Source organism: Burkholderia multivorans ATCC BAA-247 (assembly GCF_000959525.1).
GTDB lineage: Bacteria > Pseudomonadota > Gammaproteobacteria > Burkholderiales > Burkholderiaceae > Burkholderia > Burkholderia multivorans.
Window position 1 is genome coordinate 401,076 of the sequence record NZ_CP009830.1, and the last position, 115,343, is coordinate 516,418.

The 115,343-nt window shown below is 67.7% G+C and carries 92 protein-coding genes and 3 pseudogenes (2 of these 95 cut by a window edge); 59 read left to right on the forward strand and 36 right to left on the reverse strand.

Going from position 1 to position 115,343, the window contains the following annotated elements; all coding sequences use genetic code 11:
- The 12 genes from NP80_RS01800 to NP80_RS01855 form a co-directional block, all read left to right on the forward strand.
- Positions 1-108: the final stretch of an enolase C-terminal domain-like protein gene (locus tag NP80_RS01800; RefSeq protein WP_006405139.1), read on the forward strand. It extends 993 nt beyond the left edge of the window; 108 of the gene's 1,101 nt are visible here — the last part of the coding sequence; the start codon falls outside the window, past its left edge; its stop codon occupies positions 106-108.
- 34 nt (positions 109-142) lie between these two features.
- Positions 143-997 (forward strand): hypothetical protein, encoded by an 855-nt coding sequence (locus tag NP80_RS01805; RefSeq protein WP_006405140.1) that lies wholly within the window; start codon positions 143-145, stop codon positions 995-997.
- The gene (locus tag NP80_RS01810) at positions 994-1,644 is read left to right on the forward strand and encodes a gluconate 2-dehydrogenase subunit 3 family protein (protein WP_006405141.1); all 651 of its coding nucleotides are present in this window, start codon (positions 994-996) and stop codon (positions 1,642-1,644) included. Before NP80_RS01805 ends, NP80_RS01810 begins: the two co-directional genes overlap by 4 nt.
- Positions 1,634-3,304 carry a GMC family oxidoreductase gene (locus tag NP80_RS01815; protein WP_006405142.1) on the forward strand — a complete coding sequence of 557 codons (1,671 nt, stop codon included), beginning with the start codon at positions 1,634-1,636 and terminating at the stop codon, positions 3,302-3,304. The genes NP80_RS01810 and NP80_RS01815 overlap by 11 nt, the downstream gene beginning before the upstream one ends.
- 109 nt (positions 3,305-3,413) lie before the next feature.
- Positions 3,414-3,806, forward strand: a complete 393-nt coding sequence (copM, locus tag NP80_RS01820) for a CopM family metallochaperone (RefSeq protein WP_006405143.1) — start codon at positions 3,414-3,416, stop codon at positions 3,804-3,806.
- A gap of 42 nt (positions 3,807-3,848) precedes the next feature.
- On the forward strand, positions 3,849-5,276 hold the full coding sequence (locus NP80_RS01825) for a cytochrome ubiquinol oxidase subunit I (protein ID WP_006405144.1): 1,428 nt from the start codon (positions 3,849-3,851) through the stop codon (positions 5,274-5,276).
- Positions 5,263-6,276 (forward strand): cytochrome d ubiquinol oxidase subunit II, encoded by a 1,014-nt coding sequence (locus NP80_RS01830; RefSeq protein ID WP_006405145.1) that lies wholly within the window; start codon positions 5,263-5,265, stop codon positions 6,274-6,276. The genes NP80_RS01825 and NP80_RS01830 overlap by 14 nt, the downstream gene beginning before the upstream one ends.
- A 32-nt stretch (positions 6,277-6,308) precedes the next feature.
- Entirely contained in the window at positions 6,309-7,052 is a 744-nt protein-coding gene (locus tag NP80_RS01835) for an FRG domain-containing protein (protein WP_006405146.1), read from the forward strand.
- 428 nt (positions 7,053-7,480) lie between these two features.
- The gene (locus NP80_RS01840) at positions 7,481-7,993 is read left to right on the forward strand and encodes a low affinity iron permease family protein (protein WP_006405147.1); all 513 of its coding nucleotides are present in this window, start codon (positions 7,481-7,483) and stop codon (positions 7,991-7,993) included.
- Between the two features lie 100 nt (positions 7,994-8,093).
- Positions 8,094-8,645, forward strand: a complete 552-nt coding sequence (locus NP80_RS01845; protein ID WP_006410068.1) for a hypothetical protein — start codon at positions 8,094-8,096, stop codon at positions 8,643-8,645.
- Positions 8,646-8,804: 159 nt separating this feature from the next.
- Positions 8,805-9,284, forward strand: coding sequence for a BON domain-containing protein (locus NP80_RS01850; protein WP_045592856.1), 480 nt, complete (start codon positions 8,805-8,807; stop codon positions 9,282-9,284).
- A 244-nt stretch (positions 9,285-9,528) separates the two neighbouring features.
- Complete coding sequence (locus NP80_RS01855; protein ID WP_006405151.1) at positions 9,529-10,011, forward strand: DUF1641 domain-containing protein; 483 nt, start codon at positions 9,529-9,531, stop codon at positions 10,009-10,011.
- On the opposite strand, the gene NP80_RS01860 is transcribed toward NP80_RS01855, so the two are convergent.
- The 4 genes from NP80_RS01860 to NP80_RS01875 form a co-directional block, all read right to left on the reverse strand.
- Positions 9,977-10,459, reverse strand: coding sequence for an NUDIX hydrolase (locus tag NP80_RS01860; RefSeq protein ID WP_006405152.1), 483 nt, complete (start codon positions 10,457-10,459; stop codon positions 9,977-9,979). The two genes, NP80_RS01855 and NP80_RS01860, sit on opposite strands and share 35 nt — an antisense overlap.
- A gap of 134 nt (positions 10,460-10,593) precedes the next feature.
- Entirely contained in the window at positions 10,594-11,115 is a 522-nt protein-coding gene (locus tag NP80_RS01865; RefSeq protein WP_006405153.1) for a ferritin-like domain-containing protein, read from the reverse strand.
- A 62-nt stretch (positions 11,116-11,177) separates the two neighbouring features.
- Positions 11,178-12,095, reverse strand: coding sequence for a manganese catalase family protein (locus tag NP80_RS01870; RefSeq protein WP_006405154.1), 918 nt, complete (start codon positions 12,093-12,095; stop codon positions 11,178-11,180).
- Positions 12,096-12,257: 162 nt separating this feature from the next.
- Positions 12,258-12,464: a hypothetical protein gene (locus NP80_RS01875; protein WP_045592904.1), complete on the reverse strand. Its 207-nt coding sequence runs from the start codon at positions 12,462-12,464 to the stop codon at positions 12,258-12,260.
- Positions 12,465-12,694: 230 nt separating this feature from the next.
- Here NP80_RS01875 and NP80_RS01880 point away from each other — a divergent pair, with 230 nt between their 5' ends.
- The 5 genes and pseudogenes from NP80_RS01880 (at position 12,695) to NP80_RS01900 (ending at position 19,455) form a co-directional block, all read left to right on the forward strand.
- The gene (locus NP80_RS01880) at positions 12,695-14,098 is read left to right on the forward strand and encodes an HlyD family secretion protein (protein WP_045592907.1); all 1,404 of its coding nucleotides are present in this window, start codon (positions 12,695-12,697) and stop codon (positions 14,096-14,098) included.
- 87 nt (positions 14,099-14,185) lie between these two features.
- On the forward strand, positions 14,186-15,778 hold the full coding sequence (locus NP80_RS01885) for a DHA2 family efflux MFS transporter permease subunit (RefSeq protein ID WP_006410205.1): 1,593 nt from the start codon (positions 14,186-14,188) through the stop codon (positions 15,776-15,778).
- Between the two features lies 1 nt (position 15,779).
- Positions 15,780-17,591, forward strand: a complete 1,812-nt coding sequence (locus tag NP80_RS01890; protein ID WP_045592859.1) for an efflux transporter outer membrane subunit — start codon at positions 15,780-15,782, stop codon at positions 17,589-17,591.
- 323 nt (positions 17,592-17,914) lie between these two features.
- Positions 17,915-18,193, forward strand: a pseudogene (locus NP80_RS01895) (hypothetical protein); the annotation flags it as partial.
- A 20-nt stretch (positions 18,194-18,213) separates the two neighbouring features.
- On the forward strand, positions 18,214-19,455 hold the full coding sequence (locus tag NP80_RS01900; protein ID WP_006409529.1) for a saccharopine dehydrogenase family protein: 1,242 nt from the start codon (positions 18,214-18,216) through the stop codon (positions 19,453-19,455).
- A gap of 140 nt (positions 19,456-19,595) precedes the next feature.
- Here NP80_RS01900 and NP80_RS01905 read toward each other — a convergent pair whose 3' ends face one another.
- The 5 genes from NP80_RS01905 to NP80_RS01925 form a co-directional block, all read right to left on the reverse strand.
- The gene (locus NP80_RS01905; RefSeq protein ID WP_006409525.1) at positions 19,596-20,279 is read right to left on the reverse strand and encodes a type 1 glutamine amidotransferase domain-containing protein; all 684 of its coding nucleotides are present in this window, start codon (positions 20,277-20,279) and stop codon (positions 19,596-19,598) included.
- Positions 20,280-20,747: 468 nt separating this feature from the next.
- Entirely contained in the window at positions 20,748-21,959 is a 1,212-nt protein-coding gene (hmpA, locus tag NP80_RS01910) for an NO-inducible flavohemoprotein (protein ID WP_006409524.1), read from the reverse strand.
- Positions 21,960-22,007: 48 nt separating this feature from the next.
- On the reverse strand, positions 22,008-23,087 hold the full coding sequence (locus NP80_RS01915; RefSeq protein ID WP_006405164.1) for a glycosyltransferase family 9 protein: 1,080 nt from the start codon (positions 23,085-23,087) through the stop codon (positions 22,008-22,010).
- On the reverse strand, positions 23,074-24,834 hold the full coding sequence (locus NP80_RS01920) for a DUF4254 domain-containing protein (RefSeq protein WP_006409530.1): 1,761 nt from the start codon (positions 24,832-24,834) through the stop codon (positions 23,074-23,076). Before NP80_RS01920 ends, NP80_RS01915 begins: the two co-directional genes overlap by 14 nt.
- A 33-nt stretch (positions 24,835-24,867) precedes the next feature.
- The gene (locus tag NP80_RS01925) at positions 24,868-25,977 is read right to left on the reverse strand and encodes a glycosyltransferase family 9 protein (RefSeq protein WP_006409531.1); all 1,110 of its coding nucleotides are present in this window, start codon (positions 25,975-25,977) and stop codon (positions 24,868-24,870) included.
- Positions 25,978-26,426: 449 nt separating this feature from the next.
- Here NP80_RS01925 and NP80_RS01935 point away from each other — a divergent pair, with 449 nt between their 5' ends.
- The 4 genes from NP80_RS01935 (at position 26,427) to NP80_RS01950 (ending at position 28,221) form a co-directional block, all read left to right on the forward strand.
- Positions 26,427-27,137 (forward strand): MgtC/SapB family protein, encoded by a 711-nt coding sequence (locus NP80_RS01935; protein ID WP_006399010.1) that lies wholly within the window; start codon positions 26,427-26,429, stop codon positions 27,135-27,137.
- A 91-nt stretch (positions 27,138-27,228) separates the two neighbouring features.
- Complete coding sequence (locus NP80_RS01940; protein WP_006399011.1) at positions 27,229-27,654, forward strand: CBS domain-containing protein; 426 nt, start codon at positions 27,229-27,231, stop codon at positions 27,652-27,654.
- Entirely contained in the window at positions 27,654-27,989 is a 336-nt protein-coding gene (locus tag NP80_RS01945) for a DUF2934 domain-containing protein (RefSeq protein WP_006405168.1), read from the forward strand. The genes NP80_RS01940 and NP80_RS01945 overlap by 1 nt, the downstream gene beginning before the upstream one ends.
- A 67-nt stretch (positions 27,990-28,056) precedes the next feature.
- Positions 28,057-28,221 carry a zinc ribbon-containing protein gene (locus NP80_RS01950; protein WP_006399013.1) on the forward strand — a complete coding sequence of 55 codons (165 nt, stop codon included), beginning with the start codon at positions 28,057-28,059 and terminating at the stop codon, positions 28,219-28,221.
- A gap of 79 nt (positions 28,222-28,300) precedes the next feature.
- On the opposite strand, the gene NP80_RS31840 is transcribed toward NP80_RS01950, so the two are convergent.
- A complete protein-coding gene (locus NP80_RS31840) occupies positions 28,301-28,429 on the reverse strand; it encodes a hypothetical protein (RefSeq protein ID WP_006405170.1) in 129 nt (42 codons plus the stop codon).
- A gap of 112 nt (positions 28,430-28,541) precedes the next feature.
- Positions 28,542-30,821 carry a hybrid sensor histidine kinase/response regulator gene (locus NP80_RS01955; protein ID WP_006409527.1) on the reverse strand — a complete coding sequence of 760 codons (2,280 nt, stop codon included), beginning with the start codon at positions 30,819-30,821 and terminating at the stop codon, positions 28,542-28,544.
- Positions 30,822-31,346: 525 nt separating this feature from the next.
- Between NP80_RS01955 and NP80_RS01960 the strand changes: the two genes are divergently transcribed.
- The 14 genes and pseudogenes from NP80_RS01960 to NP80_RS02015 all read left to right on the forward strand — a co-directional run bounded on the left by NP80_RS01960 (position 31,347) and on the right by NP80_RS02015 (position 56,088).
- Entirely contained in the window at positions 31,347-31,637 is a 291-nt protein-coding gene (locus NP80_RS01960; RefSeq protein ID WP_006409544.1) for a hypothetical protein, read from the forward strand.
- A gap of 120 nt (positions 31,638-31,757) precedes the next feature.
- Complete coding sequence (locus tag NP80_RS01965; RefSeq protein WP_006409545.1) at positions 31,758-32,759, forward strand: SDR family oxidoreductase; 1,002 nt, start codon at positions 31,758-31,760, stop codon at positions 32,757-32,759.
- A gap of 169 nt (positions 32,760-32,928) precedes the next feature.
- Positions 32,929-38,853 (forward strand): excinuclease ABC subunit UvrA, encoded by a 5,925-nt coding sequence (gene uvrA, locus NP80_RS01970; protein ID WP_045592911.1) that lies wholly within the window; start codon positions 32,929-32,931, stop codon positions 38,851-38,853.
- 798 nt (positions 38,854-39,651) lie between these two features.
- Positions 39,652-40,314, forward strand: a complete 663-nt coding sequence (locus tag NP80_RS01975) for a response regulator (RefSeq protein WP_006399022.1) — start codon at positions 39,652-39,654, stop codon at positions 40,312-40,314.
- Between the two features lie 11 nt (positions 40,315-40,325).
- Positions 40,326-43,349 carry a hybrid sensor histidine kinase/response regulator gene (locus NP80_RS01980; protein WP_006410438.1) on the forward strand — a complete coding sequence of 1,008 codons (3,024 nt, stop codon included), beginning with the start codon at positions 40,326-40,328 and terminating at the stop codon, positions 43,347-43,349.
- Between the two features lie 353 nt (positions 43,350-43,702).
- Positions 43,703-44,293 (forward strand): tetratricopeptide repeat protein, encoded by a 591-nt coding sequence (locus NP80_RS01985; RefSeq protein ID WP_006399024.1) that lies wholly within the window; start codon positions 43,703-43,705, stop codon positions 44,291-44,293.
- 120 nt (positions 44,294-44,413) lie between these two features.
- Positions 44,414-45,241, forward strand: coding sequence for a hypothetical protein (locus tag NP80_RS01990; protein WP_035947127.1), 828 nt, complete (start codon positions 44,414-44,416; stop codon positions 45,239-45,241).
- Between the two features lie 102 nt (positions 45,242-45,343).
- A complete protein-coding gene (locus tag NP80_RS01995) occupies positions 45,344-46,360 on the forward strand; it encodes a hypothetical protein (protein WP_006410445.1) in 1,017 nt (338 codons plus the stop codon).
- A 603-nt stretch (positions 46,361-46,963) separates the two neighbouring features.
- A pseudogene (locus NP80_RS02000) lies at positions 46,964-49,471 on the forward strand (type VI secretion system Vgr family protein).
- Positions 49,472-49,533: 62 nt separating this feature from the next.
- Positions 49,534-52,371, forward strand: a complete 2,838-nt coding sequence (locus NP80_RS02005) for a glycoside hydrolase family protein (protein ID WP_006410441.1) — start codon at positions 49,534-49,536, stop codon at positions 52,369-52,371.
- Positions 52,334-53,248, forward strand: a complete 915-nt coding sequence (locus NP80_RS30595; protein ID WP_140401787.1) for a lysozyme inhibitor LprI family protein — start codon at positions 52,334-52,336, stop codon at positions 53,246-53,248. Before NP80_RS02005 ends, NP80_RS30595 begins: the two co-directional genes overlap by 38 nt.
- A 39-nt stretch (positions 53,249-53,287) precedes the next feature.
- Entirely contained in the window at positions 53,288-53,539 is a 252-nt protein-coding gene (locus tag NP80_RS28580) for a PAAR domain-containing protein (RefSeq protein WP_006410450.1), read from the forward strand.
- A gap of 885 nt (positions 53,540-54,424) precedes the next feature.
- Positions 54,425-55,768: an MFS transporter gene (locus tag NP80_RS02010; RefSeq protein WP_172488711.1), complete on the forward strand. Its 1,344-nt coding sequence runs from the start codon at positions 54,425-54,427 to the stop codon at positions 55,766-55,768.
- Between the two features lie 59 nt (positions 55,769-55,827).
- Positions 55,828-56,088, forward strand: coding sequence for a hypothetical protein (locus tag NP80_RS02015; protein ID WP_006410452.1), 261 nt, complete (start codon positions 55,828-55,830; stop codon positions 56,086-56,088).
- Between the two features lie 57 nt (positions 56,089-56,145).
- Here the strand turns inward: NP80_RS02015 and NP80_RS02020 are convergent, their stop codons facing one another.
- Positions 56,146-57,825, reverse strand: coding sequence for a sigma-54 interaction domain-containing protein (locus NP80_RS02020; RefSeq protein ID WP_035947133.1), 1,680 nt, complete (start codon positions 57,823-57,825; stop codon positions 56,146-56,148).
- Positions 57,826-58,095: 270 nt separating this feature from the next.
- Between NP80_RS02020 and NP80_RS02025 the strand changes: the two genes are divergently transcribed.
- The 13 genes and pseudogenes from NP80_RS02025 to NP80_RS02080 all read left to right on the forward strand — a co-directional run bounded on the left by NP80_RS02025 (position 58,096) and on the right by NP80_RS02080 (position 72,262).
- Positions 58,096-59,325: a CaiB/BaiF CoA transferase family protein gene (locus NP80_RS02025; protein WP_006410455.1), complete on the forward strand. Its 1,230-nt coding sequence runs from the start codon at positions 58,096-58,098 to the stop codon at positions 59,323-59,325.
- A gap of 12 nt (positions 59,326-59,337) precedes the next feature.
- Positions 59,338-60,117 (forward strand): enoyl-CoA hydratase-related protein, encoded by a 780-nt coding sequence (locus NP80_RS02030; RefSeq protein ID WP_006399045.1) that lies wholly within the window; start codon positions 59,338-59,340, stop codon positions 60,115-60,117.
- Between the two features lie 15 nt (positions 60,118-60,132).
- The gene (locus NP80_RS02035; RefSeq protein ID WP_006399046.1) at positions 60,133-61,815 is read left to right on the forward strand and encodes a class I adenylate-forming enzyme family protein; all 1,683 of its coding nucleotides are present in this window, start codon (positions 60,133-60,135) and stop codon (positions 61,813-61,815) included.
- A 2-nt stretch (positions 61,816-61,817) separates the two neighbouring features.
- Positions 61,818-62,588 (forward strand): enoyl-CoA hydratase/isomerase family protein, encoded by a 771-nt coding sequence (locus NP80_RS02040; RefSeq protein ID WP_006410454.1) that lies wholly within the window; start codon positions 61,818-61,820, stop codon positions 62,586-62,588.
- Positions 62,581-63,336 (forward strand): SDR family NAD(P)-dependent oxidoreductase, encoded by a 756-nt coding sequence (locus NP80_RS02045; RefSeq protein ID WP_006410449.1) that lies wholly within the window; start codon positions 62,581-62,583, stop codon positions 63,334-63,336. The genes NP80_RS02040 and NP80_RS02045 overlap by 8 nt, the downstream gene beginning before the upstream one ends.
- 14 nt (positions 63,337-63,350) lie before the next feature.
- Positions 63,351-64,517: an acyl-CoA dehydrogenase family protein gene (locus NP80_RS02050; RefSeq protein WP_006410444.1), complete on the forward strand. Its 1,167-nt coding sequence runs from the start codon at positions 63,351-63,353 to the stop codon at positions 64,515-64,517.
- A gap of 51 nt (positions 64,518-64,568) precedes the next feature.
- Positions 64,569-65,402, forward strand: a complete 834-nt coding sequence (locus NP80_RS02055) for a 3-hydroxyacyl-CoA dehydrogenase family protein (RefSeq protein WP_230847224.1) — start codon at positions 64,569-64,571, stop codon at positions 65,400-65,402.
- A 1-nt stretch (position 65,403) separates the two neighbouring features.
- The gene (locus NP80_RS02060; protein WP_006410439.1) at positions 65,404-66,060 is read left to right on the forward strand and encodes a 3-hydroxyacyl-CoA dehydrogenase family protein; all 657 of its coding nucleotides are present in this window, start codon (positions 65,404-65,406) and stop codon (positions 66,058-66,060) included.
- Positions 66,057-67,169 (forward strand): CaiB/BaiF CoA transferase family protein, encoded by a 1,113-nt coding sequence (locus NP80_RS02065; RefSeq protein ID WP_006410443.1) that lies wholly within the window; start codon positions 66,057-66,059, stop codon positions 67,167-67,169. Before NP80_RS02060 ends, NP80_RS02065 begins: the two co-directional genes overlap by 4 nt.
- Before the next feature lie 10 nt (positions 67,170-67,179).
- On the forward strand, positions 67,180-68,169 hold the full coding sequence (locus tag NP80_RS02070) for an NADPH:quinone oxidoreductase family protein (RefSeq protein ID WP_035947136.1): 990 nt from the start codon (positions 67,180-67,182) through the stop codon (positions 68,167-68,169).
- 165 nt (positions 68,170-68,334) lie between these two features.
- Positions 68,335-68,466 (forward strand): annotated as a pseudogene (locus NP80_RS31295) (succinylglutamate desuccinylase); the annotation flags it as partial.
- Between the two features lie 151 nt (positions 68,467-68,617).
- Positions 68,618-70,150, forward strand: coding sequence for a GGDEF domain-containing protein (locus NP80_RS02075; RefSeq protein WP_035947142.1), 1,533 nt, complete (start codon positions 68,618-68,620; stop codon positions 70,148-70,150).
- 153 nt (positions 70,151-70,303) lie between these two features.
- On the forward strand, positions 70,304-72,262 hold the full coding sequence (locus tag NP80_RS02080) for a phosphatase PAP2 family protein (RefSeq protein WP_006410453.1): 1,959 nt from the start codon (positions 70,304-70,306) through the stop codon (positions 72,260-72,262).
- A 63-nt stretch (positions 72,263-72,325) separates the two neighbouring features.
- Here NP80_RS02080 and NP80_RS02085 read toward each other — a convergent pair whose 3' ends face one another.
- Both NP80_RS02085 and NP80_RS02090 read right to left on the reverse strand, forming a co-directional pair.
- Positions 72,326-72,640 (reverse strand): DUF4148 domain-containing protein, encoded by a 315-nt coding sequence (locus NP80_RS02085; protein WP_006399057.1) that lies wholly within the window; start codon positions 72,638-72,640, stop codon positions 72,326-72,328.
- A 186-nt stretch (positions 72,641-72,826) separates the two neighbouring features.
- Entirely contained in the window at positions 72,827-73,294 is a 468-nt protein-coding gene (locus NP80_RS02090) for an MEKHLA domain-containing protein (RefSeq protein ID WP_006410442.1), read from the reverse strand.
- A gap of 326 nt (positions 73,295-73,620) precedes the next feature.
- On the opposite strand from NP80_RS02090, the gene NP80_RS02095 reads away from it, so the two are divergent.
- The 3 genes from NP80_RS02095 to NP80_RS02105 are packed head-to-tail and all read left to right on the forward strand — an operon-like array spanning position 73,621 to position 79,794.
- The gene (locus tag NP80_RS02095; protein WP_045592872.1) at positions 73,621-76,851 is read left to right on the forward strand and encodes an efflux RND transporter permease subunit; all 3,231 of its coding nucleotides are present in this window, start codon (positions 73,621-73,623) and stop codon (positions 76,849-76,851) included.
- 50 nt (positions 76,852-76,901) lie between these two features.
- Positions 76,902-78,272, forward strand: a complete 1,371-nt coding sequence (locus NP80_RS02100; RefSeq protein WP_006399061.1) for an efflux RND transporter periplasmic adaptor subunit — start codon at positions 76,902-76,904, stop codon at positions 78,270-78,272.
- A gap of 31 nt (positions 78,273-78,303) precedes the next feature.
- Positions 78,304-79,794, forward strand: coding sequence for an efflux transporter outer membrane subunit (locus NP80_RS02105; RefSeq protein WP_006411954.1), 1,491 nt, complete (start codon positions 78,304-78,306; stop codon positions 79,792-79,794).
- Here NP80_RS02105 and NP80_RS02110 read toward each other — a convergent pair.
- Entirely contained in the window at positions 79,775-81,253 is a 1,479-nt protein-coding gene (locus NP80_RS02110) for a heavy metal sensor histidine kinase (RefSeq protein WP_006411960.1), read from the reverse strand. The two genes, NP80_RS02105 and NP80_RS02110, sit on opposite strands and share 20 nt — an antisense overlap.
- Positions 81,250-81,927, reverse strand: a complete 678-nt coding sequence (locus tag NP80_RS02115; protein ID WP_006411957.1) for a heavy metal response regulator transcription factor — start codon at positions 81,925-81,927, stop codon at positions 81,250-81,252. The genes NP80_RS02110 and NP80_RS02115 overlap by 4 nt, the downstream gene beginning before the upstream one ends.
- A 693-nt stretch (positions 81,928-82,620) precedes the next feature.
- Here NP80_RS02115 and NP80_RS31640 point away from each other — a divergent pair.
- Positions 82,621-82,731 (forward strand): DinB family protein, encoded by a 111-nt coding sequence (locus tag NP80_RS31640; protein WP_080596276.1) that lies wholly within the window; start codon positions 82,621-82,623, stop codon positions 82,729-82,731.
- A 207-nt stretch (positions 82,732-82,938) separates the two neighbouring features.
- Here the strand turns inward: NP80_RS31640 and NP80_RS02125 are convergent, their stop codons facing one another.
- From NP80_RS02125 to NP80_RS30610, 6 genes are all read right to left on the reverse strand, one after another.
- The gene (locus tag NP80_RS02125) at positions 82,939-84,021 is read right to left on the reverse strand and encodes a fimbrial protein (protein WP_006411950.1); all 1,083 of its coding nucleotides are present in this window, start codon (positions 84,019-84,021) and stop codon (positions 82,939-82,941) included.
- A 99-nt stretch (positions 84,022-84,120) separates the two neighbouring features.
- A complete protein-coding gene (locus tag NP80_RS02130; protein ID WP_006411958.1) occupies positions 84,121-86,739 on the reverse strand; it encodes a fimbria/pilus outer membrane usher protein in 2,619 nt (872 codons plus the stop codon).
- Between the two features lie 103 nt (positions 86,740-86,842).
- Complete coding sequence (locus tag NP80_RS02135; RefSeq protein ID WP_006399070.1) at positions 86,843-87,583, reverse strand: fimbrial biogenesis chaperone; 741 nt, start codon at positions 87,581-87,583, stop codon at positions 86,843-86,845.
- Positions 87,584-87,695: 112 nt separating this feature from the next.
- On the reverse strand, positions 87,696-88,280 hold the full coding sequence (locus NP80_RS02140) for a fimbrial protein (RefSeq protein ID WP_006399071.1): 585 nt from the start codon (positions 88,278-88,280) through the stop codon (positions 87,696-87,698).
- 181 nt (positions 88,281-88,461) lie between these two features.
- Positions 88,462-89,118 (reverse strand): LuxR C-terminal-related transcriptional regulator, encoded by a 657-nt coding sequence (locus NP80_RS02145; RefSeq protein WP_006409274.1) that lies wholly within the window; start codon positions 89,116-89,118, stop codon positions 88,462-88,464.
- Between the two features lie 28 nt (positions 89,119-89,146).
- A complete protein-coding gene (locus NP80_RS30610) occupies positions 89,147-89,407 on the reverse strand; it encodes a hypothetical protein (RefSeq protein WP_125902333.1) in 261 nt (86 codons plus the stop codon).
- Positions 89,408-89,648: 241 nt separating this feature from the next.
- On the opposite strand from NP80_RS30610, the gene NP80_RS02150 reads away from it, so the two are divergent.
- The 3 genes from NP80_RS02150 to NP80_RS02160 all read left to right on the forward strand — a co-directional run bounded on the left by NP80_RS02150 (position 89,649) and on the right by NP80_RS02160 (position 93,313).
- Positions 89,649-90,566, forward strand: a complete 918-nt coding sequence (locus tag NP80_RS02150; RefSeq protein WP_006399073.1) for a fimbrial protein — start codon at positions 89,649-89,651, stop codon at positions 90,564-90,566.
- Positions 90,567-90,826: 260 nt separating this feature from the next.
- Positions 90,827-91,981, forward strand: coding sequence for an extracellular catalytic domain type 1 short-chain-length polyhydroxyalkanoate depolymerase (locus NP80_RS02155; RefSeq protein WP_006409284.1), 1,155 nt, complete (start codon positions 90,827-90,829; stop codon positions 91,979-91,981).
- Between the two features lie 60 nt (positions 91,982-92,041).
- Positions 92,042-93,313: a sugar transporter gene (locus NP80_RS02160; RefSeq protein ID WP_006409275.1), complete on the forward strand. Its 1,272-nt coding sequence runs from the start codon at positions 92,042-92,044 to the stop codon at positions 93,311-93,313.
- 196 nt (positions 93,314-93,509) lie between these two features.
- Here the strand turns inward: NP80_RS02160 and NP80_RS02165 are convergent, their stop codons facing one another.
- From NP80_RS02165 to NP80_RS02175, 3 genes are all read right to left on the reverse strand, one after another.
- Positions 93,510-93,791: a DUF4148 domain-containing protein gene (locus tag NP80_RS02165; RefSeq protein WP_006409282.1), complete on the reverse strand. Its 282-nt coding sequence runs from the start codon at positions 93,789-93,791 to the stop codon at positions 93,510-93,512.
- A gap of 290 nt (positions 93,792-94,081) precedes the next feature.
- A complete protein-coding gene (locus NP80_RS02170) occupies positions 94,082-95,416 on the reverse strand; it encodes an MFS transporter (RefSeq protein ID WP_006409278.1) in 1,335 nt (444 codons plus the stop codon).
- 59 nt (positions 95,417-95,475) lie between these two features.
- Positions 95,476-97,824, reverse strand: coding sequence for a cytochrome P450/oxidoreductase (locus tag NP80_RS02175; RefSeq protein WP_006409285.1), 2,349 nt, complete (start codon positions 97,822-97,824; stop codon positions 95,476-95,478).
- 113 nt (positions 97,825-97,937) lie between these two features.
- Between NP80_RS02175 and NP80_RS02180 the strand changes: the two genes are divergently transcribed.
- Entirely contained in the window at positions 97,938-98,753 is an 816-nt protein-coding gene (locus NP80_RS02180) for an IclR family transcriptional regulator (protein ID WP_006409286.1), read from the forward strand.
- Positions 98,754-99,149: 396 nt separating this feature from the next.
- Here the strand turns inward: NP80_RS02180 and yjfF are convergent, their stop codons facing one another.
- From yjfF to NP80_RS02200, 4 genes are all read right to left on the reverse strand, one after another.
- The gene (gene yjfF, locus NP80_RS02185; protein ID WP_006409273.1) at positions 99,150-100,232 is read right to left on the reverse strand and encodes a galactofuranose ABC transporter, permease protein YjfF; all 1,083 of its coding nucleotides are present in this window, start codon (positions 100,230-100,232) and stop codon (positions 99,150-99,152) included.
- Positions 100,229-101,269, reverse strand: a complete 1,041-nt coding sequence (locus tag NP80_RS02190; RefSeq protein WP_006409283.1) for an ABC transporter permease — start codon at positions 101,267-101,269, stop codon at positions 100,229-100,231. The genes yjfF and NP80_RS02190 overlap by 4 nt, the downstream gene beginning before the upstream one ends.
- Positions 101,266-102,777 (reverse strand): sugar ABC transporter ATP-binding protein, encoded by a 1,512-nt coding sequence (locus tag NP80_RS02195; protein ID WP_006409277.1) that lies wholly within the window; start codon positions 102,775-102,777, stop codon positions 101,266-101,268. The genes NP80_RS02190 and NP80_RS02195 overlap by 4 nt, the downstream gene beginning before the upstream one ends.
- A gap of 70 nt (positions 102,778-102,847) precedes the next feature.
- Positions 102,848-103,810, reverse strand: coding sequence for an ABC transporter substrate-binding protein (locus NP80_RS02200; protein WP_006399085.1), 963 nt, complete (start codon positions 103,808-103,810; stop codon positions 102,848-102,850).
- A gap of 355 nt (positions 103,811-104,165) precedes the next feature.
- Between NP80_RS02200 and NP80_RS02205 the strand changes: the two genes are divergently transcribed.
- The gene (locus NP80_RS02205) at positions 104,166-105,245 is read left to right on the forward strand and encodes a DNA topoisomerase IB (protein ID WP_045592876.1); all 1,080 of its coding nucleotides are present in this window, start codon (positions 104,166-104,168) and stop codon (positions 105,243-105,245) included.
- Here NP80_RS02205 and pqqE read toward each other — a convergent pair.
- From pqqE to NP80_RS02230, 6 genes are all read right to left on the reverse strand, one after another.
- On the reverse strand, positions 105,242-106,381 hold the full coding sequence (gene pqqE / locus NP80_RS02210) for a pyrroloquinoline quinone biosynthesis protein PqqE (protein WP_006410018.1): 1,140 nt from the start codon (positions 106,379-106,381) through the stop codon (positions 105,242-105,244). The two genes, NP80_RS02205 and pqqE, sit on opposite strands and share 4 nt — an antisense overlap.
- A gap of 1 nt (position 106,382) precedes the next feature.
- Positions 106,383-106,661 (reverse strand): pyrroloquinoline quinone biosynthesis peptide chaperone PqqD, encoded by a 279-nt coding sequence (gene pqqD / locus NP80_RS02215; RefSeq protein ID WP_006413117.1) that lies wholly within the window; start codon positions 106,659-106,661, stop codon positions 106,383-106,385.
- Complete coding sequence (gene pqqC / locus NP80_RS02220) at positions 106,658-107,377, reverse strand: pyrroloquinoline-quinone synthase PqqC (RefSeq protein ID WP_035946730.1); 720 nt, start codon at positions 107,375-107,377, stop codon at positions 106,658-106,660. The genes pqqD and pqqC overlap by 4 nt, the downstream gene beginning before the upstream one ends.
- Positions 107,378-107,379: 2 nt before the next feature.
- Positions 107,380-108,303, reverse strand: coding sequence for a pyrroloquinoline quinone biosynthesis protein PqqB (gene pqqB / locus NP80_RS02225; protein WP_006410017.1), 924 nt, complete (start codon positions 108,301-108,303; stop codon positions 107,380-107,382).
- A gap of 61 nt (positions 108,304-108,364) precedes the next feature.
- Positions 108,365-108,439, reverse strand: a complete 75-nt coding sequence (pqqA, locus tag NP80_RS28600) for a pyrroloquinoline quinone precursor peptide PqqA (RefSeq protein WP_006410019.1) — start codon at positions 108,437-108,439, stop codon at positions 108,365-108,367.
- 283 nt (positions 108,440-108,722) lie between these two features.
- Positions 108,723-110,723, reverse strand: coding sequence for a sigma-54-dependent Fis family transcriptional regulator (locus NP80_RS02230; protein WP_045592879.1), 2,001 nt, complete (start codon positions 110,721-110,723; stop codon positions 108,723-108,725).
- 321 nt (positions 110,724-111,044) lie between these two features.
- Between NP80_RS02230 and NP80_RS02235 the strand changes: the two genes are divergently transcribed.
- Positions 111,045-111,995, forward strand: coding sequence for an alpha/beta fold hydrolase (locus tag NP80_RS02235; RefSeq protein ID WP_045592881.1), 951 nt, complete (start codon positions 111,045-111,047; stop codon positions 111,993-111,995).
- Positions 111,996-112,013: 18 nt separating this feature from the next.
- Here the strand turns inward: NP80_RS02235 and NP80_RS02240 are convergent, their stop codons facing one another.
- The gene (locus NP80_RS02240; protein ID WP_035946201.1) at positions 112,014-114,314 is read right to left on the reverse strand and encodes a TonB-dependent receptor; all 2,301 of its coding nucleotides are present in this window, start codon (positions 114,312-114,314) and stop codon (positions 112,014-112,016) included.
- Positions 114,315-114,917: 603 nt separating this feature from the next.
- Here NP80_RS02240 and NP80_RS02245 point away from each other — a divergent pair.
- Positions 114,918-115,343 carry the beginning of a methanol/ethanol family PQQ-dependent dehydrogenase gene (locus tag NP80_RS02245; protein ID WP_006399100.1) on the forward strand. The gene runs 1,302 nt beyond the window's last position, so the window shows 426 of its 1,728 coding nt (coding positions 1-426); the start codon lies at positions 114,918-114,920; the stop codon falls past the right edge of the window.

Here is a 115,343-nt window from a genome sequence, read left to right on the forward strand (position 1 = left end):
TTCGACGGCGCGCCGCCGCTGATCGACGGTGCGCTCGAGATCGACGCGGGACGGCCGGGCGTCGGTCTCGAACTGAGGACGGCCGATGCGCAACGTTATGCGATCTGAACGACCTGAACGACCGGAAGGACCAGGAGGCACGATGCGCGTTTTCCGCCCGCCCGCGACCGCGCGCGACGAGCAGCTGCTGCGCGATGCCGCGCGGCTGCTGAACCGCAGCGCGCTGCTGCTGGCCGGCTCGGTATTGGCCGACAGCGGCGTCGAGCACTATCGCGGCACGTTTCACAACCGCGCGATGGTCGCGCCGCTCGTGATGTCGACGCTGTCGGTGATCGCGAGCGTGCACGGTCACGCGGACGACACACCCGCGCGACACCGGCTGCGCGATGCCGTGCATGTCGCGTCCGCGGCGACCGGCCTCGCCGGTTCCGCATTCCATCTGTACAACGTGACGAAGCGCGTGGGCCGCTTCAGCTGGCACAACCTGTTCTACGGCGCGCCGCTCGGCGCACCGGTCGCGCTGCTGCTGTCCGGCGCGCTCGGCGCGGCCGGCGAACGGATGCGCGACTCGCCGGCCGCCGCGCCGTGCATCGGCGGCCGCCCTGCGGGCCGTGTGCTCGCAGGGCTCGTCGCCGCGGGGCTCGTCGGCACGCTCGGCGAGGTCGGCCTGCTGCATTTTCGCGGCGCGTTCCAGCATCGCGCGATGTTCGCGCCGCTGATCGCGCCGCCGGTCGCCGCGCTCGCGGCCGCGCACGTCGCGCTGTCGCGCCCGCGCGCCGCTCGACCGTTCTGCCGGTTCTGGATGCGCGCGACCGCGCTGCTCGGGCTCGTCGGCGTCGCGTTCCATACGCGCGGCGTCGCGCGGCAAATGGGCGGCTGGCGCAACTGGTCGCAGAACGTGCTGTCGGGTCCGCCGCTGCCTGCGCCGCCGGCGTTTACGGCACTCGCGATCGCGGGCCTGGCGGCGACGGCGCTGGCCGAACGGGAGGGACGATGAAGCGCGAGAACGAGCGCGCGGCCGTGCTGCCGCGCTATCCCGATTACGACGTGCTCGCGAAACGCGACACGCCGTCGTGGAACGACGCGACGCGTCGCGCGATCGACGCGCGGCTCAAAGTCGCGGCCACCGCGCCGCGCGCGCTCGACGCCGAGCGGTTTGCGACGCTGCGCGCACTCTGCGCGCGGATTGTGCCGCAGCCGGCCGGCAGCGATGCGATACCGACCGCCGCGCTCGTCCATGCGCGGCTCGCGAACGACGAAGGCGACGGCTTTCGCGACGCGCGGCTGCCGCCGCTGCGCGACGCGTGGCAGATCGGCCTCGCGGCGCTCGACGCGATGGCACATCGCGCGCATCGCGCGTCGTTCGCATCGCTCGACGGCGACACGGCCGACGCGCTGTTGCGCGCGGTGCAGCGCGGCGAGATCGATGCCGCGGATCGCGGCGCCTGGGCCGGCATGGACGCGCGCACGTTCTTCACGAAACGCGTGCTGATGGACGTCTGCGGTGCGTACTACAGCCATCCGTACGCATGGAACGAGATCGGCTTCGGCGGCCCCGCGAGCCCGCGCGGCTACGTGCGGATGGACTTCAATCGGCGCGACCCGTGGGAAGCGCGCGTCGGAGGCGACGACGATGGCCGCTGACGCGCCGCTGTCCGCGACGACGCCGCGCGGCTGCGACGGCCGTGCACCGGACCCGCTGCGCATTGGCGGCTGGATGCCGATGCGCATGTTTCGCGACGACGATCCGGTCGACTTCGTGATCGTCGGCACCGGCGCCGGCGGCGGCACGCTCGCGTGCAAGCTCGCCGAATACGGCTATTCGGTCGTCGCACTCGACGCGGGCGCGTGGTGGCGGCCGCTCGAGGAGTTCGCATCGGACGAGTCGCATCAGCGCAAGCTGTTCTGGACCGACGAACGCATCTGCGACGGCGCCGATCCGCTGACGCTCGGCACCAACAACAGCGGCCGCGCGATCGGCGGCAGCACCGTGCACTTCGCGATGGTGTCGCTGCGGTTTCGTCCCGAATGGTTCCGCTCGCGTAGCGCACTCGGCTACGGCGTCGACTGGCCGCTCGACTGGCGCGAGATGTGGCATTACTACCGCGAGGTCGAGCAGGCGCTGAAGATCAGCGGCCCGGTCCGCTATCCGTGGGGGCCGCCGCGCCCGCGCTATCCGTATCGCGCGCACGAACTGAACGCCGCCGCGCTGGTGCTCGCGCGCGGCGCCGAGGCGCTCGGCATGGACTGGGCGCCGACGCCGCTCGCCACGCTGTCCGCGCCGCGCGGCCGCGCGCATCCGTGCGTGTATCGCGGCTTCTGCATCGCCGGCTGCGCGACGAACGCGAAGCAGAGCGCGCTCGTCACGTGGATTCCGCGTGCGGTGTCCGCGGGCGCCGAAGTGCGCGACCTCGCGATGGCGTTGCGCATCGAGGCCGAAGGCGATCGCGTGACGGGCGTGCACTATCGCCGCGACGGCCGCACGCGATTTCAGCGCGCGCGCAACGTCGTGGTGGCGGGCTATGCGATCGAGAGCCCGCGGCTGCTGCTGCTGTCCGCGAACGGCCGCCATCCGCAAGGGCTCGCGAACAGCTCGGGCCTCGTCGGCCGCTATCTGATGGCGCAGCTGAACCAGGCGTCGTGGGGGACGATGGACGACGAGGTGCGCTGGTACAAGGGGCCGCCGTCGTTGTCGCTGACCGAGCACTGGAACTACGTCGACGAAGGCAAGGACTTCTTCGGCGGCTACTGCTGGATGAGCCAGGGGCCGCTGCCGATCGAATGGGCGCGCAAGCTCGCGTCGCGCGGGCTGTGGGGCGATGCGCTCAAGCGCGAGATGGCGCGCTACAACTTCCAGGCGGGGCTGAAGATCGTCGGCGAGACGCTGCCGCGCGCGGACAACCGCGTGACGCTCGCCGACGAGCGCGACGCGTACGGGCTGCCGGTCGCACGCGTGACCTACGCGTACGACCACAACGACCGGCGCATGATCCGCCACGCGCTCGCGCAGATGTCGCGCGCGCTCGAGGCGGCCGGCGCGCGCGACATCTGGCACGAAGAGGACGACACCTGCCATCTCGCCGGTACCGTGCGCATGGGCGACGATCCGGCGACGAGCGTCGTCGATGCCGATTGCCGGAGCTGGGACATCCCGAACCTGTGGGTCTGCGACGGCTCCGTGTTTCCGACCGTCGGCGGCGTGAATCCGTCGCTGACGATTCAGGCGATCGCGTGCCGTACCGCCGATCGCATCCGCACGCTCGTCGCGCGCGGCGAAGGACACGCGCGTGCGCGGCGTCGCTGAACGGCCGCGCGATCGCGATCGGCGTGCCGCCAGCACGCGGGCACGGTGCCTGCGCGCCTCGCGCCGGGCCGCGCACCGCGCCGCCTTTCATTCGACAAGGAGGTTGGTCATGCCGATTCATTCCCACCGATTCGTCCGCCCGCTGCGCTGTGCGGCCGCCTGCGCGGCGCTCGCGGCGCTCGCGGCCGCGATGCCGGCCGCCGCGCAGCTGCGGCCGACCGACCCGACCGTCGTGCCCGACTCGTCGACGCAGGCCTTCCAGCGCGCGGACCACCGGATGATGGAAGCGATGGACGCCGCGCGCTATACGGGCGACGCCGATCGCGATTTCGTCTCGCATATGGCGCCGCATCACCAGGGTGCGATCGACATGGCGCAGGTCGAGCTGAAATACGGCAAGGATCCGACGCTGCGGCAGCTCGCGAGCCGCATCGTCGCCGCGCAGCGCGACGAGATCGCGCTGATGGAGCGCTGGCAGAAGGCGCACGGCGCGACGCCGTGAGCGCGCATGGCGACCGCGCCGTCGCGCCTGACCGGAGGTCCCATGGACATCGATGCATTGCTGCTGTCGCGATTCCAGTTCGCCTGGGTGATCGCGTTTCATATCCTGCTGCCCGCGTTCACCGTCGGGCTGTCGTGCTTCATCGCGACGCTCGAGGTGCTGCACTGGGCGACGCGGCGTACGGTGTATCTGCGGCTGTCGACGTTCTGGCTGCGAATTTTCGCGGTGTCGTTCGGCATGGGCGTCGTATCGGGCATCGTGATGCCGTTCCAGTTCGGCACGAACTGGAGCCGGTTCGTCGCGGCGACGTCGAACGTCGTGGGCGGCTTCATGGCGTACGAAGTTCTGACCGCGTTCTTTCTCGAGTCGGCGTTTCTCGGCGTGCTGCTGTTCGGCCGCCGGCGCGTGCCGCCGTGGGCGCATGCGATGTCGGCCGTGCTGGTCGCGCTCGGCACGCTGCTGTCGTCGTTCTGGATTCTCGCGGTGAACAGCTGGATGCAGACGCCGACCGGCTACCGGATCGTCGACGGACGCTTCTATCCGGACAGCATGCTGTCGGTACTGCTGAGCCCGTCGTTCCCGTTCCGGCTCGCGCATACGGTCACCGCGTTTCTCGTCACGACCGCGTTCGTCGTGCTCGCGGTCGGCGCGCACTATCTGCTGCAGCGGCGCGCGCCCGACGAAAGTCGCGTGATGGTCCGCATGGGGCTATGGTTCCTGACGATCGCCGTGCCCGTGCAGATCGCGCTCGGCGACGCGCACGGCCTCAACACGCTGGCACATCAGCCGGTGAAGCTCGCGGCGATGGAAGGGCTGTGGGACACCGGCCGCGGCGTGCGCGCGACGCTGTTCGCGTGGCCCGATCAGGCGCGCGAGACGAATCGCTTCGAGGTGTCGATTCCGCGCCTCGGCAGCCTGTATCTGACGCACGACTGGAACGGGCTCGTGCACGGGCTGAAGGACTGGCCGCGCGACCAGCGGCCGTCGGTGCCGGTCGTGTTCTTCGCGTTCCATCTGATGGTCGGGCTCGGCATCGTGATGCTCGCGATCGTCGTGCGCGGGCTCACGCTGTGGCGCAGACGCAGGCTGTACGCGGCACGCGGCTGGCTGCACGCGTGCCGTCTGGCGATGCCCATCGGTTTCCTCGCGGTGCTCGCGGGCTGGACGACGACTGAAGCCGGCCGGCAGCCGTGGACCGTGTACGGGCTGATGCGCACGGCCGACTCGGTCACGCCGTCGCTGACGACGGGCGACGTCGCGCTGTCGTTCGCGCTCTATGCGATCGGCTATCTGGCGATCTTCGGCGCGGGCTTCGTGCTGCTGCGCCGGCTCGTGCGGCTCGGGCCCGACACGGCGCCCGCGCATGCGGGAACGCCGGGCGCGGCCGTCTCGGAGCGGCCCGCGCGGCCGCTGTCGGCCGTGTCGGACAGCGGCGCGCAACCACCGGGAGCAAATGATGACAGGGCTTGATCTCGTACCGCTGTGGGCCGGTGTGCTCGCGCTGTCGGTGCTGATGTACGTGCTGCTCGACGGCTTCGATCTCGGCGTCGGGATGCTGTTCTTCTGGCGCCGCGACGAAGCGGAGCGCGACCGCATGATCGCGTCGGTATCGCCGGTGTGGGACTTCAACGAAACCTGGCTCGTGCTCGGCAGCACGCTGCTGCTTGCCGCGTTTCCGGGCGCGTTCTCGGTCGTCGTGCCGGGCGTCTACTTTCCGGTGCTGCTGATGCTGCTCGGGCTGCTGTTTCGCGGCGTCGCGTTCGAGTTTCGCGGCGTGGTCGGCGCGCGCAAGCGGCTCTGGAGCGGGGCGTTCGCGTGCGGCTCGCTTGTGGCGACCGCCGCGCAGGGCGCGGTGCTCGGCATGTTCGTGCAGGGCTTTCGCGTCGTCGACGGGCGTTTCGCCGGCACGAGCTGGGACTGGGTCGCGCCGTTTCCGCTGCTGACCGCGGCGGGGCTCGTCGTCGGCTATCTGCTGCTCGGCGCCACCTGGCTCGTGATGAAGACCGAAGGGCCGCTGCAGCTCGCCGCGCGGCGAGCCGCGCGCCACGCACTGATCGGCGTGATCGTGTTCATCGTCGCGGTCAGCATCTGGACGCCGCTCGCCGATCCGGCGATCGCCGCGCGCTGGTTTGCCTGGCCGAACCTGCTGTTCTTCTCGCCGGTGCCGGTGCTGACGGCGCTGCTCGCGTGGCTCGCCTGGCGCGCGCTGCACGGCCGCGGCGAGGTGCTGCCGTTCGTCGCGTCGATCGGGCTGTTCTTTCTCGGCTTCTCGGGACTCACGATCAGCCTGTGGCCGCACGTCGCGCCGCCGTCCGTGACGCTGTGGTCGGCCGCGTCGGCGCAGATGTCGCAGGAATTCCTGATGATCGGCACCGCGTTCATGCTGCCGGTGCTGCTGATGTATGTGGGCTGGTCGTACTGGGTGTTCCGCGGCAAGGTGCGCGGCGACGTCGGGTACGAGCATATGTGACGGCCGCGGCCGACGAAAAGGGGAGACGACGGATGGCAGGTGAACGCGCACGCGACGCGGGCGAAGCGATCGACAGCGTCGCCGACTACATGACGCGCATCGCCGCGCAGGACGACGGCCGCGCCGCGCGGCTCTTTCGCGGGCAGTGCAACGCGGGCTGGGCGCTCGCGCCGAGCATCGCGCGCGGGCGCTCGACGCCCGATATCGAAGCGCGGATGCTCGACGAATTCATGCGCAGTGCGCTGCCGCATCTCGAACCGGCGCCGAATCTCGACGCGTGCGACTGGCTCGCGATCGCGCAGCAGCACGGGATGCGCACGCGCTTGCTCGACTGGTCCGGCAGCGCGCTCGCCGCGCTGTGGTTCGCGGTCAGGAGCGCGTCGGAGGCGGGCGTCGACGGTGTCGTCTGGTGCCTGCGTCACGATGCGGACGACATCGCGACGATCGCCGAGCGGCGCGCGCCGCTCGGTGTCACGCGCACGAAAGTGTTCCGGCCGCGCCATGTGATGCCGCGCATCACCGCGCAGGACGGGTGGTTCACGATCCATAGCTACGACGCCGATGCGCAGTGCTTCGCGCCGCTCGACGAACAGCCGGACTTCGCGGGGCGCCTCACGCGCATCGTCGTGCCGGGCGAGCGGTTCGCCGCGATCCGGCATGAGCTTGCGCGCGTCGGAATTAGCGTCGCGACGATCTTTCCGGATCTCGACGGCATCGCGCAGTGGACCGACACGCGGTACTTCCCGGACGACGAGGATACGCACGCGCCGCGGTGAGGGTGCAGAGGATGCATGCGGCGCATACGGCGCGGCACGGCACGGCGCGCGCATCGCGCAAACCATGCAAACCGCCACATCGCATACGCTCCGAACGCCCGCACAGCACGCAGCACGCAGCACGCAGCACGCAGCACGAAGCACGAAGCACGAAGCACGAAGCACGAAGCACGAAGCACGAAGCACGAAGCACGAAGCGCGAAGTGCGAAGTGCGAAGTGCGAAGTGCGAAGCGCGTGGCGCATCGGCGCATCGGCGCATCGGCGCATCGGCGCATCGGCGCATCGGCGCATCGGCGCATCGGCCCGGGCATGCCGGTTGCTTCATACAGCGTCGACGCCCGCATCGGGACCGTACCCCGCGCCACTACGTTGCCGCGGCGCGCGGTCCGCGTGCGGGTGCGCTTACTTGTTCCATCCGGGAGGTGTCATGCGCGAAGCGAACGATTCATCCCGCGTCCGGCCGGACGCGGCCGACCGTCACGGGACCGACCGCGCGTCGGCCCCGCATCCCGTCACGCGCGCGTTCGAGCGCTTCGCGTCCGGCGTCACGGCGTGGGCCGGCTCGCCGATCGCGTTCGGCTCGGCCGTCGCCGTGACGCTGCTGTGGCTCGTCAGCGGGCCGCTGTTTCACTATTCCGACGCGTGGCAGCTCGTGATCAACACGGGTACGACGATCATCACGTTCCTGATGGTGTTCCTGCTGCAGCGGAACCAGAACCGCGACAGCGTCGCGCTGCATCTGAAGCTCGACGAACTCGTCGCGGCGACGCGTTCCGCGAGCGACCGGCTGATCGGGATCGAGGATGCGTCGGAGGAGGAGCTGAATCAGCTCGCGCAGGCGTACATGAAGCTCGCGAAGCGGGCGGGCACGCGCGAAGGCCTCGAAGAGGATTGCGCACGCGTGCGCGACATGGCCGACGCGCCGCGGGACGCGTCGTGACGAACGCGCTTTTCGGCACCGCCGCATCGCGCGTGCGCGCCCGACATCCGCATTTTTCAAGCGTTTGTCATTTCGTTCGGCGCGCTGCGAACGCGTACCGATGAGCGCGACCGAACTCGCGGACGGCTATCTGCGCTTCTTCGTGCTGCCGCTCTGGATCGCGGCCGGCTTCGTCGACTGGCTCTGCCATCGACGCTCGCAGATCGCCTCGACGTCGGGCGTGCGCGAGTCGCTGCTGCATGTCGCGCAGCTCGTCGAGGTCGGCATTCCGCTGCTCGTCGCGCTGCTGTTCGAAATCGATCTGACCGTGCTCGCGCTGATGGCGGCCGGTTTCGTGCTGCACGAGTTCACCGCGCTGGCCGACGTCCGCTTCGCCGTGTCGCGGCGCGACGTGTCGCCGTTCGAGCAGCACGTGCACAGCTTTCTCGAAATGATGCCGCTCGTCGCGCTCTCGCTGATCGCGTGGATCGTGCTGCCCGCACGGTTGCGCGACGGCGTGCACGCGGCCGACTTCGCCCTGCGCTGGCGGCCGACCGAGCCGCTTTACATCGTCGTACTGCTCGCGGCCGTGCTCGTGTTCGCGGTGATTCCGTATGCGGAGGAGTGCGTGCGCGGCTGGCGGTATGCGCGGCGGCACGCGGCATCGCGCTGAGTGCTGTCTGGCGTATACCGAGCGCGCGACGCGGATTGCGCCGCCGATGCAGCGCGTGCAGCCGCGGCAGCTTGTGCGGCTCGCGCACGATCGAGGAACGGCGCGTGCTGCGTAGGCGGCGAAGCCCGGCCGTCCCCGGGTATTGCGCACGGTGTTGCCATGGAATCCCAGACTCGTCTGAAACCGCTGATGAATCTTGCTGCGGCCGTCGCATGCGGCGCGGTCGCGATGTACTTTCTCGATCCGGCGTCGGGCCGCCGCCGACGTGCGTACGTCTGCGACAAGGCCGCGGCCGGCGGACACGGCGTCGTCGACTATGCGAGCAATTGCGCGAAACAGGCGACCGATCGCGCGCGCAGTGCGATCGCGGGTCTGCGCGAGCACTGGCAGCCCGAGCATGCGGACGACGCGCTGATCGCGGCGCGCGTGCGCGCCGAACTCGCGCGGCTCACCGGTCGTCCGCACGACATCGACGTGAGCGTCGAGGACGGCCATGTGCGGCTGAGCGGCGCGATCGACGAAGCCGAGCGGCAGGCGATCGTCGACGGCGTGTCGGCCGTCGACGGCGTGCGGACCGTCGACGACGGGCTCGGCACGCGCAGCGAGTACCGCGCAGACGCGGGCGACGGCGCGAGCTGATGCGCCCCGGCGCGGCGGCGTGCGCGACACTCGCGCGCCGCCGCCCGCCCGCGTGCGCCCGCGCCGGGCGAGCGCAACCTTGCGTTGTGCGACGATCTCTCGCAGCGTCGCACCGCGTCCCGCCCGCACGGCGCCGCGCCGGCGCGTCCGCGCGCCGGACGCGCCGTCATTCGCCCCGCGGCGCACCTGCCGCGGGTGTTCCTGTCGCGCCGCACGCGGCGGCGCCCGTTCCGGAGAACAGCCGATGGCCGAACGCCTGCCTGACGATACGACACCCCCTCCTTCCGAACCGAATGCGCACGACGCACTCGAACGCCTGCTCGGCAGCCTGCACCGTCACGGCTTCCTGCGTTTCGCGAACGACGTGGTCAGCGCGAACGCGAAGATCGCCGAGGTGCTGGTCGGCGCGCTCGACAAGCCCGGCACGCAGACCGGCGTGCAGAATCTCGCGATGCTCGTGATGGCGCTCTCGCGCGTGCCGCCCGAACAGTTCGGCAAGACGATGTTCGCGGCCGCCGACGCACTGCGCCACATCGGCGCGTGGCAGCCGGCCGAGCACGAACATGTCGCGCCGGGCGTGCGCGGCGTCTACCGGCTGCTCAACGACGACGCGCTGTGGGAAGCGATCACGCCGCTGCTCGAAGGGCTGAAGGTGTTCGCGCAGGGGCTTGCGCGCGAGCCCGAGCAATCGGTCACGGCGCTGACCGGGAAGGCGGACGGCGCGTAAGCGCGGGTGCGTCCGCGCTCGCGACGTCGCGCAGCTGCGCGAGCTGACGCACGATGCGCTGTGTCGGCGTGCTGGCCGGCCAGCGCGCCACCGCGTCGATCGGCACCCAGCGGCACAGCGCGATCTCGCGGCCGGGGCACGCATGCATGCCGGCCGGCAGATCGACGACGAACACGTGATGGCGTTTCACATTGCCGTCGACGTAGAAGAAATACGCGAGGTCGAGCCCCGTCAGTCCCGTTTCCTCGTGCAGCTCGCGATGCGCGGCGTCGAGCGCGGACTCGCCGCGGCGAATCACGCCGCCCGGCAGCGTCCAGCGCGACGACGGCCGGCGCGCGACCAGCAGAACGCGGCCGTTGCGATGACAGAGTACCGTCGCGCGTTCCTTCGCCAGCGGCGCGAGCGGGACCGCGCGAACGGGAAAGTCGGCGGGATCGGGCAGTTTCATGTCGGGTAGCGGACAGGCGGCGGGGGCATTCATGGCGGAGCATCGCGCAAGCCGCGTGCCTGCCGCGGCGGCCCGCCGAGCGGGGGCGAGCGGCCGGTCGCACGCGCCGCGGCGGCGCGGCCGGCCGCGACCGCTCAGCGTTTCGCCGTCGTGTTCGGACGCATCTCGCGCGCGAGATACGTGCGCACGACGCCCGCCATGTTGTGCTCGAGCCAGGCCGCCATCGCCTGCTCTTCGGGCAGGATCCGCTCGCAGATCGTCTGCGTCTCGACGTCGCCGGCCACGCGCGCGGCCTCGATCAGGTTGCGGTACGCGGCGATCTCGAAGTGCTCGAACATGTAGCTCGCCATGCCGCCCTTGACGATCTCGTCCGACACGAACATCCCCGACATGCCCTGCACCCAGGCCATCGTCTTTGCGCCGAGATCCTTCACGGTCGACACCGAGCCGCCGCGCCGCTCGATGCAGCTGCGGATCAGCCGCGCCTGTTCGCGCGTTTCCTCGATGTGCTGCTCGATGCGCCGCTTGAGGTCCGGATAATGTTCGATCCGGCCGGCCATCGACGACAGCATCGTCTCGGCCTGTTCCTCCATCGCATGCGCGTCGCGCAGCCATTCCATCAACCGCTCGTCTACTACGTTCGCTTCGCTTGCCATGCCTCGTTCTCCTGTCGTTTCGGTGAATGCGGGCCGAGGCGCGCGTACGCGCCCCTTGTGCGTTACACGCCCGGCGTGCCGGACACCGGCGGCACCGGCGATGTCGTGCTGTCGTGCGGTGCACCGGCGCCGAGCTCGGCACCGGTCGTCGGATCGCAGTTCGGGTCGGACGCGAGCCGGCGCGCCATCGCTTCGAGCGCCTGCGACTGCGTCGGATCGACTGCGCCCGTCGCGAGGCCGTCGCCGCCGTCGACGGCCGGCTCGCCACGCCGCACCGACAGCGCATCGCCGCGATTCCACGGGCCCGGCATCGGCTCCGCGCCTTCCTGCATCCGGAAGTACACGCGGTCGTACGGCTCCATCGGCGGCAGCTTGCCGGGCGGGAAGTTCGCGGTGATCGCGTAGAGCGCCTTCTCGAACGACTTCTGGTGCGACACTTCGCGCGTCATCAGGAAGCCGAGCGCTTCGCGCACGCTCGGATCGTCCGACACGTTGATCAGCCGTTCGTAGATGATCTTCGCGCGCGCCTCGGCCGCGATGTTCGAGCGCAGATCGGCGGTCGGCTCGCCGATCGTGTCGATGTACGCGGCGCTCCACGGCACCGCGCCCGAATTCGTCAGCGGCGAACCGGCGCCGTACAGCAGCTGCGTCACGTGGCTGTCGTTGCCCGCGCCGTTCAGCTTGCGGTACAGCTCGGCCTGTTCGTCGACTGCTTCCGCGAGCTCGCCCTTCGCGCCGCGGTTCAGCATCGCGACGAGCGAGCCGATCACTTCCAGGTGGCTCAGCTCCTCGGTCGCGATGTCGAACAGCATGTCCTTGCGGCCCGGATCTTCCTCGGTGATCGCCTGCGTGAAGTAGCGCATCGCGGCGGCGAGTTCGCCCTGCGGTCCGCCGAACTGTTCGAGCAGCAGGTTGGCGAGACCGGGGTTCGGCGCGTCGACGCGCACCGTGTACTGCAATCGGGTGTTGTGAATGAACATGAAGCCTCCGTGTGAAAGTGGACGACGGTTGCGCCGGATGCCGAGCACGTCGCGGGCCCGTAGTGCGGCGCGCGCCGCGCGGGCGGCCGTGGCCGCGTGCGTCCGCGGTTTTTCAACGCGTTGTCATTTCTGCTGACGTGTCGCCGGGCGCGCGGCCGTCCGTCAGGGCTTGCCAGCGGCGCGGTCGCCGTGATCGGCCGGTTGCACGCCGGGCAGCGCATCGGCCGGCTGCGGCTTGCCTTCGGCCGGATCGCGCGCGCTGCGCGGCGGCGGCGTCGCGGTGCCGCCGCGCTTGCCTTCGGGGCCCGGCGTGCTGTCGCCGCGATCTTCGCCGCGCGTATCGGTGTCGAGCGGGCTGGGACGGGTCATCGAATGCCTCCTGTCGGAACGGGACGGATTCGCGCGCATCGCGCGTGCCGGCTGCGCGACGCCGCGCGGCCGGTGCAACCGTCGTTGTAAAAAATGCGCGTCGGAGCGGCTGCCGCGTCGTCGGTGCGACATGGATAGGAGCCGGGCAGGCGCGGCACTTGCTTCGATCGCGCGCCATGAGGCCCGCGCGCACGTCGGTGCGCACGGGTTGCACACAGGAGCGCCGTTCGATGTCCGAGGTCACCGTGTCCCCGTTGCCCGATCGCCTGCGAGACCGCGTCGCGCCGACGCGCGCTTCGCCGCTCGCGCGACGGCAGGCGCGGACGCGCACCGCGCGCGGCGTCCGGCGTCGCGCAAGCGCGCGCACGGCCGATGCGCCGCTCGACCGCGAGCCGGGCGGCGCGCCCGTGCGCGTCGCGCGTGCCGGCGACGACGATGCCGGCCGCGGCAGCGGAACCGGCAGCGGACACGGCGAGCCGCGCGGCGAGCGCGACGCCGACGCACCGGGCGGCGGCGGTGGAGACAGGCATCCGCACGACGATCGCGGCGGCCGCACCGGCGGCGACGGCGATGGCGCGGGAGACGGCGGCGAACGCAAGCGGCCGGGCCGCAAGCCGCTGATCATCCTCGGCGCGATCGCGTTGTTGATCGTCGTCGGCGGGCTCGTGTGGTGGTTCGCGACGCGCAATCAGGAGAGCACCGACGATGCGTACACGGACGGCAATGCCGTCGCCGTCGCGCCGCACGTGTCGGGCTACGTGACGCGCCTCGCGGTCGACGACAACGTCTACGTGCATCGCGGCGACGTGCTCGTCGAGATCGATCCGCGCGACTACCGCGCACAGGTCGACGCGGCGCGCGCGCAGCTCGGTCTCGCCGAGGCGCAGCTCGACGCGGCCCGCGTGCAGCTCGACATCGCGCGCGTCCAGTATCCGGCGCAGTACCGGCAGGCGCGCGCGCAGATCGAATCGGCGGAGGCCGCGTACCGGCAGGCGCTGGCCGCGCAGGCGCGGCAGCGCGCGGTCGATGTGCGCGCGACCTCGCAGCAGGCGATCGACGCGGCCGACGCGCAGCGCGCGAGCGCCGACGCGAACGTCGCGATGGCGCAGGCGCAGGCGCGCACCGCGAGCCTCGTGCCGCAACAGATCCGGCAAGCCGAAACGGTCGTCGAGGAGCGCCGTCAGCAGGTCTTGCAGGCGCGCGCGCAGCTCGAGCAGGCGGAGTTGAATCTCGCGTACTGCACGATGCGCGCGCCGTCGGACGGCTGGGTCACGCGCCGCAACGTGCAGCTCGGTTCGTTCCTGCAGCCCGGTACGTCGATCTTCTCGATCGTGACGCCGCGCGTGTGGATCACCGCGAACTTCAAGGAGTCGCAACTGAAGCGGATGCGCGTCGGCGATCGCGTCGACGTGTCGGTCGACGCGTATCCCGATCTCGATCTGCACGGTCACGTCGACAGCATCCAGCTCGGCAGCGGCTCGCGGTTTTCCGCGTTCCCGGCCGAGAACGCGACCGGCAACTTCGTCAAGATCGTCCAGCGTGTGCCGGTGAAGATCGTGCTCGACGATCCGCTGCCGCGCAATCCGCCGCTCGGCCTCGGCCTGTCGGTCGAGCCGACCGTCCATCTGAAATGACCGGCCGCCGCTGCATGCGGCGCGCCGCGCACGGAGCGCAACGATGTCCGACCTTCGACTGCCGTTCATCCGAGCGGCCCTCGGCCGATGAACCGGCCCGCCGATCAGGCGGCGGCACCCGGCGGCGACTGGCGGCCGGCCGCGAATCCGTGGCTCGTCGCCGTCGTGGTCACGCTCGCCGCCTTCATGGAAGTGCTCGACACGACGATCGTCAACGTCGCGCTGCCGCACATCGCGGGGACGATGTCCGCGAGCTACGACGAGGCCACCTGGACGCTCACGTCGTATCTGGTCGCGAACGGGATCGTGCTGCCGATCTCCGGGTTTCTCGGCCGGCTGCTCGGACGCAAGCGCTACTTCGTGCTCTGCATCGCCGCGTTCACCGCGTGCTCGTTCCTGTGCGGCATCGCGACGAACCTCGGCGAGCTGATCGTGTTCCGCGTGCTGCAGGGCTTGTTCGGCGGCGGGCTGCAGCCGAACCAGCAGTCGATCATCCTCGACACGTTTCCGCCCGAGCAGCGCAACCGCGCGTTCTCGGTGTCGGCGATCGCGATCGTCGTCGCGCCGGTGCTCGGGCCCACGCTCGGCGGCTGGATCACCGATCACTTCTCGTGGCGCTGGGTGTTCCTGCTCAACGTGCCGATCGGCGTGCTGACCGTGCTCGCCGTGATGCAGCTCGTCGAGGATCCGCCGTGGCGACGCGGCGCGGTGCGCGGGCTGTCGGTCGACTACGTCGGGATCGGCCTGATCGCGATCGGGCTCGGCTGCTTGCAGGTCATGCTCGATCGCGGCGAGGACGAGGACTGGTTCGGCTCGACGTTCATCCGGACCTTCGCGGTGCTGTCCGCACTCGGGCTCGTCGGCGCGACGCTCTGGCTGCTGCGCACGAGGAAGCCCGTCGTCGATCTGTCGTGCCTGCGCGATCGCAACTTCGCGCTCGGCTGCGTGACGATCGCGACGTTCGCGGCCGTGCTGTACGGCAGCGCGGTGATCGTGCCGCAGCTCGCGCAGCAGCATCTCGGCTACACGGCGACGCTCGCCGGTCTCGTGCTGTCGCCGGGCGCGCTGCTGATCACGCTCGAGATTCCGCTCGTGAGCCGGCTGATGCCGCACGTGCAGACGCGCTATCTCGTCGGCTTCGGCTTCGTGCTGCTCGCGTTCGCACTGGCCTATTCGCGCATGCTCGTGCCCGACATCGACTATCGGCATCTGGTGATGATTCGCTGCGCGCAGTCGCTCGCGATCGGCTTCATGTTCGTGCCGATCACGACGCTCGCGTATCTGACCGTGCCGCAGCGGCTGAACGACGATGCGTCGGCGCTGTTTACGATGTTCCGCAACGTCGCCGGGTCGATCGGCATCTCGGTGTCGACTGCGCTGATTCGCGAACGCACGCAGGCACGCATGGCGCATCTGTCCGCGCATACGTCGCCGCTGTCGCAGAACTTCCAGGACGCGCTGCATGCGAACGCGCGAGCGATCGCGGAGCTGTCGGGCGGCACGCCGGCGGCCGCGCTGCAGACCGCGAACGGCCGGCTCTACGAGACCTTCGTGTCGCAGGCGACGATCCTCGCGTATATCGACGTATTTGCGCTGCTCGCGGTGTTTTGTGCCGCGTGCATTCCGCTGACATTCCTGTTTTCGCCGGTGAAGGCCGCACGCGCCGGAGGAGGGCATTGACATGACGACGTGCGACGCCGCCCGCCGCAGCCGCCGGCCGCGCGCGCTGCGCCGTGCGACCGCCGCGGCTGCCGCGGTCGCCGGCACGCTGCTGGGCGCATGTACGGTCGGCCCGGATTTCACACCGCCGCGCGCCGACGTGCCCGCGGGCTGGCATGCGCTGCAGCGCGCCGACGCGGCCGCGCCTGCGTCGGGCGCGCGCGCGCCGGCTTCCACGCCGACGACGGACGCCGATCCCGATCCGCGCTGGTGGCGCGCGTTCGGCGATCCGCTGCTGGACCGGCTCGTCGAACGCGCGGCGCGCGACAACCTCGACGTGCAGGCCGCGGTGCTGCGCATTGCGCAGGCGCGTGCGCAGGTGCGTGCCGCCGCCGCGCAGGGCTTGCCCGACGTGCGCGCAAGCGCGAGCTATCAGCGCGAGCAGCTCGGCCTGAAGGGGTTCGTCGAAGATCAAGGGTTGGACCGGCAGATCGACCGGCTCGGCGCGCCCGGTTCGCCGCTCGACCGGCTCGGGGCGGGCACCGGCGCGGCCGTGCAGCAGCGTGCGCGCGGCGCGCTCGATGCGCTGGAATCGCCGGTCAACCTGTGGCAGGCCGGCTTCGACGCGTCGTGGGAGCTCGATCTGTTCGGACGCGTGCGGCGTGCGGTGGAGGCGGCCGATGCGCAGGCGGGTGCGGCCGTCGCGAGCCACGACGACGCACTGCTGTCGCTCGAAGCGGAGGTCGCCCAGACCTATCTGCAGCTGCGCGGTGCGCAGACGCAGCGCGCGCTCGCCGACGAACTCGTGCGTGCGCAGCGCGAACTGCGCGATCTGACGCGCGAGCAGGCCGCACACGGCCTGGCGAGCGACCTCGACGTGCGCAGCGCCGACGCGCGGCTCGCCCAGTTGCGTGCGCAACTACCGAAGTTCGATCAGCAGATCGTGCTGCTGAAGAACGGGCTTGCCTATCTGGTCGGCGGTGCGCCGGGCGCGCTCGACGACTGGCTCGACACGCCGCGTGCGCTGCCGGGCGTGCCGCCCGCCGTGCCGGTCGGCCTGCCGTCGACGCTCGCGCGCCGCCGGCCCGACATCCGGCGCGCGGAAGCCGACCTGCACGCGGCGACGGCCGACGTCGGCGTCGCGGTCGCGCAGTTCTATCCGGACGTGTCGCTGACCGGGCAAGTCGGGCTGCGCGCGACACATGTGCGCGAACTCGCGCACTGGTCGCATCTGTTCTATGCGTTCGGGCCTGCGGTGTCGCTGCCGATTTTTTCGGGCGGCGCGCTGGTGTCGAACCTGCGGCTCACGCAGGCGCGTCAGGCGGAGGCGGCGCTCGCGTATCGGCAGACCGTGCTCGTCGCGCTGCGCGACGTCGACAATGCCCTCGCCGTGTACCGCACCGACCAGACGCGCGCAGCCGCGCTCGACGATGCCGTGCGCGCGGAGCAGGGCGCGCTGGAACTCGCGCGCGATCGTTACCGCAAGGGGCTGTCGCCGTTTCTCGACGTGCTGGACGCGGAGCGGCAATGGTCGGAAGGGCGTCAGCAGGCCGTGCAGGGCGCGCTGCAGACGACGACCGATCTCGTCGCGCTGTACAAGGCGCTCGGCGGGGGTTGGCGGGAGGGGGATGGCGGGCGTGATGGTGTGGCGCGTGCTGATGCTCGGCGTGTCGATGCTTCGCATGTCGATGCTGCGCGTGCCGATGCTCCGCATGCCGATGCTCCGCATGCCGATGCTGCGCGTGCCGATGCTCCGCATGCCGATGCTTCGCGAACCGATGCTTCGCGAACCGATGCGGCGGCGCGCGACGCGCAGGCGCCCGCGCAACCGTAGCCGTGCGCGGGGGCGCGCGCTGCGTCATGCTGCGCCGATACCGGCGCGTGCTGCATGCATCGGCGATGCTGCTGGACGACCAGCGCGCAGCGGCGACACGCGCGGCTCGGGCGCCTTGCCGCGGCTAAGCCGGCGCAACTGGAACTTCACCGCGGCCCACCGACGCCGATTGCGCCACGCGCGCGCCGCGCCGAGGCGTTCCTCTAATGCAGGTCCTTGACCTTGAAGTGAAGTTCAAGCCTAGAGTGCCGGCTGAGGGTCTTTGAGCCCGCGGGCTCGCGGTGTAGTGCCTGCCGCGACGAATCAGCGAGGAGAGGCAGGACATGGACATACGCACCGGCACCACGCCAGTCGGCTTCGGGCCGCACACGGTCGACGTGCCCGCCGGCGGCTACTACGACCGCTTCCGGATGAATCCGGATCTCGACGACTTCGCGCGCGACCCGGCCGCCGGCAATGTCGCCTTCTTCCGGCGCATTCCAAAGCGCATCGTGGAGTCGTCGCTCGGCGCCATCCGGGCGCCGAATTTCTACTACCGTTCCGGCAGCGTGCAACTGCTGTTCGTCGCGCCGCTCGTAGCGCTGAGCGCGCGTTATCCCATCGTGTCGCCAAGGAATCATCGATGACCCACCCCTCCTACGACCTCGTGGTGTTCGGCGCGACGAGCTTCGTCGGCCAGATCCTCACGCGCCATCTGGCCGAACATCTCTCGAGCGGCGCCGACACGCTGCGCTGGGCGATTGCCGGCCGCTCCGAAGCGAAGCTTGCGCAGTTGCGCGATTCGCTCGGCGACGCGGCGCGCACGCTGCCGATCCTCGTCGCCGACGCGTCCGACGACGCGCAGCTCCAGACGCTCTGCGCGCAGACGCGCGTCGTCGTGTCGACCGTCGGCCCCTATGCGCTGTACGGCGAGCCGCTCGTGCGCGCCTGCGCGCAAAGCGGCACCGACTATTGCGATTTGACCGGCGAGACGCAGTGGATCAAGCGCATGATCGACCGATACGAAGCAGCCGCCACGCAGTCGGGCGCGCGCATCGTGCACTGCTGCGGCTTCGATTCGATTCCGTCGGATCTTGGCGTGTACGTCCTTCAGCAACGCGCGCTGCACGAATGGGGCGCGCCGGCCGAGCACGTGACGATGCGCGTCAAGACCCTGAAGGGCAGCGCGTCGGGCGGAACGGTCGCGAGCATGATCAATGTCGTTCGCGAGGCCGCGGCCGATCCGGCACTGCGCCGCATGCTGCTCGATCCGTATGCGTTATGCCCGCGCGATCATCGCTTCACGGTGCGTCAGCATGCGGTCCGGTCGGCCGAGTTCGATCGCGATTGCGACGCGTGGATCGCGCCGTTCGTGATGGCGGCCGTCAACGAGCGCGTCGTACACCGTTCGAACGCGCTGGCCGGCGACGCATACGGCAACGGCTTCCGCTACGACGAAGCGATCGTGACGGGGCACGGTATCTGCGGGAGCGTCGTTGCGCGGGCGACCGTCGTCGCGCTGGGCGCATTCATGGCCGGCGTGCTCGTGAAGCCCGTGCGCAGCGCGATGGAGCGTTTCCTGCTGCCGAAGCCCGGCGAAGGGCCGAGCCTCGCTGCCCAGCGCGCGGGCTGCTTCGATCTGCGCTTCTTCGGTCACGCACCGGACGGGCGGATCGTGCGCCTGAAGGTGACCGGCGATCGCGATCCCGGTTATGGGTCGACGGGCAAGATGCTCGGGCAGGCGGCGATCTGTCTCGCGCTCGACTGCCGCGCAGGCAGCGACCGCACGCGCGGCGGCGGGTTCTGGACGCCCGCGACGATGTTCGGCGAGCGGCTCGTCGACCGGCTCGTGCGGCATGCGGGCTTGCGTTTCGACGCGATCTGAGCCGATTCCGCAACGACGTGTGCGGTGCCGATGCGGCACCACCGCGCACCGCTGCGACGCGTCGCGAAATCGCCGGCCGATGCGGCACCGATGGGCCGGCGCATGCGTTGCGTTTCGTTGCGTTGCGCGCGCGCGACCGGCTACAGCAGCGCCGCGACCTGCTCGGCCGTCGCCTTCGCCGACTGCGGATTCTGTCCCGTCACGAGGTGCCCGTCGACGACGACGTTCGACGTAAACGGCAGCAGCGCCTTCTCATAGCGCGCGCCGCGCCGTTTCATTTCCTCTTCGACGTTGTACGGCACCTTGTTCGCGACGCCGGCCAGCACCTCCTCGATCCACGCGTAGCCCGTGAGCCGGCGTCCGGTCACGAGCAGCGACCCGTCGGACAAGCGCGTGTTCAACAGCCCGCAATAGCCGTGGCAGACCGCCGCGACGATGCCGCCGCGTTCGTAGATCTCGCGCGTGAGCCGCTGCAGCCCTGCATCGTCGGGGAAGTCCCACATCACGCCGTGACCGCCGGTGAAGTAGATCGCATCGAACGCGGCCGCGTCGATGTCGTCCGGGCGTGCGGTGTTGGCGAGCAGCGTCTGATGGGCGGGGTCGGCGCGCCACGCTTTCGCGGCGGCGTCCGCGTGCGGCCATTTGAGCGAGCGCGGCTCGAGCGGCGACACGCCGCCTTTCGGGCTGACGAGCTGCTGCGTGTAGCCGCGCGCGGCGAAGATGTCGTACGCGTGCGTCAGTTCGGCGAGCCACAGGCCGGTCGGCTGCGACGGGTCGGCGTAATGCGCGATGTTGGTGACGACGTGGAGGATGCGTCGAGTCATGTTCGGTAGTCCTGTCGCGATCGGCCACGGGCCGCCGCGGATCGCGCGACGTGGTTTGCCGCAGGGCAGGGCGCGTACCGGTGGCCTCGGTACGCGCGCGGACGTTAACCATAACCTTCAAGCAAAGTTCAAGGTCAAGCGGTTTGCGCGGCTGCGGTCGAACCGGTCGTCGACGATGTAAGGCCGAGCGATCGCGTCGGGTCTCGGCCTGCCCGGTGAGGCGTTGCATGCTGTGCGTTTCACCGGTGCCGACGCGACGTGCGTTTTTGAAAGCCGAAGTTACGTATAGGGATGATGTCGTTATGATAAGAAAACTTATCCCGATGAACGCAAATACCGACGTGATTGGCTTGCCATGCTCGGGACGATTGCGCGTCGGCGCGGCGGCTCATCGACTGCAGTGCCGCACCGGCGCATACGCAGGGACGTCACGCGCCGGTCGCGATCGCAATTCCCGCGCGCCGCGCATCATTCCGCGAACAGATCCGGCCCGAACACCTCGTAATGGATCCGCGCTTCCGGAATGCCGAGCTGCTTCAACGCATCGTGCTGCAGCCGCATGAACGGCACGGGCCCGCAGATGTAGTAGTCGGCGTCCGGCAGCAGGATCGCATCCTTGATCGCATTCACGTCGACAAGGCCCGCATGGTCGTAGTCGCGGCCGGGGAGGTCTTGCGGAAGCGGATCGTCGTAGAACACGATCAGACTGAAATTCGTATGCGTGCGCGCGGTTTCGCGCAGCCGGTCGCGCATCGCGTGCACGCCGCTGTTGCGCGCGCCGTGGACGAACACGACCTGCCGCTTCGGATCCTGGATCGCGCGCTTGAGCATGCTGATCATCGGCGTGAGGCCCACGCCGCCGCTGATCAGCACGATCGGCGTGCTCGCATCGACGTCGATATGGAAGCAGCCGTAAGGCGCGGCGAGGCGGACCTCGTCGCCGACGTTCACGTGATCGTGCAGCAGGCACGACACATAGCCGGGCGGATAGGGGCCGCCGCCTTCGCGTTTCACCGAGATCCGGTACGTGCGGCCGTTCGGCATGTCGGACAGGCTGTACTGGCGGATCTGCTGCAGGCCGAGCGTCGGCACGTCGACCGCGACGCTCACGTATTGACCGGGCTCGAAATTGGCGACCGGCCGGCCGTCGGCCGGCTCCAGCACGAACGACGTGATCACGCTGCTTTCCGGCCGCTTGTCGCGGACGATGAAGGTCCGCCAGCCGGTCCAGCCGCCGACGCGCGTCGCCGCCTGCTCGTACAGCCCGCTTTCCATCCCGGCGAGCAGATCGGCGAGGTTGCCGTACGCCAGCGCCCACGCGGAGACGATCGCGTCGGTGGCCGCATCGCCGAGCGTTTCCTTGATCGCGCCGAGCAGATGCTCGCCGACGATCGGATAGTGTTCGGGCCGCACGCCGAGACTCGCGTGCTTGTTCGCGATGTTCTTCAGCACGGCCGCGAGGCTGCCGGGATCCTCGATGTTTTCCGCATACGCGTACACCGCGCGCGCAAGTGCCTGCTGCTGCTGGCCCTGTTGCTGGTGCGTCATGTTGAACACGTTCTTCAGTTCCGGATGCGCGTCGAACAGGCGCCGATAGAAGCACTGGATGATGTCGTAGCCGTGTTGGGCCAGCACGGGGGCCGTTGCCTTGACGATGTCCTTCGTTTGCTGCGTCAGCATGAGCGAACTCCTTTCAAGTGACCGGAAGCGGTTCGGGAAGCGGCGCGGCTAGGTACGCTCGGCGAGCACTTCGTCGGCGAGCGTCGCGACTTCGTCGACGGTCACGTCGTCGACGAAGCTGTCGTCGTGCGCGCAGCGCGACGTCAAGTTCGGCTCGCCGCAGACCGGGCAGACGATGCGCGCCGACACCGCCGCGCGACAGCGGCCCTGAGCGAGCGGCAAGGCCTGCAGCGCATTGGTGAACCAGAATATGCCCACGCAGGGCGTGCCGAGCGCGGCCGCGAGATGCAGCGGCCCCGTGTCGTTCGACAGCATCAGCGCCGCATGTTCGAGCAGCGCCGCGAGGCCGCCGATGTCGAGCGCGCCGGCCAGATCGAGCGCGGGCGCGTGCATCGCGTCGAGCACCGCGCGTACGAGCGGCCACTCCTGCGTGGTGCCGACCACCGCGATGCGCAGCCCGCGCGCCGCGAGCCGGTCGGCGACCGCCGCGAAATGCCGCGGCGACCAGCGCCGGCGGGGATCGCGTGCGGACGGCTGCACGACGACGAGCTCGTGCAGATGCTTCGCGATGTCGGGCGGCAGCGCCGCGCGCATCGCGTGGCGGTCGCGCTCGATCACGGTGAGGTCGGGGCCGGCCGGCCACAGCGTCGCGCCGGCCAGGCTCACGATTTCGAGCGCGAGCAGGCGCCGGTTCTGCCAGCGGCCGTAGGGCGTCCAGCGATCGAGCGGCGGCGCGCCCGGTGCGCACGCGCCGACGGCGATCCGCGCACCGAGCGCGCGCGTGAACGGATTGGCCTGCGCGCCGCCGCCGTACAGCTGCACCGCGACATCGAACGGCGGATCGTCGGCACGCACGCGAAACATTCGGTCAACGGGCGGGGCGTCGGGCGGCAGCGGGCGGCCGGGATCGACGGCGGCCGGCCGGACGCGCACCACGTCGATCGGGCCCGGCCGATCGCGGAAGAACGACGCATGCCAGTCGAGCCCGACGTAGACGATGCACGCGTCGCGGTAGGCGACGCGCAAGGCGCGCAGCGCCGGCAGCGTCATCATCGTGTCGCCGAGCGCGTCCGGGCCGACCACCGCGATCGACCGGACGTCGCCGATATGTCCGTCAACGGATCGCATGAGCGGCTTCGTCGATCAGGTGCGCGAGCACGAACGGCGCATCGACGTCGCGCTCGCGCACGGTCGTCGGCAGTTCCGCGTGATACGCGCCGGACGGAAACAGGCCGCAGCCGCCGAAGCGCGCCATCACGCGCAGTTGCGCCAGCACATCTTCGCCGCAATGCCGCGTCGGCAGCGCACGCCAGAATTCGAAGCCGCCGCTCGCGCGCAGCTTCGCGGTATCGAACAGCACGCAGCCGCCGACCCAGGCGACGCGGTACACGCGCGACGCGTCGCGCGGCACGCGCAGCCGGCATTGCGCGTGATACAGATTCGCTGCGCTGTGCAGGTGATGGCGCGCCCATTCGGGACCGCCGGGCGCGAGCACCTCGGGTCTCACGCGACCGTCCCAGAATTCGACCTGCTGATGGTGCGCGCGCACGTCGTCGATATGGCTGAGCCCGTGCAGCGCGGAGCCGACGAAGCCGCACCGCTGCGTGTCGAGCGCGTGCACGAGGCGCGCGACGAGATCGGCTTCGAGAATCACGTCGTCGTCGACGTACAGGCAGCGCGGCGCACGCGCATGCGCCAGCAGGAACGCGCGCTGTTCGGCGAGCCCCATCGCCGGCACGTGGCGCTCGATCTGCACGTCGACGCCCTGCGCGCCGGCGAAGCGCACGGCGGCACGCAGCAGCGCATCGTCGGCAGCCGCGACGGCCGATTGATCGGAGACGACGACGCGCAACGGCCGATGCGTCTGCAGCGCGACGGTCGTCAGCGTCAGCGCGAGCGCGTGCGGGCGGTCGCAGGTCGGAATCAGCACGTCGACTGCGTGCGATGCCGTCTGTGTCGGCGATGGGCGGTCGATCGTGTCGTGCGCGTCGTGCGCGTCGTGTGAGGTGTGCGCTGCGTGGCGCGACGCGGCTAGGTTCGCGTCGGCGGCCGCGCCGCGCGGCAGACCTGGCGGCGGGCCCGGCGGCGTCGGCGGCGCATCGGGCAGAACGTCCATCGGCGGCGTCGGCGGCATGTCGGGCGGAACATCGGTCGGCCGTGTCGGCGGCGGGTCGTCGGGTGCGGCCGGTTCGGCCGCATCGTCACGTGTCGCCTCGGCCGATGCTGCAGCCGATGCTGCAGTCGCCGCGACCGATCCCGCGTTCGCGGCCGCCGTGTCGTTCGCGACGCGGCCGCCCAGATACGGATTCAACGCCGGATCGTTGTACATCTTGTACTGCCGATACACCTTGAAGCGCGCCGTGCCGGCCGCCGCGTCGGCGAGCAGCGCATCGAGGCACGCGGCGAGATCGGTGCGCTGCTCGCGCAGGCGTTCGAGTTTCGCGCGGCACGATGCGCGATGCGCGGCGTCGACGTCGTCCCGCGCGAGCTGCAACCCCATGTGATGGATCTTCAACGCGAGGATCGAGAGCCGATCGATCATCGAACCGGCCGTTTCGCTGTTGAGCCGCGCATCCGCGTGCGCGGGCGGCAGCGCGGCGAGCAGCACCTCGTCGAGCGCCTCGACCGCGTCGTTGCGCTGCTGGTTCAGCCGATCGATCGCGCGCTTGTTCTCGACGATCGCGCGATCGGCCACGTCGCGGCGCCGCGCTTCGTCCTCGTGGCGCCACAGCGACGCATTGCAGTCGTGATTGCGATGGATCTGCCGCCACGCGGGACCGACGTCGTCGACGGTCGCACCGCAGTCGTCGTCCACGCGCGCGAGCAGCGCCGCATCGTGGAAGTACGTGATGTCGGCAGCATGGATCGGTTGCATCGGCCTCTCCTCGATCGGTTCGGACACGCGGCGCTAGCGCGCGGACACGTCGCCGCGCGGCGGCGACAGCGCGGCCGCCGCCTGCGCGCGCGTATCGCGCGACAGCAGCATGCAGCCCGCTTCGAGCACGTCGTTCACGCGCGTCGCGTCGGGGTCGCGCACGCACACGTGGCGGTCGCGGTCGAGCGGGGCCCAGCGTTCGGGGTCCGCGCGGCCGAATACGACGACGCTCGGCACGCGCAGCGCGGCCGCGAGATGCGACACGCCGGTGTCGTTGCAGAGCAGGAGCCGGGCACGCGAGATCAGCGCGGCCATCGCGCCGATCGACAGCCCGCAGGTCGCGTCGATCGTGTCGCCGCCGGTAAGCGCGGCGACATGACGCGCGAGCGGCTGCTCGGCCGCGGACCCGGTCAGCACGATCGTCAGCCTGTGACAGGCGGCGAGATGGCGCGCGACGTGCGCGAACGCGTCGGGAGGCCAGCGCTTGTGCGCGGCGCTCGCACCCGGATGCACGCAGAGCAGCGGCCGGTCGCCGAGCCGTGCGAGGAGCCCGCTGTCGCGCAGCTCCGCGTGGTCGGCCGGCGTCAGCGGAAATTCGAGGTGCGGCGCGTCGGTCGACGGCGTCGCTGCGCCGAGTGCGCGTACGAGCCGCAGCAGGCGCAGCGGCTCGGGGCCGCAGTCCGGATACGGCAACCACGCGCGCGTCGCGGGCACGGCATCGGTGCGCGTGAAGCCGGCGACGGCCCGCGCGCCGAACCGGCCGACGATCGCGTTCGTCACGCGGCCGTCGCCATGCATCTGGATCGCGAGATCGGGCTGCCAGCGCGCAAGCGTCGCATCGAAGTCCGCGCGTGCCGCTTCGTCGATCGTGCTCTCCGGCAGCCGCGCATCGCCGGGAAAAACCGCGATGTCGTCGACGTAGCGATCGTAGCGGCCCATCCACTGCGCGGCCGCCTGCAGCGTGACGAGGCGGATCGCGGCCGCCGGCTGCGCGTCGCGCAGCGCGCGCAGGGCGGGGACGGCACACAGCATGTCGCCGAGCCGCAGTGCGCGGAACACGACGATCGAGCGCAGCGGGCGCGCGAGCGGCGGCGTATCGGCGGCGCTCTTCTGCATCGACGCGGCAAACGGGATCACGGCCATGACGGAAGCGGTTCGGAAGCGCCGCAGGCGGGCGCGATGGCGTGCGATCGCGCATCGGCCGTACCCGCAGCACCTGGCCGCGCGCCGCACGGCGCCGCATGCAGAGGCGACGCGCATTGCAGCGGCCAAGCAGCGGGCGCGCAGACACGCCCCACGGACGTCGCACACCGCCGACACCTTTCTACAATCGCGCGGACAGGTTCTACACGTGCACGAACGGCCGCACGACGCGCGCGGAGAGGCAATCGCGATCGGCGACGCATTTGTCGGACGACGGCGCGCGCGCGTGGCGATGTAGCGGGGACGGAACTTGCTGATCGGTCGCATCCACCGCGATCCCCGCGGTGCGGGCAAGCGCCGACGTCGTCGGCCGGCATCCCGCGCGCGCTGTGCGCTGCCGCGTGCGCGCGACGGCGTGCCGATCGCGCGTCGGCGTGCGGAGCGCGCACATGGACACGATGCCGATCGTTCTTCAATGGGGCGACATCCTCGCCCGCGTCGCACTGTCGCTGGTCGCCGGCGCGCTGGTCGGCTTCGACCGCAGCGAGGCCGGCAAGACGGCCGGCCTGCGCACGGCGATGCTCGTCTGCGCCGCCGCGTGCCTGGCGATGCTGCAGGTGAACGCGCTGCTCGGGCAGAGCGGCAAGACGCCGCAAAGCTTCGCGCAGCTCGATCTGATGCGGCTCCCGCTCGGGATCCTGACCGGCATGGGCTTTATCGGCGGCGGCGCGATCCTGCATCGCGACGGGCTCGTCACCGGCGTGACGACGGCCGCGACGCTGTGGTTCGTCACGGTGATCGGGCTTTGCATCGGCGGCGGGCAATTGCAGCTGGGCGCGCTCGGGCTCGCGGTCGGGCTGGTCGTCATATGGCCGCTGCGGCACGTCGAGCAGCGGCTGCGGCGCACGCGCACCGCGCTCGTGACGGTCGAATACGAGATCGCGTCGACGAGCCGCGACCGCCTGCTCGCGCTGATGCGCGAGGCTGGCTTCAAATGCCGCGTGCGCGCGTTTCACGAAGCGGCGACGCAGTCGCTGCGCGAGGAAACCTTCGTCGTGCAATGGCGCGAAACGCCCGACAACGACGCGATGGTGCACCGGCTCACGGGCATGGCGGGCCCCGCCGGCCTGAAATCGATCCGCTGTTCGGCGGAGAACTGATGCGCGCCGGTGCGCGAATCTGCGCGCGGAACGCCCGATGCTCGTTCGCCGCACCGCGCTTTGCGGTTTTCCGGTTTGGAAGGAGTGAACCATGACGAAAGTAGCTGATGTAATGACGCGCGACGCCGCGACGATCGGGCCGACGCAGACGCTGCGCGATGCGGCGAAGCTGATGGACGACCTGAACGTCGGCGCGCTGCCGGTGTGCGACGGAACGCGGCTGATCGGGATGCTGACGGACCGCGACATCGTCGTGCGCGCGGTGTCGATGGGCGTGCCGCCCGACGAGTCGATCGAGGGCGTCGTCAGCGGACCCGCGAACTGGTGCTACGAGGACGACGACATCGCGGAGGTCCAGAAGAAGATGGAGGACGCGCAGATCCGTCGCGTGCCGGTGGTCGACCGCGAGAAGCGGCTGGTCGGCATCGTCGCGCTCGGCGATCTCGCGACCTCGGCCGACGGCGGCATGTCGTCGACGCTCGGTGCCGTCTCGTCGCCGTCGCGGCCGGAGCGCTGATGGCGGCCCCGCGCAAGGCCCGGCGCACGGGCAGCAAACGCATCGATCATCGGGAGAAGATGATGGACGATCGGCAGAACGTGAAGAACGGCGAGAGGGAAGCGCAGATCAGGGAACGCGCGTACCGTCTCTGGCAGGACGCCGGCTCGCCGGACGGCAACGCGGAAGCGTACTGGCTGATGGCGGAGCGGCAGCTCGACGCGGAGGGCGGCGCGACGGCCGCGACCGAGCCGCCGCTCGAGCAGTCGGCGCAACGCCGGATTCCCGGCGAGCCGCTGCAGGAGGACGACAGCGCGCTGTCCGACGAGCTCGCGCACGACCGGCGGCGCACCTGAACGACGACGGCCACAGCGCGTCGGCGTGCGGCCGGCGCGCGTGCGCGCGTCGTCATGGAGATTCGAGATGACGGCTCATGCAGGCGAGAAAGCGGAGAAGACGGGCGACTTCCGCTGCGAGAAGTGCCATCGCTCGACGCACGTGCGCGAGGGCGAGCGGATTCCGAAGTGTCCGCATTGCGGCAACGACACGTACGGCGAGCGCACGCGCGAGCCCGGCAACAAGGGGTGAGGGAGAGGCGCCGTGCAACAGGCGCCGCGCGAGCGCGCCGTGCAGACAGGCGCCGTGCCGCGAGCGCCGTGCGGCGACGCTAGCCGTCTTCGCCGACTTCCGTCGGATCCGGCAGTTCGGGCAGATCGTCGTTGCGCTCGGGCGCGGGCGGTTCGGCCGGGCGGCCGGTATCGTCGTGTTCCTGCGGCGGGGTCGGGGTGCCGGTCATGATCGTCCTCCGTGATGATCGCGGCCGCGGAATCGGCCGTCACGATGGACGAGCATCGCGCGTGCCGCAGGCGCCGCACACGGTACGCACCGGCAACGCGGCCGCTACGCGCTCACAGTTCCGGCTGCCCGTCGACCTGCGGCAGCGGCGGAACGGGCGACGCGGCCGGCACGGGCGCCACGGATGCGACGGATGCCACGGGCGCCAGCGGCGGCGCATGCACGGGGTCGCTGTCGTCCATCGCGCGATGCAGCGTGGCCGGATCGACCGGCTTCACGAGATGATGGCGGAACCCCGCTTCGAGGCAGCGTTCGCGATCGGCGATCCGGCCGTAGCCGGTCAGCGCGAGGAACGTGCAGGGCTTGTCGGTCTCGATCGCTTTCAGCCGCCGGATCAGTTCGTAGCCGTCCATGACCGGCAGCCCGATATCGAGGATCGCGACGTCGGGCTCGTGCGAGCGGAACGCGCCGAGCGCGGACAGCGGGTCGTGCACGACCGCGACGTCGTGCCCCGCGTCGCGCAGCCACTGCGCGAGCGTCGCCGCCGCGTCCTCGTTGTCGTCGACGAGCAGCACGCGGCGGCGCGTGCCGACCGGCACCGCGACGGGCGGATGTTCGAGTTCGCGCGCGTCGGCCTCGACTGCAGGCGGCCGATATTCGGGCAGCGTCACCGTGAACGTGCTGCCGAGACCGGGGCCCGCACTGTCGGCGCGGACGGTCCCGCCATGCAGCATCACGAAGCTCTTCACGAGCGCGAGGCCGATGCCGAGGCCGCCGTCCATGCGCCCCGGCTCGCCGCCGAGCCGGAAAAACGGTTCGAAGATGCTGTCGAGCCGGTCCGGCGGAATGCCCGCGCCGCTGTCGCGCACTTCGATGACGATCGTGTCGCCGTCGCCGCGCGCGACGTGCAGCCCGATGTCGCCGCCCGGCGCCGTGTACTTCGCCGCGTTGGTCAGCAGGTTCGCGACGACCTGCGACAGCCGCACCGGATCGCCGTGACAGCGGACGTCCGCGTCGATGTCGACGTGCAGCCGATGGCGGCGCTGTTCGAGCAGCGGGCTCGCGACTTCGACCGCGCGGTCGACGATGTCGCCGAGCCGCACGGCTTCCTTCTTCAGCTCGATCTTGCCGCGCGTGATGCGCGACACGTCGAGCAGATCGTCGATCAGCCGCACCATGTGATCGAGCTGCCGCTGGATGATCGCGATCTCGTTCGGCGTCGCGTGCCCTTCGCGGCTGCGCACGAGCTCGAGCGCGAGCGAGATCGGCGTCAGCGGATTGCGCAGTTCGTGGCCGAGCACGGCGAGGAACTGGTCCTTCGCGTGATTGGCGTCGCGCAGCTCGGCGAGCAGCCGGTCTCGCTCCGCGTTGGCCGCCTGCAGCTTCTCGCGCGCGGCGACGTGCTCGGTCACTTCGACCGCGCTGACGATCACGCCGATGCCGTCTGCCTGCGGCTGCGGGTTGAAGTGCAGCCGATAGACGCGCGCGCCCTCAGGCGTCGCGCGGTCGCGATGTTCGCCGATCGTCGTCGACACGCCGTGCGCGCGCGCATCGTCGAGCGCGCGCGTGACGGCCGGCGAGTCCGCGCCGGGCATCACGGCGGCGAGCGGCCGGCCGACGATGTCGGTGCGTCCGCACATCGCGGAAAACCGGTGGTTCGCGATCACGATGCGGTGTTCGGGGCCGGCGAGCAGCGCGATCGGCAGCGGCGCGTGCATCAGCACGCCGTTGCGCTGGCGCTCGGCGTCCTCGCGGCGGCGGATCTCGGCGCCGAGTGCGCGCGAGCGCTGCTGCGACAGCGCGAGCGTCAAATGCAGCTCGCGCTCGTCGTTGCGCAGCGACGCGGCCGGCAGCACGCGCCGATGCAGCGCGCAGACGTGGCGAAACAGCGTCGATTGCTCGGCGCCCGGAAACGCATCGTGCGGATAGCCGCAATAGAGCGAGAAGCGGTGCCGCTCGATCAGCTCGTTCCAGAGCGCCTCGAGCCGCAGCGCGGCGTCCGGCTGGCCGCGCGCGCAGAGCACGGCGACCATTTCGCCGAACGCATGCACCGGCCGGCCCGCGGCGATCGCGGCTTCGACGATCGCGCCGACCGAGCGCTGAAAACGGTCGCGATCGGGCATGTCGCCGTTCATGAAGCGCGCGAGCAGCGCTTCCGCGTCCGACACGAACACGCGCCGGCGTGCCGGCTCGCCGATCGCCGCGACCAGCGCGCCGAGCCGCTCGACGACGTCGGCGAGGCGGTCGGCGCGCACGATCACGATCGCGCTGCCGCCGCTGCGCAGCGCTTCGCCCGCGAATGCGACGACCTCCGGCAGCAATTGCTCGACGGAATCGTAGAACTGGACGAAATGGTCGGCGCCGCTCGGCGCCGGTTCCAGCGGAGAAACCATTGTTGTGTCTCGCTACGGGTTGCCGTGAAGCGTTGCGCACGGTGGTCGCCGTGGTACCGCGCGCGCTGCCGCATGGCCATGCTCGTCCTCGCGGTCGTTGCGCGCGCCGCCGGCAGGCGATGCGCGCACGACACCGGACGAGTCGTTTCCTGTCGTTGCCCCAAACCACGGCAGTCTGACGATGCCGCAATGCGGTAGCCGGGCGTAGCAATGTGCGTGCCGCGCCCCGGCGTCCGCCCGGACGACCGCCTGGCCGCGCGGGACGGGGCGGCCGCGCCGCGCGCGAGTCGGCCCTCGTGCGTGCGGCGCTTGTAAATTCTGCATCGTGTGTAGCGGACGGACAAGCCGCGGCGCGTGCGGCGGCGTGCACGGCGGGCCGGTCGCCGCGGATTCCCGCCAATTCGCCGCATGGTCGCACGCCACCGTCGCACGCGCGTCGGAATGGCGCTTGCTTGCGGCCACGCTGCAGGCCGCCGCCGCTCCGGCGGCGGCGTACCGTTGCAGCCGCATCTACCGGAAAGAACCATGACGCAATCGAAACAGCAACAGGAACGCGACACGCGCGGCACGCGCCCCGGCACGCAGGACGAACAGCCTTTGCAGCCGGCCGAGCCGCGGCACCGTCCGGAGGCGGGCCGCCCGCCCGGCCATGCGCCGGGCGGCGGCGAGCTCGACGAAATTCCGGACGCCGACGTCGGCAAGGTCGCGCCCGACGATCCGCGCGAGACCGAGGTGCGCGACCCGGCGAACGACAAGCCGTGGCCCGAGGAGCACGACGGGCCCGACGACGCCGGCGACCGGCCGCGGCCGCTGTAGGGCGCACGCGCCCGACCGGCGTCCCCCGGTCGATAACCGAATTCTCACCAGGCGTCGCGCGCGTGCCGCGGGCGCTGTCGACACGGCCGTTCCCGCCGGGCGGTCGATGGAGTCTCGATCATGTCATCCGATGAAATTTCCGCATCGCGGCGCAAATGGATGCAGGGCACGACCGCAGGGCTCGTGGCCGGCGTCGCGATGCCCGCCGTCGCGCAGACGGGCGCCCCGTCCGCCGGCGATACCGCGCCGCGCGACCCGCGCCCGCTGTATCCGCACGCGCCGTTTCCGGCCCAGCATCAGCCGTGGCCGGGGCTCGCAGGCCGCATGACGCCGCGCCCCGATCACGGCGAGCGCAGCTATCGCGGCAGCGGCCGGCTGGCGGGCCGCAAGGCGCTGATCACGGGCGGCGACTCGGGCATCGGCCGCGCCGTCGCGATCGCGTTCGCGCGCGAAGGCGCGGACGTCGCGATCGTCTACCTGCCGGACGAGGAGCCCGATGCACGCGAAGTCGTGCAGCTGATCCGCAGTGCGGGGCGCACGGCGGTGCCGCTGCCGGTCGACATCCGCAGCGAGGCCGCGTGCAACCGGCTCGTCGAGCAGGCCGCCACCGCGCTCGGCGGGCTCGACATCCTCGTGAACAATGCGGCGCGCCAGCAGAGCCACCCGTCGATCCTCGACATCAGCACCGAGCAGTTCGACTGGACGCTGCGCACGAACCTGTACGCGATGTTCTGGATCACGCGCGCGGCGATCCCGCGGATGCCGGCCGGCGCGGCGATCATCAATACGACGTCGGTGAACGCGTACGATCCGTCCGCGAACCTGCTCGACTACGCGATGACGAAGGCCGCGATCGCGAATTTCACGAAGGGGCTGGCCAAGCAGATGATCGAGCGCGGGATACGCGTGAACGGCGTCGCGCCCGGGCCGTTCTGGACGCCGCTGCAGGTGAGCGGCGGGCAGACCGAGCAGAACGTCGAGAAGTTCGGCGAGCAGGTGCCGATGGGCCGGCCGGGACAGCCGGCCGAGATCGCGTCGATCTACGTCGAGCTCGCGTCGGCGCAGGCGAGCTACGTGACCGGTCAGATCTACGGCGCGTCGGGCGGCGCGGGGCAGCCGTGACGGCGGCCGTGAAGGCCGCCATGAATGCGGGCGTCTTGGAAAACTGTATGAATATACAGTATAGTATCCGTCGACATTGAGCCGTGCGCCGCGTCACGCGCGCGGCCGCGAGCGTGCGCCGCCGTCCGGCGCCGCGCACGCCGGCCAACTCTTTCCGACGGGTAATCCATTGTCATCGAGCCACCTGATCCGCATTCGCGGCGCACGCCAGCACAACCTGAAGAATCTCGATCTCGACCTGCGCACGGGCGAGATGACGGTCGTCACGGGCCCGTCGGGCTCGGGCAAGTCGAGCCTCGTGTTCGACACGCTGTATGCCGAGGGGCAGCGGCGCTATGTCGAAACGTTCAGCGCGTATGCGCGGCAGTTTCTCGACCGGATGGACCGGCCGCAGGTCGACCGCGTCGACGGCGTGCCGCCCGCGATCGCGATCGACCAGACGAACCCGGTCCGCAGTTCGCGCTCGACCGTCGGCACGATGACCGAGCTCAACGATCACCTGAAGCTGCTGTATGCGCGCGCGGCCGAGCTGTTCGACCGCAAGACCGCGCGACCGGTGCGGCACGACACGCCCGAGACGATCCATGCGGATCTGCTCGCGCGCACGGCCGAGCACGATCCGCGGCTCGCGATCACGTTCCCGGTCGAACTGCCCGATAGCGTGACCGACGAGGAAGTCGAGCAGTGGCTGTCGGCCAGCGGCTATACGCGCGTGCAGGCGCAGCGCGAGGTCGCGTCGCCGACGGGCCCGCGCAAGGTGCTCGACGTGGTGGCCGACCGCTTCCGGCTGCATCAGGTCGAGAAGGCGCGCGCGGTCGAGGCGATCGAGGCGTCGCTGAAGCGCGGCGGCGGGCGCGTGAACGTCTACGTGCTCGCGCAGGCGCCGGAAGCCGACGGCGCGGTCGCGCCGGAACCGGAGGTCTGGCGCTTTTCGACCGGGCTGCACGATCCGGAAAGCGATCTGCGCTATGCGGAGCCGCAGGCCGCGCTGTTCTCGTTCAACTCCGCCTACGGCGCATGCGAGACGTGCCGCGGCTTCGGCCGCGTGATCGGCGTCGATCTCGGCCTCGTGATTCCCGATGCGCGCAAGACGCTGCGCGGCGGCGCCATCAAGCCGATGCAGACGCCCGCATGGAAGGAATGCCAGGACGACCTGATGCGCTACGCGGCGAAGGCCGGCATCCGGCGCGACGTGCCGTGGGCCGAGCTCACGCCGGCCGAGCAGGACTGGGTGATCGACGGCTCGCCCGACTGGACCGGCAGCTGGCAGAGCCAGTGGTACGGCGTGCGGCGCTTCTTCGGCTATCTGGAGTCGAAGGCGTACAAGATGCACATCCGCGTGCTGCTGTCGAAGTACCGCAGCTACACGCCGTGCGAAACCTGCGGCGGCGCGCGGCTGAAGACCGAATCGCTGCTGTGGCGGCTCGGCTCGAAGGAGAATGCCGACGCGGTGCTCGCGCCGGCCGATCGCTTCATGCCGCACGGCGTCGACTGGAGCCGCGCGCAGCTCGAGGCGCTGCCGGGGCTCACCGTGCACGACCTGATGCTGCTGCCGATCGATCGGATCCGCCGCTTCTTCGACACGCTCACGCTGCCGAGCGCGTTGCTCGACGACGCGCTGAAGCTGCTGCTGGCCGAGGTGCGTACGCGGCTCAAGTATCTGTGCGACGTCGGGCTCGGCTATCTGACGCTCGACCGGCAAAGCCGCACGCTGTCCGGCGGCGAGGTGCAGCGCATCAACCTGACGACCGCGCTCGGCACGTCGCTGACCAAGACGCTGTTCGTGCTCGACGAGCCGAGCATCGGGCTGCATCCGCGCGACCTGAACCGGATCGTCGAGGCGATGCAGCGGCTGCGCGATGCCGGCAACACGCTGGTCGTCGTCGAACACGATCCGTCCGTGATGCTCGCGGCCGACCGGCTGATCGACATGGGCCCCGGCCCGGGCGAGCGCGGCGGCACGATCGTCTACGACGGCACGCCGGCCGACGTGCGCGGCGCAGCCACGCTGACGGGCGAGTATCTCGGCGGCCGCCGGCAGGTCGCGCATGCGTCGCATTGGGCGCGCCGGCCGGTCGACGCGCAGACGCCGCGCATCGTGCTCGAAGGCGCGCGCGAGCACAACCTGCGCGACGTCACGGTCGAGATTCCGCTGCAGCGGCTGGTCTGCGTGACGGGCGTATCGGGGTCCGGCAAGTCGACGCTGATCCAGGACGTGCTGTATCCGGCGCTCGCGCGTCAGCTCGGGCGCCCGACCGAATCGCCGGGCGCATACCGTGCGCTGTCCGGCGCCGAGCAGATCGGCGACGTCGTGTTCGTCGATCAGTCGCCGATCGGCAAGACGACACGCTCGAACCCGGCGAGCTACGTCGGCGCGTTCGACGAGATCCGCAAGCTGTTCGCGAAAGCGCCGCTCGCGCTGCAGCGCGGCTACGGCGCCGGCACGTTCAGCTTCAACTCGGGCGACGGGCGCTGCCCGACCTGCGGCGGCTCGGGCTTCGAGCACGTCGAGATGCAGTTTCTGAGCGACGTCTATCTGCGCTGCCCGGACTGCGACGGCCGGCGCTATCGCGCCGAAGTGCTCGAAGTGCGGATCGCCCGCGACGGCCGCGCGCTGAACATCGCCGACGTGCTCGACCTGACGGTCAGCGAGGCGGCCGCGTTCTTCGCGGGCGACGCGGACGTGCTGCGCGTGCTGCAGCCGATCGTCGACGTCGGCCTCGAATACGTGAAGCTCGGCCAGCCGGTGCCGACGCTGTCGGGCGGCGAAGCGCAGCGGCTCAAGCTCGCGGGCTTTCTCGCCGAATCGGCCGCGGCCGGCAACGGGCGGCGCGTGGTCACGCAGGAGGCGCGCATCGCGCGATCGCGGCTCTTCATGTTCGACGAGCCGACCACCGGCCTGCACTTCGACGACATCGCGAAGCTGATGCAGGCGTTCGGCAAGCTGCTCGCGGCCGGCCATTCGCTGATCGTGATCGAGCACAACCTCGACGTGATCCGTGCGGCCGACTGGCTGATCGACCTCGGTCCGGAGGGCGGCGACGGCGGCGGCCTCGTGCTGTGCGCGGGCACGCCGGACGACGTGAAGGCGTGTGCCGGTTCGCATACCGGCGCGGCGCTGCGCGATTACGAGCGCGCGATGGATGCGTCGGCCGCCGAGCCGGCCGACGAAGGCGTGCCGCTGCAGGCCGCGCTCAACGCGGCACGTGCGCGGCGCGCGATCGAAGGCGAGGACGTCGTGCGCATCGTGAACGCGCGGGAGCACAACCTGAAGGCGCTCGACGTCGACATTCCGCACGGCAAGTTCAACGTGATCACCGGCGTGTCGGGGTCGGGCAAGTCGACGCTCGCGTTCGACATCCTATTCCACGAAGGGCAGCGCCGTTATCTCGAGTCGCTGAACGCGTATGCGCGCTCGATCGTGCAGCCGGCCGGCCGCCCCGAAGTCGACGCGGTGTACGGCATTCCGCCGACCGTCGCAATCGAGCAGCGGCTGTCGCGCGGCGGCCGCAAGAGCACGGTCGCGACCACGTCCGAGGTGTGGCACTTCCTGCGGCTGCTGTACGTGAAGCTCGGCCTGCAGCACTGCGTGCACGACGGTACGCCGGTCGCGTCGCAGTCGGTCGAATCGATCGCCGCGCAGTTGCTGCGTGAGCATCGCGGCCAGCACGTCGGGCTGCTTGCGCCGCTCGTCGTGAACCGCAAGGGGCTGTATACCGATCTCGCGAAATGGGCGAAGGCGCGCGGTCACACGCATCTGCGCGTCGACGGCGAGTTCGTGCCGGTCGATCCGTGGCCGAAGCTCGATCGCTTCCGCGAACACACGATCGAGCTGCCCGTCGCCGATCTCGTCGTGTCGCCGGACGACGAGGCCGAACTGCGGCAGCGTCTCGACGAGACGCTCGAGATCGGCAAGGGTGTGATGCATCTGCTCGCGCCGCTCGACGATCTGCATCACGCGATCGCCAACGGTCATTCCACCGCGCGGGTCGGCGACGTCAAGGTGCTGTCGGTCAAGCGCGCGTGCCCGGTGTGCGGCACGAGCTACCCGGAGCTCGACCCGCGGCTGTTCTCGTACAACAGCAAGCACGGCTGGTGCACGACCTGCGTCGGCACCGGGCTCGCGCTCACGCGCGAACAGCGCGCCGCGTACGACGACACGGTATTCGCGGAGGACCGCCGCGGCCGCGAGCAGACGCTGCCGTCGGACGAGCAGGAACCGGAAGGCGTCGGCGACGAGCCGTGTGCCGATTGCGGCGGCACGCGGCTGAATCCCACCGCGCGCGCGGTCACGTTCGACGGGCATCCGATCGTCGAGGTCGCGCAGTGGACGGTGTCCGATACGCGCCGCTGGATCGACGGGCTGCGGCTCGTCGGCCGCGACGCGCAGATCGCGCGCGACATCGTCAGCGAGATCGGCAGCCGGCTCGCGTTTCTCGAGGAGGTCGGGCTCGGCTATCTGAGCCTCGATCGCGCGGCGCCGAGCCTGTCGGGCGGCGAAGCGCAGCGCATCCGGCTCGCCGCGCAGCTCGGCAGCAATCTGCAGGGCGTGTGCTACGTGCTCGACGAGCCGACGATCGGCCTGCATCCGCGCGACAACCAGATCCTGCTGAATGCGCTGCGTCAGCTCGGCGACAAGGGCAATACGCTCGTCGTCGTCGAGCACGACGAGGACACGATCCGGCGCGCCGATCACATCATCGACATCGGGCCCGGCGCCGGCAAGCGCGGCGGCACGCTCGTCGCGCAGGGCAAGGTCGCCGATCTGGCCGCGCAGTCGTCGTCGCTGACGGGGCGCCTGCTCGCGCAGCCGATGGTCCATCCGCTGCAGCCGCGTCGCCGCGTCGTCGCGCCGGGCCGCAGGAACGCCGAGGCGGTGCCCGAGCATTGGCTGACCGTGCATCGCGCGAACCTGCACAACCTGCGCGACGTGACGGTCGGCATTCCGCTCGCGCGGCTCGTCGCGGTGACGGGTGTCAGCGGGTCGGGCAAGTCGACGCTCGCGCGCGACGTGCTGATGACGAACCTGCTCGACGCGGTGGGCCGCTCGGTGCTGTCGTCGCCGGCCGTGCGGCGCGCGCGCAAGAGCGCCGCGCAGGACGCGCCGGCCGCGAACCGCCGCTCGAGCGTGCTCGCGCGCAGTGCGCCGCGGCCCGCGCTGAACGTCGCGCACGTCTGGCAGGGTTGCGAGTCGATCGACGGCTGGCAGCATATCGACCGCGTGCTCGAAGTCGACCAGACGCCGATCGGCAAGACGCCGCGGTCCTGTCCCGCTACGTATATCGGCGTGTGGGACGCGATTCGCCGGCTGTTCGCCGACACGCTCGAAGCGCGTGCGCGCGGCTATACCGCGTCGCGGTTCTCGTTCAACACGGGCGACGGCCGCTGTCCGGCATGCGAAGGGCAGGGCGTGCGCACGATCGGGATGAGCTTTCTGCCGGACGTGAAAGTGCCGTGCGACGTGTGTCACGGGCAGCGCTTCAATCCCGAGACGCTCGCCGTCACGTGGCGCGGCCGGAACATCGGCGAGGTGCTGACGATGGAAATCGACGAGGCAGTCGAGTTCTTCGCGTCGATCACGACGATCGCGCATCCGCTGCAGCTGATGAAGGACGTCGGGCTCGGCTATTTGACGCTCGGTCAGCCGTCGCCGACGCTGTCCGGCGGCGAGGCGCAGCGGATCAAGCTCGTGACCGAGCTCAGCAAGGTGCGCGACGACGTCGCGCGGCGCGGCCAGAAGGCGCCGCATACGCTGTACGTCCTGGACGAGCCGACAGTCGGCCTGCACATGGCCGACGTCGCGAAGCTGATTCGCGTGCTGCATCGGCTCGTCGACGGCGGGCATAGCGTCGTCGTGATCGAGCACGATCTCGACGTGATCGCCGAGGCGGACTGGATCATCGATCTCGGCCCGGAAGGCGGCGTCGGCGGCGGCACGATCGTCGCGGCTGCGCCGCCGGAGGCGCTCGTCGAGGTGGCGGCGAGCCACACAGGGCGCGCGCTTGCGCCGGTGCTCGCGCGCGTGCGCGGGCAGGAGCACGGGCACGACGGATCGCGTGAGGTCGAGCGCGCGGGCGAGGCGGGCGGGGGCTGAGGGCATTGCGGCGCGGTGTGTCGATGCGGGTGTCGGTTTCGGCATCGGCATCGGCATCGGCATCGCGCGACATGCCGGCGCGCGGGTGCGGTTCCCCTGCGCTGCGCCGGCAACGATCGAAAGCTGGCTTTTCGATCGTTCGTTTGTTTGCGATTGGGGAGGCGTTAATCCGCGTCGGCCGCGCGATTCGGCCTGCGCCAAAAAGAAAAACCCGCGTGATGCGGGTCGAACGGAGTACACGGCGCAATGGCGTCCGCGCGGTATGCGCGCTGCACGGTCATCAATGAAGCCGCGCAGTCCCGCATCGGGCGGATTGTCTGTTCTGGATGCTTCGCACCATCGCGCCGCGCTCCATGTATTGAAGTGCATCTTCCTCGTGCCAAGAACGGATGCCTTCAAGCGCCGTCTCGCCTCGTGTTCGAACGGCGCAACTTTTTGCGGAACCGCGGGACGAGCCCGTGTTCCGCTGTCGAGCCCGTCGCGAACGCAGTGCGACGCAAACGTTTCACCGACGGGTCGGCGCGTATCATAGCGCAGCGGAGAAACGCCTGACAATACGCATTCCGTGATGCCGACCTGTGCTCGTCGGGCAGTGTCGAATGATGCCGTCGCCAGTCGGGGCGTCAATGACGGCAAAAGCAGGTCGATTAAAGGCAAACCTTCGCTAAATCGCCGACATGCCGGCCGCCCAACCGGCTTAAAATCCCCGTGTTATTTTGAGATACAATTCGCTCCTGTTTGGAAAATGAAAGACTGAGCGATGCATCGCGCGATGCCGCCTGCCGACGCGAGTATTCAATGAACGAATTTTCGGTGCGAGTCGTTATCGCGGACGACCATCCGGTGTCGGTGCACGGCATGAAAGCGGCGCTGAGCGCGATGCCGACGATCGAGATCGTGGCTGTCACGAGCGATACGACGTCGTTGGTCGACATGCTCGACGCACACGCGTGCGACGTGCTGGTGCTCGACTACGTGATGCCGAGCGGCAAATACGGCGACGGTCAGACGCTGCTGTCGTATCTGAGCCGCCGCTTCCCGACTCTGCGTTACGTGACCGTGACGATGCTCAATTCGCCGGCCGTGTTCCGCGCGCTGCAGGAACTCGGCGTGAACAGCATCGTCAGCAAGTCGGATCCGATGTCGCATCTGATCGCCGCGATTCACGCGGCCCATTCGGGCGGGCGCTATCTGTCGCCGACGATTGCATCGCTGCTCGAGCGGACCGAATCCGCCGCCGGCGCGACGTTGTCGAAGCGCGAGACCGAGATCGTCCGCCTGTTTCGCGAGGGCTACAAGGTGACCGAAATCGCGGAAAAACTCCATCGCAGCAAAAAGACGATCAGCGCGCAGAAACTCGCCGCGATGCGCAAGCTCGGTGTCACGAGCGACGCCGAGCTGATCCGCGCCGACGGCTTGCCGATGGCCGGCGAGCCGGACGATTCCGGGCCCGCGGTCTGAGCGCGTACGGCATGCGCGCAATCGCGCGATGGCTGATGCAGCGGCGGCGCGCGCGGCGCCGGCGCGAGTTCGATCCGGGATGGATGCGTGTCTATCAGCGCACGCTGCTGATCGCGGGCGGCGCGGTGCTCGGCGTCTTCATCGTCGCGAGCGCGGCGGCCGTCGCGTGGATCGAGGTCAGCGATTACCAGGCGGCCATGCGTGCGCGCTTCCTCATCGATAGAAGCCGACTGCTGCTCGAAATGTCGGAGAGCGCGACGCTCGTGAAGCGCTTCGCCAGCGTCGGCGACGGCGCGTGGGACGACGCGGCGCGGCCGTCGGCCGAACTGGCCGCGCTGTTTGCATCGCGCGAGCGCGCATCGTTTCGCGACGTGCGCGATCCGCGCCTGTCCTACGTCGGTCAGATCGCGCACGATGCAGGATCGCGCCACCTGGCGCTGCTCGCGCTGAGCGAGCGATTGCTCGGCGACGGCGTATGGCGCCACCAGACCACGGCCGGACCCGATCACGTCTACATCGTCGGCCGCGACGGCCGATTCGCCGCGCTGCTGATGAGGACACGCACGGATGCGCAGTCGTCGCCGCGCGATTCGCTCGATGTTGTCCAGGCGCTGTCGCAGACGTGGCCGGACGCAATGAACGAGGTACGCGACGGCGACGCGCATCCGGAGCGCGTGCGGGATGGCGCGATCTGGCTGCCGCCGCGTCCGGACCCTGTGACGTCCGAGCCGATGGTACGCGTCGCAAGCTGGGTGTTCGACAGCCGCAACGCGCCGGTTGCGCTCGTCGTCTACGCGACGCGTGTATCGAACCTGCAGCGCGCGCTCGGCGACGGTCGCGCCGGGCGCATGCTCGCGATCGTCGATGCGCAGCGCCACGTGCTGCTGCAGTCGGCGCATGCGAGCGGGATCGACGCGACGCGGGCGATCGAGTCGCTTGCCGCATTCGCAAAGCCCGCACGCGGCATCGACGCGCATCGGTTCGGACACGACTGGCTCATGCGCGATCGTATTCCCGGCACCGACTGGGCGCTCGTCGACATCGTAGCGGCGCGCGCCGTGCTCGCCGATCTCGGGCCGCGCCTCGCATCGATCGCGCTGGCGACCGCGCTCGGCCTCGCGCTCCTGGTGGGCGGATTGCTGCTGCTGAACCGGCGCATCCTCGTGCCGTCGCACGCGCGCGCGATGCGTCTGAAAGACAGCGAGCAACTGAGCCGGACCTTGATCCGCACCGCACCTGTCGGACTCGCGCTGATCGACGCGGCGAACGGCGCGGTGTTGTTGTGCAACGAGACGATGGACCGTTACGAGCGGGCGACGCCGCGCGAGCCGCTGTCCGTGCGGCTGTGGCGCGCGTTCCGCGATTCGCACGGCGCGTCGCTGTCGCGCGAAATCGCGCTCGAAGGCGCGGCCGGCCCCACCGGCGATACGCATCTGCTCGTCAACGTAACGCGCGTCAAATATCGGGGTGCCGACGCATTGCTCGGCACGGTCGTCGACATCACCGCGCGCAAGCTGACGGAGCAATCGCTCGACGCGGCGCGACGCGCGGCCGATCAGGCGAATCGCGCGAAGTCGGTGTTTCTCGCGACGATGAGTCACGAGATCCGTACGCCGCTGAATGCGGTTATCGGCAATCTCGAACTGATGAGCCGCGACACGTTGCCCGACGTGCAGCGCAAACGGCTCGCGACCGCGCATTCCGCATCGTCGTCGCTGCTGCACGTGTTGAACGACGTGCTCGATCTGTCGCGCGTCGAGGCCGGCCAGTTGCGCATCGATGCGGTGCCGTTCGACTGCGCCGCGCTGCTGCACGACGTGACCGAGTCGTTCCGGCCGCTTGCCGCCGCCAAGCAGCTGAGCCTGACGTGCGACGTCGCGACGACGCTGGCGCGCTACCGCATCGGCGATCCGGTCCGGATCCGGCAGATCGTGACGAACCTGTTGAGCAACGCAATCAAGTTCACCGACGCCGGCGGGGTGGCCGTGACGGCCGATGCGGTGCGCGAAGGCCGGCTCGACGAAGTGGCGGTGCGCGTGACGGACACCGGCATCGGCATCCCGCACGCCGCACAGGCGGCGATCTTCGAACTGTACCGGCAGGCCGACGATTCGATTCATCGGCGCTACGGCGGAACGGGCCTCGGCCTCGCGCTGTGCCGGCGGCTCGTTGCCGCGATGGACGGCGATCTCGCGGTGGACAGCGAACCGGGCATCGGCAGCACGTTCAGCGTCGTCGTTCCGCTGCCGATCGCGCAGGATGCACCGCGCGACGATGCCGATGCACGCGACGAAGGCCGCGTGATCGCCTGCGATCCTTCGTTGCGGATGCTGATCGTCGAAGACCATCCGGCGACACGCGTGCTGCTTGCCGATCAGTGTCGCGAACTGGGCGTCGACGCGCAGCTCGTCGAAAACGGTGCGGACGCGCTTGCCGCGCTCGCGCAACGTCGGTTCGACGTCGTGCTGACCGATCTCGGCCTGCCCGACATGGACGGCTGGGCGCTAGCCGACGCGATTCGCGCGCGCGACGCCGATATTGCATTGATCGCGATGAGCGCGCACGTCGGCGCCGACGATGAGCAGCGGTGTGCGGCCGCCGGCGTGCGCGCGTTGCTGCGCAAGCCGGTGTTGCTCGGCGCGTTGTCGCAGGCGCTCGGCAGAGCCGCGCCGCGGCGTGCCGGTGCGAAAGCGTACGATGACGCTCTCGTTTCCGACGACACGCAATGCGCAATGCCGGAAGCGTTGCAGACGGCGATGCGGCGCGTGACGCTCGCGTCGCTCGAGACGATCGATCGCGCATTGCCCGCGATGGACGTCGACACGGTCGCGCGTGAACTGCATTCGCTCGGCGGCGGATTCGCGGCATCGGGACCGCGTGTGCTCGGCGAGCTGTGTACGGCGCTCGAGCAGGTCGTGCGCGACGAAGGACTGCAGACGTTTTCGCCGCTGTGGGTCGCGTTGCGCGACGAGATCGCGCAGGCGGTGGCGGCCGTCGAAGGCGACGGCGGCTCGCAGGACGCGCTGCGCGAGTAGCGCGCGCCTGCCATCGAATCGGATAAGGTCATGGGCGTCATTAAAAAGTGACGCGATATGCAAACTATAAAAAGAAAATGACCTTGACATGCCATATTTCTTCGTTAATATTGCCCACCACGTCACTATTGTCCCGTCGCGTCATGTTTGGCGCGGCGCTGCCGCTGAGCCGTTCGCGACCGAACCGGCGCCGCGGCGGACATGACGCAACGATCGAAGATGGAGCCTGAGAGAGCCCTGAACGTGCGTGTCGGCGCCGGCGGATGACCGTCGTCGCACGCGGCCGGGTGTGCGCTCACGGGGTGGGATAGCGCAAAGCAGTGCGGCGCAAATAAAACTCGAAGGAAGAACTCATGTATCGCCGTTTACTTGCACCGGGGCTGCTGTTGCTGTTGGTCGCGTGCGTGCAGAATCCGGCCGCGACGAGCGGCACGGTACGGATTTGCGACGACACCGGCTGTTCCGATCGGCCTAAAGATCAGGTTTCCTATCAAAAGAAGGACGACCCCGACGAGCGCGAGGATCCGCGCATCGCCTCGCTGAAGCAGGCTGCGAAAACCCAACCGAAGGCCGCCTACGATCTCGGCCTGCGTTATTTCCGCGGCGACGGTGTGCGCCAGGACAGCTATCAGGCGCTCAAATGGATGCGCGACGCTGCCGAGCGCGGCGATCTCAATGCGCAGAAGGCGCTCGGCGGCTTCTATCTGTTCGGTCTCGAGGAAATGGGCTCCGATCCGCGCGAAGCGGAAAAGTGGCTGTCGATCGCGGTTGCCCGAGGCGACAAGGAATCGAAGAAGCTGCTCGACATGGCGCGCAGCGAGAAGAAGGCCGACGAGGAAGACTGGAAATGGCGCACGCAATGGCGTGACGTCTATTACGGCTACTGGTACTCGGGCTATCCGTACTACGGCGTCTGGCGACAGACGTACTGGTACGGCTATTGACGGGGACCGGAGCAACGGGAGCGGCGGCGGGGAGACCACCATCGCGCGCGATGCCGGGGGGCTTATCGAAGTTCGCACGGACACATAAGCCGAACAACGACTCTATCGATCGACAACGACATGAAGACCATCCTTTCCCAACGTCTCACTGAAGGTGCGCTCGTGGCAGCGCTTTGTGCGTCCGTCGCCGGCTGCGGCGGCATGGTGACGCCCGGCGGGCAGAACGCCGGCGTGACCGGTGCCGCGGCGGGCGGCACGAGTGCCGGCGCCGATACGCAACTGCAGCGCTGCACGACGCCGCTCGGCACGATCGCCGTCGACGACGGCCGCAATGCCGACTGGTGGGGTCCGTTCGGCAGCGCGACCAAGGTGACGAGCATCGATCCGCTGCTGCGACTCGCCGTCCAGCAGTCGAACTGCTTCGTCATCACGTCGCTCGGCAATCAGAAGACCGACGCGCGCCTGTCGCGGATCACGCAGCTGCAGCGCAACTCGGGCGAATACCGCGCCGGCTCGAAACAGCAGAAGGGGCAGCGCGTCGCCGCCGACTACTACATGGAGCCGCAGATCGTGATCAGCGATTCGCCGATCGGCGGCATCGGCAGCATGATCGGCGGGCTGATCGGCAACAGTGCGGTGGCGGCGGTGGCCGGCCATCTGCAGACGAAGGCGTCGGTCGTGACGCTGACGCTGTTCGACGTCCGCTCTGCGGTGCAGATCGCGGCAGCCGAAGGCAGCTCGACGGCGACCAATTACGGCGCGGCGCTCGGCGGCCTCGGCGGCGGTGTGGGCGGCGGCCTGGCCGGCTTCTCGTCGACGCCGGAAGGCAAGGCGACCGTCGTCGCATTCATCGACGCATGGAACAAGATGGTCGTCGCGCTGCGCAGCTACAAGGCGCAGGACGTCAAGGGCGGCCTCGGCCGCGGCGGTCAGCTGCAGGTCAACTGATGTCGCGCCGGCCGGCGGCGTGTTCGCCGGTCTACGTTGCGTTCGTCACACGCGTACGCGCGCGCAGGCGCCGTGCGCGCTTGCCCAGTCGGGGGAATTTCGATGAAAGCTTTCGCATTGATCGCGCTCACCTGTGTCGTGCTCGCCGCATGCGGCGGCGATGACGGTCCTTCAGCGGCCGCGCCGGCCGGCTCGGGTTCGGGCAGCGGGAACAGTGGTGGCACGGGCGGTGGTACGGGCAACGGCGGCGGTACGAGCGGGGGAACGGGCGGAGGAAGCGGCGGGACGGGCGGGTCTGGCGGCGGCGCGGTGACGCTGCGTTACGAGGCATTGCCGACGGCATCGGATGCCGCGAGTTTCCTGACACTCGTGAACGGCGAGGGCGCGAAAGGGTATCGCTATCTGAGCGATGCGTACTACGCGGCCGATGCCGCGACGCGTTCGATTTTCGTGAACGACGGCGCCGCGCAGACGTACACGTATCAGCTGCAATCACCGCCCGCCGATGTCGCCGCGTTCGTCGCACAGGCGAATGCGCAAGGCGCGAGCGGCTACCGCTATGAAGGGCCGCTCACGTACGGCGAACTTTATCGGAAGGACGGCGGCTCGTCGGCGACGTACACGTATGCGGCTGTCAATCCGCCGACCGGCACCGCCGCGTTTATCGCGCAGGCGAACGACCAGGGTCAGTCAGGCTACTGGTTTGTCGGGCCGATGATGATCGGCTCGCAGCAGGCGAACCTGTATATGAAGAACAACGCGTCCGCCGCGACCTATACCTACGATGCGCTGACACCGACGTCGACCGTCGCCGATTTCATTGCGCAGGCGAACCAAGAAGGGGCGAAAGGCTATCGTGCGAAGGGCGCGATGATGTTCGGCAGCGATAGCGCGTGGGTGTACGTGAAGGACCGAACGCAGTCGCCGGTGTTTGCATATCGGTCGACCGCGGTCCAGTCGACCGGCGCCGGGTTCATCGATCAGTCGAACACGATGGGCGCGCAGGGCAACGCGTATCTTGGCGATCTGGCGTTCGGCACGCCGGCGTCGTTCTATTTCAGCGCAAGCAACTGCACGGGATTTCTGTGTACGACGCTCAATCCGCTCACGCAGAACTGAGCGGGGAAGCTGCGGGGCGTCACGAAGCGGAGCGGCATGACATGCGAGTGTCCGAATTCGGTATCGATGATTGGACGAGGACTGTACCTACCGGCGAAGAATGCGGGCAACAGAAACAGAGCGTCGAGGTGTGGCAGATCGCATACGCGTCTCGTCAATGTTCGCCGTGTAGCGGCCGAGTAAGCAAAGTCAAAGAGATTGAGCCGACAGTTGTCGGCTCGTTTTGTCAGCTGCGTCGGCCGTAGGTCGCCTGCCGGGCAGGCTCAACCACTTCACGACCAAAACAGCGGCAGTGCCGGCCTCGCAGCCCGATCCCGCTGTAACCGGCACGCTGGTCGGTGTGCCGCAGGGCGCCCGGTACGGGGGCGAGGCGAACCGACGGCAAGACACCGGACGTTGACACCATCGGTGCCTGGCGACGTAGAATCGCGCTTTGATAAGATGAATAGCGGCGTCGCGCGGCTTGGCGGTTCGAACCGCGCCGACGCCCGAAGGCCCGAGAAGTGGCCGAAATCAAGGGCCTTCTCCCAAAAAGCAATGCTAATCCGCCGCCCGGCTCTGCCCGGCGGCCGTTTGTGTTTCTACATGGCACGGGGTCGCTCGATGGTTTCCGATCTGCTGAACGAGGCGCTGCGCTCTCAATTTGTGCAATATGGACGGATTGTTCGTCTTGATACGCCACTTGGTGAGGACTAGTTGGTCCCGCTGTATGTTCGCGGGCGAGCGTGCCTTGGGCGCGATTTCGAATTCACAATCGACGCGATTTCTCCCCGGCTTGAAACAATTCATGCCAAGGGGCTGATTCGGCAATCCGTGACTCTGTGGATTCGGCAGACCGACGGCAGCGAAATGCCGATTCACGGCTATGTGACGGCGTTCAGTCGCTTGGGTGCGGACGGTGGCAACGCCTACTATCAGCTCCGCTTCAACTCGTTTCTCGCGCTGCTCCGACTCGGAAGCGATCGACGCGACTGGATCGAGACGCCTGCACAGCAAACTGTGTCGGATGTGCTTGGGAAATACCCACAGGCAGCCGGTAACTTTACGTGGCAACTGAGCCGAGGCCTGCGTTCATATTCCTACCGGATGCAATGGGAATCCGATTGGAACTACGTCCATCGAACGTTCGAGGAACTCGGCGTGTTTCCGCGTTTCGAGGTGGCCGAGGATGGCAAATCGCACAAGGTCGTCGTGATGGACGATCTGTTCGCGGTTCCGGAATTGAGAAACAAGACCATTGCGTTCAGCCGCTCGGTACGGGACGAGGAATTCGACGGCATCTGCGAGTGGGTCGATTCCCAGGAACTCCAGTCTGCCGAACTCGATACGGGCACCTTCGATTACAAGCGTCCGGACCTGCCCAAGCACGTGACCATGCCCGCGCTCGATCTTGACGAGGTTCCGGGGTTGGGCGAGCAATACGAATACACCGGCGCATATACGTGGTCGGACCGGGACACGGGCGAACGCCAGGCGAACTTCATCACTGAAGAGTGGCGCTCGCGCGCGCAGCGCTTCTACGGTGTGGGCGCGTTGCGCAGCGCATGGCCGGGGCGCTACGGCGTGCTGACCGGACATCCGGTACACGATACGCAGTCGGTCGAGGATCGCGAAATGGCGATTCTTTCGGTGAACTGGCTTATTCAGAACAACGTGCCGGGTATCGAGAATCTTCAGCGATTCCGCAGGAGTCTGCGCGCGGAAGTCGAGTACGCGCGTGCGAGCGGTGCGGGTTCTTCCGTGCGCCATCAGGATGGAGGCGTCGGCTTTTTCCACGTGGAGATCGAAGCGCAACGACGGCGCGTCGCGTTTCGCAGTCCGTTTGAACACAAGAAACCTGTCATGCAGCTTCAGACCGGTATCGTCGGCGGACCGGAGAACGAGGAGATCTATACAGACGACATGCTGCGCGCAAAAGTCCGGCTAACGTCCGATCGGCTTAATGAGGGTGACCAGAACGTGTCGGCATGGATACGCGCTGCGATGCCGGATGCGGGCTATAAACGCGGCGGAATGTTTCCGCTGCGCAAGGACGACGAAGTCTTGGTCGGCTTCATCAATGGCGACTGCGATCGCCCGGTGATTTTGTCCCGAATGCACGGTGGGAAAAGCATGCCCGAATGGCATACGCACGGGTTGACTTCGGGGTTGCTGTCGCGCGAATACGGTGGCGAAGGCTACAACCAGCTCATGATGGACGACGCCACCGGGCAAAACCGCGTGCACTTGTACTCGACGAGCTACAGCTCGCACTTGCACCTCGGCTACCTCATTCAGCATTCGGGCAACACGCGGGGCGCGTTCATCGGCTACGGTTTCGACCTCAAGTCGCTGGGCTACGGCGCAGTGCGTGCCGAACAGGGGCTGTATGTGTCAACCCACCCGGCGTCCACGCAGCCGATGAGCGCAACGGCGGCATCGGAGCAACTTGCCCGCGCGGAAGCGACGCTGGAAACGACATCGAAAGCGAGCCAGACCAACCGCGCACAAAGTCAGCAAGACGGCCGCGAGGCACTGAAATCGTTCACCGATGCGACGCGCCACACCGTGGCGGGTACCACTGGCAACGGTGGACGTACGGCGGGCGGCGGCACGGGCAATGCGAGTGGCTTTGCGAAGCCGATCCTGCTGCTTTCGAGTCCGGAAGGCGTCGCCGCCTCGACGCAAGGTTCGGCACACATCACGGCAAACAAGCAGGCCAACGTGGTTGCTGGTGAAGACATCAACCTGTCGGCCGGTCGCGCGTTGCTCGCCAGCGTACTGGAGCAGATCAGCCTGTTTGCGGAAAAGCTCGGCGTCAAAATCTATGCGGCGACTGGCCCGGTGGATTTTCAGGCACAGAACGGCTCGATGAGTTTCGCCGCTTCGCAGGATATGAGAATTACGGCGGGGAAGAAAATGGTTCTGTCGGCCGACGAAATCTGGATCGGGGCGAACGGCTCGTATATCAAGTTGACCGGCAACATGATCGAGAACGCGACGTCGGGGCAAATTATCGAGAAGTGCGCGACTTGGGACAAGGCCGGTGCAGCGAGTAGCTCTCTACAGAATCCGCTTCATTCGTCGCCGGTATCGACCGACGGCGGCCGCTTTACGATGTTCTCTGGCTGAGCCGTACGGCGGATATAGCATCAACACAATAAATTCTGAAAACCGAATCCGAGTCGGGAATCATGAGCAAGACGGATCCTAAGAAGAAACATCACCCACCGGCCGCACCGAAACCGGCGCAGAAGCCTATCGAGCCCGCCGATACACCATTGAACTGGGCCTATCCTTTTACGCCCGTCGGGCAGGCCGACGCGACGGACCCCATGACGTATTTCAAGGCGCTGGCGAAGAGTGAGAACGGTTTTTATCCGCTCGGCGCCAGCGGCATGTGGCACGGCGGCGTGCACTTCTCCCACGGTAGCGCCGAGATGCTGAATCAGGACAGTGGCGTGCGCGCGATCGCAGACGGCAAGATTGTCGCGTACCGGCTGAACACGAAATACGAGGAAACGACGTACCCGGACAACACGCTGGCGCACTATTCGACCGGGTTTGTGCTGGTACGGCACGAACTGAAGCTGCCGCCGAAACCGGCACCGAATCAACCAGCGAAACCTGCTTCGGCTGCCCCGAGTACTACGCCTGCGCCAGCCGATAGCCCGCCCGCTGACAGCAAACCGGCGGACGGCAAGCCGCTCGTCTTTTTCAGCCTGTACATGCACACGATGGATTGGGAGACCTATCGGAAGGCCATCGAACAGGCGAAATCCAATTCGCGCCCGGACCCGTTGCTTCCGGTGCCGATGTCATATTGGGAGGGGGAGCGATACTATCGCGTGGGCGACAAGGCGAAGGACAAGCAATCGTTACCCAAGCCTAAGGCACCCGCGCGCCCGGCGGGCACGTCCAACGATCCATTCGGGAATCCGGCGTTGCCCGATTATCATTTGGACGACCTGCCATCCGTCGATCCTGCACCGGGCCTTCCCCCACCACCACCCGAGACAGGTTTGAACATTCGCGACTTGCCGAAGGGGAAGGTAATCGGAGTGTTGCCAAAAGGAGCCGAGGTGATTGCCGGCGAAGGCGACCCCGCCCATCCGGATTGGATCAAGATCAAGGCCGTGAAGTCGGGCACCATTCTGCCGGCTGTTGTCGGTCAGCCCGTATCGCCTCAAGCGCCGTGGGGCTACCTGTTCAAAGCGGAACTGGACGCGGTGGTCGATCCGAACCCGCTCGATTCAGTCGTGATCCTCAAGGAGCCGCACCCCGTCAAAGCAGGTGAAGTCATCGCCCACGTCGGACAGTATCAATGGGCCACGAAAGCAGGTCCGCTACCGCCGCAAGCGAACTATCCGATGCTGCACCTCGAAGTGTTCGCGGGGCCGGACCTGAAAGACTTCATTGACCAAAGCCGTAATCGGGCGAAGGAACTGAACGACAAAAACAAGCCGCTCCTGGAGATCATGCCTGGGGCCAAACTGGTGAGCGAAATACCCGCGCCGGATCAGCAGCTGACCCAAGCCGGTTTGAAGCTCGTGCCGACAGGCGACGCAAAGGCTTCGCGGTGGGTGAAAGTGCAGCCCAAGAGCGTGACGACGCAGCCCGCGAAGGGGCATAAGAAGGGCACTCAAACGCTCACGGACGTTGGCAAACCGCTGTGGGTGGAAAGCCGTCTGGCAAACACCGTCAGTACCGGGAACGTTTCGGGGTGGCAGAACTTCCCGTTGGACGGTGCGAAAGCGACTGGTCCGGGAGCGGACTTCCGGGACGTCTATCGTCGTGCCGACCTTGACAAGCTCGGCGCTGAGAACGTCGCGATCGACGACAAGGGCCGACACTGGTGGAATATCACGATTGGTTCGAAGGACGGTTCTGCGCGGCAAGGGTGGGTATGCGAGACTGGAAACCCCCTTGTGCAATTTCGAAGCCCGTGGGAATGGCCGGGGTTCGTTTTGGTCGACAACGGTAGCGTCAGCCCCGCCGATATGTATAAACGGTTTCTGCATGCGACCGAGCAGTATCTCGCTGACGAAGAGGGTACGGAGTTCATGGGGACGGCGGCAAAGGTGAACGCCGGTGAACTCATCACGACGCTCGAAAAGGCAATCGATACGAACGATGACGGCAAGGTGACGGCTCAGGAACTGAAGCACGCGCTGGAAACGCGATGGATGGCCGAGGCGATTTCGCATCTTGTGGTGCGCAATGAAACCGAATGGGGCGGCGGCCTTGGCAAGTGGGAAGAGCTTACCCCGCTGATGAAGAAGCAGACCGAGCTGTGGAAGACCGAGCTTGATCGACTCGCGAAGCTTCAATGGTGGGAGCAAATCAAGGGAGTCGATGGATTTCCAGCGGACCTGTCGCCGTGGCACGTTCATCCGATTGGGTTGATCGGGAATTTTATGGCAAGCGGCGGAGCTGCAACGACGATTTCAGATGACGGTATCTATTTTATTTTTATGCAAGAGCATCTCGAAGGAGTCACCAATAGATTGCACTGGCCGGGCGGCGCAAGTGGCGTAACCTTGGGAGCCGGTTATGACATGAAGGCGCGGACAGCCGAAAGCGTTGTTGCGGACATGAAAGCAATTGGGCTGGATGATGCAACAGCGACTGCGATCTCTGGTGGGGCGGGTCTTGAAAAAGACGCCGCGCGAGATTTCTGTAAGAAAAATCAGGATGTCGTCAATCTAAGTAATGATAAGCAAGTTGAACTCCTTCATAAAACCGTTCCTGCATATGTTCGAATGGTTAATAAAGCTGTGAAAGTGCAACTAAAGCAAACCGAATTCGACGCACTCGTAAGCTACGCATACAATCCCGGCGGCGGTTGGACGAAGGTAACCGACATGATCAATCGCGGTCAAATTCCGGAGGCGATGGCGCAGATTAGTCAATACGTGTACTCGGGTGGTAAAGTCTTCGACGGCCTAGTGAAGCGACGTAAAGACGAGGTAACGCTTTATACGACAGGTCGGTATGAGTTTCATGGGCAATCAATACAGCATAAAAAATAATGGAATTATTGAAGTGAAATCAGTCATGAGAAAAATCCCTGAAATACGTCTATTTGTTGCTGCTTGTGCCCTTATTTTTTTTGTGCACAATGCATTTGGTGCGCCACTTCCAAATGACATTATTGGTAAGTGGCAGGTTGAGGAGGTTCACCTCAATACGGAGTCGGGCCGTACTACCGAATACACGTGGGATGATCCACGTTTGAAGGGACGAATCTTCGACTTCACGCATGATGACGTGTCAGATGACGTCCACGACTTTTCGGATCATTGCGCGAATCCTACCGTACAGAACATCAATACGTCTCTTCGTGATTTAATGCTCCGAAGTTTGGGGGGGTACAAATATCCGGCGTCTGGAGATATTGATCCGGTTCTGGACTATAAACTGGACAGTGCTAGCACAAAACACATCCGAGCCTTCAGTCTCATCTGTGCGAAAGGTTTATGGCAAGGCGATCTTGGTCGGTCGGGCGGTGCGGGCGACAAAATGAATATCTCCGGCGCTTGGATCGTTCTTGCCGATAATCAAAAGATGTACGTGCGCTGGCGTGACGAAACTATTCTCGTGCTTACGAAGATTTCACCCGACACACCAATTAAGGCTTCCTTTCCTTGCGGGAAAGCGTCAACCGCGACCGAACATGCGATTTGCAGCTCGTATCAACTATCGGCTTTTGATCAAAGTGTCGCAGAATCTTTTGCTCGCATGATGGCGCAAGCAAGGGTTTCTGGCTCACAGACTGCTTCCCTTGCCCGAAGCCAGCGCCGCTGGCTGGAAGGCCGTGATGCGTGTGGGCCGAACGCTGCGTGCATCCTTAAGGCAATGCGAAGGCGACTTGATGCGTTGGCGACAGCGGGTGCCAACGGAGAATGAGATGCCCTTGATTGCAAGAACCTTGCGTGGAGATCGAGAATGATGAATCTAATTCGCGTAGGTGACGACACCGACCACGGCGGCAAAGTCGAGACGGGCTCATCATCGATGAAGTTCGATGGCCGCTACGTAGCACGTAAGGGCGACCGCGTATCGTGTCCACTGCATCCGGAGGTGTCACCGAACGTCATTGAAGAAGGTGACGAGTCGATGAAGGACAACGGCATTCCGATCTCGCGGCACGGCCACCGTGCGACGTGCGGTTGCCACCTGATTTCGAGCCTTGTGTAGCACTCCTTGGGCGCCGTCTAAGCTAGGGCAGCGTGTGACGCTGCGGCGTCGTAAAGAGTGATGTCGCGCCGATTGGCGGCATCGTGCAATGTGGCGACAGCACCGATCTGATCGGCGGCCGAGAGCAAGCATACGACCTCAGTCGCAAGTCGCCCGACCCGGCACCGGCCCGAACGGACGCTACGCTGCATCACGCGAAACGGCACCGATGCCGAGAATCGCGCATCACATGCATGAACGTGGCCGCCGCCATCACCGACGCCGGCCAAGTCACCACCACCACCGAACCGCGTTCCTCCGCAAGCAGCCGTCGATAGCCGGGCGGTCACGGACGCTGACGCTTCGGCGACATTCGCCGCGGCGCAAATGGCGGCCGCGAAGTGTCATCGGCTAAGCCGCACCCCAGAAGCGGACATTACAACTTAGCCGCCACAACCAAATCCGACGATCATACGCATTATGTCAACCGAAATAGCCGCCTGATCGAGCGGTGATACACGGAGGCATCCTTGCGGCGCGACCGCGGGTGAAGAATTCGACGATATCGTCACGGCGTCCTGGCGGCTGCGCGCAGTGTCGATCCGGCAGACACAGGATCGACGAAGTGTCCTCGCCCCGGCCACTGCACCGGGCCGATCGAAGCAGCCAAGATAGATCGCTGCGGGTCGTCCATACGGACTTGCGTGCGCGCCAAGCGATCGCGTGAGCGTCGCACTCCTTGGCATGAATATCGCTTCGCCTTTCCGGCCGGTTCGCCGGCACTGCCGTCACATACGGCCGCTCCGGTCGGCCCGCCGTTCGGTCGGACATCGACAACGAGACGGCATGCCGGCGCTTACGGCCGACACATGGACGGATCGACAAAGAATGAAACTGGAGACAAGCATGGACGAAGTTGTGCGCGCCGGCCACGCAACACAGGTCGCGATGGAACAGTCACTCGACAAGAAGCGGAACAGCGCCGTCAAGGGTGCGGTGTTTTCCGAGTTCATCGACATGTTCGACATCTATCTGCCGGTGATCATTCTTGCGCCGATACAGTCGTATTTCCTCCCGAAGAATGTGTCCGGCGGTCACCAGGCGATCCTCGAGTCGTTGGTCTTCATCACGACGCTGCTCGGCCGCCCGCTCGGCGCCATCCTGTTCGGCCGCATCGCCGATCGCGTCGGTCGTCGCACCGCATCGATCCTGTCAGTGACGGGATTCGGCGTGGCGACCTTGCTGATTGCACTCATTCCCGGCTACGCCTCCATCGGCATCGCGTCGTACTGGCTGCTGGTCCTCCTGCGGTTCGTCGATGGCATATTCCTCGGCGGCGGATATACCGGCGCGCTGCCGCTCGCGATCGAGTACTCGAGAAAGGAGCAGCGCGGGCTCGTGGGCGGGCTCATCCTCGCCGGTTTTCCGGCGGCCTATGTCGCGATCAACGTGATGGCCATGGCGATGTTCGCGCTGTTCCCGCTCGGCGGCCCCGATTCGCCTTACGCAATGTGGGGCTGGCGTCTTCCATTCGTCATCGGTGCAGCGATGGCCGGTTTGCTTGCGGTGTATTACGTGCGCAAGGTCTCCGAGTCCGAAGTATGGGCGGGAAAATCCGCACGGCAGCCTGAAGCGACCTCCGCGACGCGACTTGTCAGCGGCCAGCAGTTTCGCAACCTGATGCAGGTGCTGTTGATGATGACCGGGTTCTGGCTCACGCAAAACGTGGTCGGCTTGTTCCTGCCGACAGGCATTCTGCTGAAAACCCTGCATCTGTCCGCATTCGAGATGACGGCTACGCTGATGATCGCTTATACCGTGCTCTGTTTCGCCTACGTGGGTGCCGGAATCGTGGGCCAATGGATAGGCAGACGCACGATGCTGGCCGCAATCGGCGTGCTGTCGTCGACGATCGGCGCCATCTTGCTCGGTGCGCTGATCGAAGCGCAAGGCGCGAGTCTCGTCCACATCGGCTTGCTCGTGTGCGCGCTCGCCATCACGGTCAGTTCGGCATGGGCCGTCATCGTCACCTATATCAACGAGCGTTTTGCGACGGGCGTTCGTGCCACGGGATTCGGCGTCGGCTACAGCCTGTCGGTGATCATTCCGTCGTTCTACGCGTTCTACATGAACTGGCTCGGTGCGCTGGTCCCGTCGCGATATGCACCGGTCGCGCTGCTCGTGATCGGCGGCATCGTGGCGTGCGTCGGCGCGCTCATGGGACCGGAGACGAAGAACGCGGAGCTGTGAGCCCGCGAGCCTGGACGAACATCGGGACAACGACGTTGAGCACGTTCGACGAGGTGGGCATGGATCTCTACGATGACATGAGGCAAACCAGAATCAATGCGGCACGCGCCGCAAACGACGAAGATGCAGAGGTCTGGCGTTGGTTCTCTTCGCTGCTTGAAGAACGGCGTATTCGCTGGTGCGTCTCGGGTGAAACCTGGTTCGTCAGTGTCGATCATCGACACGTTGCGACCGAACGTAGCTTCGACAGTGCGATTCGCTTGGCCAAGGACAACGTCGATCTGCCGGTTACGCAGCGCAGCGGGCGACGGACGGCGTAACGCGTCGGAGCGCGACGGCAACGGCAGAGAGCGGCCGCCGCGTGTGCGGCCGTGCTGCTACGGAGACAGCGGCTTGTCCGATTGCGGGTCGTCCATCGCGCTCAGGCGCTTGTAGAGGTACGAGCGCGAAATGCCGAGCTCCTCGGCAACCCGCTTTTTGTTGCCGCCGGTGCGCCGCATCGCGTCGCGAATCAGTTCGGACTCGACACGCTCCTTCGCTTCCCGCATTTCGACGGCGCCCTTGTTCGGCACCGCCAGTGCCTCGCCCACGGGCTCGGCGAGCCGCGCAGGTATCGCGCCTTCCAGACTGCCGAAGTCTGCGATGGAGAGGACGGGGCCGTCGCAAAAGATCGCGGCGCGTTCGACCGCATGCTGCAGCTGGCGAATGTTGCCCGGCCATTCGCGCGACTGCAGGAACTGAATGGCGGAGTCGGCGATCGCCTTCTTCGGCGCGCCGTGACGAATCGCGAAGGCTTCGAGAAACGTGTCGGCGAGCTCCGGAATGTCGTCGAGCCGCTCGCGCAGCGCCGGCAGGCGCAAGGTGACGGCGCTGATGCGATAGAAGAGGTCGAGCCGAAAGCTCGCGTTCGCGATCATTGCCTTGAAATCCCGGTTGCTGGCCGAAATCAGCCGGAAGTCGGAATGGCGTGCGCGGTCGCCGCCGATGCGCTCGAAGTGCCCGTCCTGCAGCACACGCAACAGCTTGACCTGCATGTCGACCGGCATGTCGCCGATCTCGTCGAGAAACAGCGTGCCGGTGTCCGCCGCTTCGAACTTGCCTTTTCTCCCTTTGCGATCCGCTCCGGTAAACGCACCGGGCTCGTAGCCGAACAGTTCGCTTTCGACCAGGTTGGGCGGCATGGCCGCGGCGTTCACCAATACCAGCGGCTTGTCGCTGCGCGGACTGAGCATGTGGATCGCGTGCGCGACCATCTCCTTTCCCGTCCCGCTTTCGCCGACCAGCAGGACCGGTACATCGAGCGGCGCGACACGCAGGATGTCCTCCTTGAGTCGCCGTACCGCTTCGCTGCTCCCGACGATCTGATCGAGCCCATAGCTGCGGTTGCGGATGCCGGACAGCTCACGCTTGTAGAAATCGAGCTCCTGCTTCACGCGTGCGAGCTCGGCCGTCAGCTCGCGCATCGCCTCGGGGCCCTTGAACATCACCTGCCCGATCGCGGCCACCACGCGCTTGTTGCGATCGAAGATCGGCAGGCGCGAGACGACGCGCGAGATTCCGTTCATCTCCTGCAATTGCGCGACCTGCCCTTTCCCGGTCGCGACCACCTCATGCAGCTTCGTGTTCTCGATGACCGCCGTCACGTGACGACCGACGGCCTCGCCATGTTTCAGTCCGAAAAATTTTTCATGGACCGGGCTCATGTAGGCGATCTTGCCGGCCGTATCGACCACGATCATTGCCTTGTACGGATCGGTGATGAAGTGCCTGAGGATGTCTTCTGCGAGATCCACCCCTGCGAGGAATTCGCTCAGCGCATCGGCCTCCTGAAGTGCAAAGATCAGGAAGCACACCGCATCGCGTGTCGGAATCGCCGCAATCGTCAGCGGGCGTTCAAACTCCGTCATCGCCGACAGGCGCTTCACCGGCGTGCGGTCGCGGTTGCGCCAAAGTCGGCCGAGCGACGTCGAGACCAGCGCATCTCGACCGAGACCGCTTGCAAACGTGGTGTTCCCGTCGTCGTCCAGCACGAGAATGCCTTCAGATTCGCGTTTCATGTCTCCCACCATGCCAAGGGGCTGGGTTTACCCCGAAGTGTATTTGTCGGCTACACATCTGTTGTCGGGTACTGCGTCAAGTACAGCATGAATACAGTCCGATTCCAAGTCGACGATCGTGCGCCGACCCTCACGCCGCGACGCAAGCGCGTGCGGGACGCCCGTCCACATTGACGCTGCGCGCGTTCGTATACGGAGCAAGCAAACTCCACGCCACTCGCTTGGCACGGTCGTTGCATCGAGAGACGCACCCATCAGAACTCGATCGCAATGGACGCACTGAATACACTTCCCCTCGTGGCTTCCGGGCCCGGGCTGACATGCCTGCACGGCGTACGGGTGCTGGACTTCACGACCTCGGTCGCCGGCCCGTACGGCACGCTGCTGCTTGCCGATCTCGGCGCCGAGGTCATCAAGATCGAAAAGCGCCAGGGCGGAGACGACAGCCGCAGTTGGGGGCCGCCGTTTCTCGATGGCGAGTCGCTGTGGTTCCTCAGCATGAACAGGAACAAGCTCAGCATGACGATCGACCTGACCCGCTCCGAGGGGCGCCGGATCGCCCACGATCTGGTGCGGCGAGCCGACGTCGTCGTCGTCAACACGACGCAGCGCGTACAGGAAAAGCTCGAACTCGACTACGCGACGTTGAAGGCGATCAATCCGATGCTCGTCCACGCGTCCGTAACCGGCTTCGGCCTTCACGGGGAGCGCGCCGACCTGCCGTGCTACGACCTGATCGCAGAGGGCTATTCGGGCATCATGCATCTGACCGGCCAGGCCGATGGGCCGCCTCAGAAAATCGGCACGCCCGCGGCCGACTTGCTCGCCGGTCAGGACATCGCGATGGCCGTGCTCGCTGCGCTGTTCGAACGCCAGCGCACAGGCGCCGGCAAACAAATCGATATCTCGATGGTCGCCACGTCCGCACGGTTCATGGCGCCGCGCATCGTGCCTTATCTGGGTTCCGGCGAGTCGCCGATGCGCTCGGGCGGCACGGATTCCGTCATCGCGATCTATCAGGTATTCGAGACGGCCGACTTCCCGATCACGCTCGGCCTCGGCAACGATGCGATCTGGCATCGGTTCTGGGCAGCCGTCGGCAAGCCCGAATACGGCCGCGCGTCCGGCTTCGATACGAACGCGAAGCGACGCGACGCACGTGAGCGCATCGTGGCCACGATCGCGGCCTTGCTCGCTACGCAATCGCGCGACCACTGGCTTCCGTTGTTCGCGAAACATCGCATTCCCGCCGGACCGATCAACACGATCGATCAACTGGTCGACGACGTGCCGCTGCGCGACGACGGGATGTTCTTCGCGGCCCGGGGCACGGTCGACCGCGTGCCGCAGGTCGGCCTCGGCATCCGCTTCGACGGCGGCAGCGCCGTTTACCGCAGTGCGCCGCCGGCCCTGGGCCAGGACACCGAGCGCATTCTCCGGGATCACTTATCCATGTCCGCCGTTTGCATCGCGGGTCTTATCGACGCAGAAATCGTTTGAACAGGAGACACAATGAACTACTCGGAAATCCTCTACGAGGAAGACGGCCCGATCGGCACGATCACGCTGAATCGACCGGACGACGGCAACATGTTCACCGAGACGATGTGCCACGAAGTGCGCGACTGCATCAATGCGATCCGGCGCGAAACACGGACGCGCGTCGTCGTCATCACCGGTGCCGGCGACAAGTTCTTCTGCACGGGCGGCCGCAAGGAAGGCATGCCGGACACGACGCTCTATGCGGGGGTGCTGCCGACGCTGGAAATGTACGAGAGCATCGACCGTCTTCAGAAGCCGGTGATCGCATCCGTCAACGGGTTTGCCGTGGGCGGCGGCAACGTTCTTCAGGTCGTGTGCGACCTCACGATCGCGAAGGAATCGGCCGTGTTCCGGCAGGTCGGTCCGATGGTCGGCAGTTTCGACGGCGGCTACGGCACGTGGTACCTCGAAGACCTGGTCGGGAAGAAGCGCGCGAAGGACATCTGGTTTCGCAACCCGAAGATCAGTGCCCGCGAGGCACTCGAGATCGGCCTGATCAACCGCGTCGTGCCGGACGATCAGTTGAAGGCCGCGACGCGCGAGTACGCCCTGGAAGTCGCCGAGCGCGGTGCATTCGCGCTCGCGTCGCTGAAGGGCGCGTTCAATGCACGCCACGGCGGCGTGAGCGGTCTGTCGCGCATGGCGCACGACCTGCTGCTGCGCGGCTATCTCGACACCGCGGAGCACGACGAACTGGCCGCCGCATTCGCGGAGCGCCGCAAGCCGGACCCGAGCAAGTTCGGGCACTGATGCGCGGATGACGCCATGCAGAACATCCTGACTCTTCACAATCCGCAGAACGCGCGCGACTACTACCTGTCCGGCGTATGGCAGCAGGAGACGCTCTACACGCTGGCCCGCCGGCATGCGCGCGAACGTCCGACGTCCTGCGCGTTGCGCGATGCCGACGTGCGCCTCACGTGGCGCGAAGTGGTCGACTGGGTCGACAGCGTCGCCGAAGCGCTTCACCGGCAGGGCCTGAAACCGGGCGATCGCGTCGGCATCTGGCTGCCCAACGTCGTCCATACCGCGATCGTTTTTCTCGCCTGCTCGCGGAACGGCTACGTCTGCTGCCCTTCGCTTCACCAGAACTACACGGTCGAGGAGATCCGCACGCTGTTGCACCGCACGCAATGCCGCGCCCTGTTCGCGATGCCGGGATACGGTGCAGACGCCGATCGCCATTCGATCTTCGCGCGCATCGACGAGATCCCGACGCTCGCTGCGGTGTTCGCCCTTCCCGATCCGCTGCGGGATCGGCCGGCCGACCTGGCCGGCGCCCTGCCGTTTCCGGAACGCCAGCCGCCGGCGGCCGTCGCGCCGCCCGACCTGAATCCCGACAAGATCGTCTACCTCGCGTTTACGTCCGGCACGACGGGGCAGCCCAAAGGCGTCATGCACAGCGACAACACGTTGCTGGCCAACGGCCGTGCACTGGTCGAGGACTGGGGGCACACGTCCGATACGACGCTCCTCACGCTCAGTCCGATGAGTCATCACATCGCGACGGTTGCGATCGAGCAGATGCTCGTGGCCGGTCTCGAGCTGGTGATGACGAACCTGCGCGGCAGCAAGCACGCACTCGACTGGATTCTCGAAACCGGCGCGACCTATGTGATGGGTGTGCCGACCCATGCGATGGACATCCTGCAGGCCGTGCGCGATCGCAACCTGCGCGCGCTCGGCGACGTGCGCACGTTCTACATGGCCGGCGCCGCGATTCCCCGGGAAGTCGCACAAAAGTTTCTCAGTCTCGGCGTGACTCCGCAGAACGTCTACGGCATGACTGAAAACGGCTCGCACAATTACACCATCCCGAACGACACGCCGGACACCATCGTTTCGACATGCGGGCGCGCGTGCCGCGGCTACGAAGTCCGCCTGTGGAAACAGGACGACTCGGACGTCGAAGCGGAGCCCGGCGAGATCGGCGAAATCGGCGGCCGTGGCGGGCTGCTGATGCTCGGCTATTTCAGCAATCAGGTCGCGACGGAAACGTCCTTCAACATTCACGGCTGGTTCATGAGCGGCGACCTCGGCATGCTCGACGACAACGGCTGTCTCGTGATCGTCGGTCGCAAAAAGGATTTGATCATTCGCGGCGGGCACAACATCCATCCCGCGCGGATCGAGGAACTGGCGATGCGTCATCCGCTCGTCGAGCGCGCGGCCGCGTATCCGGTACAGGATCAGCGGCTCGGCGAGAAGGTTTGCCTGTCGGTGATCGTACGTACGGGCCAGCATCTCGATCCGCACGACATGCTGGCCCACCTCGCCAACTGCGGGCTGTCGAAATACGACATGCCCGAGTACTACCTGCCGCTCGATGCGTTTCCGCTTACCGCCAGCGGCAAGATCCTCAAGCGCGATCTGGTCGAGATGACGTTACGCGGCGAGTTGAAGCCCGTCTCGGTCCGATACAAGGCCCCCGTTACCGCAGGAGTCTGAACATGGCAATCGAACTCGATTTTTCCGGGCCTTACGCGCTGCTGACGCTAAATCGGCCCGACGCGCACAACGCATTGCAGTTTTCGATGATCGACGCGCTCGCCCGCGCGCTCGACGACGTTGCCGCGTCGGCTGCGCGCGCGCTGATCGTGACGGGCGCAGGCCCGAAGGCATTTTGCGCCGGTGCCGATATCAAGGAACTGATGGATCGCGGGCTGATGGATCAGCGTCGCGGCGCGCAGCGTGGTCAGCGTACGTTCGCCACACTGGCCGCATTGCCGATCCCGTCCGTCGCAGTGCTCCACGGATATGCGTTCGGCGGCGGTCTCGAACTGGCGATGGCCTGCACCTTCCGCATCGCGACGTCGCACGCGCGCATGGGACTGCCCGAAATCAAACTGGGTCTGATTCCCGGATATGGCGGAACGCAGCGCCTGTCGCGCCTCATTGGCGAGGCACGCGCAATCGAACTCGTGATGTCGGGCCGCACCGTCGACGCAACCGAGGCCGAACGATGGGGGCTCGTCAACCGCATCGTGCCGGATGGCGATCCGGTCGAACTTGGCAAGGCATTCATGGCCGAGTTCGTCGGCTACAGCCGGTGCGCGTCCCAATTCGCGCGCGAAGCAGTCGCCCGCGGCGTCGCGACGACGCTCGACGAAGGCCTCGCCATCGAGGCGGATCTGTCGACGCTCGCCTACCAGACCGCCGACGCGGCCGAAGGCATGCGCGCGTTCATCGAAAAACGGACGCCGGAGTTCAAGGATGCGTGATCGTCTCAACGGGACCGTCATCGTGACGGGAGCGAGCCGCGGAATCGGCGCGTCGATCGCGGCCGAACTCGCGATGGCCGGATTCAGTGTCGTGTGTCTGTCCCGGTCCGGCGAGTTGCCGAACGTGACGGATCTCGACGGCGAAGCGCGGCGCAGGATGATGGCGATACGGTGCGACATCACCGACGCACCGGCCGTGCATGCCGCGTTCTCGTCGGTGCCGAAGGCATCGGGGCAGGCTGTCGTCGGCCTCGTCAACAATGCAGGCATTCACCTGCAAGGCCCTTCCGCGACGTTTGCGCTCGAAGATTTCGAACGCGTCATGTTCACCAATGCAACGTCGGTCCTGCTCGCGAGCCAGGCCGCCTACCCGCTGCTGTGCAACGCCGGTGCATCGCTGATCGTCAACATCGGCTCGTTCTACGACAAGCTCGGCGTCAAGGGCAATGCGGCGTATTGCGCATCGAAGGCTGCGGTGGGCGCGTTGTCGCGCTGTCTCGCGGTCGAGTGGGCGCGTCAGGGCATCCGGGTCGTCAACGTCGCGCCGGGCTACATCGAAACCGACCTGAATCGCGACGAGCTCAACGAAGGGGCACTGAAGTCGTTCCTGAAAAAGCGCATCCCGCTCGGTGGCCCCGGCAAGGCGGACGACATCGGGCGATTCGTCGCCGGCCTGTTCCAGCTCCCGTCAGCGTTCGTGACCGGCGAGACCTTCTATGTCGATGGCGGCCAGGGCATTGCCCTTTGATGCAAGGACTCTCTATGAACATTCTGGAACGGCTGGACGCACGCCTCCCGCTTGCCGAAGAAGAACGGATGATTCTCGACAGCGTCAAGGATCTCTGCGCGTCGCAACTTGCGCCTCGTGCCGCCGAATACGATCGATCCGGCACGTTCCCGTGGGACAACCTGCGGGCGATCAACGCACTCGGACTCAACGCGATGTTCGTCCCCGAGGCCTATGGCGGCGCTCCGCTTTCCTACCTGTGCTATCTGGCTTGCGTGCGCGAGATATCGAAGGCATGCGCGTCGACGGGCATCATCTGGGCAACCAATTTCCATGCGATCAAGCCGCTCATCGAGTACGGCAACGAAGCGCAGAAGAACCGGCTGCTACCGCGCATCGCCGAAGGCGGGCTTGCCTCGCTGGCGATCACCGAAAGCGCGGCGGGATCGGATGCGACCGGCATGCGCACGACCTTCACGCCCGATGGCGACGACATCGTGGTCAACGGCGGCAAGATCTTTATCACCAACGGCGACGTCGCCGATCTATATCTGCTGTTCGGCAAATGGTCGACGATCGACGATGCGAAAGCCGCGATCTCCGTGCTGATCCTCGAAAAGGGCACCGACGGCCTGCGCGTGCTCGGAACCGAGCACAAGATGGGCACGCGCGCATCGAGCACCGCCAGCCTGTCGTTCGACGGCTGCCGCGTGCCGCGTGCCAATCTCATCGGCAATCCGGGCGACGGTCTGCGCATTCTCTTCGGGTCGCTCAACCGGTCTCGTCCCAGTATCGCCGCACATGCACTCGGCATCGCGCGGGCCGCGTTCGAAGATGCCGTCGACTACATCAACGAACGCCGGCAATCCGGCAAGCGCATTCTCGAATTTCAGGGCATTCAGTTCATGCTGGCCGACATGGCCTCTGAACTGATCCTGTGCGAATCGCTGCTTTGGCAGCTGGGCGCGCGCATCGATGCCGGCGAACAGGATTTCGGCGTCGAGGCGTCCGTGTTGAAACAGCGGGCGTCCGATGCCGCGATGCGCATTACGACCGACGCGGTGCAGCTGTTCGGCGGCTACGGTTATTGCAACGACTACCGCGTCGAGCGCCTGATGCGCGACGCGAAGATCACGCAAATCTGGGAAGGCACCAACCAGATTCATCGTCAGCTGATCGGACGCAGCTTTCTCAAGAAATAGGAGACACTCATGACAACCATTCAGACCGTCGGCGTCGCCGGCGCGGGCACGATGGGCGCCGGGATCGCGATCGTCGCGGCGCGGGCGGGCTTTCGCACCATCGTCTTCGATGCGCGACAGGACGCGCTCGACAACGCACGCACGCAGACCGAGGCCTTTCTCGCCAAATCGGAGCAACGCGGCAAGTTGCCCGCGGGCGGCGCTGCCGCGACCATGGAACGCTGGCAGTCTACGACCGAGCTGGCGCGACTCGCGCAGTGCGATATCGTGATCGAAGCCGTGTTCGAGGATCTCGCCGTCAAGCATCAGGTCTTCCGGGCCCTCGACACGATATGCCCGGCGACGACGCTGTTCGCGTCCAACACGTCGACGATCTCGATCACCGAGATTGCCGGCGGATCGGGCCGGCCCGACCGGTTCGTCGGCATGCATTTCTGCCTGCCTGCGCAACTGATGAAGCTGGTCGAGATGTCGCCCGGTCTCGAGACCTCCGACGAAACGTTCCGGCGAGCCTGGGCGTTCGCGGAAGCGATGGGACAGAAACCGGTCGCCACGCAGGACACGCCCGGCTTTATCCTCAACTACTTTCTGATCCCGTTCAACAACGATGCGATCCGCCTCCTCGAGCAGGGCGTGGCGGAAGCCGCCGACATCGACGTCGCCATCAAGACGGCGCTGGGCTACCCGATGGGTCCGCTCGAACTGCTCGACCTCGTCGGCATGGACACGCAGAAGCTGCTGTGCGACGCGATGTACGGCTTGACCCACGAGCCTCGTGCGGCCTGCCCGTCGCTCGTGCGGCGGATGATCGCCGCGAATCGACTCGGCAAGAAGACCGGCCGGGGTTTTCACGTGTACCGCGACAACAAGATGTTCGGAGCCTGACATGCGCTATGAGATCGTCACTGCCGGCGAAAGCCGGTCCTTCCCTGCCGCGCACCCGTTCCTGGAGCAGGCGTGCGCCGGCGGCGACGCGCTGGTGTTCGTCGGCGCCGACGCAGGACGCGCCTATGCGGCGTCCACCGGCCTCGCGTCGCGCACCTTCGTCGCCATCGAGCTGGGTACCGAGTGTCTCGGCGTCCACACAGGCGAGCGTCGCGGGCTCGAAGGCAGCAATGTCGTCGGGTTCGCACGGTTTCGGCTCGGCGACGCGGAGCCGAGTGCGCTCGTCGAACTGGTCCGGCAACCCGGTACGTCGACGGCTGCAATCGATGCCGCCAAGGCCGCGTTCGAGGCTTCCGGGCTGGTGGTTGCCGTCTGCAACGACTTTCCGGGGCGCATCGTCGATCGGCTGATTCGTCCGTACTTCAATGCGGCGTTGACGCGTCTCGACGAGAAACTGGCAAGCGCCGACGACCTGGACCAGACGCTCTGCCTCGGGCTCGGCTATCCCGAGGGGCCGATCTCGCTGCTCGAACGCACCGGTCTCGCCCACCACTTTTCGATTACGGACGCGCTCTACCGGGCGCTCGGGCAGGCACCCTACGCGCCCGCACGCCGCGCTCGCGTGGCTGCCGAACGGGCGAGCGGAGGTGCGCAATGACGCAACCGCTCGCGGGACTCAAAGTGCTCGACTTCAGTACGCTGCTGCCGGGACCGCTGTGCTCGCTGCTGCTCGCCGAGGCCGGTGCGGAGGTGATCAAGTTCGAACGGCCGGAGCGCGGCGACGACATGCGCGCGTACGAACCGAAGATCGACGACGACAGCACCAATTTCGTATTGCTGAACCGCGGCAAACGATCGATCGCCATCGATCTGAAAGCGCCCGACGCATTCGAGCGACTGGCGCCGATGATCGATGCGGCCGACGTGCTTATCGAACAGTTCCGCCCCGGCGTGATGGAACGGCTCGGCCTCGGCTATACCGCGCTCGCCAAACGCAACCCTCGGCTCGTGTACTGCTCGATCACGGGCTTCGGACAACATGGGCCGCGCGCACACGAGGCGGCTCACGACCTCAACTATGTCGCGGCAACCGGCATGCTGTCGCTGACGGCCGGCGTCGACGGCCGGCCGGGCTTGCCACCGGCGCTGATTGCGGATGTCGCAGGCGGCGCGTATCCGGCCATGATGAACATCCTGCTCGCGCTGCGGCAGCGCGACCAGACCGGCCAGGGCTGCCATCTCGACGTAGCGATGGCCGACAACCTCTTCACGTTCCTGTACTGGGGCCTCGGCAGCGGCGCACGCGGCCGCTGGCCGCGACCCGCGTCGGAACTCGTGACGGGCGGATCGCCGCGCTACCAGATCTATCGCACGGCCGACGATGCCTTTCTCGCGGCCGCACCGATCGAGGACAAGTTCTGGAGCAACTTCGTCGCGCTCGTCGGGCTGGATGCGGAGGCGTTGGCCCGGCTGTCTCCCGCCGAGGCGACCGACGCGGTGGCCGATGCGATCGCGCAGCGTCCGCTCGCGGACTGGCTCGACCGTTTCGCCGGTCAGGACGTTTGCACGAGCCGCGTCGTGAGCCTCGAGGAGGCCTGCCGCGATCCGCATTTCGTTTCGCGCGGCGTATTCGATCGTACGGTGCGCACGGCAGCCGGCAGCACGCTGCCTGCTCTGCCGGTGCCGGTAGCCGCACCCTTCCGCGATCCATGCCGCGATCGGCCCTCGCCCGCCCTTGGGGCCGACAATGCGCTGTTGAACCGGTGAGGGTACGGACATGAAAGCAATCGTGGTCCACGCATTCACCGAACCGGAACAGCTGACACTCGGCGAGTTGCCCGATCCGCACGTCGGTGACGACAGCGTCCTGATCGACGTGCGCGCCGCGGCCGTCAACTATCCGGACTTGCTCGTCGTACGCGGAACGTATCAGGTGCTGCCCGAGCGTCCGTTCGCACCGGGCAAGGACGCGGCCGGCATCGTGCGTGCCGTCGGGCGCAACGTCACGCACATCCGACCCGGCGATCGCGTGGTCGCGCAAATGGAGTACGGTGCATTCGCCGAGCGGGTCAGCGTCGACCAGCGATCGTGCTTCGTCCTCCCCGATTCGATGCCCTTCGACGATGCCGCCGCCATGGGGCTCGTGTACCAGACTGCGTATTTCGCGCTGGTAGAACGTGGCGGATTTTGCGAAGGCGAGTCCGTGCTCGTCACGGGCGCGGGCGGCGGTGTGGGCTCCGCGGCGCTCCAGCTCGTCAAGAGTCTCGGCGGCCGGGCGCTGGCGGCCGTCCGCGGCGCCGAGCAGGCCCGTGTCGCGACCGAGACGGGTGCCGACGCCATCATCGACCTGACCGCGCCGAACCTGCGCGATTCGCTGCGCGAGCAGGTGCGCGCGGCGACCGTCGATCGCGGTGTCGACGTGCTGCTGGACACGCTCGGTGGAGACGCGTTCGATGCCGCGTTGCGGGCGATCGCATGGTGCGGCCGGGCGGTCGTGGTCGGCTTCGCGTCCGGACGCATTCCCGAGGTCAAGGTCAACTATCTGCTCGTCAAGAACATTGCCGTCAGCGGCCTGCAATGGAGCGACTATCGGGATCGGCAACCCGAGAAGGTTCGCGCCGTCCAGCAGGCGATCTTCCGACTGTACGAGCAGGGCGCGGTCAAGCCGAGGATTGCCGCCAGGCTGCCGCTCGCTCGCGCCGGCGAGGCGCTGACAAAGCTGGCGTCCGGCCGATCGTCAGGCAAATACGTGGTGACGCTTGACTGACGATCCTGCAACGCCATACCTCGATCGCGACGCGACACACGTCCTCGCACTCGATCGCGCCGGGGCCGTATCCGTCGACCGCAACGAACGTTTCCCACGTCTTCCGCAGGATGAACATGCAGAACACAACATCACCGCTGCCCGTCGAGACGGTCGGCATCGTCGGCGAACGGCGAACCGGTCGACACGCCCTATCCCGACTGCGTGCTCGTGATGCCGTCGCTGCGCCAGTTGCGGCCCGGCGTGACGGTCGTGCGCCTCGGGCGCCTCGTCGACGATACCGGCACGCGCGCCTGATCGCGCGCATCGCGCGGCCCGTATCGCCGCGCACACGTTTGCGGCGACCCAGCCCCGCGCGCCGGGCCTCCATTTCTTCGCGCCACTGCCGTTAACCCGGATTTTGATGCCGACCGTGCGCGTTGTGCGGGCCGGCACGACACGCGCGAGCATGTCTGCCTCCACTTCAATCGAGAAAATCGCCGACTGGGCGGGGCGCCACACCTTGTTCGTCGGCGCGCTCGGCACGCTGATGTCGCTGGCCGCGCTCGCGATCAGCGCGCTCACGCTGTGGGCCGCGCGCAGCGAAGTCGTCGAGCATGCGCATGAAACGTCGCGCAACGTCGCCGCGGTGCTCGTCAGCGAGATCGCGCGGACCGTCGAAACGTCGAACGCCGCGCTCGTCGCGCTGGCGTCCGACCTCGGCAATCCGGCCGTGCGACGCATGGACGCCGGCTTGCGGCACGACCTGCTGTTCGAGCGCACGGCCGCGCAGTACGTGACGGGAATGGGCGTGACGGACCGGTACGGCCGGCTGATCGACGGATGCTGCAGTTCGTCGCATCGCTGGGATTTCAGCGATCGCGACTATTTCAACGTCCATCGCGAGGCGGACGGCGTCGGGCTTTACGTGTCGCAAGCGTATCGCGCACGCTCGCGCGGCGGCGCCGAATCGATTGCGCTGTCGCGGCGCATCGAGCGGCCGGACCATACGTTCGATGGCATTGCCGTCGTCGCGATCGACCTCGCGTACTTCGGCCAGTTGCTGTCGCGGCTGAACGTCGGGCCGCACGGCGTCACGGCGATCCTGCGCGCGGACGGCACGATCCTCGCGAGAAACCCGCCGCTCAGCGAGCATCAGATGACGCGCCTGCGCCGCGCGAAGTCGTTCGAGCGCATGGTGAGCCGCGAGTCGGGGTTCTATGCCGCGCATTCGTCGATCGACGGCACGTTGCGTCTGTATACGTTCCAGCGCGTGCCCGGCACGCCACTGATCGCGGTCGTCGCGCCGGCCGAGCGCGACGTGCTGGCCGGCATCACGCGGCTGTCGTGGACGGTCGGCGTGTCGGCGTCGGTGATCTGCGCGCTGTTCTGCGCGGTGGTCTGGCTGCTTGCGTTCGCGTTGCGCGACAATCTGCGCAAGCAGCAGCGGCTGACCGACCTCGCGTGCACCGATCCGCTGACGGGCCTGCACAACCGCCGCGCGCTCGATGCGATGCTCGTCGACGCGTGCGCGCGGCTGCAGCGCGGCGACGGCGGCAGCCTGTCGGTGCTGTTCATCGATGCCGATCGCTTCAAGCAGTACAACGACCGCTACGGGCATGCGCACGGCGACACGGCGCTGCGCTTTCTCGCCGCCTGCATTCGCGCGCATGTATGCCGGCGCGGCGACGTCGCCGCGCGATACGGCGGCGAGGAATTCGTCGCGGTGCTGCCCGATACCGACGCGCGCGGCGCGATGCAGATCGCGGACGCGATCCGCCGCGACGTCGAACGCAACCGGCTCGACGGATTTGCGGATCCGGTGCCCGCGTTCACGGTCAGCATCGGCTGCGCGACGGCCGACCGCGCGCGTGCGGCATCGGCCGATGCATTGGCGCGTCGCGCCGACCGTGCGCTGTATACGGCGAAGCACCGCGGCCGCAATCGCGTGTGCCACGCCGACGTCGAAACCGCCGCGCCAGCCGAACCGGCGATCGTCTAGCGCCCGCACAGCGCACCCTCGCACGCCGCACGGCGACTGCGCCGCGTCGCGCGATGCACCGCACGGCGGCACGACGCGCAACAAATCCGTAACGGCCACGTCACGATCGATCCCGACAATTCGCCATCTTCGGCTTTCAGGATGGAGTGCTGCATGTTCGCGTCATCGAATCGTTTCGCGCTGCACGTGGCCGCGCTGTCGAGTGCGATCGTTCTTGCCGCGTGCGGCGGCGGCGACGATGTCGTCGCCACCGACACGCCGCAGGCGGCCGTACCGGCGCCGCCGCCCGATCCCGGCTTCGTCGACAGCGCGCCGGTGCCGAGCGTGCCCGCGTTCGTCGACACCATCGCGACCAACCAGCGCGGCGACGCGCGCTACGCGACGCTGTCGACGAACGCGGCCGTGCGCGTGCTGAGCCGCTTCCTCGACCTGTGGCAGCCGTCGACGATGCTCGTCGACGCGGGCGTCAGCGCGCCGGCCGACGGCGCGTTTCCCGCGATCTCGCCGTCAACGTGCTCCGGGCTGCCCGACAGCGGCACGCCGTGCGGGACGATCCTGAACGCGGCGGTGCTGTCCGCGAACGTGCAATACGTGATCGATGCGACGACCGCGCGCACGCCGCAGCAGGCCGACGCCGCGTACTTCGACGACCGGCGCGGCAAAGGGTACAGCGTGACCGACGGGATGGGACCGCTGACCGCCGCGTGGCACACCGCGGCACAGCAGACGACGAGCATCACGAGCGTGCCGGCCGACGCGACGACCGTGCTGTACAACGACACCGGCAACAACGTCGGCGTCGGCGGCACCGCGAACGCCGGTTTCGGCAAAGTGGTCGATCTGCTGAACGAAATGGGCAGCAACGCGTCGACGGAGCCGGCGAAGCGCTTCTACAAATACGCACGGCCGTACCGCTGGAGCTCGAGCGTCGTCGTCGCGCCGACGCTCGTGCCGGCGAAAAGCACGACGCCCGCGACCGACGGCGGTTTCGTCAGCGGCCACACGGCCGAAGCGGTGCGCGATGCGGTGACGATGGCGTGGCTCGTGCCGGAGCGCTTCCAGGAAATGGTCGGCCGCGGGCTGGAACTCGGCGAGAACCGGATCCTCGCCGGCATGCACTCGCCGCTCGACGTGATCGGCGGACGCATGCTCGCGCTCGCGGTCAGCGCGGCGAACCTCACCGTGTACGCGAACGATGCGCAGGCCGCGTACGCGCAGGCGCACCAGACGCTGCAGCAGCTCACCGGCACGACCGACGCGACCTTCGCCGCGTTCGCGCATTCGGGCACCGCGGCCACCGACCGGTTCGCCGACTATGCGACGAACAAGGCCGCATTCCTGCGCCGGATGACGTTCGGCTTCGCGCCGATCGAGCCGACCGATGCACCGCCCGTCGTGCCGAAGGGCGCGGAGATCCTGCTGCTGACGCGCTTCCCGTATCTGAGCGCGGACCAGCGCCGCGTCGTGCTGAAGACCACCGAAATGCCGTCCGGCTATCCGGTGATGGACGATGCGGAAGGCTGGGGCCGGCTGAACCTGTTCGCCGCCGCCGACGGGTACGGCGCGTTCAACGGCAACGTGACCGTGTCGATGGACGGATCGAAAGGCGGGCTGAACGCGGCCGACGTGTGGCGCAACGACATCGCAGGCGCCGGCAAGCTGACGCTGCAAGGCAGCGGCACGCTCACGCTTGCGGGCAACAACCGCTATGCCGGCGGCACGCAGGTCGCCGGCGGCACGCTCACGGCCGCATCGGCGTCCGCGTTCGGCAGCGGCGACGTGTACGTCGGCACGGGCGGCAGCGTGCGGATCGCGGCGGCCGCGCCGGTGACGATCGCGACGCGCTATACGCAGCTCGACGGCGCGACGCTGGAACTCGACATTGACGGCAACGGCGGCGGGCGTCTGCGCGTCGGCGGCCCGTTGACGATCGCGGGCGGCACGCTGCGCGTGAAATTCGTGAACGGCTATGCGCCGAAGGCCGGCGATACGATCGCGCTGGTCGACGGCGCGGCGGCGGCAGCGAAATTCTCGACGGTGATCGTCGACGGGTTCCACGCAACGCCGGTGTACACGGCAACGGGCGTGTCGGTCGTGCTGTCCGCCGCGTGAGCGGCGTTCGATGGACCGCGCGGCGTAACGCGCGCGGTCGGTCGTACGACACGCATCACCGGCTCAGTGATGCTCGTACGGACGCTGCGTGTCGACCGACGCGACCGATGTGACCAACGCGACGTGCGCGTTCGCGCCGGCGTTCGGCTGTGCGGCCGCCGCTTGCGATTGCTGCGCGGCGACCTTCGCCTCGGCGGCCTGGATGTCGTCCGGATAGGACGGATCGGTGCCGACCGGCCGGTAGCCGGCCTGCTCGACGCGCACCAGATCGGCGCGCACGTCGGCCCGCGTGACGGGGCCGTTGGCGGTTTGCGCGAATGCGACGAGCGGCGCGCTCAATGCACAGGAAAGCACGACTGCACGGATCCAGCTGTTCATGATGTTCACCTTTGAAAATGACGTGTTCGCGTCCGCTGACGAAGCCGGACTTCCGCTCCCCATCGATGCGATGAAGAGTCCGGTTCATTCTGCGATTCACGCGCTTTCCGGAAGGTGAGCCTTTCATTACGGTGGTGTTATCCGCGCGCCGCCGCGTCGCCGTCGTGCGTTCATGCGTTCATGCGCTCATGCGCCCGGGTCGATCGTGCGCACCTGCGGAATCATCGCGGCCTGGCCGCGCACGATGCCGCCCGCGTCGACGAGTTGCCACACGGTCGCGCGCTCGATCCAGAAACGCTTGCCGGACTTCGTCACGCGCACGCCGCGGTAGTCGGACACGAAGCCGTCGCGCGCGACCTTCTCGAGGAACGACTGCCGCTCGCGCCGCTCCATCGGTTCCGCCGACAGCCGCGACGGCAACGCGGTCAGTTCGTCCCAGCCATATTCGAAGATCGCCTGCGCGCGCTTGTTGCCGTACACGAACACCGGATCGGCCGAGGTGTCGTGCGCGAGGATACCGAACGGCGCGGCGTCGTACAGCCATGCGGCGCCGTCCGCCGCGTTCAGGCCGTCAGGCACGAGCGGCCGGTTCAGAAGCCGGCAATACGAGTCGGCGAGAAGAAGGAAGAAGTCTGCATCGGTGCGCAACGACATCGGTCAAGCTCCTGGCAATCGTCGGCACAGGCGGATGGTCGGGGTTCGACATTATGGACGAAGCGATGCGCGGCTGTCGGCACCGGCGCGAGGGCGGCGCCGTGTTGCCGTGCGGGTGCTCCGCATTGCCCGGGCGACGAAACGCGTTCGGCCATCGCGTACGCGCGCAGCACCGATCGGCAAACGCCAAATTCGAGATCCTCGGCCCGGGTGCACAGATAACGGCTTCGTAATCTTCGGGTCAGCGACGGGTCAACGCCGCGACGGCAGACTGCACGCTTGTCGCAACGAATGCGAATCCGAGCCCTGCATCGAGGAGCAACATCATGTGGATCGTCCGGCTGGCGCTGCGCAGGCCCTACACGTTCGTCGTACTCGCGCTCTTGATCTTCATCGCTGGACCGCTCGCGCTGCTGCGCACGCCGACCGACATCTTTCCGAGCATCGACATTCCGGTCGTCAGCATCGTGTGGTCGTACAACGGCTTCTCGGCCGAGGACATGGCGAAGCGGATCACGTCGAACTACGAACGCGCGCTCACGTCCGACGTCGACGACATCGAGCACATCGAGTCGCAGTCGCTGAACGGCGTGTCGGTCGTGAAGATCTTTTTCCACCCGGGCGCCGACATCAACCGCGCGATCGCCGAAGCCGCGAGCAATGCGGCGTCGATCCTGCGGATCCTGCCGCCCGGCACGCTGCCGCCGAACATCATCACGTACAACGCGTCGACGGTGCCGATCCTGCAGCTCGGCCTGTCGAGCGACACGCTCGCCGAACAGCAGCTGTACGACCTCGGCAACAGCTTCATCCGCACGCAGCTCGCGACCGTGCAGGGCGCCGCCGTGCCGCTGCCGTTCGGCGGCAAGATCCGGCAGATCGTCGTCGATCTCGATACGCGCGCGCTGCAGGCGAAGGGGCTCGCGCCGATCGACGTCGTAAACGCGATCAACGCGCAGAACCTCATCCTGCCGGGCGGCACCGCGAAGATCGGTACGCGCGAATACAACGTGCAGATGAACGGCAGCACGCAGACCGTCGCCGCACTGAATAACCTGCCGGTGAGGACGGTCGGCGGCAACGTCGTGTACGTGCGCGACGTCGCGCACGTCCGCGACGGCTATGCGCCGCAGACCAACATCGTGCGTGCGGACGGCCGGCGCGCGGCGCTGCTGACGGTCGAGAAGACGGGCAGCACATCGACGCTGACGATCATCGACCAGGTGAAGGCGATGCTGCCCAAGATCGAGGCCGGACTGCCGAAGGCGCTGCACATCGCGCCGCTCGACGATCAGTCGGTGTTCGTGAAGGCGGCGGTGCAGGGCGTCGTGCGCGAAGCGCTGATCGCCGCGTGCCTGACCGCGCTGATGATCCTGCTGTTTCTCGGCAGCTGGCGCGCGACGCTGATCATCGCGGTCTCGATTCCGCTCGCGGTGCTGACGTCGCTGCTCGCGCTGTCGGCGCTCGGCCAGACGATCAACATCATGACGCTCGGCGGGCTCGCGCTTGCGGTCGGGATCCTCGTCGACGACGCCACCGTCGCGATCGAGAACATCACGCATCATCTCGAACTCGGTGCGCCGCTCGAGGACGCGATCCTGACCGGCGCGGGCGAAATCGCGGTGCCGACCTTCGTGTCGACGCTGTCGATCTGCATCGTGTTCGTGCCGATGTTCCTGCTGACCGGCGTCGCGCGCTACCTGTTCGTGCCGCTCGCCGAGGCCGTGATCTTCGCGATGATCGCGTCGTACTTCTTCTCGCGCACGCTGGTGCCGACGCTCGCGATGGCACTGATGCGCGCGAAGCGCCAGGGCCGGCCACCGCGCGGCATGTTCGCGCGGCTCGCGCGGTTCCAGGCCGCGTTCGAACACCGCTTCGAGGCCGTGCGGCTGCGCTACCGCGCGCTGCTGTCCGCGGCGATCGCGCGACGCCGCCGCTTCGCGGCCGCGTTCCTGCTCGCGTGCATCGCGTCGACCGGCCTGTATGCATTTGCCGGGCAGGATTTCTTCCCGTCGGTCGACACCGGCGAGATTCGCCTGCACCTGCGCGCGCCGACCGGCACGCGGATCGAGGAAACCGCGCGGCTCACCGATGAAGTCGAAGCGAAGATCCGCACCGTGATTCCGCCGCGCGAACTCGCGGGCGTGCTCGACAACATCGGCGTGCCGGTGAGCGGGATCAACCTCACGTACGACTCGTCGGACCCGATCGGCAGCGAGGACGCAGACGTGATGATCACCCTGAAGCCCGATCACGCGCCGACCGCCGCGTATGTCGCGACGCTGCGCAACGTGCTTGCGCAGTCGTTCCCCGGCGTCACATTCGCGTTCCTGCCGGCCGACATCGTCAGCCAGATCCTGAATTTCGGCTTGCCTGCGCCGATCGACATCCAGATCGTCGGCAACAAGCTCGACCGGAACCGTGCGGTCGCGAATGCACTGCTCGCGAAGCTGCGCGGCGTGCGCGGGCTCGTCGACGCGCGCATCCAGCAGCCCGGCGACGAGCCCGCGATCGACGTGAACGTCGATCGCACGAAGGCGATCCAGGCCGGCCTCCAACAGCGCGACGTCGCGCAGAACCTGCTGATCGCGCTGTCCGGCAGCTCGCAGACGACGCCGAACTTCTGGCTCGATCCGCGCAACGGCGTCAGCTATCCGGTGCTCGTGCAGACGCCGCAGTACACGGTGAACTCGCTGCAGGCGCTCGCGAACGTGCCGCTGCCGACGAGCGCCGCGCGCGCGCCGCAGACGCCGGCCGGCGGCCCGGCCGCCGGTGCGCCCGCGCAGAACCTGCTCGGCGCGCTCGGCACGTTCTCGCGTGCGACGCAGCAGGCCGTCGTGTCGCACTACAACGTGCAGCCGGTGCTCGACATCTTCGCGTCGGTGCAGGGGCGCGATCTCGGCGGCGTGACCGCGGACGTGACGAAGCTCGTCGACGACGCGCGCGCGCAACTGCCGCCCGGCTCGTCGATCGTGCTGCGCGGCCAGGTGCAGGCGATGCACGAATCGTTCACGGGCCTGCTCGGCGGACTCGTGCTCGCGATCTCGCTCGTCTATCTGCTGATGGTCGTGAACTTCCAGTCGTGGCTCGACCCGCTCGTGATCGTCGGCGGGCTCCCCGCGTCGCTCGCCGGCATCGCATGGATGCTGTTCGTCACGCGCACCACGCTGTCGGTGCCCGCGCTGACCGGCACGATCCTGTGCATCGGCATCGCGACCGCGAACAGCATTCTCGTCGTGAACACCGCGCGCGAACAGCTTGCCGGCGGCGCGTCGCCGTGGCAGGCCGCGCTCGAAGCCGGCTTCAGCCGCTTCCGTCCGGTCCTGATGACGGCGCTCGCGATGCTGATCGGCATGCTGCCGATGGCGCTCGGTCTCGGCGACGGCGGCGAGCAGAACGCGCCGCTCGGACGCGCGGTGATCGGCGGGCTCGCGTTCGGCACGCTGTCGACGCTGCTGTTCGTCCCGGTGCTGTTCGGCTTCGTCCACGCGTGGCTCGCACGGCGCCGCGCGGCGGCCGCCGAACGCGCCACACCCGACACGCCCGCACTGCGCTGAACGCGGCTGCCCGCCCTTTCCATTCGAATCGACCGACTGGGGAATTCCTCATGACCGACCCGACCCTCGAACCGCTCGCGCCGCCCGCCGACGCGCACCAACCCGCTGCCGCCGCACGCGGCGCACTTCCCGATGCACCGCCGTCGCACCGCCGGCGCCGCGTCGCGCTGCCGCTTGCCGCGATCGCGGCCGCCGCCGCGCTGCTCGCGATCGGCATCGTGCCGCGGATCGATGCGCGCGCCGCGCAACGCACGCAGGTTGCCGCGCAGCAGGCGCTGCCCGTGTCCGTGATCGTACCGGGCGCCGCACCTGCGGATCAGACGCTTACGTTGCCCGGCGCGGTGATGCCGTACGCGGAGGCGTCGATCTATGCGCGCACGAGCGGCTATATCGCACACTGGAGTGCCGATCTCGGCACGCACGTGAAGGCGGGCCAGACGCTCGCGCAGATCGCGGCGCCCGATCTCGACGCACAGCTGCGGCAGGCACGCGCCGACGCGGCGAGCGCGCAGGCGAACTACGACTATGCGAAATCGACCGCGCAGCGCTGGCAGGACATGCTGAAAACGCAGTCGGTATCGCAGCAGGACACCGACACGAAAGTCGCCGACATGAACGCGAAGCGCGCGATGCTCGCGTCCGCGCAGGCGAACGTCGCGCATCTCGCCGAACTCGTGTCGTACGAATCGGTCGCCGCGCCGTTCGACGGCGTGATCACCGCGCGCAACGTCGACGTCGGCACGCTCGTCACGGCCGGCGGCACGCCGGGCAGCCCGGGGCTGTCCGGCGAACTGTTTCATCTCGAACAGACCGACACGCTGCGCGTGTTCGTCGACGTGCCGCAGGACAGCGCGGCAGGCGTATCGGCCGGCACGCCGGTCTACCTGACCACGCAGCAGTATCCGGGGCGGCGCTTTCCCGCGCGCGTCGCGCGCACCGCGGGCGCGATCGATCCCGTCACGCGCACGCTGCGCGTCGAGATCGACGTCGACAACCGCGACGGCGCGCTGATGCCCGGTGCATATGCGCAGGCGCATCTGGTCGTGCCGAGCGCGGCGCCCGCGCTCGAACTGCCCGTCAGCGCGCTGCTGTTTCGTCCGGATGGCGTGACCGTCGCGACTGTCGACGCGCACGGACGCACCGCGCTGAAGACCGTGCAGATCGGCCGAGACTTCGGCACGCGCGTCGAGATCGTCGCCGGGCTCGCGGCGACCGACCGCGTGATCGACAACCCGGGCGATGCGATCACGGCCGGCGAAGCGGTAAAGATCGTGTCGACCGCACATGAAGCGGTGCCGGTTGCGTCGTCGTCGGCTCACGCTCGGCCGACCGCTGCGGCCAATGCGGCGTCGAACGCGAACGTGCGCGCGATGCGCGCGGCCGCCGCGGCCGCGCAGGTTGCCGTGCCCGCGCGCAACTGACCCATCGACGACAACCTGCGAGGTGCCTGCCATGCGCATCCTTTCTCCGCTCCCGTTCGCGCGCCGCGTCGTCGCGCTCGGCATCGCCGCTGTGCTCGCCGGCTGTTCGACGCTGCCGCCCTATTCGCCCCCTTCGGTCGAGGTGCCCGCGCACTATGCGGGCGCGCAGGCCGGCTGGGACGTCGCCGCACCCGCCGATGCCGCACCGCGCGGCGCGTGGTGGACCGTGTTCGGCGACGCCGATCTGAACGCGCTCGAAGCGCGCGTCGACGTGTCGAACCAGACCGTGAAGCAAGCCGTTGCCGAGCTCCAACGGGCGCGCGCGATGGTCGACTATCGGCATGCGGGCTTTCTGCCGACGATCACGGCCGGCGTCGCGCAGAGCCGCGCGCGCGTGTCGCAGAACCGGCTCGGCTCGTCGCTCGCGGGCAAGACGACGCCCGACTATCAAGCCGGCGTCGCCGCAAGCTGGGAGCCCGACGTGTTCGGCCGCGTGCGCGATGCAGTGGCCGGCGCGCAGGCGAATGCGGACGCGAGCGCGGCCGACCTCGAAGCCGTGAAGCTGTCGGTCACTGCCGAACTGGCGACCGACTATTTCGCGCTGCGCTCGCTCGATACGCAGAAGCAGCTGCTCGACGATACCGTTCGCGCGTATACGGACGCGCTGACGCTGCTGAAGCAGCAGCTCGCCGCCGGTGCGATCGACGCGTCGGCGGTCGCGCAGGCGCAGACGCAGCTCGAATCGACGCGCACGCAGGACACCGACATCGATGCGTCTCGCGCGCAGTTGCAGCACGCGATCGCGACGCTCGTCGGCGAAAGCGCGTCGACGTTCGCGCTGCCGCCGCGCGTGCAGACGTTCGACGTGCCGGCGATTCCGGCCGGCGTGCCGGCGCAGCTGCTAGAACGGCGGCCCGACATCGCGGCGGCCGAGCGCCGCGTCGCGGCCGCGAACGCGCAAATCGGCGAAGCGCGCGCCGCGTTCTTCCCCGATCTCGTGCTGTCGGCAAGCGCCGGGCTCGAAAGCGGCTTCTTCGCACCGTGGCTGTCCGCGCCGAGCCTGTTCTGGTCGCTCGGCCCGCAGCTCGCCGGCACGCTGTTCGACGGCGGCCGCCGCAGCGCGTCGCTGCGCGGCGCGCATGCGCAGTACGACGGCGCCGTCGCCGACTATCGGCAAACCGTGCTCGTCGCGTTTCAGCAGGTCGAGGATCAGTTGTCCGCACTCGACGCGCTCGCGTCCGAAGCGCGCAGTCAGCAGCGCGCGACCGATGCGGCCGACCTGTCGCTGAGGCTCACGACGAACCGCTTCAAAGCGGGCGCCGTCAGCTATCTGGATGTCGTGACCGCACAGACGATCGCGCTGACGAACCGCCGGCTCGCCGATCAGATCGCGGCCCGCCGGATGGAAGCGGCGGTCGCGCTGATGAAGGCGCTCGGCGGCGGCTGGCACGCCGGCGCCGACGCGGCGGCGAACGCGGCGAACGCCGCGAGCGGTGCAGCCGCTACGAAGCCGGATGCTTGACGAACGTGAGGATGAAGCGCGTGCCGCTGCTGTCGCTTTCGACGCGCGCGGTGCCGCCGTGCAAGTCCATCACCGAGCGGACGATCGCGAGGCCGAGACCGGCCGCGCCGCCCGGCACGCCGCCGCTGCGTGCCGGATCGCCGCGCACGAAGCGGTCGAAGATGCGCGGCAGCAGCGCGGGATCGATCGGCTCGCCGGGATTGGCGACGCTCACGTGCACCGCGTCGTCGGTCTCGTCGACACGCAGCGCGATCGTGCCGCCGGCCGGCGTATAGCGCAGCGCGTTCGCGAGCAGATTGCTGACCGCGCGGCGGAACAGTTCGAGATCGGCGGTCAGATGCCCGCTTCCGTCGACGTGCAGCGTGGAACCCGCTTCGTCGGCAAGCCCTTCGAAATAGCCGGCGATGCGTGCGAGCTCGTCGCGCACGTCGAATGCGCGCTGCCGCGTGACGAAGCCCGGATGTTCGGCACGCGCGAGAAACAGCACGTTCTCGATCATCCGTGCGAGACGGTCGTACTCCTCGAGATTCGATTCGAGCAGCGCCTGGTATTCGGCGACGGCACGCGGCCGTGCGAGCGCGACTTCGGTGGCACCGCGCATGTTGTTCAGCGGTGTGCGCAGATCGTGCGCGAGATCGGCGCTGAATTGCGACAGATGGCCGAACGCCTGCTGCAGCCGGCCGAGCATCGCGTTCTGCGCGTCGACGAGCACGCGCAGCTCGCGCGGTGCGCGCGACGCGTCGACGCGCATGTCGAGCTTGTCGACCGTGATCGCGCCCGTGTTCGCGACGATCTCGCGCAGCGGCGCGAGCGCCGTGCGGATCAGCCACACGCTGAGCAGCATCGCGAACAGCGCGCCGACGCCGCCCGCGATCTCGAGCGTGTCGCGATAGCCGTGCAGCAGTTCCGCGCGATCGCTCATGTTGCGCGCGACCGCGATGCGGATCTGCGACCGGTCGCGCAGCGCCGCATCGGTGACGACCCCGCGCACCGGCGTGCCGCCGTCGGCCGTCCACGATGCGATGCGGTCGACGGTGATGCGCTCGGTCGCGGGCACCGCCGCCGCGTGCGGCGGAAACAGGCCGGCGTCCGGCAGCACCGACGACGATCCGGCCGCCGCCGGCGCTGCGTCGCGCAGCTCGCCGAGTTCGGTGCGCTCGACGTTGTGACGCGCGAGCACGTGGCCGTCCGTATCGACGACGGCCATCGACAGCGCCTCGTTGCCGAGCACCTGGCTCGTCAGGCGATCCGCGTGCGCGCGCACCGCGTCGACGGACTCGAGTTCGCTCGCGAGCCGCCGCGCATGGCGCGCGGCGAGCACGATGTCGAGATCGTCCTGCGTGCTGACCTGCCGTTCGAGTCCTTTGTAGACATAGGTGCCGACGAGTCCGAACGCCGCGAGCGTGGTCGCGCCGAACGCGATCGCGAGCGTCGCGGTCAGCGAGCGGCCGCGCGTCATGCGCCGTCCTTCGGTTCGAGCACGTAGCCGACGCCGCGCACCGTGTGGATCAGCTTGACCGGGAAATCGTCGTCGACCTTCGCGCGCAGCCGCCGGATCGCGACTTCGACGACGTTCGTGTCGCTGTCGAAGTTCATGTCCCACACGTACGACGCGATCTGGGTGCGGCTCAGCACTTCGCCGTGCCGGCGCGCGAGCAGCTGCAGCAGCGAGAACTCGCGCGGCGTCAGGTCGATCCGCACCGCGCCGCGCTTCACGCGCCGCCGCACGACGTCGATGTCGAGATCGCCGACCGTGATCCGCTCGGTCTCGCGCGGCGGCCCGCGGCGCGCGAGCGTGCGCACGCGCGCGAGCAGTTCGACGAACGCAAACGGTTTGACGAGGTAATCGTCCGCGCCGAGTTCGAGCCCGTGCACGCGGTCCTGCACGTCGTCGCGCGCGGTCAGGAACAGCACCGGCGTCGTATGCGTGTCGCGCAGCCGCTTGAGCACGCCCCAGCCGTCGAGCACCGGCAGCATCACGTCGAGCACGATCACGTCGTACGACTCTTCCTGCGCGAGCAGCAACCCTTGCGCGCCGTCGGTCGCGAGATCGACGCTGAAGCCGGATTCCTCGAGCCCCTTCTTCAGATAGGCGCCGGTCTTCGGTTCGTCTTCCACTATCAGGATGCGCATGATCGGCTCCATCGCAGGCGGTTGGCGGAGATTCGGTGATGTTACCGGGAAAAATCGGGATACGGCGCCGGCCGGTGCGGCAGACCGGCGGACGGGCACATGCGACCGTCGGCCGCCGCGCTTCGGCAGCCGGGCGCGGTCGCGCGGCGGCACTACGCGCATTCGGCGACGCGCCGCTCCGCGCACGTCGGCACCGGCCGCGCGCCCGGCAGCACGCCGGCATCCGGTACGCATCCGGTACGCATCCGGTCGCGTCGCCGCGGCAATACGCGAATGGAAGCAAACCGATTCATCTGTCGCTCCGGATGCGGAAACGCGGACCGGTCGCGGCCGGCGGCCGCCGCTGCCGCGCATCGAGCACCGCGCGGCACAGGCGCAGGCGCAGGCGAGCGAGACGGGATCGACCCGATTCGGTAACGGGATGAAACGAGCGTAGCCGGTGTCGCCTTACCGGCGCCCGACCCGAAGATGACAATTTCGTCATCTGTGCGCGCGCCGCGAACGGATCGCCTGCCGTTTCTTCGCCGGCCGGCATTTCGCGCCGCTCGGTCCGACACAATGCCCGACCTCGACACGCTCGCGCGCGACGCGGCCGACGCCGACGACGGGTAGGTCGCGTATGTCGCCGGTGTCGACGCAGGCGCCCTCGACGAGCCGATCGATTTCACGTTCACGAACGGCAAGCCGCCACGGATGCGGCACGGCGACATTCTGCAGCACGCGTGCCATCACGGCACGTATCATCGCGGCAACGCCGATGCGCCGCTGCAGTTGCCCGCGCTCGTGCCGGTTGCGATTCGGTGACCGATTTTCTCGAGAAGGGGTGTAACGCCCGTGGCGGCGTGGTCCTGAGTGCGGCGCACCGTGAGCTTGATGCCGGCTTACACACATGAGTCATGCGACTGCGCGAACGCGGGCCGGCGACGCCCGCTCTCGCAAGCCGACTGATATCGATCGCGCATCCCGACCGAAACGGCCCGTCACCGCGCCGCATCCGGCGCCGCCTGCCGGCTACTGATATGAAAACGTGACGAACATCCGCGCGTTGACGGTTCCCGGCCCGACCTTCGGCTCGGTCTTCACGTACTTCACGGTAAACGGAATCAACAGCGTGTTATACGCGTTGGCCGTCCCGACCAGCCACTGGTTCGGATTGCCCTTCGTCGACGATTCGGGGCCGAACGCGATCGGCGTCGACGATTTATCGCGGAAGATCTGCAGACCGAACCCGCTCGCGGTCGAGCCCGGCCCAAGCGTGAGTGCCGTCGACAGGTTCGATCGATCGTTCGCATCCGTCAGCGTCGCATGAACGGCCAGCGTGGTATCGCATTTGAGACCGATTTCGAACGAAGAAGAAACGGCCGATGTCGCGCCGACTTCCTTGAAGTCGTACGTAACGACTCTCGGCAGCGTGACCGTCTGGCCGTCCCCCGCGACCACCTTGCAGCCCTGCGCCGCGACGGTGATCGGCACGCTGGCCAACGGAATATCGGCGGTCAGCGGCTTTCCGCTGCCGTCGATGATGGTGTACCTGCCGACGTTCTGTGTCGGGACCCGGTAGCTGCCGGTTGCGAGACGTCCGGTCACGACAAGCGCGGCTTTCACCGTGATGGACGTTTCCATTGACGAAGGGCTTGCCGCGCCGCCGTACGGCACATCGATTCCGCCTTCTTTCACGCCGGTTTCGGGGCCGCGGAAGGTCTGGATCAGAAGCGCATAGCCGACACCCGGAACGCCTGTTTCCCAGATGTCCGACACTTGTCCTCCGTTCCACACGTGCTGTACGCCGGGCACCACTTTTCCCAGCGACTGGAACCTGCCCTTCAGATTTTGGCAATCTGCATTGGTCGTCGGCTCGTTGAACTCGTAACGCCATCCGTTCACTTTCGCCGTTGCAGTCGGTGCAAGCAACGATCCGTGCTGCACCGCGTCCGCCGGCCCGGAGAACGATAGCGCGGAAATGCCGATCACGTTCGACGTCACGGTCCACCGGGCGGCCGTACAAGCCGCGAGCGCCTGCTGGCCATGGACCAGCAGAACGGCCAGCGACGCGTACTTCAGCATCTGCAGCAGACGCTTCAAATCCTTGCGCATAATGCCCCTCGGCGTACACACTTTCGTTGATCGAGCGATCGGGTCGGCTCGCGGCCGATCGCAATGTCGCATTCGCACGCGCGACGGCGTGCGCCGCGGTCACGCGCCGGACGTCGTGCGGTTCGACAGCGCCGGCGCGTAATCGGCAGCGGGCGCCGCGGCGCATGGCAAATCGAGGCTCTGCGGCGGCTGATAGCCGGAAGTTCGCTTGCGCACCGGCAGCGCGTACGACAACCGGCACGCGGATGCCGAGTCGGCTGTGCCCCACGTGACGGTAAGCTCGCCTTGCTCCGCGAGGCCGCGCGCGAAGATCTTTCCGCCCTGCCCGACGATGCCGACGTCCGCGCCCTTGCCGTCCTTCACCGCCGCACCGAACGGCAACGGCGTGCCGTCCGGCTGACGCGCGCGAATCACCGCGGAGCGGCCGTATACGGTCTTGAACGTCACCATCGGCACCGCGCCTGCGAGCGGCGCGACACGCTGGCTGGTTTCCCGCAGCTCGACGTCCGTCGACAGCCCCTTCGGGTCGATCGTGATGTCGTTGATCGAGAACGGCGACAGATACGGGACGATCGCGTAACCGTTGCGATCGACCTGCACACCGGTCGAGTTCGTGATCCGCGCGCCGGCCGCATGCGGTGCCGACACGATCGCGAACGTCTCGCCGACCGGCTGCGACAGCGTGACGCCGCCCGGATGCGCGACAACCGCGCCGCGCACGCCGACCGAGTACTGCTGATAGTCCGCGCTCGCGCCCATGCTGCCGCTCAGTTCGGCCAGCGCGCCGCGATACGTGAAGTTCGCACCGCCGCTCGTCTGCGAATTGCCGAAGCCCGAGCGGTGCATCACGTTGACGCCGTATGCGAGCTTGCCGTCCGTACCGGCCGACCCCGACAGCGAGGTCTGCCATTGCGTCGACCCACGCGAATCGTGGCTGAAGTTCGTCGACACGATGGCCGGCCGCGTGCGGCCGAGCGGAATCGACAGCCCCGCATAGATCATCGTGCTCGATCCTGCGAACGCATTGCGCTGGCGCGTGGCCGACACGGTATACGCGATGTTGCGGAACGTGTTGTTGTAGCCGATCGTGTAATCGACGTCGGAGCCGCTGCGGTTCCAGTACGTGGCCGCCGATACGGTCGCGTTCACGCTGCCCCACGTGTCGCCGAACTGCTGGCTCAGCGTCAGCGATGCGCGATTGCGCTGCCGGTAGAGGCTCGACGAGCGGATGTCGGAGGCCGCCTGATCCCGCGCGCGCATCGCGTCGTTCAGCCCGAAGAAGCCGTTCGTCGAATAGCGGTACGCGGCGATCGCGATGTTCGTCCCGGTGGCGGCGACCGTCTTCGCATAGCTCACGCGGACGCTTTGTCCCGAGTAGCGACGCTCGCCGGGCACCTGCGTGCTCGCGTGCGTGACGTCGGCGCCGATCGCGCCGAGCGACGTGTTCAGCACGCCGCCCAGCATTGCAGACACGTAGCCTTCGGCCACCGTCACGCCGCCGTAGCCGGTGAGCGTGTTCGTGAACCCGCGCTGCCACGTCGCCTGCATGAACAGCGGCGACGTGTTGTCGAGGTTGCGAACCGCGCCGGCCGTGAAGCTGTAGCGGTTCTGCCCCGGACGCAGCGACAGCGGGATCGCCGCGAACGGCACCGAGAACGCGTGGACGGAGCCGTCCGCTTCCGTCACGGTCACATGCAGATCGCCGCCGTAGCCGGTCGGGTACAGATCGTCGATCACGAACGCGCCCGGCGCGACCGTCGTTTCGTACAGCCGCATCCCGTTCTGCGTGATCGTGACCTTCGCGTTCGAGTTCGCGACGCCGCGCACGACCGGCGCATAACCGCGCTGGGATTCCGGCAACATCCGGTCGTCGGTGTACAGCCGAACACCGCGGAACGACGTCGAATCGAACAGATCGCCGGACGTATACGTATCGCCGACAACGAACTGCGACGACCAGCGCGCGACATCGCGCTGCAAATAGGTCGCGACGTTCTGGTAGCGCCGCCCGCCGCGATCGTCCCAGCTGAACGAACCGTTGTGCCGGAAATGCCAGCGCTGCACATTCAGGCCGCCGTCGAGACCGACGTAGCCCTGCGTGTTGCCGTGCCCGCCGCGCATCTGCGAGTGGTAGGTGTTCGCGTTGTAGCCGAGCATCGCGACCGGCACGCCGGCCGTCCACTGATCGGGACTCACGTACCCGCGCGCGCTGCGGCGCATCGCGATCTGCGGAATGCTCAGATCGAGCCGTTGCTCGCTGAAGTCGAAACTGACGGACGCGTCGGGAATGATCTGGCCGATACGCAGGCACGCCTCTTCCTGCTCGAACGTCGCGCGAATGTCCTTCGGCAGGCGTGCACGATCGACGCCGATCCGGTCGAGCAGCGCGCGGTCGAAGCACGGCTGCGCGTCGGGCGTGTTCGGGGCGGCCTTGAACGGAACGTCGGCGCGGCCGACCCAGCGGCCGTCGACGTAGATGTCCGGCGTATAGCGGCCCGGCCGCACGACGTTGCCGCGCCCGTAGCGCGACACGTCGATCGCGCCGGCACCTTGCAGAAACGCGCTCTCGAATTCGACCTGTGCAAACTCCGTCTGCGCGACCTGGAACGTTTCACCGGGCTCGCCGGCACGCGCCTGCGCCTGCCATCCCGCGATAATGGTGAGAAGCAGTGCGCAGATAGGCTTCAGGCGCGGCTGGTTGTCTAGCCTCCGATCCATGACTTGCCTCTCCATATTCACCACGCCCTTGTTTCGATTCGGTTGTATCGGCCGGGCAGACCCGTGCGGGCCTAACCGGTTGCGAACGGGTCACGCCGTGCGGTCATTGCGCGACATCGGACTGATGGGCATGACTCGCGCCCCAGTCGTCCATGCTGCTGAACACGACCTTGCCGGCCGTAACGTCGGCGGACAGTGCGCCGTCGATCGGGAACGATGCGGTCTCGCCGGGCCGCACGAAGCCGACTCCCGCCTCGAGCGTCTTGCCGTTCGCGACGAGCGCGATGCCGGACAGGTTGACGACGTAAGGCGTCGGGTTGGTCGCTTCGAGCACCGGACGACGCTCGGCGTCGGCCGCGATCCGCCATTTCAGTTGCGACGGCGCGTCGAGCGCATTGCCGGACAGCCCGGCCGGCCGGTACATCAGCTTCACGCGTGTGCGGAACGCGAGCTGCAGCCGGTTCGCGTCCTCATCGACCGCCGCTTTCGGCGGCACGTCGAGCACGTTCAGCCAGAACAGCGACTCCTTGTCGGCCGGCAACGGCTCTCCGGTGTGGAGGATCCGCAGCGTCTGGCCCTTGCCGCCTTCGATGCGGAAAATCGACGGGGTAATCACGAACGGGACGTCGATGCTCTCCGGGGCAGCACGTTCGTCGCCCCTGTCGATCCACGTCTGAACCAGCGCCGGACGCTTGCCGTCGTTGGTCATCTGGATCGTGACTTCCTTCTCGTTCGCGTCGAACACCACGCGCGTGCCGGACAACGTCACGCTCGCGTGTGCAAACGAAAAGCTCAGCGCGAACGTCATCCACGCGAGCAGGTGGCGGTAGGAACGTGCGTTCATCTTTCCTCTCCTGTCATTGGTACTGCGAATCAACTGCTTGTCACGCATTCGAAAGAGCCGACGCCGACCGGCCGCGCGAGGCGGCCGGCAACGTCAATCGACGCGTCGCGGATCAGGGATACGTGAGCGAGTAAGTGACGTTCGAATTGGCCGAGCCGCCGGTGACCGGACCGGTCGCGACGTACTGCGCCGCGAATTGCAGCGTCGCAGTGCCGGTGCCATCGAGCGCGGTGTCGATGTCGGCGACCTGCACGCCCTGCATGCCGGTGTCGGCGCCGATCTTGATCGGCTGGTACTTGTCGTTCAGGATCGCGATCTCGACGCCCTTCGCGGCATCGTCACCCGTCAGCTTCAGACGGCCGTTGCCATTGACGGTCGGCCCCGGTTCGAACGCGACCGACACCTTCTTCACCGGCGCCGGAATCACGGTCGTGCCGTCTTCGCCCTTCTTGTCGGTGGTGCAGCCCGACAGCGCGAGCGTGAACGGCGTACGGCCGGCCGTTGCACCGACGGTCGCCAGCTGGTTCGTCGCTGCGCGCGGCAGCTGCACGGTCAGATCGTTCGTGCCGCCGTTGATCTTGCAGGTGGACGCGACCACCGAGCCCTGGAAGGTGATCGTGCCTTCCGACGCGTGTGCCGCGTTCATCGCGACGAATGCCAGACCGGCTGCCGCCGTCAGGAGTGAATATTTGGTCATAGAGATTTCCAGTTTCTATCGGTCAATAAAAAATCGACGGTATTCGTCGACCAAGCGAAGTAAATCGAAAGACTTCGTTATTCAATCAGTCAATAACTCACGCCATCCATCACCTCCCATGCGCCCGTCACGACAGCGCGCCACTCCCGATTCAATCGGTTTCTTCATAATTTCCCACCGATCATGGCGATAAATCGCCAAGCCCGAGATTCATTGCACATTCGATCAGCGCGACATCGGTCTTTGCACCGAGCTTTTTCATTGCGGACGTTTTCTGCGCACTGATCGTCTGTTTACCCTTCTTCAACTGCACCGCAATTTCGCCGACCGATAGTCCGGACAAGTAAAGCCGGATAATTTCGATTTCGCGCGGCGACAGTTTTGCGATGCGGTCGCCGTTTTCGGTCGACGCATGTTCCAGCGCGGACCGCACTTTCGGCGACAGATACTGACCGCCGCCATAACCCATGTGGATCGCGGTGACGATATGATTGACTTCGTCGAACTTGCTGACGATGCTCGACACGCCGCTTTGCAGAATCGCATGCGCAAGAACGGGGCTTTCATGTCTTAGCAACGTCACGATCGCCATATCCGGAAACGTGCGCTTCAGATAACCGAGCAATGCCAGTCCTTCAAGATTTCCGCTGCCGCGAATCGAATAATCGAGCAGCACGACATCGCATCGCACGTTCTGCAGCGTTTCGATCAGCTCATCGGTACTTCTGCACAGTGCGGCAAGTTCGATTGCGCCTGAGTGGATCGCAACGTATTCCATTCCGGCGAGCATCAACGGCCGGTCGTTTGCAATCACGGTTCGAACGCTGAATTTATCCATGATGGTCCCCGTACAGCGATGCGGACCATCATCTCGACATGTCCGCTACATCGCAGCCGCCGATCCACATGAAGTTGTTTTGAATGCGGATCGACCGAGCGAATACTATCAATCCGTTTACAGGATGGATATGGGACAGATGCTCGATTTTTGAATAATCGATAAGACTTGTACTAACGCCGCGCAGGACCGCACCAAGCCGTATTTTCGGGAAAGCAGTCGAATGACCAGTACCGGCCGCACCGATTACCAGCGCCGATATACGGAGGATCGCCACGAAATCGGACACGTCCTAATTAATCTCAATATTTCGAGCAATCGTCCCATTTCCCTCGTGGAGACGCATTGCTAAGATCGCCGGCACGGCGATCGCGGCACCGATTCTCACGTGCATGCGATCGGCATTCATCCACCCGCCCGATCCCCCGGCTTGAAAAGGGAGTCGACTCATACGAACGCCACGGCATTGTCCAGGCAGTTCCCGGATCCGGATTTCCAGGACGTTCGTCATCCTACTTGCCAGGCAGCCCATGAACATCATGCTCCGTATCATTCGCCCTGCGCTCGTCGTAGCGGCGCTCATCCATTCTTCGCTTGCGCTCAGTGCGAGCATCTATGCGTTCGGCAATGCCGAAATGACCGCACCCACCGGTATCGGCGTCGGCACCGTGTTCGCCCGCTACACGCTCACACCGAACGATGTATGCGGAAAGCCCGTTTGCACCATCACGCAGGTGCTTCGGTACAACAAAGGCAGCATCTGGGGTTCCCCGACGACGAGCGATTCGCTCGAAACGAATGTGCCGGGCGTCTCGGTGCAGGTCGTCCTCGACGGGAAGGTGGTCAAAGAGCGATTCAGCGGGCGTTTCTCCGGCACCGGCGAGGTTCAGTTGCTCCGGAACAGTGCGCCCATATCGAGCGGGAAATTCGCGAGCGGGTCGTTCAACACCTATTACCTCCTGACTTACGACGACGGATCGTGGGCAGGCACGAACACGTCGATCTATCTGAACGGCAGCGTCCGGGCCATCGCCGGCGCATGCAAGATTCCGGAGGAGACGGTCCTGATGCCGACCGTCTATACGTCGCAATTCAAGGGCGTCGGTTCATCGATCGGCAAGACGCCGTTTCAGATCCGCGTGAACGATTGCCCAGCCGGTTTCAATCGCGTGGAATTCGGCTTTTACCCGACACAAGGCGTCGTTTCCGCCATACCCGGCACGCTGCAACTGGCACCCGGTTCCACGACCGCGGGCATCGGCGTGCAACTGACCGACGAAGCGGGGACGCCGGTCACGTTCCAGTCTCCTCAATTGCTGAGCGCTTACGACCGAACCGTCGGCGGAAACTATTCGATTCCGATGACGGCGTCTTACGTGCAGACCGAACCGAGCATGCAACCGGGCCCCGTCAACGCGACGATGGTCGTGCTGCTCAATTATCTTTAATCGGGCCGGACGCCTGTTTTTCTGCCGATCCCGTTTCATCCGATTCGACTAGAATGTCCGGCTCCGCCGACCGAGCGATCGCTCGGTATCGGTGTTGCTGCCGTCGCGTCATTCGATGACACCGATCGTTCGTCCGGCCGTACCGACAGACGATCGCACACGGCACGCTGACGTTCGCGGCAGCACGACACCTGCGCTGCCTCCATCGACCTCCGCCGGCGTTCGCAGCTGTCGAGCGCGCTGCCGGCACGGAACGCGTGATGCCCAGGAAAAAATCCGGCGTTCGGTTATGGCCTTTCGACCTGCGCGGCATCGCGACCGCCGCCCGGCCGAAGAAGAAACCCGCGCGGCCCGCGACGTCGGTCGCGCGCGTGGGCGCTGTGCGAACCGCCAAACGCGCGGCCGCGGCGCCCGCCGCCCGCACGTCGGTACGCGACGCACCCGGCACCTGGCTACGCTCGTTTCATTCGGCGCGCCCGGCCGCCGGACAGCTGATCAATCATCTTGCGTATGCGTTGTATCTGCCCGCCTCGGCCGCTGCCGCAGCCGGGCCGACGCGCGGTGCGATGCCGCTCGTCGTGATGCTGCACGGATGCAAGCAGACCGCCGAGTCGTTCGCGGCCGGCACGCGCATCTGCCGCGTCGCGGAGCGCGCCGGATTTGCGGTGCTGTTTCCCGAACAGGCAAAAACCGCGCATGCGCAACGCTGCTGGAACTGGCATGGCGACGCGTCGCAGTCGGAGGCACCGGCGATCGCGTCGCTGATCGATGCGGTCGCCCGCGAGCGTGCGATCGACCGCGACCGCATCTATCTGGCCGGCATGTCGGCCGGCGCCGGGCTCGCGGCGCGGCTCGCGATCCGCTATCCCGATCTGTTCGCGGCCGTCGGGCTGCATTCGGGCCCGGCGATCGCGCCGCCGTTGTCGACGATGGCCGCGGTCGGCCTGATGCGCCGCGGTCTGCGCGACGACCCGATCGGCGTCGCGGACGCATGCGCGGACGCTGCCGCATATCCCGGGATGCCGGCGCTGATCGTGCACGGCGCCCTCGATGCGGTCGTGGCCGACCGCAATGCGGCGCAGCTCGGCCTCGCGTTCGCGCGGCTGAACCGGCTCGTCGACGAACACGGCGCGCCGCGCGTCGGCGAGCAGCGCACGTACGTCGAAGGGGACGCCGAATACACCGACTATCTGCGCGCCGGCCGCGCGATCGTCCGGGTGTGCGTCGTGCGCCGGCTCGCGCATGCGTGGAGCGGCGGCGATCCGCGCGAGCCGTTCCACTCGGCTACCGGGCCCGATGCGACCGCGATGTTCTGGAATTTCTTTCGGCGGCGCCGCCGCGCGCGGCCGCCGGCCCGCCTGTCGCGCACGCGAAGCGAACCGCGCGTGCGCACAGCAGGTAAGCTTGCGCGTTGAGCCGCCGAACGCCGCGTCGCCACGCGCGCCGAGCGGTACGACGACCGCCCTGTTCCGACTATGCAGACGCCCACGACGCCTTCCGAATCGCCCGCCGCCACGCATTCGTGGTGGGGAGTATGGGCCTTGGCCCTGTCCGCCTTCATTTTCAATACCACCGAGTTCGTACCGGTCGCGCTGCTCGGTGCGATCGGCGACAGCCTTCATATGGCGCCCACCGACGTCGGATTAATGCTGACGATCTACGCGTGGACCGTTGCGCTCACGTCGCTGCCCCTCACGCTGCTGACGCGCAAGGTCGAGCGCCGCCGGCTGCTCGTCTCGGTATTCGCGCTGTTCATTGCGAGCCATGTCGTGACCGGCGTCGCGTGGAATTTCCCGCTGCTCGTCATCGGCCGGCTCGGCATCGCCGGCGCGCACGCGGTGTTCTGGTCGATCTCGATCGCGCTCGCGGTCCGGCTCGCACCGCCCGACAAGAAAAGCCGCGCGCTCGGGCTGATCGCGACCGGCACCGCGATCGCGATGGTGGCCGGCATCCCGCTCGGCCGCGTGATCGGCGAGACGCTCGGCTGGCGGATGACGTTCCTCGCCATCGCCGCCACGGCGGTCGTCCCGCTGCTGATGCTGCGCTTTACGCTGCCTGAGCTGCCGAGCCATCGCACCGGCTCGCTCGCAAGCGTTCCGGCGCTGCTGCGCAATCCGGCGCTGATCCTGCTGTACGCGATCACGATCCTCGTCGTGTCCGCGCACTTCACGTCGTACACGTATATCGAGCCGTTCGTCCGCCACGTGAATCATGCGAGCGAGAACCGGATCACGTACATCCTCGTGCTGTTCGGCGCGGCCGGCATTCCGGCGGCCGTCTGCTTCAACCGCCTGTTTCCGGCAAGGCCAGCGCAATTCCTGCTCGGATCGATCGTCGCGACGTCGACGTGCCTGCTGATCCTGTTCCCAAGCGCGCTCACGATCGTCACGCTGTCGGCGCACACGGTCGCATGGGGTGGCGCGATCATCTGCTTCGGTCTCGCGATGCAGGCGTGGGTGCTGAAGCTCGCGCCCGATGCGACCGACCTCGCGATGTCGATCTATTCGGCGCTGTACAACGTCGGGATCGGCGGCGGCGCGCTGCTCGGCAACCACATCGCGAACGATTTCGGGCTGCCGTGGATCGGCACGTTCGGCGGACTGCTCGGCGGGCTCGGGGCCGCGCTCTGCTGGCTCGCGTTGCGGCTGCATGCGCGGCGCGCGGCCGCGGTTGCCGATGCCGCCGCCGCGTCCGGGTCCGGGTCCGCTCGAGCAGCATCGCATCCTGCAACGCCTGCCGCCGATTGATCGCCGGATCGCGGGCGGCCGGCAACGCCGCGCGTGACGGCCGCATCTGACGGAAAAAGCGCACCGATCACGCTCGCGCGACCGCCTTCGTCGTCGGGCAGTTGCGGCTGCCCGCGCGCGAACGCCGGTGCGATCGCGGCCGTCAGCGCGACCGCGATCGCGAACCTCGCCGCACGCATCGTCGTTCCGCGCGGCATCACTGGACACTCGCCGCGCTTCCGGACGTCGACGCGGCTGCCGTCGCGGTGCGCTGCTCGCCGTGCGCGATCGCATACAGCTCGCGATTGCGCGCGATCGTCTGTGCACTCGGCGGATAGTCCCAGTTCGACGTCGGCACGGTGCCGTCGCGTTCGGCCTGGACGAGATCGGCAATCACCTCGGCGCGCGTGAGGCCGGACGACGAGGTCTGGGCGAACGCGACGGCCGGCGCTCCGACGACGGCTGCCAGCGCGACGGCGGCAATCAGCTTGCGGTTCATGATGGCACTCCCGAGAACGGTTCGATGGGGACGCATCGACGATGCGCCGTCGACGGGACCGGATGCGGTTCACCGTCCGACGCTTCCATTCTCGCGATCGCGGCGCACGCGACGCTGACCGCCGGATGACGATTCTGTAATCCGGCGTGCGGCGTACCGGATAGCGGCTTCCGACGCTCGCGCGCGGCCCGGTCCGGCGTCGCGTCGCGCATGCGCGCTCGCCGCAGCCGGCTGCAAGCGCGCGCGTAGCCGCGTGTTCGCCGCCCGTATTGCGGCGGTGGCATCGTCGTTTACGCCCGTGTCGCGCGCGGCGCTTGGTCCGCGCGCACGGCGGCGTTGCCGTCGGACGCCGGCTGGAACGCAAACTCCTGGCCGCGCGACTCGCGCGACGCGATCACCGCGACGAACGCCGGCAGCGCCATCACGATCGCGTAGCCGGCGACGAAGATCGCCGAGCCCGTATAGCTGACGAGCAGCGTGCCGACGATCGGCGCGATCGAGCCGCCGAGCACCGACGCGAGCTGATAGCTCGTCGACAGCGCGGTGAAGCGCACGCGCGTCGGGAACAATTCGGCCATGTACGCGGCCATCGGCCCGAGAATGACGCCGTGGCAGGTCAGGCACGCAATCAGCGCAAGCTGCAGATGCGCATAGTCGCTGCCCGGCGACAGCGTGAACAGCGAACACCCGGCGACCGCCGCGCCGATCAGGCCGGCGACGAGCACCGGGCGCCGTCCGATCCGGTCGGACACATGTGCAGCGATGAGGATCACGACGACCTCGATCGCCGACGCCCACATCAGCGCGGACAGCGCCTGCGGCCGGCTGAAGTGCAGATAGCCGGTCGCGAGCCCGAGCGCGAACGTCGAAAACAGATAGAGGAACGTGTTTTCCGCGGCCTTCACGAAGAACGCACGCGCCATCTGCCGCCAGTTGCCCGCACACGCTTCGCGCAGCGACGCGCGCTCGACCGTCCGATGCGCGGCCGCGAGCGCGGCGAACGCTGCCGATTCCTCGACGCGCCGCCGCGTCCAGAAGCCGACGATCACGAGCAGCGCGGAGATGAAGAACGGGATCCGCCACGCCCAGTCGACGAACGCCGTATCGCCGTAGAACCGCTGCACCATCCCGATCACGAACGCGGTCAGCACGTTGGCGAGCGGGCCCGCGAACATCGTGAAACTCGTCCAGAAACCGCGCTGCGTGCCGGGCATCGACTCGGCGATCATCAGGATCGCGCCGGTTGCCTCGCCGCCGACCGCGATGCCCTGCACGATCCGCAGCAGCACGAGCAGCAGCGGCGCCGCGATGCCGATCGACGCGTAGGTCGGCAGCAGACCGACGCAGAACGTGCTGATGCCCATCATCAACAGGCTGACGACGAGCGTCTTGCGCCGGCCGATGCGGTCGCCGATCATCCCGAACACGATGCCGCCGAGCGGCCGCGCGACGAAGCCGACCGCGAACGTCGCGAGCGCGAGCAGCGTGGCCGCGAGCGGATTGCCGACGACGAAGAACTGCTTGTCGAACACGAGCACCGCACACGCGGCGAACGCGAAAAAGTCGTACCACTCGAGCGTGGTGCCGACGGTGCAGGCAAACATCAGGTTGGCACGCTTTTTCATCGCGCATGTCTCCGGTCGTTTTTGTGGTTGATGCGGGACGCCGCGGCGGCGCCGCGCGTTCAAAGTTCGAGCACGAGCCGCTCGCCGCCGCAGGCGCGCGAACAGCAGGTCATCATCCGGTCGTGCGCGTCGCGTTCGCCGCGCGTGAGCACGCTGTCGCGATGATCGACGCGGCCGGCCAGCACGCGCACTTCGCACGATCCGCACAGCCCTTCGCGGCAATCGCTTTGCACGTCGATGTTCGCGTGCTGCAACGCGTCGAGCACGGTCTGGTTCGCCGCCACCGTCAGCGTGATGCCCGAATCCTTCAGTTCGACTTCGAACGGCTGCTCCTTCGACGGATCGAGCACCGCCTTCGTCGACACGAAGTGCTCGACGCGCAGTGCATCGCGCGGCCAGTGCGCGCAGCTCGCTTCGAGTGCGTCGAGCATCCGCGCCGGGCCGCACGCGTAGACGTGCGTGTCGTCGGCCGGCTGCGCGAACAGCGCATGAAAGTCGTTGCGCGTGCCTTCTTCCGACACGTACACATGCAGACGCTCGCCGTGCAGTGCCGCCAGCGTGTCGAGCATGGCCATCGATGCGCGCCGCGCGCCGCTATAGTGGATTTCGTAGTCGATGCCGCGCGCCTGCGCCTCGCGCGCCATCGCGCTGATCGGCGTAATGCCGATGCCGCCCGCGACGAAGATCGCCTTGCCCGCGTCGGTCGCGAAGCGGAAGTGATTGCGCGGGCCGCGGATCTTCAGCACGTCGCCGGCGCGCAGATTGGCGTGTACCCATGCCGATCCGCCGCGGCTCTGCGCTTCGTGCAGCACCGCGATCTCGTACGCATCGCGCTCGTCCGGATCGCCGCACAGCGAGTATTGGCGCGTGATGCCGGTATCGCCGCAGATCACGTCGATATGCGAGCCGGCCGTCCAGCGCGGCAGCGGGCGGCCGTCGGCCGACACGAGCCGCACGTGGGCGACACGATCGGCGCAGATCGACACGCGCTCGACCTTCACCGCGCGGCTCACCGCATGCGACGACGGCTCGCCGATGCGTACCGCCGCGCGCGGGCGCAGCACCGACCGGTCGCGGCGCTCGGGATTGAGCGCGGGGTCCCATTCGACGTACAGGTGCTCGGGGCCGCGAAACGACGTGTTCGGCACATACGTGAAGCGCTGTTCGGCTAGCTTCATGTGCGGCAGACGGCGCGTGAACTCGTCGAGAAAGATCTGCATCTCCATGCGCGCGAGATTCTTGCCCATGCACTGATGCGATCCGTAGCCGAACGTCAACTGGTCGCTCGCGTTTTCGCGGCGGATGTCGAACAGGTCCGCGTCGGCGAAGCGCGCTTCGTCGTGATTCGCCGACGACGTGACGATCAGCAGCTTCGCGCCCGCCGGAATGTCGACGCCGCCGATCGTGACGTTCTTCGTCGCGAGCCGTCGCCATGCGGCGACCGAGCCGTTGTGCCGCAGACATTCCTCGACCGCGTTCGGGATCAGCGACGGATCCTCGCAGATGTCGCGCCACGCGTCGGGATGCTGCAGCAGCAGCTTCATCGCGTTGGCCGTCGCGTTCGCGGTCGTCTCGTGCGCGGCGACGATGCCGGCCATCATCATCGAGTGCAGATACGAATCGGTGATCACGTCCGGCAGCTCCTTCTGCTTGCGGATGCCGTACTGCATCCAGCCCGGCCCCGACGGATCCTCGCGCATCTTGTCGAGCACCTTGCCCGCGAACTGCCAGAACTTGCCGACCGCATGCGCGACCGCGACCTGCTCTTCCGGCTTCGGGCGGCCCCAGGTGTTGATCGTGTGCGCAATCGAGTATTCGCGCAGCGTGTCCATGTCTTCCTCGGGCACGCCGAGAAAATGCAGCGCGACGGTGAGCGGCACTTCCCAGAGCATCTGGTCGACGAGATCGGCATGGCCGTCGTCAATGAAGCGATCCACGTATTCGCGCGCGAGCCGGCGCACCATCGGCTCGTGATGCTTCAGCGCGTCGGGCGTGAACGGATCGAGCAGCGCACGGCGGCGCGGCATGTGCGCGGGCTCGTCCTCGTTGACGAGCGTGCGGTTCAGCGCAAAACCGTAGGACGCGAGCACCGCGTTGGCCTCGGGGCCGGTCGGCGTGATCTTCTCGAGCGCGATCGACGGACTGAACGTGAGGTTGTCGCGAAAGATCGCCTTGATGTCGTCGTAGCGCGTGACGACCCAGTAGCCGAGTTTCGGGCTGTAGAACACGGGCTCCTGCTCGCGCGCCCAGCGCACGTACTCGGGCGGATCCTGCTGATAGCCGTCCTCGAACGGGTCGAACGCAGCGGCGGCGGCGCTGACCGGGCAGCCGTTCGGCGCGGTCGCCGCGGCCGGCGCAGGATGAAACGGACATTTCGACGACGACGCGTCGCGCTCCGTGACGGACATGATTCGCTCCCGTGCTATGATTTTGCGTAAATCTAATACGCAATGCGTAATCGAACGACTGGGGTAAACCTTGGCGGCCGGGTGCCGCCGGTCGTCGGGCTAGAATCCGGCCTATGGAAAAAATCGCCAGAACGAAGAAGACCGCGCCCGCCGAGCGCGACCGCCGGCAGCGCGTTCAGTCCGCATCGACCGGCCTGCTCGTGCTGAAGGAACTCGCCGCGTGCGGCGGCCGTGCGACGCTGACGGCGCTCGCCGCGCGGCTCGACGAGAATCCGGCGAAGGTGCACCGCTATCTGGCGAGCCTGATGGAGGAGTCGTTCGTCACGCAGGACCGCGGCACGCAGCAATACGTGCTCGGGCCGCAGTGCATCTCGATCGGGCTCGCCGCGATGCGGATGGCCGACCCGATACGGCTCGCCGAACCGTCGCTCGTGCGGCTGCGCGAGCGTCTCGAAGTGACGTGCTTCGTCGCGATCATGGGCAACCGCGGGCCGACGATCATGCGTTTCGAGGAGCCCGGCCTGCCGGTGACGGTCAACGTTCGTGCGGGTTCCGTCATGTCGTTGCTGTGGTCTGCGACCGGGCGGCTGTTCGTCGCGCTGCTCGACGAGCCGCGCGTGCGGCAGCTCGCGGAAGACGAGCTCGCGTCGGCGCCGGCCGAGTTGCGCGCGCAGCTCGATCGGCGCGATCCGGTCGGCGCGTTGCAACGCGAGATTCGCGCGGCCGGTGTCGCGACCGTGCGCGACACGAACCTGAAAGGCATCAGTGCGGTGTCGGCACCTGTCTTCGACGCCAACGGGCATATGTGCGCGGCGATCACGGCGTTGGGCGCGACCGGCGGCTTCGACGCGGCGATCGACGGGCCGGTCGCGACGGCGCTGCGCCATGAGGCGGCGCTGATCAGCGCCGAACTCGGCTATGCGGCGTGAGCGCGGCGATCGACGGGGCGCCTGCGTCGATCCGCGGGGATGCCCGCTTTGTTCCGCCGGACGATCGGCAGAAACGATCCGCGACGTGACCGGCAGCGCGACGCCTGCGTCGCACCGCCTTTATTGAACTCGCCGCTTTCCGCTCACGACGAGCGGTGAACGACGCACACGGTGCGCGCACATCGGCGGCGCCGCGCGGAGGGATCGGAACCGGGAACGTGTGAAACGCCGCTGACGAAGCATCTGAACATCGGCGAGCGTATCGAAAGGTTGGCGACGCGATCCGTGCACTTCGGTTTTCGGTTTTCGTTTTTCGTGCGCGTGTTCGATCGAGCGCAACGCCACTAGCCGTCCGCCACTCGCCGTCCGCCACAAACCGTCGTCAGTCACCGCCCGCTACCTGAACGACGACACGAGCGCCGCATCCTCGCCCGGCTTCGCGGCCGGCGGCGGCACCGCGTCCGCCGTCTTGCCGTGCGCGCCCAGGCCTGTGCCGCCCGTGCGCCGGCGCGCCGCATGCCGCTCGATGATCCGCTGCAGCAGGCAGAACACGCACAGCAGCGCGCCGATCACGATGCGCGTCCACCACGAGCTGAGCGTGCCGTCGAACGTAATCAGCACCTGGATCGTGCCGAGGATGCCGACGCCGAACACCGAGCCGATCACGTACCCGACGCCGCCCGTCAGCAGCGTGCCGCCGATCACGGTGGCGGCGATCGCGTCGAGTTCCATCCCCTGCGCCTGCAGCCCGTATCCGGACAGCACGTACAGCGTGAAGACGACGCCGCCGAGTGCGGAGCAAAAGCCGCTCAGCGCATAGACGCCGACCTTCGTGCGCGCGACCGGCAGCCCCATCAGCAGCGCCGAACGCTCGTTGCCGCCGATCGCGTAGACGTTGCGTCCGAAGCGCGTGAAGTGCGCGACGTAGATCGCGGCCGCGAGCGTCGCGAGCGCGACGAGCGCGCCGGCGCTCAGCGTCCCGCCGCCGATCGGCACACTGATCGCGGCGATCGCATGAAACGTCGGCTCGTTGATCGTGATCGACTGCGTCGTGATCAGGAAACACGCGCCGCGCGCGAGAAACATCCCGGCCAGCGTGACGATGAACGGCTGCAGCCGGAAGTAGTGGATCAGCGCGCCCATCGCGGCGCCGTATAGCGCGCCGAAGGCGAGCACGAGCGGCACGATGACCCATACCGGCCAGTGCAGCCGCTCGGCGCCGACCGCGCAGAAGATCGTCGTCAGCGCGACGACCGAGCCGACCGACAGGTCGATGCCGCCCGACACGATCACGAACGTCATGCCGATCGCGACGATCAGCAGGAACGCGTTGTCGACGAGCAGGCCGGTCAGCACCTGCATCGAAAAGAACCCGGTGTACATCACGGACCCGAAACCGAACAGCGCTGCGAACAGCACGATCGTCACGACGATCGGCAGCGTGCGCGGGTCGGCGAGCCGCCCAAGGAATCGGTTCATCGCGGCGTGGCTCCCGTCGTCGCGCGCGAACGCGCAACAGCTATCAGTTTCGACAGATGGCGGAGCGCGAGCGCGCGTGCCGCGTCCGACTGGATCAGCGTGACGACGATCACGACGACGGCCTTGACGACGAGCGTCGCCTCCGGCGGCACGCCGATCGAATAGGTCGTATAGGTCAGCGTCTGGATGATCAGCGCGCCGAGCACGGAGCCCGCGAGGCTGAAGCGGCCGCCGAGCAGCGACGTGCCGCCGAGCGTCACGGCGAGGATCGCATCGAGCTCGAGCAGCAGCCCCGCGTTGTTGCCGTCGGCGCTGCGCACGTTCGAGCTCGCGAGAATCCCGGCGAGCGCCGACATCACGCCCGAACACAGATACACGCCGAACACGACCGCACCGGCGCGCAGCCCGACCAGCCGCGTCGCGACGGGATTCACGCCGATCGCGCGGATGAACAGCCCGAGCGCCGTGCGATTGACGAGCAGCGCAATCGCGACGATCGTCGCGACCGCGAACCACACCGAGCACGGGACGGTCGCCAGGTAGCCGCCGCCGAGCGCGAGATAGCCGGGCGCGCCGATCGGAATGATCTGTCCGCCCGTCAGCAGCTGTGCAACGCCGCGGCCGGCGACCATCAGGATCAGCGTCGCGATGATCGGCTGCATGCCGACGAACGCGACGAGCACGCCGTTCCATGCGCCGGCGAGCACGCCGACGCCGAGTGCGGCCGCGAGCGCGGTGCCGACGCGCGACGGATCGCCATCGAGCACGATCGCCGCGGCCGCGCCCGCGATCGCGACGATCGCGCCGACCGAGATGTCGATCCCGCGCGTCGCGATCACGAGCGTCATCCCGAGCGACACGATCACGAGCGGCGCCGCGCGGTTCAGGATGTCGATCGGCGCGCCGAACAGATGGCCGTCGAGCAGCGCGATCGACAGGAAGCCCGGCCGATGCGCGACGTCGAGCGCGAACAGCAGCACGAGCGTGAGGACCGGCCACACGAGCGGATGACGAAGAAGCGTACGAAGCCGCGTCATGACTGGCCTCCGGCGATCAATCGATAGATCTGTTCCTCGGATGCGTCGGCGCCCGAGACTTCCGCCACCTTGCGCCGATCGCGCAGCACCGCGATCCGATGGCTCACGCGCACGACCTCGCCGATCTCCGACGAGATGAACAGGATCGCGAGCCCCTTCGCGCACAGGCCGAGCACGCGCTCCATGATGTCGAACTTCGCGGCGACGTCGATGCCGCGCGTCGGCTCGTCGAGGATCAGCAGCTTCGGATCGGTCGCGAGCCAGCGTGCGAGCAGCACCTTCTGCTGGTTGCCGCCGGACAGCAGCCCGATCGGCTGTTCCGCGTCGCGCGCCTTGATGCCGAGCCGCTCGATATACGCATCGGCGAGCTCGCGCTGACGCGCGCGGCCGATCAGCCGCCACCAGCCGCGCCGTGCCTGCAGCGCAAGCACGATGTTCTCGCGGATCGACAGCGCGGCGACGATCCCTTCCTTCTTGCGGTCTTCCGGGCAATACGCGATCCCGTGCCGGACCGCGTCGTGCGGCGACGCGAGCCGTGCGCGCGCACCGTCGATCTCGATCGCGCCCGTATCCGCACGCTCGGCGGCAAACGCGAGCTGCGCGGTTTCGGTGCGCCCCGAGCCGAGCAGTCCGGCCAACCCGACGATTTCGCCGGGCCGCACGTCGAGGTCGAGCGCGCTGATCATGCCGCGCCGGCCGACCTGCTGCATCGACAGGAACGGCGCGCTCGCGCCGCCGCGCGCCGCCTCGACCGCACGCGCCTGCAACGCATCGGACAATCGTTCGCGGCCCGTCATCTTCGCGACGAGCGCATCGACCGGCAGATCGCGCGCGAGATACTCGCCTTCGCGCTCGCCGTTGCGCATCACGGTGATGCGGTCGGAGATCGCATAGGTCTGTTCGAGAAAATGCGTGACGAACAGGATCGCGATGCCCGACGCCTTCAATCGGCGCAGCACGTCGAACAGCCGCGCGACCTCGCCGTCGTCGAGGCTCGACGTCGGTTCGTCGAGAATCAGCACGCGCGCCTCGACCGACACCGCACGCGCAATCGCCACCATCTGCTGCACCGCGATCGGATACGCGTCGAGCGAGCGCGTGACGTCGAGCGACAGATCCAGTTCCGCGAGCGCAGCGCGCGCACGCGCATGGATCGTCTTCCAGTCGATCGCGCCGCGCCGCATCGGCTGCCGGCCCGCGAAGATGTTCTCCGCGACCGACAGGTTCGCGCACAGGTTCACTTCCTGGTACAGCGTCTGGATGCCGGCCGCCTCGGCCTCGCGCGGCGCGGCGAAACGCACCGGCGCGCCGCCGACGCGAATCTCGCCCGCATCGTGCGCATGCACGCCGGTCAGCACGTTGATCAGCGTCGATTTGCCCGCGCCGTTCTGGCCCATCAGCGCATGGATTTCGCCGGGAAACAGCCGGAAGTTCACCTGCTGCAGCGCCCGGACACCCGGAAACGCCTTGTCGATGCCGGTCATCTCGACCACCGGCGAATTCGTCATGGATCGCCCTCGATTCGATGGAGTTGGCGGACGGCGGCCGTTGCGCCGCCGCCGGCGCCGTCGGCGGTGCTCAGTACTTGCGGGTCGGCAGCACTTGCGCCGCGACATTCATCGGGAACACCGTCTCGTTCGTGACGATCCGCTTCGGCAGCTGCTTGCCGGCCACGACGTCCTTCACGGCCGTCATCAGCTGCGGCCCGAGCAGCGGGCTGCACTCGACGTCGACGTTGATCTTGCCGGCGATCATCGCCTGGAAGCCGCCCTTCGTCGCATCGAACGACACGACGCTGACGTCCTTGCCGGGCTTCATCCCGGCCTCTTCCATCGCCTGGATCGCGCCGAGCGCCATGTCGTCGTTGTGCGCGTAGACGACGTTGATCTGCTTGCCGTATGTCTTCGCGAACGCTTCCATCACCTGCTTGCCGCCGGCGAGCGTGAAGTCGCCGCTTTGCGATGCGATCACCTTGAACTTCGGATTGTTCTTGATCACCTCGAGCAGGCCCGCGCGGCGATCATTGGCCGGCGCGGAACCGACCGTGCCCTGCAGTTCGACGATATTGATCGGGCCCGCGTCGTTCTTGTAGCGCTCCTCGAGCCAGTGGCCGGCGCGCCGCCCTTCCTCGAGGAAGTCCGAACCGATCATCGTCACGTAGAGCGACGGGTCCTTCACGTCGACCGCGCGGTCGGTCAGGATCACCGGAATGTGCGCGGCCTTCGCTTCGGTCAGCACGGGCTCCCAGCCCGACTCGACCACCGGCGAGAACGCGATCACGTCGACCTTCTGCGCAATGAACGAACGGATCGCGCGAATCTGGTTCTCCTGCTTCTGTTGTGCATCGGAAAACTTCAGGTTGATGCCGGCTTCCTTGGCGGCGCTCTTGACCGACACCGTGTTCGCGGTGCGCCACGCGCTTTCCGCGCCGACCTGCGAGAACCCGAGCGTGATCGGCTTTTGCTGCGCGTATGCGCCGGATGCCAGCATGGCCGTCGCGGCCACGAGCGCGCCGGCCGCGAGCTTCCTGATGATCGTCATGTTGCGTCTCCGATGATGTCGTTGTGTATCGCGGCGACGGCCGTGTGCTGCGCTGTTCTGATTCTGACGGCCGCGTGCGGACGGGGCGGCGGTTGATGGGCCCCGGATCAGTCTAGAAACAAGTCCGATAACCTGCCAATGAAATATTGGATTGAATCAATATCCGAATTGGCATACGTATAAACACCTAAGCGTGTCGCGACACGCGTCGCGGCGTTGCCCGAACGGCGCACGCATCTTGCTCCACCGACCTGCGCACGCCGCGCGGTGCGGCACACATCCGATCGCCACGAACCTCACAGGAGACAAGAACGATGGTCGCAGCGCTTCCCCGCAGCTTGCCGTGCATCGCCGCATGAAGCCGCGCGCGCCCCGCTCCGCGGCCGGCGACGGCATGCGCATGTCCGACGCGCGCGCGGCCGCCACGCTGCGCCACGTCGACGACCGGCAGCCGGGCTACACGCGTCGTCGCGTCCGCAACGGCTTCGCGTATTACACGCAGGACGGCGAACGGATCCGCGATCCGGACGAGATCGCGCGGATCAACGCGCTCGCGATTCCGCCCGCGTACACCGACGTCTGGATCTGCGCGGACCCGCGCGGCCATCTGCAGGCGACCGGCCGCGACGCGCGCGGGCGCAAGCAGTACCGCTACCACCCGCAGTGGCGGGCGACGCGCGACGCGAACAAGTATGCGCGGATGGCCGCGTTCGCGCTCGCGCTGCCGCGCATCCGCGCACGCGTCGCACGCGACCTCGCGCGACCGGGGATGCCGCGCGAGAAGGTCGTCGCGACGATCGTCCGGCTGCTCGACACGACGCTCGCGCGCATCGGCAACGCGGAATACGCGCGCGAGAACGAGTCGTACGGGCTGACGACGCTGCGCAAGCGGCATCTGAAGATCGAATCGGGGCAAGTGCGGCTGCGCTTCGTCGGCAAGAGCGGCGTCGAGCACGACGTGACGGTCGACGATCCGCGCGTCGCGCGAATCGTGCGGCGCTGCGCGGAGCTGCCGGGACACGAGCTGTTCCAGTACGTCGACGACGACGGCGAACGCCATTCGATCGGCTCGGCGGACGTGAACGACTATCTGCGCGAGGTCGCCGGCGCGGAATTCACCGCGAAGGACTACCGGACCTGGGCCGGCAGCGTGCAGGCGCTCGCGCTGCTGCGCCGCGCGCCGCACGGCGGTGTCACGGAGGCCCGCAAGCAGATCGTCGAGACCGTGCGCGCGGTCGCCGACATGCTGCACAACACGCCGGCCGTGTGCCGGCGCTGCTACATCCACCCCGACGTGCTCGAGATGTACGAGTCGGGGCGGCTCGATACGCTCGTGATCCGGCGCGCGCCGCGCGGGCTGCGCGCCGACGAAGCGGCGTTCGCGGCGCTCGTGGCCGGTGCGGCGCGGCGCGCCGCAAAAACCGCGCGCAGTTAGCCGCGCGAGCGCGCGATCGAGTTCGCGACGCTGCGAAAGACGAGCGGCTGTTCGTCGCGCGGCGTCGCACGGCGCGCGAGCCGGACCGCGTGCTCCACGCGGCCGTGATGCGCGGACTTTGCGCATACCGGGTCCGCCTCGGCCGGATCGCCGGCGAGCAGGTATGCCTGACAGCGGCATCCGCCATGATCCACATGGCGCTCGTCGCAGCTGCGGCACGGCTCGCGCATCCAGCCGTCGCCGCGAAATGCGTTGAACGCCTCGCTGTCGTACCAGATCTCCTTCAGCGAGCGCTCGCGCACGTTCGGCAGCGCGAGCCCCGGCAGCGCACGCGCGGCATGACACGGCAGCGCGGTGCCGTCCGGTGCGACGCCGAGGAACACCGAGCCCCAGCCGTTCATGCATGCTTTCGGACGCTGCTCGAAATAATCGGGCACGACGAACAGGATCTTGCAACGCTCGCCGACGAGCTTCCGGTAGCGGTTCACCGTCTCCTCCGCATCGCGCAACTGCTCGGCGGTCGGCATCAACTGGTCGCGATTGAGCATCGCCCAGCCGTAGTACTGCGTGTTCGCGAGTTCGAGAAAATCCGCGCCGAGGTCGAGCGCCATTTCGATGATGCGGTCGACGTGCGGCAGGTTGTAGCGATGCAGCACGCAGTTCAGCACCATCGGATAGCCGTGCGACTTGATCAGGCGCGCGACGCTGCGCTTCAGCTCGAACGTTCGCGTACTGGTCAGGAAGTCGTTCAGCTCGCGCGTCGAATCCTGCAGCGACAGCTGGATATGATCGAGCCCGGCCGCCTTCAGCCGCTCGATGCGCGCGGCGGTCAGGCCGATGCCCGACGTAATGAGGTTCGTGTAGAAGCCGAGCGCGCGTGCGTGCTCGACCAGCGTTTCGAGATCGTCGCGCTGCAGCGGCTCGCCGCCGGAAAAACCGAGCTGCGCGGCGCCGAGCGCGCGCGCGTCGGCGATCACGGTGCGCCACGTGTCGGTGTCGAGTTCCGCGCCGTGCGTCGCGAAGTCGACCGGGTTGTAGCAGAACGCGCAATGCAGCGGGCAGCGGTAGGTGAGCTCGGCGAGCAGCCACAGCGGCGGCGACGGTGACGGTGACGGCCGGTTCGGATCGCGCGTCATGTCAGTCCAGCCAGCCGCGCAGTCGCGCATGATCGAGGAAGCGATAAACGTCCGACGCGAGATCGGATGTGCTGAACAGCCGTTCGAGTTCGCCGATGATCTCGTCGAGTTCGCGCGTGCCGTCGCAGCGCGCGAGTATCTCGCCCGCGCTCGGATTGAGCTTCACCATGCCCTCGGGATACAGCAGCACGTAGGCATCCTGGGCCGCCTCCCATTGCAGGCGGTACATGCCCCTCAGCGTGGGGCGCAGCGGCACGCCGCTGACGTCGACGGAATTCATGCGCAATACGCCTTTTCAATGGCATCGAGGATCGACCACAGCACGTCGAGCTTGAACGTCAGAATCTCGAGTGCGCGCCGCTGCGCGGCCGCGGTCGTGAAATGGGCGAGCGTGACCGCGAGGCCGTGTTCGACGTCGCGCTGCGCAAGCGGCACGCGGCTGCGGAAATACTGCAGACCGTCGGCGTCGATCCACGGATAGTGCGACGGCCAGCCGGCGAGCCGGTCGAGATGGATCTGCGGCGCGAACATCTCGGTCAGCGACGAGCACACCGCCTCCTGCCACGTCGCGCGACGCGCGAAGTTCACGTACGCGTCGACGGCAAAGCGCACGCCGGGCAGCACGTGCTCGAGCGACCACAGCGACGCGCGGTCGAGGCCGACCGCCTCGCCGAGCCGCACCCACGCTTCGATGCCGCCGGCATCGTCGCCGTGCCCGTCGTGGTCGAGGATGCGCTGCACCCACAGCCGGCGCGTGTCGCGGTCCGGACAGTTCGACAGGATCGCCGCGTCCTTCAGCGGAATGCTGATCTGATAGTAGAAGCGGTTCGCGACCCAGCCGCGAATCTGCGCGGGCGTGCAGGCGCCCGTGTTGAGCCGCCGGTTGAACGGATGATGAATGTGATAGCGCGATTCGAGCGCGCGCAGACGCGCCTCGAATTCGTCGGCGCTCCACGGGCTCGCGTGCAGCGCCGCCGCGGAAATCGGTGCGTTCATGGTCATACCTCGAAATGCATCCCGTCGTGCGCGACCTCGATCCCGTGCCCGTGCAGATGCGCGCGCTCGGCCGAAGCGGGATCGAGAATCGGGTTCGTGTTGTTGATATGCGTGAGCACCTTGCGCGTCTGTGCCGGCAACGCGCGCAGCCGGTCGATCATCCCCGGCCGCATGCCGTCGCCGCGTTGCGCGAGATGGCCCATGTCGGCCGCGTGCTTCGCCGACAGGCCGAGCTCGATCATCTCCGTGCCGGTCCAGAACGTGCCGTCGACGAGGACGAGATCGGCGCCCTGCATCGCGGCCTGCACGCGATCGTCGATGTCGGCAAGGCCCGGCGCGTAGAACGCGCGCCGTCCGCTCGCGACGTCCTCGATCAGTAGCGCGACGTTGTCGCCCGGCACGGCGGCCGCACGTCGCGGCGAATACGGCGGCGCCTTGCTGTCGACCGGCACCGCGGTAAAGCGGATGCCGCCCGCGCCCGGAATCGCGAACGGTTCGTGCAGCGCGATGGTGTGCGCGTCGACGCCGCAGTAGTGGCCGAGCAGCGGCACGAGCGGCAGCGCGGTCGAGAGATCGTCGAGCACCGGCGCGCTCGCATACAGCGGCAGCGGCGACGTACGTTCGCGCAGCATGAGCAGCCCCGTCACGTGATCGATCTGTGCATCGCACAGCACGACCGCGACGATCCCGCTGTCTCGCACGGCGCGCGCCGGCTGCAGTTCGGGCGCGGCGCGCAGCTGCGCGAGGATGTCGGGCGATGCGTTGACGAGCACCCAGTCGACGCCGTCGCTGCTGACGGCGATCGACGACTGCGTGCGCGGCACGATGCCGTCGGTGCCGGCGCGCGCGCGACGGCAGTTCGCGCAATTGCAGTTCCATTGCGGCAGTCCGCCGCCTGCGCCCGATCCGAGGATCCTGATCTTCATCGATGCGTGCTCCGATGCCGGCCGCCGCCTGCGCGGCAGGCGGCGGCGCGGCGTACGCCGATCAGCGGTTGGCGATATACATCGTGATTTCGAAACCGAAGCGCAGATCGGTATAGGCGGGGGTCGTCCACTGCATGGCATGTCTCCTTGTTCAGTTGAGTTGCATCGAATGAACCGCGTCGATCGGCGGTCGATCACTATCCAGCAAGGAGCGTGCCGGGCGGGCGTATCGCCTGTGCGACGACGTGCGGATGCCGCCGCGCGGTCGTTGCGGCGACAACCTTACGAATCACCCACAAAACGGTTTCAATTGCCGTCGGCGCAGGCGGCGGGCGGCAGGCGTCCGGCTGCGCGACTGTTGAATCCTTGAACACCGGTGTTGCAAGCTGACACAGCGGGTGTGACAGTGAGGCCGCCCTTCAGTGTTCGTCCGTGCGCAGCGGCGCGGTGCCGACGGACGGCATCTTCCGGTAGATCGTGTTGCGCGACACGCCGAGCGCGCGCGCGGCCGCCGACACGTTGCCGCCGTGCCGCGCGAGCGCCGCGGCGATCGCGCACGCCGCGACGTCCTGCAGCCGCGCATCGCCGGTCGCCAACGGATCGGGCGCGGCGTGCGGCGATGCAGCGCCGTCGTGCGCGCAGTGCGCGTCGTCGCGCCGCAGGTCGTCGAAAAAGTCTTCGGGCAAGTGCTCGCAGCGGATCTCCCCGTCGTCGTCGACCATCGCGGCGGCGGTACGCAGCAGGTTCGCGAGCTGGCGGAAATTGCCGGGCCACGCGCAGCGCTCGAACAGCGCCATCACGTCGGGCGCGACGCTCAGCGGCCGCCGGCCGGGGCCCGACAGCGTCTCGCGCTGCAGCATCTTCTGCACGACCACCGCGAGATCGGTGCGGTCGCGCAGCGGCGGCAGCCGGACGACGAGGCCGTTCAGCCGGTAGTACAGATCCTCGCGGAAGCGGTTCTGCGCGATCATCTCGCGCAAATCGCGGTGCGTCGCGCAGATGATCGCAATGTCCACGCCGATCGCCTTCGTCGAGCCGAGCGGATTGACGATGCGCTCCTGCAGTACGCGCAGCAGCCGCACCTGCAGCGGATACGGCATGTCGCCGATCTCGTCGAGAAACAGCGTGCCGCCGTTCGCCTGCAGCAGCTTGCCGGTCGCGCCCTTGCGGCGCGCGCCCGTAAACGCGCCCTCCTCGTAGCCGAACAGCTCCGACTCGATCAGCGTCTCCGGAATCGACGCGCAGTTCACCGCGACGAACGGCCCGTCGCGACGCGGCGAGTCGTTGTGGATCGCCTGCGCGAGCAGTTCCTTGCCGGTGCCGGTCTCGCCCGTGATCAGCACCGGAATGTCCTTGCCGATCACCTTGCGCACCTTCGCGATCACGGCCGCGACCTGCGGATCGCCGGTGTCCAGATAGCTGAGCCGCGACAGGCTCGCGGCGCCGTGTGAGGCCGCGGGCCGCGCGGCCGGCACGGCGCCGCCGTCGTGCACGTCGGCCGGGCGGCTGCCCTCGGCGCGCAGCGCACGCCGGAACTGCACGCGCGCACAAACGACCGCGCCGTTGCCGAGATTGAGCATCACGTGCGGCTCGGTGCTCGCGCGCATCCGGTCGATCAGCTGCGCGCTCGTCACGTCGAACAGCGACGCCAGCGTATGCGCACGCAACGCCGACAGCGGCATGCCGAGCTGGAACTGCGCGCTGCGGTTCGCGGACAGAAAGCGGCCGTCGGCGGTGAACGCGACGATCCCTTCCATCAGCGTGCCGAGAAACTCCGGCCGGCCGTGAAACGACACCTGCAGCGTCTCCTGGAACGTCGTCGTGAACAGATGGTTCTCGATCATCTGCACCGACATCTTCGCGAGCGCCATCGTGTGCTGGTGATAGCTGCGATGGTCGCCCGTCACGTCGAGCACGCCAATCACGTCGCCGTACGGATCGAGAATCGGCACGCTCGAACAGGTCAGGAAATGGTTCGCCGCGAGAAAGTGCTGGTCGCCGTGCACGACCATCGGACAGAGCTCGGCCAGCGCCGTGCCGATCGCGTTGGTGCCCTGCCGGTCCTCCGCCCAGTTCGCGCCGGGGCGCAGCGCGACGCGCTCCGCACGGCGCAGGAAGTCGTCGTCGCCGATCGAATGCAGGATCAGCCCTTCCGCGTCGGTCAGCACGATCATGCTCTGCGTATTGACGATCTGCTCGTGCAGCGTCTCCATCACCGGCATCGCGTGCACGCACAGCACGCGGTTCTGCTCGCGCTTGAGCGCGAGTTCGGTGGCGGACAGCACATCGTAGTCGGGGCGTGCGGACGCCTGCAGGCCGAACGTCTCGGACCGCTGATGGGACTTCCGGATCGTGGGCGTCGGCCAGCCGGGCGCTTGCGCAGCCCGTGTATCGGCGGCCGGATGAACGTCGTCGCGCATTGTCTCCTCCGGGGATCCTTCCGGTCGGTTGCCGGACTCTTCTGTCCCGATACAAGCAAACATCGGGCCATCGAGGCGATCGCGGCGCGATGTCGTGACGCGTGCGGACCGTACCGGCGATTCGAAAGGTCATTGAAAGACGATCAACGGTTGTCGCGGTCGCACAGGCCGTGATGAGCACATGATGCGCACGACGCGACGCTGACGAACCCCGCCATGCACGTCGCCGCGCGCGAAGCCCGCTTCGATTTGCGCATGTGTTGCCATGCCGCTCGCGCCTTGGCGCGCCGCCGCCACCCGCGTTCCTCTATCATCGCCCGCATGAACCGACGACCCGAGCGCCGACCGTCTGCCCCATCCCTTCGCCGTCTGTCGCGCGACGGCTGCGCGATCGCCTGGCGTGAAGCCGGCCATCCGCGCGGCCATCCGGTCGTCGTGCTGCACGGTGGCCCCGGCAGCGGCAGCCGGCCCGCGATGCTGCGCCTGTTCGACCTGCAGCGGATGCGCGTCGTGCTCGTCGATCAGCGCGGCGCCGGCGCGTCGACGCCGCGCGGCGGCCTGCGTCACAACAACACGATGCGGCTGATCGACGACCTCGAGGCGCTTCGCGTGCGGCTCGGCATCGCGCGCTGGGGCGTCGTGGGCGGCTCGTGGGGCGCGGCGCTCGCGCTCGCCTATGCGGGACGGCATCCGGCCCAGGTGACGGGCGTCGTGCTGCGCGGCCTGTTCCTGACGTCGGCACGCGAACTGCGCGCGTTCTTCGTCGGCTCGCGCGCACGGGCACCGCGCGCGTGGCGGCAACTGGCCGCGGCGGCCGGCACATCGCGCGCCGATCGCCTGCTCGCCGCCTGCGCGCGCGGGCTGCGGCCAGGCGTCGATGCCGGTCGACGCCGCGCGATCGCGCGCGCGTGGAGCGCGTACGAAGATGCGCTGCTCGCCGGCGCGCCCGCGCGTCGCATGCGCACGACGCCGCGCGCGCTCGACCGCCTCGCCGACAAATATCGGATCCAGGCGCACTATCTGCAGCGCCGCTGCTGGCTCGGCGAGCGCCGGCTGCTGTCGCTCGCGCGTCGCGCCGCGCACGCCGGCGTACCGCTGCATGCGGTACACGGCACGCGCGACGCAGTCTGCCCGGTCGACAACGTCGCGCGCCTCGCGCGTGCGGTGCCGACAGCGACCGTCGAACGCGTGCCGGCCGGTCATCTCGCCAGCGATGCCGCGCTCGCGCGCCGTCTCGCGGGCGCGATCCGCACGCTGTTCGGCGATGCGTAACGACCGCGCGGCGCGCGCTCAGTCCCACGCATAGCGCATGCCGACCCACGCGCCACGCGGCGCGCCCGGCCCGACGAAGGTCTCGTCGACCGCAGCGGCGCCGTCGAACGTATGGTTCGGACCGTTGAAGAAATTCCGGCCGAGCATCCCGAAGCTCGCATAGCGCTTGTCGAGCAGGTTCGTGATCGACGCGAACAGCTGCAGATGTTTCGTCGCCTGCCACGTCGTGTCGACGTCGATCAGCAGGTAACCCGGCAGCTTGCCGCCCGCGTCGCGGTTGTTTTCGTCGCCGCGCGCGAACACGCCGCTGCGGTACGTGAGATTCGTGCCGAGGCTCCACGTCGGCGTCGCGGCATAGTCGAGCCGCAGCTTCGCGGTGCTTGCCGGAATGCCCGGGATGCGGTCGCCCGATCGCACGACGATGTTGCCGCGTGCATCGGCGCTCGAGTTGCTCGCGCTGTGCTCGGTCCACGTCGAGCGGTACGACGCGTCGACATAGCTGTAGCCGATGCCGATCCCGACCGGCCCGACGTGCGTATGCGCGGCGAGCTCGATCCCTTGCCGGCGCGTCTTGCCGACGTTCTGGAAATAGCCGAGCGTGCCCGCGCCGCCGTTGCTGCTGACGAACTGGATGTCGTCGTCGAGCGTCGTGCGGTAGAGCGCCGCGCTCCACGTCGTCGCCGCACCGACGCGCCCGCGCGCGCCGAACTCGACCGTCTTCGCGATCACCGGCTTCAGCGGCGGATCGGCGAGAAAGTCGTTCGGCAGCGAGCACGGCGCGGCCGGGTCGGCGCACGCGAGTTCGATCGCGGTCGGCGAGCGCATGCCTTCGTTGTAGGTCGCGTACGCGGTCAGGCCCGGCGCCGGATTCCAGGTGATGCCGATCGCCGGATTGAAGCGCGAGAACGTATGGCGGGCAGTAAGCAGCGGCTGCAGCCCGCTGATGTCCTCGATCGCCGCGCGCGCCCAGTCGTAGCGGCCGGCCAGTGTCATCGACCATTGCGGCGTGAGCTGCAGCGTATCGTCGAAATAGAAGCCGTAGTTCGCGTTGCGCGTCTTCGCGCGCGTCGTCTGCTGGAATTCGCCGATGCCGATCGCCGCGCGAGAATCGGTAAACGCCGCAGGTTGCGACGCCTGCTCGAAATGCGCGTTCGCCAGATCCGCGGATGCGCCGACGACGAGCTGGTTGTCGAAGCCGGCCGGCTTACCGAGCAACGTGAGCTGCAGGCTCGCGCCGTAGCGCTCGGTCGCGATCGTCGAGCGGTCGTTGGACGCCGGCGCGCCGTCGGCGGCGTCATCGTCGCCGGCGCGGCCGGCGTCTTCGTTCACGTTGCTGCTGACGTTCGTGTTCCGATACCGCCGGTAGTACAGGTTGCCGCTCAGCTGCACGCGATCGCCGAACGCATGATCGCCGGACAGCGTCAGATAGCCGGCGCGATTGCGGTTCAGGTCCGGATAGGTATAGGCCTGCCGCGGATTGTCGAGGAACGAGCGCGGAATCGTCTGCGTGCCGTGCAGCGTATTGTCCGCGCCGCCGGCGGATAGCGACAGCGTCGTATCCGCATCGGTATAGCGAAGCTTGCCGAAGATTTGCCGCACGCGGCTCGCATTGTGGTCGGCCCAGCCGTTGTCGTTCGCCACGTTCGCGTTCAGGTAGTAGTCGACACGATCGCCGACACGGCCGCCCTGCTCGAACTGCACCGTCTTGCGCCCCCACGAGCCCGCGCCGACCTCCACTGCACCGCCCGCACTCGTGCTGCCGTTCTTCGTCGTGATCGCCAGCGCGCCGCCGAGCGTGTTGAGCCCGTAGGTCGGGTTCGAGCCGGGAATCAGCTGAAGCGTGTCGATCGCGGACGGCGGCAGGATGTCCCAATTCACGACGTCGCCGAACGATTCGTTGATGCGCACGCCGTCGACGAACACCGACAGGCCCTGCGGCGTGCCGACGACCGGCGACGCGGTAAAGCCGCGGTAGTTGATGTCCGGCTGGTAAGGGTTGCCCTGCGCCTCCGCGATGTCGACGCTCGTCGCGTTCTTGTCGAGATAGTCGGTCAGCGTGCTGCGATGCTGGCGGTCGAGTTCGGCACTGCGCACGGTCTGCACGTTCGACGGCACGCGCGACAGCGGCGTGCCGATCCCGAGCAGCGGCGTGGTGCCGACGACGACGATCGGGGCAAGCGTCGTCGCGTCGGGACTATCGTCCGGTGCGGCATGCGCGGGCCATGCGATCAGCAGCCCGCCGACCGCGCCGCCGCAGCACAGCCCGATGCGCGCGCGGCATGCCGCGACGCGCCGCTTCGGCGGTGCGGTCTCTTTCATCGTGTCTCCTCCGCTGTCCTTGTCGGTCTCGCGATGCATCTCGCGTGCGTGCCGCGGTGCATGCTGCGCGACGAATCGCCGGTACTGCCGATGGCAAGAAGCATGCCGATGAGCGCGAATCGCGATGTGCGCGGTGTGCTTCCATGTGCCGCCGCGACACCGTGCGGCACACGCACCATCTTCGTATCGACGGGTGTTGCGCTTCGGTCGGCGCTGTCGTCGGTGGGCCGACCGCGATTGGCGATGCGCACCGCGCGATGCGCGGGCGACGCATGCAATGACGCAATGTCGGTCGATCGACGCACGCCGCCCACATCGCCACATCGCCACGCCAACCGGCACCTGCGTGCCGTCCGCACTGTCATGTTTCGCAACAGTGCGCACACCCAGCTGTTCCCGAACGCAACAGATGCGCGCCGCGGCCGACCATGCCGCGCATTGCCGGCGCCGCCTTCGATTCGCGCGCCGACCCTTGCCGCACAAGGCCGCCGGCGCAATGGCATGCGATTTGCGTGACCGAGGTCGCACTGGATCCGGAACCCGTCCATGCCGGCCCGGCGATCGGTTTGCCGCGGTGCGACCACAATGACTCAGGAGACAACCATGAAGAAACTCTCGGCTTCGACGAGCCGACTGGCAACGATCGGCATCGCGGCGGCAGCCGCCATCGCCTTGAATCCCGGCCTCGTGGACGCCGCGGCCGACTATCCGGCCGTCACGTATCAGCGCCTGACGAATGCGCAGCACGATCCGGGCTGGCTGACCTACTACCGCACGTACAACGGCCAGGCGCACTCGCCGCTCAAGCAGATCGATGCGTCGAACGTCGGCCGGCTCACGCAGGCCTGGAGCTACAAGTTTCCGGCCGAACTGAAGCAGGGTTTCGAAGCGACGCCGATCGTCAATGGCCGCTATCTGTTCGTGACGACGCCGAAGGACAACGTCTACGCGTTCGACGCGGCGACCGGCGCGCAGCTCTGGAAATACGAGCCGAAGCTCGGTGCGGAGTCGTTCAAGACCGCGTGCTGC

Excerpts from the sequence above, each read along its gene's own strand:
- NP80_RS01935 (WP_006399010.1), top strand. The coding sequence starts at position 26,427 with ATGGACACGATGCCGATCGTTCTTCAATGGGGCGACATCCTCGCCCGC.
- NP80_RS01810 (WP_006405141.1), top strand. The coding sequence starts at position 994 with ATGAAGCGCGAGAACGAGCGCGCGGCCGTGCTGCCGCGCTATCCCGAT.
- NP80_RS01905 (WP_006409525.1), bottom strand. The coding sequence starts at position 20,279 with ATGACTCGACGCATCCTCCACGTCGTCACCAACATCGCGCATTACGCC.
- NP80_RS02150 (WP_006399073.1), top strand. The coding sequence starts at position 89,649 with ATGAACATCATGCTCCGTATCATTCGCCCTGCGCTCGTCGTAGCGGCG.
- NP80_RS01845 (WP_006410068.1), top strand. The coding sequence starts at position 8,094 with ATGAGCGCGACCGAACTCGCGGACGGCTATCTGCGCTTCTTCGTGCTG.
- NP80_RS02025 (WP_006410455.1), top strand. The coding sequence starts at position 58,096 with ATGGACGCACTGAATACACTTCCCCTCGTGGCTTCCGGGCCCGGGCTG.
- NP80_RS01840 (WP_006405147.1), top strand. The coding sequence starts at position 7,481 with ATGCGCGAAGCGAACGATTCATCCCGCGTCCGGCCGGACGCGGCCGAC.
- NP80_RS30595 (WP_140401787.1), top strand. The coding sequence starts at position 52,334 with ATGAGTTTCATGGGCAATCAATACAGCATAAAAAATAATGGAATTATT.
- NP80_RS02060 (WP_006410439.1), top strand. The coding sequence starts at position 65,404 with ATGCGCTATGAGATCGTCACTGCCGGCGAAAGCCGGTCCTTCCCTGCC.
- NP80_RS31640 (WP_080596276.1), top strand. The coding sequence starts at position 82,621 with ATGCGGCACGGCGACATTCTGCAGCACGCGTGCCATCACGGCACGTAT.
- NP80_RS01890 (WP_045592859.1), top strand. The coding sequence starts at position 15,780 with ATGACGACGTGCGACGCCGCCCGCCGCAGCCGCCGGCCGCGCGCGCTG.
- NP80_RS02065 (WP_006410443.1), top strand. The coding sequence starts at position 66,057 with ATGACGCAACCGCTCGCGGGACTCAAAGTGCTCGACTTCAGTACGCTG.
- NP80_RS01900 (WP_006409529.1), top strand. The coding sequence starts at position 18,214 with ATGACCCACCCCTCCTACGACCTCGTGGTGTTCGGCGCGACGAGCTTC.
- NP80_RS02160 (WP_006409275.1), top strand. The coding sequence starts at position 92,042 with ATGCAGACGCCCACGACGCCTTCCGAATCGCCCGCCGCCACGCATTCG.
- NP80_RS02205 (WP_045592876.1), top strand. The coding sequence starts at position 104,166 with ATGAAGCCGCGCGCGCCCCGCTCCGCGGCCGGCGACGGCATGCGCATG.
- NP80_RS01950 (WP_006399013.1), top strand. The coding sequence starts at position 28,057 with ATGACGGCTCATGCAGGCGAGAAAGCGGAGAAGACGGGCGACTTCCGC.
- NP80_RS28580 (WP_006410450.1), top strand. The coding sequence starts at position 53,288 with ATGATGAATCTAATTCGCGTAGGTGACGACACCGACCACGGCGGCAAA.
- NP80_RS01925 (WP_006409531.1), bottom strand. The coding sequence starts at position 25,977 with ATGGCCGTGATCCCGTTTGCCGCGTCGATGCAGAAGAGCGCCGCCGAT.
- pqqD (WP_006413117.1), bottom strand. The coding sequence starts at position 106,661 with ATGAATTCCGTCGACGTCAGCGGCGTGCCGCTGCGCCCCACGCTGAGG.
- NP80_RS02030 (WP_006399045.1), top strand. The coding sequence starts at position 59,338 with ATGAACTACTCGGAAATCCTCTACGAGGAAGACGGCCCGATCGGCACG.
- NP80_RS02045 (WP_006410449.1), top strand. The coding sequence starts at position 62,581 with ATGCGTGATCGTCTCAACGGGACCGTCATCGTGACGGGAGCGAGCCGC.
- NP80_RS02170 (WP_006409278.1), bottom strand. The coding sequence starts at position 95,416 with ATGAAAAAGCGTGCCAACCTGATGTTTGCCTGCACCGTCGGCACCACG.
- NP80_RS02130 (WP_006411958.1), bottom strand. The coding sequence starts at position 86,739 with ATGGATCGGAGGCTAGACAACCAGCCGCGCCTGAAGCCTATCTGCGCA.
- NP80_RS02200 (WP_006399085.1), bottom strand. The coding sequence starts at position 103,810 with ATGACGATCATCAGGAAGCTCGCGGCCGGCGCGCTCGTGGCCGCGACG.
- NP80_RS02165 (WP_006409282.1), bottom strand. The coding sequence starts at position 93,791 with ATGAACCGCAAGCTGATTGCCGCCGTCGCGCTGGCAGCCGTCGTCGGA.
- pqqE (WP_006410018.1), bottom strand. The coding sequence starts at position 106,381 with ATGACGCGCGATCCGAACCGGCCGTCACCGTCACCGTCGCCGCCGCTG.
- NP80_RS02125 (WP_006411950.1), bottom strand. The coding sequence starts at position 84,021 with ATGCGCAAGGATTTGAAGCGTCTGCTGCAGATGCTGAAGTACGCGTCG.
- NP80_RS02190 (WP_006409283.1), bottom strand. The coding sequence starts at position 101,269 with ATGACGCGGCTTCGTACGCTTCTTCGTCATCCGCTCGTGTGGCCGGTC.
- NP80_RS02100 (WP_006399061.1), top strand. The coding sequence starts at position 76,902 with ATGACCGACCCGACCCTCGAACCGCTCGCGCCGCCCGCCGACGCGCAC.
- hmpA (WP_006409524.1), bottom strand. The coding sequence starts at position 21,959 with ATGCTGACGCAGCAAACGAAGGACATCGTCAAGGCAACGGCCCCCGTG.
- NP80_RS02070 (WP_035947136.1), top strand. The coding sequence starts at position 67,180 with ATGAAAGCAATCGTGGTCCACGCATTCACCGAACCGGAACAGCTGACA.
- NP80_RS02240 (WP_035946201.1), bottom strand. The coding sequence starts at position 114,314 with ATGAAAGAGACCGCACCGCCGAAGCGGCGCGTCGCGGCATGCCGCGCG.
- NP80_RS02055 (WP_230847224.1), top strand. The coding sequence starts at position 64,569 with ATGGGCGCCGGGATCGCGATCGTCGCGGCGCGGGCGGGCTTTCGCACC.
- NP80_RS02050 (WP_006410444.1), top strand. The coding sequence starts at position 63,351 with ATGAACATTCTGGAACGGCTGGACGCACGCCTCCCGCTTGCCGAAGAA.
- NP80_RS02020 (WP_035947133.1), bottom strand. The coding sequence starts at position 57,825 with ATGAAACGCGAATCTGAAGGCATTCTCGTGCTGGACGACGACGGGAAC.
- NP80_RS01855 (WP_006405151.1), top strand. The coding sequence starts at position 9,529 with ATGGCCGAACGCCTGCCTGACGATACGACACCCCCTCCTTCCGAACCG.
- NP80_RS01985 (WP_006399024.1), top strand. The coding sequence starts at position 43,703 with ATGTATCGCCGTTTACTTGCACCGGGGCTGCTGTTGCTGTTGGTCGCG.
- NP80_RS02075 (WP_035947142.1), top strand. The coding sequence starts at position 68,618 with ATGTCTGCCTCCACTTCAATCGAGAAAATCGCCGACTGGGCGGGGCGC.
- NP80_RS02115 (WP_006411957.1), bottom strand. The coding sequence starts at position 81,927 with ATGCGCATCCTGATAGTGGAAGACGAACCGAAGACCGGCGCCTATCTG.
- NP80_RS01955 (WP_006409527.1), bottom strand. The coding sequence starts at position 30,821 with ATGGTTTCTCCGCTGGAACCGGCGCCGAGCGGCGCCGACCATTTCGTC.
- NP80_RS02135 (WP_006399070.1), bottom strand. The coding sequence starts at position 87,583 with ATGAACGCACGTTCCTACCGCCACCTGCTCGCGTGGATGACGTTCGCG.
- NP80_RS02015 (WP_006410452.1), top strand. The coding sequence starts at position 55,828 with ATGGATCTCTACGATGACATGAGGCAAACCAGAATCAATGCGGCACGC.
- NP80_RS02090 (WP_006410442.1), bottom strand. The coding sequence starts at position 73,294 with ATGTCGTTGCGCACCGATGCAGACTTCTTCCTTCTTCTCGCCGACTCG.
- NP80_RS02080 (WP_006410453.1), top strand. The coding sequence starts at position 70,304 with ATGTTCGCGTCATCGAATCGTTTCGCGCTGCACGTGGCCGCGCTGTCG.
- NP80_RS02180 (WP_006409286.1), top strand. The coding sequence starts at position 97,938 with ATGGAAAAAATCGCCAGAACGAAGAAGACCGCGCCCGCCGAGCGCGAC.
- NP80_RS02175 (WP_006409285.1), bottom strand. The coding sequence starts at position 97,824 with ATGTCCGTCACGGAGCGCGACGCGTCGTCGTCGAAATGTCCGTTTCAT.
- NP80_RS01870 (WP_006405154.1), bottom strand. The coding sequence starts at position 12,095 with ATGTTCATTCACAACACCCGATTGCAGTACACGGTGCGCGTCGACGCG.
- NP80_RS01990 (WP_035947127.1), top strand. The coding sequence starts at position 44,414 with ATGAAGACCATCCTTTCCCAACGTCTCACTGAAGGTGCGCTCGTGGCA.
- NP80_RS01980 (WP_006410438.1), top strand. The coding sequence starts at position 40,326 with ATGCGCGCAATCGCGCGATGGCTGATGCAGCGGCGGCGCGCGCGGCGC.
- NP80_RS31840 (WP_006405170.1), bottom strand. The coding sequence starts at position 28,429 with ATGACCGGCACCCCGACCCCGCCGCAGGAACACGACGATACCGGCCGC.
- NP80_RS02095 (WP_045592872.1), top strand. The coding sequence starts at position 73,621 with ATGTGGATCGTCCGGCTGGCGCTGCGCAGGCCCTACACGTTCGTCGTA.
- NP80_RS01885 (WP_006410205.1), top strand. The coding sequence starts at position 14,186 with ATGAACCGGCCCGCCGATCAGGCGGCGGCACCCGGCGGCGACTGGCGG.
- NP80_RS02005 (WP_006410441.1), top strand. The coding sequence starts at position 49,534 with ATGAGCAAGACGGATCCTAAGAAGAAACATCACCCACCGGCCGCACCG.
- NP80_RS01975 (WP_006399022.1), top strand. The coding sequence starts at position 39,652 with ATGAACGAATTTTCGGTGCGAGTCGTTATCGCGGACGACCATCCGGTG.
- NP80_RS02105 (WP_006411954.1), top strand. The coding sequence starts at position 78,304 with ATGCGCATCCTTTCTCCGCTCCCGTTCGCGCGCCGCGTCGTCGCGCTC.
- pqqC (WP_035946730.1), bottom strand. The coding sequence starts at position 107,377 with ATGAACGCACCGATTTCCGCGGCGGCGCTGCACGCGAGCCCGTGGAGC.
- NP80_RS01850 (WP_045592856.1), top strand. The coding sequence starts at position 8,805 with ATGGAATCCCAGACTCGTCTGAAACCGCTGATGAATCTTGCTGCGGCC.
- NP80_RS02235 (WP_045592881.1), top strand. The coding sequence starts at position 111,045 with ATGAACCGACGACCCGAGCGCCGACCGTCTGCCCCATCCCTTCGCCGT.
- NP80_RS01940 (WP_006399011.1), top strand. The coding sequence starts at position 27,229 with ATGACGAAAGTAGCTGATGTAATGACGCGCGACGCCGCGACGATCGGG.
- NP80_RS01815 (WP_006405142.1), top strand. The coding sequence starts at position 1,634 with ATGGCCGCTGACGCGCCGCTGTCCGCGACGACGCCGCGCGGCTGCGAC.
- NP80_RS02040 (WP_006410454.1), top strand. The coding sequence starts at position 61,818 with ATGGCAATCGAACTCGATTTTTCCGGGCCTTACGCGCTGCTGACGCTA.
- copM (WP_006405143.1), top strand. The coding sequence starts at position 3,414 with ATGCCGATTCATTCCCACCGATTCGTCCGCCCGCTGCGCTGTGCGGCC.
- NP80_RS02140 (WP_006399071.1), bottom strand. The coding sequence starts at position 88,280 with ATGACCAAATATTCACTCCTGACGGCGGCAGCCGGTCTGGCATTCGTC.
- NP80_RS01945 (WP_006405168.1), top strand. The coding sequence starts at position 27,654 with ATGGCGGCCCCGCGCAAGGCCCGGCGCACGGGCAGCAAACGCATCGAT.
- NP80_RS02010 (WP_172488711.1), top strand. The coding sequence starts at position 54,425 with ATGGACGAAGTTGTGCGCGCCGGCCACGCAACACAGGTCGCGATGGAA.
- NP80_RS01875 (WP_045592904.1), bottom strand. The coding sequence starts at position 12,464 with ATGACCCGTCCCAGCCCGCTCGACACCGATACGCGCGGCGAAGATCGC.
- NP80_RS02230 (WP_045592879.1), bottom strand. The coding sequence starts at position 110,723 with ATGCGCGACGACGTTCATCCGGCCGCCGATACACGGGCTGCGCAAGCG.
- NP80_RS01865 (WP_006405153.1), bottom strand. The coding sequence starts at position 11,115 with ATGGCAAGCGAAGCGAACGTAGTAGACGAGCGGTTGATGGAATGGCTG.
- NP80_RS01965 (WP_006409545.1), top strand. The coding sequence starts at position 31,758 with ATGTCATCCGATGAAATTTCCGCATCGCGGCGCAAATGGATGCAGGGC.
- NP80_RS02195 (WP_006409277.1), bottom strand. The coding sequence starts at position 102,777 with ATGACGAATTCGCCGGTGGTCGAGATGACCGGCATCGACAAGGCGTTT.
- NP80_RS02155 (WP_006409284.1), top strand. The coding sequence starts at position 90,827 with ATGCCCAGGAAAAAATCCGGCGTTCGGTTATGGCCTTTCGACCTGCGC.
- NP80_RS01920 (WP_006409530.1), bottom strand. The coding sequence starts at position 24,834 with ATGCAACCGATCCATGCTGCCGACATCACGTACTTCCACGATGCGGCG.
- NP80_RS01995 (WP_006410445.1), top strand. The coding sequence starts at position 45,344 with ATGAAAGCTTTCGCATTGATCGCGCTCACCTGTGTCGTGCTCGCCGCA.
- NP80_RS01860 (WP_006405152.1), bottom strand. The coding sequence starts at position 10,459 with ATGAAACTGCCCGATCCCGCCGACTTTCCCGTTCGCGCGGTCCCGCTC.
- NP80_RS01915 (WP_006405164.1), bottom strand. The coding sequence starts at position 23,087 with ATGCGATCCGTTGACGGACATATCGGCGACGTCCGGTCGATCGCGGTG.
- NP80_RS01960 (WP_006409544.1), top strand. The coding sequence starts at position 31,347 with ATGACGCAATCGAAACAGCAACAGGAACGCGACACGCGCGGCACGCGC.
- NP80_RS01805 (WP_006405140.1), top strand. The coding sequence starts at position 143 with ATGCGCGTTTTCCGCCCGCCCGCGACCGCGCGCGACGAGCAGCTGCTG.
- NP80_RS02110 (WP_006411960.1), bottom strand. The coding sequence starts at position 81,253 with ATGACGCGCGGCCGCTCGCTGACCGCGACGCTCGCGATCGCGTTCGGC.
- NP80_RS02145 (WP_006409274.1), bottom strand. The coding sequence starts at position 89,118 with ATGGATAAATTCAGCGTTCGAACCGTGATTGCAAACGACCGGCCGTTG.
- NP80_RS01830 (WP_006405145.1), top strand. The coding sequence starts at position 5,263 with ATGACAGGGCTTGATCTCGTACCGCTGTGGGCCGGTGTGCTCGCGCTG.
- pqqB (WP_006410017.1), bottom strand. The coding sequence starts at position 108,303 with ATGAAGATCAGGATCCTCGGATCGGGCGCAGGCGGCGGACTGCCGCAA.
- NP80_RS01880 (WP_045592907.1), top strand. The coding sequence starts at position 12,695 with ATGTCCGAGGTCACCGTGTCCCCGTTGCCCGATCGCCTGCGAGACCGC.
- NP80_RS01825 (WP_006405144.1), top strand. The coding sequence starts at position 3,849 with ATGGACATCGATGCATTGCTGCTGTCGCGATTCCAGTTCGCCTGGGTG.
- NP80_RS02035 (WP_006399046.1), top strand. The coding sequence starts at position 60,133 with ATGCAGAACATCCTGACTCTTCACAATCCGCAGAACGCGCGCGACTAC.
- NP80_RS02085 (WP_006399057.1), bottom strand. The coding sequence starts at position 72,640 with ATGAACAGCTGGATCCGTGCAGTCGTGCTTTCCTGTGCATTGAGCGCG.
- NP80_RS01835 (WP_006405146.1), top strand. The coding sequence starts at position 6,309 with ATGGCAGGTGAACGCGCACGCGACGCGGGCGAAGCGATCGACAGCGTC.
- yjfF (WP_006409273.1), bottom strand. The coding sequence starts at position 100,232 with ATGAACCGATTCCTTGGGCGGCTCGCCGACCCGCGCACGCTGCCGATC.